The following is a 115,343-nucleotide window of genomic DNA, read 5'->3' as shown; positions in this document are numbered from 1 at the left end:
CGGCGAGGTGCCGTACCAGATCCTTCAGGGCACGTACCGCGACGTTCCGCAGAACTACGCGCAGCTCCGCACGCGCGGCATCGATACCGAGATCGTCTACAGCCGCGACTTCGGGTTCGTCCGCGCCAATTTGCGCGGCGTGTGGAACCACATGATCCAGCTCGACCGCTTCACCGATCCGGCGCGGCCGAACTTCAAGAACGTCCAGACCGACGAACTCGGCCTGCCGTCGGATCGCTTCAACATCCTGTCGAACCTGACGTTCGGGCGCGTCCGCATCGGGCACACGCTGCGCTGGATCGACGGCATGTACCTCAACACCTGGGAAGACTATAATGCGGTGAACGGCCAGCCGGCGCAGAACACCGACTATGCGCCGATCAAGAAGTATCCGGCGGTCACCTACAACGACATCAACTTCAACATCGAGGTCAACGACAAGGTCGACTTCTATGGCGGTGTCAACAACGTCGGCGACGTCAACCCGCCCTATGGCCTGACCGGCATCGGTCTCGGCTCGGGCATCTACGACAATCGTGGGCGCTTCTTCTACGCGGGCATCACCGCCCGCTTCTGATCCAGCCGGGTCGTGCTAAGGGAAAGGGGGGCGGACGCGGTCCGGCCCCTTTTTCGTTCGAGGAGACACGGCGATGGCCGACGCGCGGGCCGCTCGGGCCGAGCAACTGGCGGCGACGGGACAGGTCGACGCGGCGATAACGTTGCTGGCCGAGGGCGCGGCGGCCGGCGAGGCGGAAGCGGCGATGCTGCTGGCGGTCTGGCATCTGCGCGGCACGCCCGTCGCGCGCGACCTGCCCCGCGCGCGCGCGCTGCTGCGCCGCGCGGTCGAGATCGGCCATGTCGACGCCGCGCTCATGGAGGTCGCGTTGACCGCCAACGGCAGCGGCGGCGCTCCCGACTGGCCGGCGGCGCTCGCCCTGCTCCGCACCGCGGCGCGGGGCGACACCGTCGCGGCGGCGCAGCTCGCGCTGGTCGAGGCGATGGCGCTCGACGCCGGTGGCGCGCCGTTGGCGCCGTCGCCGGGCGTGCCGCTCGCGACGACGCCGCGGATCGTCCATTTCCCCGGCTTCCTCACCGCGGCGGAATGCGCGCATGTCGCCGGGGTCGCGGGCGCGATGCTCGAACCGGCGCGGATCGTCGATCCGGCGACCGGACGCTGGGTCGCGCATCCGATCCGCACCTCCGACGCCGCCGCGATCGGACCGGTCCACGAAGACCTGGTGGTGCGCGCGATCAACGCGCGGATCGCGGCGTCCAGCGGCACCACCATCGCGCAGGGCGAGGCGCTGACCGTGCTCCGCTACCGCCCCGGGCAGGAATATCGCCCGCATTTTGACACGATTCAGGGCACCGACAATCAGCGGATTGCGACCATGCTGCTCTATCTCAACGGCGGCTTCGCGGGCGGCGAGACGCATTTTCCCGTACCCGGCGTGACGGTCACGCCACGCGGCGGCGATGCGCTGTTGTTTTTCAACACCTTGCCCGACGGCCGCCCCGATCCCGCCACCCGCCACGCCGGCCTGCCGGTGCGCAGCGGCGCCAAGTGGCTGGCGACGCGCTGGATCCGCACCCGCCCCCTCGACCTTTGGAATCAAATAGTTGACCCGGGCTGATCGTCGGCAAGCGTTAACGACGTGACACCGCGCCGCTTCCATGCCACAGGAATTTCATGATCGAGCTATCCCGCGAACTGGTCGCCTATGCGATCATCGGCATGCTGGTGATCGCCGCGGTGCCGACCGGCATCGTGGTGATGCGCAAGCGACGCCGGGAAAAGCTGCGCCGCCGCGGCATCAAGACCTACGGGCATTGACCGCGCGCAGTTAAGATGGCGAAACGCCGCCATTATCTGACCGCGCGGCTCCCCGACGGCTACGTCAAGACGATTGGCCCGACCGCGCAGCCGTTCACGCATTACTGGCGGATCGTCGCGACGCTGGCGAACGGCAGGACCGAGGTCTTCTGGGGCCACACCACCTCGCTCGCCGACGCGAAACGCAAGCGCGTGCCCGTAGCCGACGCCGCCCGCCAGCGCGGCTGGCGCGATCATGTGTTCGAGATCGTCGAACTGGAGCGCAGCGAAACAGCGCCTTAGGGATCGTCGAGCCCTACGTGTCGACACGTCGACCAGAGCAGAACCGCACTGGCGCGCCGCGTGCCGGAATGCGATGCAGGGGCCAACGACATAGGTGAGAGGATCGACATGGCGGCTGCGCAACCACGGCTCACACCGCAGACCCCGCGCGAGTGGCTGTTGTGGGGAGCCGTAACCCTGCTCGGCGTCGGCGCGCTCGGCGTGGTGGCGCTCCATCGCGGCGAGCCGGTCAACGCGCTGTGGATCGTTACCGCCGCGCTGTGCACCTATCTCGTCGCCTACCGCTTCTACGCGCTGTTCATCGCCACCCGCGTCGTGCAGGTCGACCCGGCGCGCGCCACCCCGGCGCAGCGGCGTGCCGACGGGCTCGACTTCGTGCCGACCGACCGCAACGTGCTGTTCGGGCATCACTTCGCCGCGATCGCCGGGGCGGGCCCGCTGGTCGGGCCGGTGCTCGCGGCGCAGATGGGCTATCTGCCCGGCACGCTCTGGCTGCTGGTCGGGGTGGTGTTCGCCGGCGCGGTGCAGGATTTCCTGATCCTGTTCTGCTCGACGCGCCGCGACGCGCGCTCGCTCGGCGACATGATCCGCACCGAGATGGGGCGCGTCCCCGGTACGATCGCGCTCATCGGCGTGCTCGCGATCATGGTCATCCTGCTCGCGGTGCTGGCGCTGGTCGTCGTCAAGGCGCTCGCCGACAGCCCGTGGGGGACGTTCACCGTCGCGGCCACCATCCCGATCGCGCTGTTGATGGGGCTGTACGGCCGCTTCCTGCGCCCCGGCCGGATCGCCGAGATGTCGGGGATCGGCTTCGTGCTGCTGATGGCGGCGATCGTCGGCGGGCAGCATGTCGCCGCCTCCCCTGCCCTCGCGCCGCTGTTCACGCTGACCGGGCCGACGCTCGCGCTCGCGCTGATGGCGTACGGCTTCATCGCCTCGGTGGTGCCGGTGTGGCTGCTGCTCGCGCCGCGCGACTATCTGTCGACCTTCCTCAAGATCGGGGTGATCGCCGGGCTCGCGCTCGGCCTCCTGATCGTCCGGCCGGAGTTGCAGATGCCCGCCGTCACGCACTTCGTCGACGGCACCGGCCCGGCGTTCGCGGGAGCGCTGTTCCCATTCCTGTTCATCACGATCGCGTGCGGCGCGGTGTCCGGCTTCCACGCGCTGATCGCCAGCGGCACCACGCCGAAGATGATCGCGACCGAAAGCGACCTGCGCTTCATCGGCTATGGCGCGATGCTGACCGAGAGCTTCGTCGCGGTGATGGCGCTGATCGCGGCGTGCGTGCTCGACCCGGCGGTCTATTTCGCGATGAACGCGCCCGCCGCGCTGATCGGCACCGACGTGACCAGCGCCGCGCAGGCGATCGGCCGATGGGGGTTCCAGGTCCAGCCCGAGGCGCTCGCGCAGATCGCACGCGACGTCGGCGAGGGCACGATTCTCAGCCGCGCGGGCGGCGCGCCGACGCTGGCGGTCGGGATGGCGCATATCCTCAGCCGCGTGATCGGCGGGCAAGCGCTGATGGCCTTCTGGTATCATTTCGCGATCCTGTTCGAGGCACTGTTCATCCTCACCACCGTCGATGCCGGCACGCGTGTCGCGCGCTTCATGATCCAGGACCTGCTCGGCAGCATGGTCCCGGCGATGCGCGCGACCGAGAAGCTGGCGCCCAACCTGATCGCGACCGCGCTGGCGGTCGGGGCATGGGGCTGGTTCCTGTATCAGGGCGTCACCGATCCGCTCGGCGGGATCAATACGTTGTGGCCGCTGTTCGGCATCTCGAACCAGATGCTCGCCGCGATCGCGCTGACGCTGGCGACGGTGATCCTGTTCCGGATGAAGCGGCAGCGCTACGCATGGGTGACGATCGCGCCGACGCTGTGGCTGCTGGTCTGCACGCTGACTGCGGGGTGGCAGAAGCTCTTCCACCCCGATCCGCGGATCGGCTTCCTGTCGCACGCCGACAAATTCGCGACCGCGCTGGCGGAGGGCCGCCTGCTCGCCCCGGCGAAGACCCCGGCGGACATGGCGCGGATCGTCTTCAACGACCGGGTCGACGCCGCGGTGTGCGCGTTCTTCGTCGTGCTGGTGCTGGCGATCGTGGTCTACGGCGTGGCGGTGGCGCGGCGTGCGCTGGCCAGCGACCGCCCGAGCGTACAGGAGATCGGGCAGGATATCGGGCAGGAGGCCGGCGATGTCGTGGTGGCATAAGGCGGCGCAGACCGCGCGGCTGATGGTCGGCGTCCCCGATTACGACGCCTACCGCGCGCACCGCGCCGCGCACCACCCGGGCGAGCCGGTGCTGAGCCGTGCGGACTTCCACCGTGACCGGATCGAGCGGCGCTACGGCGTCGGCAAGGGCGCACCGCCGCGCTGTTGCTGACGGGAGGCTCCCCTGCCCTGCCCTGCCCCCCGCCCTGGCCCGTGCATCGTCGTGCCTGCAAGGGCATGGCCCAAGTCCCTCGCCACGACAGCGCTATTCCGACATGTCGACATCACGACATGTCGGAGTATCGACATGTCGTAGCCGCCTTGAGGCGGGCTGGAAGCCGTCTCGATCGGTTATGATTGACTGGGGAATAGTTGCGACGGCGGGGTAAGTACCGCTGGTCGCTCAGCGCGCGTCTGCGATTGTCGCCTGACGGGCGATGAGCTGCCAACCCCCGGCACGTTTCGCCCAGACATCCGTGAACGGCCGTGTGACCTGCTTGCCGGCGCCCGGTCCCTTTATCGGGATCATTGTGTCGTATCCCATGACGATCGTCACTTCCGGCTTCTCGCCGACAAACGTGATGTGCTTGTGGAAGTCCCGATAGTCGAGAAAATCACGCTCCATCACGGCGATGACCTCCTCGCGCCTCAGGACCGTGTTGTTGGGTGAGTTCACCACGAAGTCCTCTGCCCAGACCGTCCGGACGCCATTTGCGTCATGCGCCATCATCGCTTTCCCCAGCCGTCCATAGGCTTGGCCGATCTCCGGTGGCATTCGAACGCCGGGTGCAAGCTGAGCTGACACGGGAGTTACGGCAAGAATAGCCAATAGCGGTCCGGCAATCCTGTACATCATGTCTTCCCCAATGCGCTCTTCCGATAATGGCTTCGCCGGCTAATCATCGCAACAAGGCTGGGTATCGATAGGAGGCCCAGCGATGCGTGGCCCTATTGCGATGGGGAAGGTTCAGGGAGACATTCAAGCCGCCGGGCCGGTTGCGCGCCGGCCCGGCTTTCCCGTGACATGTCCCCGATGAAGTTTTCCCGGCATGGCCCGATGGACATGGGGAAGCGGGACGGCCGACGCACGGCCGTTCGAGTGATGGTCTCCGGTTCGAGAGAGGAGCGAAGGGGTATGTCGACTTCCGGTCCCATTGCTACCAACGATGACATGTCGGGATGTCGACATACACGACTGTCGACATGTCGGGATGGCAACATGCCCGCCCCCTTCCCTCCCGCTCGCCACGCGATACACCGGCGGGTATGATTCCGTTCCTCATCAAGTCCGTGATCTCCGGGCTGTTAATCGCCGCGGCCTCGACGCTCGCGAAGCGCTATCCCGGCGCCGGCGCACTGGTCGCGTCGCTGCCGCTGGTCTCGGTGCTCGGGATGATGTGGCTGTGGCACGAGAAGCCCGACGCCGCGAACATGGCCGCACATGCCGGTGCGACCTTCTGGTACGTCCTGCCGTCGCTGCCGATGTTCCTGCTGATCCCGGCGTTGCTGCGTCACGGGATCAGCTTCTGGCCGGCGCTGGCGGCGGGCTGCGCGCTGACGATCGTGCTCTACGCGACGGTGACGTGGCTGGGCCCGCGCTTCGGCCTGCCGTTGTGATCGCCGTGTCGACATGTCGAGTCATCGACATGTTGCGGGCGGCCCCGACCTTCATTTCGAGCGTGGCGAGGCAACGGCACGTAGACCTACCGACATGTAGACAAGATGGTGCGTGAGCGAGTGAGTGTCGGCAGGTCGACATGTATTCAATCCGCTCGTTATGATGGTCGACATGTCGGCACGTCGACCGGCAGGATCAATCGGATGTATGTCGATCTGTCGACACGTCGGACAGAAGACATGTCTACCCACTCTGCGTCGAACCCTCGTTTTTGCGCCACCTTCGCCAACATCCACCCGCGCCGCTCGCGCTCGCCCGCGTTTGACACCCCCGCCCGCCGCCCGGTAAATCGGCACGATGCGCACGCCACCCCCCGCGACCTCCGGCATGGCCGGGCAGGGGTTTTCCGCCCGAAAGCACGAACGCGTCCGCACGGAGCCGCAGCCATGACCAAGGTCATCCCGCCGCAGGGCGATCTCTTCCGGCTCGACAGTCCGCTGCTCGGCGACATCCAGGGTGAGCGCACCGTCGCCGAGTTCCCGTTCTTCGCGCTCACCAAGCGCGCGCAGATGGAGCCGATGACCTTCGAGAGCGAGGCGGCGCGGATCGAGATCAACCCCAGCAAGACCGGGGTCGCGACGATCTACGACAAGGAGATCCTGCTCTACATCGCCAGCATCATGGTCGGGCGGCTCGAGGCGGGCGAGACGGTCGACCGCACGCTCAGCTTCACCGCCAACGATCTGTTCCGCATGACCGGCACCAATGCCTCGGCACGCTCGTACAGCGCGCTCAAGGCGTCGCTGGCGCGGCTGCAGGGCACGCAGATCATCACCAATATCGAGACGGGCGGGGAGGGGTCGGACAGCGCCTTCTCGTGGCTGCTCAAGGCCGACATCAAATATATCAAGCTTCCCAACGGTGAGCGGCGCGTGAAGCATGTCGAGGTGATGCTGTGCGACTGGCTGCACCGCGCGATCCTCACCGATCGCCGGATCGCCGCCTATCACGACGATTTCTTCAAGCTCGGCCCGATCGAGCGACGGCTCTACGAGCTGGCGAAGTTCAATTGCATCGACGGCGCGCGCTTCGAGATCGACGCGGTCGAGCTGGCGGGCAGGGTGGGGTGCTCGCTCGAGCCGCGCTCGCTCGAGAACTTCCGTCGTACGCTGCGCGAGGTGGTCCGCAACCAGTCGATCCCCGAATATATGCTGGCGCTGACGGATCATAAGGAGCCCGGGCCCCATGGCGGCCGGCCGCGGCTGACGACGATGGTCACGATCACGCATGACGCGACGCTGCAGTTCGTCGGCCCGCCGGCACCGGCCCCGAGCGCACCCGCCGCGACCGACGCCTGAACCCGCCGCGCGCCGCGGGCGGGGCGGGCAGGGGGGTTTCCCGCCCGAAAGCACGAACCACCCCGACGGTTTTCCGCGCGTAAGCACGAAGCCGCAACGATGCGCGTTTTCGGTGGCATTCCGGCGGTTGAGGGGCCGTTCGCCGCCGCGATCGACACCGTGCCACCGTCGCACGACGCGATTCGCGGCGCGATCGGGCCGCATCGCGCGGCGAACGACGACTTTTCCGCCCGAAAGCACGAATGATCCGCGGGGAGATGACGTCGCGCGGGCCGGGAACATCCAAGGTTTTCCGCCCGAAAGCACGAGCATTCGTCCAGTTTTCCGCCCGAAAGCACGAATATTCGCGCTTTCCTACATCAGGACCGCCCGCCACAAAGACGAAGAGGAGGCGGTTGCGCGGTCGCACCGCCGATGGGGAAAATGGCTGTGAGCACATAAACGAATGCCCGGCACGAAGGCCGGGCACCCGAGATTGCTATATGGCAGCGTCGCCAAACGCTGACCGGTCCAAACGAACGACCTTCCATCTAGCGGTTTACGAACTTCGGTTCAAGGGAGCGCGCTTCGCGCCACGCTCTGTTTTTGCCTGCTGACGGCCCCTTGCGTGAGGGGACGAACGATGACCTGTACCCAGACGGCCTTTACCGGGGCCACGGGGGCGCGGCCGATCACCGCGTGGTCGCGCCGGCTGGTGCGCGATCTGGAAGCGCGCGCGCCCGCCGCGGGCGCGGTCGAGCGCAATCGGCTGTATCCGGTGCTCGACGGCGCGAAGGTCGCGCTGGGGTTGGGGACGCCGGCGCTCGAGACGCTCAAGCATCTGATCGGCTTCACGCGCCCCGACGACTGGAAGGAGGGGAGGACGCCGCTCGCCTGGCCGAGCAACTACACGCTCGCCGAGCTGGCCGGAGTCACCGAAAGCGCGATCAAGGCGCGGCTGCGGCAGCTGCGTGCGCTCGGGCTGGTCGCCGCGCACGACAGCGCGCACGGGCGCCGCACCGGGCGCCGCGACGCTTCGGGCGCGATCACCTCGGCCTATGGGCTCGACCTGTCGCCGCTGCGGATCCGCTTCGCCGAACTTGCCGCGCTCGCCGAGGCGCAGACCGCACAGTCGCGGCTGTTCAAGGAAGGCCGGCTTGCGATCGCGCGGGCGCGGCGGCTGGTCGGACAGGTGCTCGCGCAGGCCGCAGAGCTGCAGCTGACCGGCGCGCACTGGCCGGCGTTGCAGGAGACGATCGACGCGATCGCCGAACAGGCCGCGACCGCCCGCCACGCGCGCGACAGCGACGGCTACCAGGCGGCGCTCGATCGGTTGCCGGCGCTCGAACGCGCGGTGGATGCGACGGTCGACACGCATATGTTCTGTCCGGGAAGTGACGCGTCGGGGTCAAAAATACCACCCGTCATACATATACAAACCAACTCCCCTTCTGCTGAATCTGTAAAAGCTCTCCGAGACAGTAGTTCTGATCCGGCATGTTCCGATCCTTCTGCGCCGTCGATCCCGGCGTCACCGTCGGGGAGCGTGTTCAAGGCGCGACCCGCGGAGTTGCTCGCGATGTTCCCGAGCGCGGCGATGTACGTCACGACACCGCGCCCCGGCTGGCCCGATCTCCATGCCGCCGCGGCGCGGCTCCGCTACGATTTCGGCGTTCGCACCGACAGCTGGGTCGACGCGGTCGAGCGATTGGGGCGCGACGGTGCGGCGATTGCGATGTTCATCACCGCCGAACGCCAGGCGCGCGGCGACATCCGCGTCACCACCGGCGCCTATTTCGCCGGGATGCTGGCAAAGGCGCGCGTCGACCAGCTCGATCTGGGCAAGAGCCTGTGGGGGTTCCGCGGCGCTGCGGCGGGGGTGCAGTGACGTTGCGCGAGATGATCTGGCGTTACGTGCGAGCGTCGAGTTTGGGGAAGGGAGTGCAGGAAGGAGTAAGTGCTATCATTTGTGTGACAGACGTCATCCGAGTGGCACTCACTCCACCGCTGCACGGGGCTTCAAACAGGCATCGGGAGATGGCGGGCTGCCGACGCTAACGCACCGTCACGCTCACGAACCCCGCCGCGTCGCGCGCGCCAGCGACATGTCCGGCGTCGAAGGCGTGCGCTAAGCCGAACCGGATCGCCGCGCGCTTCCCCAGCGTGGCGGACCACCCGAGTTCGACATCCCACTCGCGCGCCTGCGGCGTCAGGTCGACCCGCTGTACGGCGTCGCTGAGCGTGCCGCCGATCAGGTCGTAGGACAACGGCACCGTCGCCAGCCCAACTGCGCGATCGATCCGCAGCGGTGACGAGACGCCGATCGTCGCAATCCCGTCGAACACCGCGCGGCTGCCGTCCACCGCGAACGCGCTTCCCGACAGTCGGCGATCGAGGCGCAGCAACGCCGATCCGCCGCGCGCTTCGGTACGGCTCGCGGTGATCCGCGCGCGCCAGTCGATGCCGGCGACGATGCGCGCGGCGGTCAGCGTCACCAGCATCGTGCGTGCGCCCGCCATGCCGAGCGTCGCGCCCAGCACCTGCCCGCGCTCGGCGAGCATCGCCACTTCGCTGCCGAGGCCGAACGGGGTCGCCAGCGATACGCGGCGCAGCTCGGCACGTCCGTCGTGCGAGCGACCGCGCGCCAGCGCCGCCGACCAGCCCGCACCATTCCATGCTGCCGTGACCCCGGTGATCCCCAAGCCGCGCATCGTCCCGCCGCGCAGCCCGTCACCATCGGTCAGCGCGACCTGCGCGGCGATCGTCATGCGCTGCCCGCCGGCCGGTGCGAAGGCGAACGCCGCCGGACGCAGCGGCAGCACGCCCGCCCACGCACCGGTCACAGGTGGATCGGGCAGCCAGGGTGTCGCCAGCCCGGCGATGCGCAACCCCGCGCCGCTGCTGCGTACGCCGGCGCCGCGCAGCGTGAAGTCGCGGCCGTAACGATCGATGACGGTCAGCGAGCCGATCCGCCCGGCGAGCCGCGGCGCGCCCCCGAACGGTCCCGACAGCGTCAGGGCGGCGAAACGTCCCAGCACCGCCTGCGCGGCGGCGAACGCGCTCGCCGGGGCCTGCGCCTGCATCGCGCGCGCGACGTCGAGCACGCCCGCGCCATAGACCGCGTCGACCCCGGGCGCGCCGCGATCGTCGGCGGTGTCGAGCAGGATGCGCGCGATCGTCGCGCCGCCGAGCTGCGGCCAATATTGTTTGAGCAACGCCGTCGCGCCGGCGACCACGGGCGCGGCGAAGCTGTTGCCGCTGACCGTCACCGTCGCCCCGGCCGCGTCGATCGTGCGCACGTCGTTGCCCGCGACCGCCAGCGTCCGGTCGGCGAGCGCGCCCGGATCGCCGTTGCCGTCGCGCGGGTGCCCGTTCGCGTCGACCGCGACCGCATAGAGGAACCAGCGCGCATTGCCGCGGTCGCTGCCGACCAGTGCCTGCGCGATCCCGTCGCTCGTCCCGTCGTCGCTATTGGGTACCGCTTCCACGACCAGCCGGTCGGCACCGCGCACCTTGTCCATTGCGGCGCGGAGATCGGCGGCGAGCGTACCCGACGCCGCGCCGCCCAGCGCCAGCACGCTGACGAACGCACCTTTGTCGACCGCATGGCGCAGTGCCGGCGCGATCAGTTGCGGGTTGGGGCTGTTGCCTTCCGCGCTCGAGCCGCCGGTGGTGAGATCGGGCGCGATGATCTTGAGCGCGAGCAAGGTCGCTTCGGGCGCGACACCGTGCATTCCGACCGCATCGCGCGCCGCGAGCGCGACCGCCGCGACCCCGCTTCCATGGCCGAGACGGTCGTCGATCGCATAAGGCGCGACCGTCTCGACCGGGCAGGTCGCGCAGCGTGCGACCGTTTGCGCGAAGCCGGTGCTGTCGGCGGAGATGCGCCCGGCGAATTCGGCCGATGCACGCGTGACGCCGCTGTCGAGCACCGCGATCGTCACGCCCTTGCCGGTGATGCCGCGGTCATAGGCAGCGCTGGCCTTCGCCAATACCGCCGCTGCCGACGCGTCATCCTCCGCGCGCTGCGCTGCCGACACGCTCGGCGCAGGGGTGGGGTTGGGGGCGGGCACAGGCGCGGGTGTCGGTGCAGGGGAGGGGGCCATCGTCCCCGGTGCGGCGACGCCCGCCCCGCCGCCGCACGCCGCCAGCCCCAGCGTCGTGGCGAGCGCCGTGGCGGCGCGAAGGGCGAGGCGCGGCCTCGGCGTCCGGTCAGGAATCGTTGCGGCGTTAACCGGCACATTCCTTATCCCCGTCGCCCCGGACCTGATCCGGGGCCCCGCTTCTTTTTGGCGGCGGAGGTGAGAAGAAGCGGGATCCCGGATCAAGTCCGGGATGACGGAATGAGCCGGGTGAGAGGAGGAGGTAAATTCAACCGCCCTCACGCAGGCGCCATCCCGCGGCGCCGGCGCAGCAGGACGCCGATCGTCGCGAAGCCGAGCACCAGCATCGCCCAGGTCCTCGGCTCCGGCACCGGCGCGGCGAAATTGACGATCCGCGCGACCTGTTCGTTCGTCAGTCCCTCGAGCCGCGGCCCGGCGAGCAGCGCCTTGCCGGTCGCGGTCGCCAGCACGACATCGTCGAGGGTCGGACCGTTCAAGTCGCGCGCGAGGAACGCATAATTGAGCAGGCTGACGCTTTGCCCCGGCAGCACGTTCAGCAGGTAGCTGGCATTGTAGCGGTCGGGGGTGATCGCGGCCGTGCCGAGCCCGTTGTTGCCCGAGACGAGCGCGATCACCGCATCCTCGGTGCACGCGCCCGCGCCATCGTCCTGGCACGAGACGATCAATCCGTCGCGATCGTAGCTGATCAGTTCGTCGCCGTCCGAACCGAGATTGCCGAAGAAGTTGACCGTCACGTTGGCGACGCTGCCGCCATTGTTGGTGAACGTGTCGAAGAAGCGGAAGGTGTTGCCGCTCAGCAGCTCGACCTGCCGCGCCAGCGCGAGTCCGCCGGTGCCGGTGTTGTACCAGCCGAACGCGTCGAACGTGTCCGCGCCGCCGCCCCATACCGAGCCGAGCGCCTTGTTCGACGGCTGGACGGTGCCGCCCGGTCCGACATAGCTGGCGGCATAGCCGCTGCCGGTGAAGATGTCGGGCGACGCGTCAAACTGCTGCGCGTCGGCGGTGCCGGCCGCGAGTAGGGCGCTCGCGGCGATCAGATAGAGTTTCATGGGTTTTGGGTCCGTTGCGAAGAGGGGAAGTCGGATCGACAATCACTTGCCGCTTCTTCGTCGGCCCGGACTTGATCCGGGCCCCCGCTTCTTGTTGGCGAGCGCCGAAGTAGAAGCGGGATCCCGGATCACGTCCGGGATGACGGAGCGGCGCTAGGACGCGCGGCGCGCGGTCAGCCACTGGTCGGGAGCCAGCGGACGCGGCACGATGCGCACCTCGCCGATCCAGCCGAAGAAGCCGTCCTTGCGCAGCCCGTCCCACCATGACGCGCCGAGGATCCACGGCTTGTCGAGGCCCTGCGAACGCATCCCGATCTCGCCGATCACGTTGCGCAGCACCGGCGCGCCGTCGATGTACATGGTCGTCTCGCGCGTCTTGGGATCGCAGACGATCGCGACGTGATACCAGGTGTTGCGCATGATCTCGCCCGACCAGTTGGTCTGCGGATAGCTGGCGTTGCTGGCGGGGACGACTTCCCACTGCACCTCGCGCAGCGACGAGATCGCGAACAGCACCGACGACGCCTGTTTGTCGCCGCCCTTGAACCCGGGCAGGTTGCCGCGATTGCCGACGCGGCCGAGGATATTGCCCCAGCGATGGTTCTCGCGCGTCCAGTCGGGATCGACCTTGATGAACGCCTCGACGGTATAGCCGTCCCAGAAGCTGCGGTTGTTGATCGCCGCGCCGACCTCGGTCGAGAAGCTGCTGTTGCGCACCGTCACCTTGTCGGTGTTGCGGAAGCGGACGCTGCCCGCGGCCGACGACAGATAATGTTTGTCGTCGGACCACACCACGTCCTCGACCTGCGCCGGCGCGACCAGCGGCACGCGCGCCATCGGAAACTGTCCGGTCGCGTCGGGCAGCACGTCGCCGACCTGCACGATCGCGCCTGCGACGCCTGCGGGACGCCAGTGCGCATAGGTGTCGGCCTGTTTGGGATAGTCATCCGTATCGCGCGGCGGGACCGGGGGCACGACGACCGGATCGGTGTAATTGGCGAGCAGTCGCGACGTGACCGCCGGCAGGATCGGCGCGCCGCTGGTCGCCAGCACCGGCTTCCACTTGGTGAAGCCCGCGAAGCGCTTCTTGAAGTTGATCGCGATCGAGAATTGCTCGTTCGCCTCGGTCAGCACCGCGCGGTCGAACTGGTTGAGCGTGTTCGCCGGCTTCTGCACCACCCACGGCGAGAAGGACATCACGTCGATCCTGTTGCGGGTGAAGTCAAATTCGTACAGCCGCATCAGCGCGTTGCCGCCCTGATACGCCATCTGGTAATCGACGACCATCTCCTCGACCGGATTGCCGAAATCGTTGGTCTTGGTCAGGTGCGCCGCGCCGTGATGATGGCCGTTCAGCGTCATGAAGATCTGATCGTTGTCGCGGATCAGCTTCTCCCACAGCATCTTGCCATATTCGGTCTCGAGCGGGCTGGTCGCGTCGACGTCGATGTTGAGCAATTGGTGGTTCGACAGGATCACCGGCAGCGTCGGGTTGCGGCGGATCACGTCGCGTGCCCAGGCGATTCCGGCGTCCGAAATTCGCCACGACAGCGACAGCACCATGAAGGTGACGCCGAACTGCGTGAAGGTGTGATATTCGTGGAAGCCGCTGCCGTCGCGTTCGCGGAACGTCGTCTGCTGCGCCGCGCGGCTCGCGGGGAACCATTGCAGATACGGCTCGGCCTTCAGGTCCCGCTGCGCATCGGTCCCCGACGCCTGATCCCAGGCGCCGCGATAATCGTAGTCGAGCAGCACGTCGTGATTGCCGGCGAGGATCGAATAGGGGATCTTCGCGTCTTCCAGCTTCTTCATCGCCGCATCGGCGACCTTCCACTGGTCGGGCTTGCCGACCTGGTCGACGACGTCGCCGAGGTGGATGACGAACGGAATATTTGCGACGGTGGCGTTGTCGACGATCCACTGCGTCTGCGCGGCGAACGGCTCGCTGCCATATTTGCGCTGGAACTGGTTGTTCTCGGCCGCGGTGGCGTAGCGCGAGTAGAATTGCGTATCGGGCAGCACCGCGATCGTGAAACTGGCCGTCGCCAACCCCGAGAAGTGCGCCGCATTGGCGTCGGCGACCAGCACGCGACCGGCATCCGCGCTCGCACTACCGGCCTGATCGGCACCGCACCCGCTCAACGCGCCGGCACCCAGCGGCAGCAGCGTAAGGCCGACCGCGTTGCGCAGCACGGCGCGGCGGTCGGCGACGCGGCGCCCGCCGCGATCGTCGTCGTTCGTCATCGATGGAACCCCTCTGAAGACCGGCCTCCCGCCGGCGTTGCGGGGCCATTGATCTTCTTTGGTGACTCTGCGGTTCCAGATTGGTTATAGATTTATTAACGATGTCGAACGAGCCCGCGTTGCCGTCCCGGGTTGATACAGCAGCTCAGTCGAACAGGATCGTGACGCCGCGTCAGCCAGCGACAGCCGTGCGTTCGTTCAATGTGTTAGCGGTCGTTCGCGCTCCACCAACAACATCGCGAACCCGACCGCGATCATCATGATGAAGCGCGGATAATGGAGCATTCCTTCCAGCAGACTCATGAACAGCAGCGAATAGAGCATCCCGGTCAGCGGCAGCAGTCGCGCGTCGTCCATCCCGGTGCGGTGCGTCGCGACGATCGCGCGCGCGAGCAGCCACAAGCCGCCCGCCGCGCCGATCACCCCCCAGGAGATCAGGAATTGCAGCACCACGTTGTGCGGCTGGGTATGCGTCCAGTCGACATAGACCTCCCAGAAGGTCGATCCCGATCCCCAGCCGAACAGCGGCGAGTCTAGCCAGCGCTCGAACGTCGCGTGCCATATGGCGAGCCGACCGCCGCTCACCGCGTTCGCACTTTTTGCATCGCTGGCGGCGTAGAGGTAGAAGTCAGGATTGTCAGGCAGCAACGACAGCGCGAGTCCCAGCGCGAGCACGCTCAGCATCGCAACTTGTACAAGCCGAGCGCGCGCTGGCCAGCGGCGTAGGCTGATGAGCGCGATCAGCGCGACGACGGCCAGCGCCAGCACCGCCGCGCGCGTTCCCGACCAGCAGGTCAGCCCGGCCGCGAGCACATAGGCGAGCGACAGCGCCCGCTGATCCTGCTCATCGCCGTAAAGCAACGCCAACATCAGGCCGGCGGCGATCGCGCCGGTCCATGATCCGAAATGCCGCACGCTGATGAACCCGGGCAGCGCCGAGCCCCATTCGATTGCCCCGCCCGGCACGCTCGCGGCCGGCGGAGGAAGCTGGAACCGCCACATCGTTAGCACGGCCAGCACGACCAGCCCGAGCGTCAGCCAGCGAAACAGCGCGCGGATATCGGCGACAGGCTCCATCCGCGCCAAGAAATGGATCGCCGCGCAGAAGCGCAGATGGACGAGCGTGATCAGCGACATGAGTACCGAATCGAACGGATGGTGCGAACGGAACACGCTGCCGACCGTCAGCCCGATCGCGAGCAGCCCGAATGCCAGCTTCACGTCGCGCGGCAATTCCCGCCACAAAACTGCATCGCGATAACCGCGCCGCACCGCGACCTGGATCGCGACCAGTTCGGCGGCCACGAACGGCAACTCCAGCAGCCGCGTCCACTCCGCCCAGCCTGGATCGACGCGGTGAATATAGGTCGGATAGAGCAATGCCGCGAGCACCGGCATCACCACGCCCAACCCTACACCCAGCCAATCGTAGAGCGTCCAGCGGGTCATTGTCGCGTTGATCGTCGTCGCGTGGGTCATGCGCCTGCCATCTCATCGCCGCCCGACCACGAGCCGCCTCACGCTGGCTGTAGCGGGCAGCGCTTGGTGAATAGTTAACGGGCCGTCAGCCAAACCGCGGAATCTTCGCTGTCGACGCGCATTCATGTTGCCATGTCGACATCACGACATGTAGGGATGGCGCCATGCCGACGATCGCGATCATCAGCCAGAAGGGCGGGGCGGGGAAGACGACGCTCGCGCTGCACCTCGCCGCCGCGGCGCAGGACGCGGGCGCGGTGTCGCTCATCATCGATACCGATCCGCAGGCCACCGCCAGCCAATGGGCCGCATGGCGGCAGGACGCCCCGCCCGAGGTGATCGACAGCCCGCCGCCCCGGCTCGCCGCCAAGGTTCGGCAGGCCGGCGAGCAGGGTGCGAAGGTGATCGTCATCGATACGCCGCCGCACGCCGACAGCGCGGCGCGCGCCGCGGTCGAGGTCGCCGATCTGGTGCTGATCCCGTGCCGCCCGAGCGCGTTCGATCTCGCCGCGATCCAGACCAGCGCCAAGCTGGTGCAATTGCTCCGCAAGCCGGCGTTCGTGGTGTTTAGCGCCGGCAGCCCCAACGCGCCGCGCGTCTATGCCGAGGCGGGCGAGCTGGTCGAAAGCTATGGCACCCCGGCGTGTCCGGTGCTGCTGCCCGACCGCGCCGCCTTCCGCCATGCCAGCGCCGAGGGCCGCACAGTCATGGAAGCCGAGCCGAACGGCCGCGCCGCGCAGGACGTACGCGATCTGTACAAATGGGTCTGTCGACAGCTCGACATGCCCGCCCCTCGTTTCCGCAAGAAGGTCGCCGCATGAGCCGCAAGCCCAGTTTCGCCAATCTGCGCGGCACCGCGAACCCGACGCCGGCCGTCGTTCCCGCCCCCCGCGCCAAGGCGACTCCGGCGCCGGCCCCGGTTGCCGCCCCCGCGCCGCCGCCTGAGCCTGCGCCGGCCTCGACCCGCCCGGTCAGCCGCGAGGGCCGCAAGCAGATCGCGGGTTTCTTCTCACCCGACATGTCGCTGGCGATGCACATGCTCGCGCGCCGGCAGGGCCGCAGTTTGCAGGCACTGATGGCCGAGGCGTTCAACGACGTGCTGCGCAAGCACGGCGAGAGCCCGATCGGCGATTGAACGCCGCGCGGGGCAGGGGCGTTGACCGGGTGAGCAGCCGGAGCATGACGATGACCGACCCCGACGATCTTCCCGACGACGACGCGCCCGCCGACCTGCCCGACGAGGAAGCCGAGGACCTCGGCGACTTCGCCTGAGCGCGCCATCGCGGTGTCTGTCGCTTCCGATCGACCCACCATTGTGCCATGATATGACGGCACTGTGGGGGGGCAGGCGATGATCCTTGATCTCAGACGCTTGGGCACGGCAAGCGCGGCCATCATCCTTCTCGCGCTGGCGACGACGCCGGCGCAGGGTCAGGCCCGGTTCGACGTGATCGACATGCACTTCCACGCCGATCGTCCCGATGATGAAGGGCCGCCGGGCGGCAAGGCCTGCGCCCCCTATCCCGAATGGGCACCGCGCGATCCGGGCCAGCCGATCGACGCCTATCTCGATTGGTTTACCGGCCATCCCCGCTGTTCGCATATTCTCTCCGCGCCGTCCGACGGCGCCACGCTGCGTGACCGGGGCATCGCGCAGCTGAAGCGCTACAATGTCCTGGCCCTCGCGGGCGGCAATGCGTCGGTCGTCGAGGATTATCGGCAGCATGGCGATGGCCACATCCTGCCGAGCGTCGGTTTCGGGAGCAGCGGCAAGCTCCCCTCGATCGACACGCTTCGGCGGTTGCGCGCCGAGGGCAAGGTGCAGGCGCTCAGCGAGATCACCGTCCAATATGCCGGCATCGCGCCCGACGATCCTCGCATGGAGCCGTATTTCGCCTTTGCCGAGGCGAACGACATTCCGGTCGGCCTTCATCTGGGCCCGGGACCGCCCGGCACCGCCTATTTCGCGACACCGGACTATCGCGTGGCGGCGGGCGATCCGCTGCGGCTGGAAGCGGTGCTGACCCGCCATCCCAAGCTGCGCATCTATGCGGCGCATGCCGGCTGGCCGTTCGCCGACGCCATGATCGCGATGATGTTCGCTCATCCGCAGCTTTACGTCGACATTGCGGTGCTCGACTGGGCGTATCCGGATCAGCAATTCTATCCGTATCTTCGCCGGTTGATCGACGGCGGCATGGAGCGGCGGATCATGTTCGGTTCGGACAATATGGTGTGGCCGGACGCGATCGGTGCCGCGATCGAGCGGATCCGCAAGGCGCCGTTCCTGACCGAGCGTCAGAAGCGGCTCATCCTGCACGACAACGCCGCGCGCTTCCTCCGCATCGATGGGTGAGGGGAGCGCTCGCTCCCCCCGACCTCACACCAATCGCCGCGCCACCTTCACCCCGCGCGCGCGGCGCAGCGTATAGCCGACCGCGCCGAAGCCGAGCAGCAGCATCGCCCATGTCGCCGGCTCGGGCACCGCGCCGCCGGTCGCGGCGGTGCTCGTGAAGCGGAAGTTGGCGTCGCAAATGCCCTTGGTGCAATTGCTCGCCGCGTTGAACGCCGGCTTGCTCGTCAGCAGCTGCCCGCCCGCATAGCCATCGGCGGTCGCGTTCGCGGCCGGGCCATAGACCAGCCCGAGCCGGTCAGTCGTCGCGCTCACCACGGCGGTATAGGTCGCGCCCTCGGTCAGCGTCAGGCCGCCGAGATCGAAATCATACCAGAAATTCTGCCGCGCCGCGCCCGCGACCGGCGTGCCGGTCACCTGCTTGAGCATTGTCGCGCCCAGCGTGCCGCCATCCAGCAGCGAGAAGGTCAGCGCGGCATTGGCGTTGGTGGTGCTGATCGTCTGGAACTGGAAGCCGAACGAGGTCAGCGCCGACCCGACCATCGTGAACGACTGACCGACCGGGCCGTATTGGGAGAGGCTCAGCCCGCGCGCGCTACCGGCATCCTGCACCACCGTCGCCGCCTGCGCGGGCAGCGTCGCGACCGTCGCCATGGCCAGCGCCACCGCCGTCATCAACCGCGTCATGATCCTGGACCCCTGTTAACCTTGGTGAACGCCGCGGCCTCTATCAAGGCGATGTTGCAGTCGCGCGACAGCGCCGATCCCCAGCCACCGCGCGGCGCTGCAACCGCATCGTCATCAACGCTGGCTAAAGGCATCATCAACGAAAATGGTTAATCGGGACGGTGTCGGATGAGCGCGACGTACTGGAAACTCGGCAGCGGCGATCTGGTCCAGGACTGGAGCGACACGTCGCTGATCGCGCAGGACGACGACTGGAGCCGCGTCCCCAGCATCATGGGCTTCCGTGGCGACGATCTGACGACGCGCACCGGCACCGATCCCCGCACGATCACCGGCAGCAGCGACGTCGTCGACGTGATCGCCAACCAGACCAGCACCGCGCTGACCACCGGCGGCGTCGCCGAGTTCGAGATCGCCAATCCGGTCGTCGCGCTGCAAGGCTCGGGAACCGCCGACGCGCCGTACCTAGCCTTCTATCTCGACGCGAGCGGGCGCAGCGACGTGCGCTTCACCGCCTTGGTCCGCGATATCGACGGCACGTCGGACAATGCGATCCAGCAGGTCGCCGTTCAATATCGGTTGAACGACACCGCGGCGTGGGTCGACCTGCCGTCCGCCTATATCGCCGATGCGACCACCGGCGGCACCGCGACGCAGGAAACCAAGATCGACGTGACGCTGCCCGAGGCGGCGAATGGCGTCGCGACCTTGCAGGTCCGCGTCATCACCACCAATGCGGTCGGCAGCGACGAATGGATCGGGATCGACGACATCCGCGTCACCAGCAAGGGCGCGGGCGCGCCACAGCCGGGGGCGCTGTCGATCGCCGATGCCAGCACCGTCGAAGGCAATGGCGGCACGCACGACATCGCCTTTACCGTCTCGCGGGTCGGCGGCAGCAGCGGCGCGGTCGAGGCCGGGTGGAGCGTTACGCTGCCCGGCGGCGCGGACGGTGCCAGCGCCGGTGATTTCGCGGCGGGGACGGTGTTTTCGGGTAAGGTGCAGTTCGCCGACGGCCAGACCAGCGCGACGATCCGCTTGCCGGTCGCGGGCGATACCGTACTGGAAAACAACGAGACGTTCACCGTCACCTTGTCGGGCGCGACCGGCGGCGCGACGCTCGACCGCGCGACCGCGACCGGCACGATCGTCAACGACGACATCGGCTATCGCACGATCGGCGCGATCCAGGGGACGGGGCTGAAGTCGGCGTTCGAAGGTCAGAATGTCCTCACCACCGGCGTCGTCACCGCGATCGACAGCAACGGCTTCTACATCCAGGATTATGGCGACGGCGACGCGCGCACCTCGGACGCGATCTTCGTCTATACCAACCATGCGCCGCAGGACGTGTTCGTCGGCGACACGCTGACGATCGAGGGCCGCGTCAGCGAATATCGCGCCGGCACCGGCGGGCTGACCGTGACGCAGCTTAACCCGACCGCGATCACCGTCGACAGCTTCGGCGACGCATTGCCCGACGCGGTGCTGATCGGGGCGGGCGGTCTGACGATCCCGACCGAAAAGATCGCTGATGGCATCGCCTTCTGGGAAGCGCTGGAGGGGATGCGCGTCACGCTCGACGCGCCGCATGTCGTGTCGAACACCACCGCGGACCAATGGCGCGAAACCGATGTCGTCGTCTCGGGCGGGGCGGGCGCGACCGGCCTGAACGCGCGCGGCGGGATCACGATCGCGCCCGGCGACTATAACCCCGAGAAGATCCAGTTGCAGGCCGATCGCGCGGTGTTCGACGGTTTCGACCCGCACTACAGCATCGGCGACCAGCTCTCGAGCGTCACCGGGATCGTCAACTACGCCAACGCCACCTACGAAGTGATCGTCACCGAAGCGGTATCGGTGACGAAGGACGTGACGCTCGCGCAGGAAGTGTCGGCGCTCAAGGGCGATGCGACGCACCTCTCGATCGCGACCTATAATGTCGAGAATCTCGACACCAGCGACGGCAAGTTCGACGTGCTGGCGAGCAACATCGTCTACAATCTGCGCGCCCCCGACATCGTGGCGTTGCAGGAGATCCAGGACGCCGACGGCGCGGGCACCGGCAGCGATCTGTCGGGCCAGAAGACCGCGCAGGGGTTGATCGATGCGATCGCGGCGATCAACGGCGGGCGCTACGCTTATGTCGAGATCGCGCCGACCGTTGCCGGATCGACCGGCGGCGAGCCGGGCGGCAACATCCGCAACGGCTATCTCTACAACATCGACCGCGTCGGCTATGTCGACGGCAGCGCGACGCTGATCACCGGCGATGCGTATGCCAATAGCCGCAAGCCGTTGGTGGCGACGTGGGATTTCCACGGCGAGCAGCTGACGACGATCAACGTCCACTTCACCTCGCGCGGCGGCAGCGAGCCGTTGTGGGGCGCCAACCAGCCCGCGTTCGATGCCGGCGACGCCGCGCGCACCGCGCAGGCGGCGGGGGTGAAGGCATGGGTCAACGACAAGCTCGCCGTCGATCCGTCACTCAACGTCGCGATCATGGGCGACTGGAACGGCTTCTATTTCGAACAGGCGCAGACCCAGCTCACCGATCCGGCGCAGGGCGGCAAGTTCACCAATCTCAACACCTTGCTGCCCGCAGAAGAGCGCTACAGCTACATGTTCCAGGGCAATGCGCAGGCGCTCGACAACATGCTGGTGACCGGCGGGCTGCTGGACGGCGCATCGTTCGACGCGGTGCATCTCAATGCCGAATTCGGCGGCGATCGTCCGACCGACCATGATCCGCAGCTCGCGTTGCTCAAGCTCGGCCGTGAGGCGGCACCGGCGGTGCTCACCACCGACGCATGGAGCGACGACGTCAGCGCCGGCTGGATGACGGGCACCCATGCGCGCTACGTCGGGATGGAATTGCTCCACATCGCGTGAGGCGGGCTTCCCGGATCGGGTGACGCCAATTTTCTCCGTCACTGCGAGCGGAGCGAAGCAATCCAGGGCGTCCTGATCCGGCCCTGGATTGCTTCGCTTCGCTCGCAATGACGAAAGCGGCGAGGGTGATGCTTCACGCGACGTGTTACCGCCGCACGCCGCACCCGCTACGGCTGCATCGTTTGTGCCGGCGTCGCCCGCTGCGTCGCTTCCGCGGTGCGTCTCGCTGCGCTCATCGCCTCGGTGCCGGTCAGGTCGATGACGTGCACCGACAGATTGCCCATGCGTTGCCGGAGGCGCGTGCCGGTCGGCGTGTCGACGGTCGCGCGCACCGTGAAGCGGTCGATCCGGTACAGCCCCGGCTGCCCGTCCGGGAGCCGCAGCGGGGCATAGCGGCGCGCGGTGACGTGACGCACGATGCCCGGCTTCCATTGCCCCAGCCCGTTGGTGCGCAGCATCTCGACATCGTCGACATGACCGTCGGCGCGGATCCAGTAGCCGATATCGGCGAAGCGGATCGCGTCGTCGCGCTGCGGCTTTTCGCTGGGGGGCGCATTCACGTCGGCGATCGGCGGGGCGTAGATCAGCACCGGTTCCGCGCCCGCGCTTTCCCGCAGCCGCGCCGCCAGCGCATCGACCGCGGCATCGTCGCCCTTGCGCACCGCGATGCGCGTCCGCACGATCTCGCGCAATTGCGGCATCATCGCATCGCCCGGTCCGGCGAGTGTGACCGCCTGGTCGGCGTAGCGCTGCGCGTCGCGGTCACGTTGTTGCGCCAGCGCCAGCCATGCGCGACGGAACGCCGCGCCCGCCGCGAGGTCGGAGCGGCCGTTCTCGCCGGCGAGCCGCTGGACCTTGCCGTAGATGCCGTCGGCCGCGATCGGCTGGCCCAGCCCGACCATATCGTCGGCGAAATGCAGCTGTTCGGTCAGCGTCGCGGCATTGCTCTCGCCCAATTGGCCGCGCAATGTCAGCAGGTTGTTGCGCGACGCCGTGCGCCACAGGTCTTTGTCACCCTGATGTTCGGCGACCGTCGCGAGCGTTGCGTACAGGCTCGATACCGGCCCCGGCAGTTCGGCGGCGTGGCGCTTGTTGCGGCTGATCGCGTTTTGCAGCGTCTTGCGGGCGTCGCCGTAGCGGCCATCGGCGAACTGTTCGACCGAGGCCTGCAACGATGCCTCAACCTCTTGCGCGGGTGGACAATTTCGCGCGAGGCACGCCGCGAGTTCCTTTTCCGCGCGGTGGCCGACGACGATGACGTCCTTCGGTTCCGCGGGGGTGGAGGGGGAAGCGGCGACTTGCGCCAGCAGGAGCAGCAGCGGACCGGTCATGGGGCAGGAGGCTCACCCGCCGCCCACCCCATGTCAAGCGCGGTTTACCGCAGTTTCAGCGCCTTCAGCACCGCCGCCCAGCTTACGTATTTGAAGTTCTGGGTATCCGGCGCATTGTCGCCGTCCTGCGCGACGAACAGCCCGCCGGGATAGTCCGGGCCGAAATCGCCGAGCGCCAGTTCGACGCCGTCGGTCTCACTGGTGGCGTCGATGGTGCCACCGCCGACCCGAAAATACCCCGCGAAGGTGACGTCCGGTAGCCGGTAGAGCGTGTATTTGCTGTCGCCCTGACTGGAAACGACAAGGAATCCGCCGCTCCGTCCTCGCGGCGCGAGCGCGAGCCCCTCGGCATCCGCGACGAGCGTCTTGCCGTCGACCGCCGCGACCTTCGTGCCGGTGACCGGCGCGGCGGGATCGGCGGCGAAGCGCCAGAGGCCGACGTCTTCCTCCGCGACGTACAACAAGCCGGTGCGATCGTCGGCGACGCAACCCTCGGCCTGCGTTCCGAGCTTCATCGAGCGGACGGTGGTGACGCGCGGCGCGCTGCCGGCGAGGTCGATCGCGACCTGATCGATGCGGCCGTCCTTCATCACCACGAAGCCGAACAGCGCCTTGTCGCGCGCACGCTGCCACAGGCACATGCCGTACGCCTCGCCCGCGCCCGACGGATAGCGGCCGAGCGGCAGCAAGGTGGCGCGCGCGGTATCGAGCGTGAACAGCGCGACATGGCCCTGCGCCTCATCGGCCCGGTCGCTCGCCGCGACGATCACGCGCGTGCCGAGATCGCGCAGGTCGACGTTGTTGAGCCGTGCGAAGGGGGTGAACGACCGCCGCTTGCCCTTCAGATCGTAGACGTGGATGCCGGCCTGTTTGTCGGTGCCGATCACGAGGCTTTTCGCCGGGTCGCGCGGGTTGCGCCAGATCGCCGGATCGTCGGCGGCATCGGCGGCGGTGTCGACCGGATCGGTTTCGGCGGTCGCGGCGACGGTCGGCGCGACTTCCGGAACCGGGGTCGCCGTCGCGCACGCCGACAGCACCAGCGCGAACGGCAGCGCGCGCCTCACAGCTTCACCCGCACGCCGCCGAAGATCGTGTAACCGAACTTCTCATATTCATACACGCGCTGACGTTCGCCGTAATAGCGCACGCCCGCCGAATTGGTGAGGTTCTTGCCCTCGACGAACAGGTTGATCTCCTTGGTCAGCTGCACGCTGCCGGTCGCGTCGAGCTGCCCGCGGCCTTCCCAATAGAGGTCGAGCGCCGGCAGATCGGCGTTGATCTCGTCGAGGTAATCGCTGCGCTTGGTATAGGCGACGCGCAGGTTCACGGGCCCGCGTTCGTAGAACAGGCTGGCGTTCCACATATGCGTCGACTGGCCGGGCAGGCGGAAGCGCGTGCGCCCGCCGAACGTGGTGTCGAAGCGCGCGTCACCGGCGGTGTAGGTATAGTTCGCGAACACCCCGAACCCGCCCAGCACGCCGGGCAGGAACGACAGATGCTGCTGCCAGTTGACCTCGACGCCGTAGAGCTTGCCCGCTTGCGCGTTGACCGGGCGGCTGAGCACCGCGCCCGCGATGCCGTTATAGGTGCCGAAGCCGGTGACGTTATAGCGATAGTCGCTCAGATCCTTGTAGAACCCGTTGACCGCGATCACCCCGAGCGGACGGATGTAATATTCCACACCGGCGTCGACATTGTTCGACAGTGTCGGGCGCAAATTCGGATTGCCGAATTCTACGCGCACCGTCGTGCCCTCGGTCGTCTCCAGCACGCGCGGCGCGATCTGCGGGAAGTTGGGGCGGTTGATCGCGCGGGTCAGCGCGACGCGCCCGATCAGGTTCGGCGTGAACGCCTGGCGCAGCGTCAGGTTCGGGAAGAAATCGGTATAGCTGGTGTCGCCGCGCGCGTTGCCGATCACGCCCGTGGTCGAGACGGTCGGCGCCTCGCTGCGGAACGCGGTCGCCTCGACGCGCAAGCCAGCGATCAGCGTCGTCGCGCCGAATTCGAAGGTGCCCATCCCGAACAGCCCGAGCAGCTTTTCGGTCGCGCGGTAATCGGCGCTAACCGATTGCGGCAGGCGGCGCTGCGCCGCGCTCTTCGTCGCGTCGAAATAGCTGTCGACCAGTCCGGTGTTGAAGCGGTCGCCCAGCGCATAGTCGAAGTTGCGCGAATCCTCGTCCGACAGCAACCCGGCGAGCGTCTGCGTCGGCGCGGCGGTCGTGCGCTGGTCGCGCAGCCGTTCTTCGTCGGCGCGGATGGTGCGCGCGCGGAACTTGCCGCCGGTCGACAGCGTCGCGGTGCCGCTGCCCAGCGGCTGCGGAATGTCCATGCGGATCTGCGCGGTGAACTCGTCGTTCTTCGTCGTGTTGCTGCGATAGCTGTTCTCGCGGAACCCGTAGCGATCGAGCTGGAGATGCTCGTTCGAGGTGAACAGCGAATAGCTCGGCAGATCGGTGTCGCGCCCGAAATCGTAGGACAGGGTGGGGCGCAGCGTCGAGCGGAACACCAGCTCGTCGCGGCGCGGATAGGTCTGCGACGTCTCGCTATACGCGACATCGGCGCGCACCTGTCCGTCGCCCAATTGCTGCTCGACGCCGCCGGTGACGGTCTTGATCTCGTTGACCTGCGTGCGGTGGCGCAGCGCCTTTTCGATCCGCGTCCGCGTCCAGGTCGCGGCGGTATCGGTCGATCCGGCGGCCGGCGCGGCCTGATCGGCGTTCCAGGTGATGCCGATCCGGTCGCGATATTCATTGTCCTCGAAGCGCGCATAGGTGCCGCGCACCCAGGTGCGCGTCGCATCGCTCGGCCGCCATTCCAGCGCCGCGGTGCCCGCGATCCGCTCGCGCTTGGTCACGTAATCCTTGAACAGGGTTTCGGTGACGCGCAGCCCGGCGCTGGTCGGGGTCCAGGCGTTCTCGACATTGTCGGGCTGGCGATCGGTGCGCGAATAGCTGCCCGACAGCAGCAGGCCGAACTGGCGATCGGCGCCGAAGCGGTCGCCGACCGACCCCGAGGCCCGGTAATCGCTGCCCTTGCCGAGCTGGTTGTAGCTCGCGCCCGCCATGCCCGTCAGCGCGAAGCCCTTGCGATCGAACGCCGAGCGCGTGGTGATGTTGACCGCGCCCGCGATCGAATCCGCGTCCTGATAGGGGAGCAGCGACTTGGTGACCTCGAGATTGGCGACGATGTCCGACGGCAAGGTATCGAGATCGACCGCGCGCGTCGTCGGGTCGACCGACGGGATCTGGATGCCGTCGACCGAGATCGCCGACCATTCGCTCGGCGCGCCGCGCACGTTGATGTAGCGGCCCTCGCCCTGATCGCGCTCGATCCCGACGCCGGGCGCGCGTTGCAGCGCCTCGGCGATGTTGGGATCGGGGAAGCGCCCGATCGCGTCCGCCGAGATGACGGTGATCGTGTTGTTGGCGGTACGCTGCTGGTTGAGCGCGCGCGCGGTATTGTCGAACAGCGACGCGCCGCGCACGACGATGTCGCCGCTGTTCGCGCCGGCTGCGGGGAGCGTGATTTCGACATCGCTGATGCGTTCCGCGGCGGTGACGCCCTGCGTCGCTTGCGGGCGGCCGAGATAGTCGATCAGCAGCGTCACCGCGCTGGTCGCATCGGGCGTGGCGATCGTGAACCCGCCCTGCAGATCGGTGGTCGCCTGCGCGCCGGTGCCCTCGACGACGATCCGCGCGCCGGGCAGCGCCGCGCCGGTCGCGTCATAGACGTGCCCCGACACGCTCGGCCCCGCGACCGCGGCGACGGTGCCGGCGGGCGCGGCGTCGGGGGCGGGATCGGCCGCCGCGGCGGGCTGCGCGGCGACGGCGAGGGCGATGAGCGAGACGCCCGCGATCGCGCGGACGCCGGAATGAGTGACGAGCATGTGGCTCCCCCTGAGCGCTGTGGTGCCGGCGTTGGCCGCCGGCCGGTGATGGGGGTGCGCATGGCGGGATTGCGTGACGGAACCGCGGAGGTTCGGTTACGCGGGTGTGACAGTGGCGGGGCTGTGGCGGTTGGGGCACAGCGGGGGCGGGGCGTCGTTCGGTGGCAGCGTCAATCCTCGTCGTCGAACGGCCGCGTGCGCCAGCTGGCGTGCAGTGTCGGCACTGCGCTGAACAGCGCCATCATGTAGAAGGCGAGCGCAGTCAGCTCTTGTTGTGCAACGACAGCCGACCATCGGTGCAGCGCGAGCATCCCGATGGTGAGCCACACGCCCACGAACCCCGCCGTGGCCACGGCGGCGAGGCCGGCCAGAAGGGAGTCGCGCCGCTGTTGGCGCTCGAATTCGTCAGCACGTTCGTTGAACCGGCGCAAAGGACCCCAGATCGGCATCAGGTTGGCGATGAAGAAGCCGAACATGATCAGGGCGTAGCCAAGCCAGTAGCTGCGGTTCGGATACAAGACGCACCAGACGAGGCCCGCGCTGGCGAGAAAGAGCGCCAGCAGCGGTGGCCAACGCAGCTGCCGCCTGCGCTGCGTTCCCGCTGCCATGGCGGGCACGCCTGTCCACAGAACCGACCGATCCAGCCAGACGAAAAACCGGTGCTGCCGGTCGCTCATTGCTCCACTCCTATCCGCCGCAGGCTGTTTGCGATCGCTTCAAACGGGGTGAGCGAAAAGATCAGCTCGACAGGCACGTCGAACACCGCGGCGACCTTGAGGGCCAGCTCAAGGCTCGGCTTGTAATCGCCGCGCTCGAGATATCCGATCGTCTGCGGGTTGACGTCCACCGCCTCCGCGAGTTGCCGACGCGACAACCCATGTTCGGCACGGAAGACGGCGATCCTGTTGTACATGATCCTATACGCGCTTCATGATGATTCGTTGTGAATAGACAACATATCGCGTGTTCAGTCAATAAGGCATGGGTGCGCTCCGGCCGTTGATCGAGCGCGTGACTCACCGCGCCGCCGGTGAGTCAGGAAATCCGTCGGACAGCCTTGTGTCGTCGCGCTACCTTCCGACGTGCACCGCAGGAGGCCGCGATGACGCCCGATACGCTTCCCTATGCCCCGATCGAACTGGTCGCGCGCAACCCGGCGCGTGGGGTGCATCGCCGCTGGCGGCTGCACGCGGCGCGCGACCTGTTCGGGCGTGTCACCGTCGAAACCGCCTGGGGCCGGATCGGCGCGCCGGGGCGCACGCTGGTGCGCAGCTTCGCCGGCGAGGAGGAAGCGTTGCGCTATGTCCGGGGGTTGCTCCGTCGCCGGGCGGGCGCGCCGCGGCGGCTGGGGACGGGGTATGTATCGGCCTGATCTTGTCCAATCCGTCCGCTTGCGCTATATCGCGGACAGGAAGGACAACCTCATGACCGCGCTCGCCCGCCCGCTCGCCGCCCCCGACACGCTGCGCCGTCGCGCGATGCAGGCGTTGACCGACGCGGTGGCGCGCGCGCTCGACAGCGCCAGCGAGGAGACGCTGGCCGCGATCGTCGGCGCGCAGGACCCGCGCGAGGCGCTGGCGATCGCGCCGCGCGACCTCGCCCCGCCGCCCCCCGAACGGCTCGCCGCCGAACGCGCCGCACGCGCGCGCACCGCCGGGTTCCGCGCCGAGCTGGCCGCGCACGTCGGGGGGATGTACGACCGCGCCGAGGTCGCCGGGCTGCTCGGCGTCACCCCGGCCGCGATCGACAAGCAGCGGCAACGGCGGCAGATCCTCGGCGTGCCGTATGGCAATGAGATCCGCTACCCGGCGGCGCAGTTCCGCGACGGCGCGGCGCTCGCCGGGCTCAAGCCGATCCTCGATGCGTTCGGCGACATGAACCCGTGGGGGCAGTTGCAATTGCTCGCCGCGCCGCTCGACGGGTTCGGGGAGGCGCCCGCGTCGGTGTTCGCGCTGCTGGCGGGCGGCGCGGATGCGGAGACGCGCGCGCGGCTCGCGGCGCTGGCGGCGGGCTGGGCGGGCTGACGCGCGCGACGATGCTGCGGCTGCGCCGGATGCGCGAGGGCGCGGTGTTCCACCGCATCCATCGCAAGACGCTGTCGCCGTTGTTCTTCGGCCCGGCGGGTGCGACGCCGCTGCAACGCTACGACGACCCGGCGGGCGGGTATAAGCTGCTGTACCTCGCGCTCGATCTGGAGACCGCGTTCGGCGAGACATTGGTGCGCGTGCCGATGGTCACCGACGTGCTGTCGAGCGACGTCGCCGTGCGCGCGCGCAGCGAGCTGGTCGCGCGGCGGGCGTTGCGGCTGTACCCACTGGTCGATGCGGGCGTGTCGGCGCACGGGCTGTCGTTCACCGAGCTGCACGGCAGCGACTATCGCCGCACGCAGGCGATCGGCGCTGAGATCCACGCGCGGAGCGGCGCGGACGGGATCCTCTATACGTCGCGCTTCAACGACCTGCGCTGCGTCGCGCTGTTCGACCGCGCGCGCGACGCGGTGGAGGTCGCGACGACCGAAGCGCTGATGCCCGAGGAGGCGCACGCGCTCGCCGGGCGGTTCGGGAAGGCGTACGTCGATCCGTGAGCGCTAGGCCAATCGACATTCACCGCGCAGCCGCCGTCTTTCGTCATCCCGGACTTGATCCGGGATCCCGCTTCTACTGCTGTCGCGGACGAAGCGGGGCCCCGGATCAAGTCCGGGGCGACGAACGAAGGGAAGGGATGCCGCTCCCGCCTAGAAGCGCGCCGACAGGCCGACCCGCACCGTCCGGCCGCGGACCTGATAATAGGTCGGGTAGGTGTTGAAGCCGTAACCGATCCCGTAGTTCAGGTCCTGGCCGATCAGTGGCGGGTCCTTGTCGAACAGGTTCTGGACGTTGAACCGCACGTCGATCCCCTTCACCAGCGTGACGTTGGTGTTGAAGTCGAAGTAGCTGTAGGCCGGGATGCGGTTGGCGAGCGGGTAGGTCTGGCCCGGCGCGGCCTTCAGCACCGTGCTGCTCGACAGCTTCGAATTCTCCGTGCCGCCGATGAAGCGCCAGGTGAAGCCGATCCCGCCCTTGATCCACGGCAGCTGCCAGTTGACGCCCCCGACATGCCGCCAGCGCGGCATCGGGTCCTGACAGGCGAAGCCGAAATAGCCGAGGCACGACCACGACGGGTTGCCGGGCGCGAATTGCTTCTCGAACTTGGTGGTCAGCGTGCCGTTGAAGTTCAGCCCGAACGTGCCGATGTTGTCGGCGAGGCCAAGCCGCTTGGGATCGAGCGCGTAGCTGGTGCTGAAGTCGATTCCGCGCGTCGCGGTATAGCCCGAGTTGTTGTAGCGCGCGTCGGCGACCAGCAGCTGACCGGTCTGCGGATCGCGCTGGTAGAACTGGCAGAAGAATTCGACCTTGTTGTCATAGCATTGGTTGAACGCCATTCCGATCCGCGTCCATTCGAACGCGCCCTGGATGTTGATGTCGTACCAGTCGGCCGAGGCGGTGAAGCCGGGGATGCCGCGCGGTTGCAGCACCACGCCGAGCGTCTTGCTGCGCGAACGTTCGGGTTGCAGCGCCGAATTGCCGCCGTTGACCAATGTCGTCGGGCAATAACCCTGTGAATCGCAACCGGTATAGCTGCTGAGCGCGTCATATTGCGCACGCGTCATCGCGACCGAGCATTGGTCGAACGTGTAGCGCGTCGCACCCTTGCCGTCGCTTGAGGCGCGCGGCGGGGCGCACAGATCGAGCATCGGCGTGTTGGGATAACGGTTCTCGCCTTCGAGCCGCTGCTGCACCCCGACGCGTACCGCGCGGTTGTAGCTGCCACGGAAGCGCAACCCGTCGACCGGCGCCCAGCTCGCCTCCGCCTTCCAGCTGCGGATCAGCTTCTCGTAGACGTCGTAATCGGAGATCCGATAGCCGCCGTTGATGCTGAGTTCCTTGAAGAACGGCTTGTCCTCGATCAGCGGGATGTCGATCTCGCCGCCCAGCTCCTTGACGCTGGTGCGCCCGTCGAAGGTGGTGAAGGTCGACCACGCGCCGAACCCCTGCGACTGGTTGCGGTATTTGCGATATTCGCCGGTGACCGCGAAGCCGATGCCGCTGGTCGCGAACGGGCTCTTGAGCCCATACTTTTCCAGCGTGCCGGAAATGACGCCGTTGAAGACTTGCAGATCGTTCTGCTGGCGGCGGCTGCCGTCGCCGGTCACATAATTATAGACCGCGTCGCTGATCGTGCTGTTCGACGAAAAGGCGTCGATCGGCTGGCAGGCGGGGTCGGTGCCGTCGATCGTCGACAGGCAGGTCGGCACGCCGTTCACGTTGCGGACCTGCAACCCCTTCGCCAGCCGGTCGGCCTGATCCGCGAACCACAGATGGTCGGACGACCCCTCCATGATGTTGCGGGTCTGCTGGTAGCTCAGCTCGAAACGGATGCTGTCGACGATCCGCCCCGACAGGTTGAGCGCGCCGCGCCAGTCGGTGGTGCTGTTGCGGAAGTTCTGGATCATTCCCGGGCGGAACAGCGACAGCGCGATCGGATTGCTCAGCGCGGTGGTGCCCGCCGCGGCGCCGCAGATCTCCTGCGCCTGCGCCGCGCTCAGGAACGGATTGTCGCAATTGACCGGCGCGTTCGGCGTCCATAGCCCGCCGTCGACCGAGTTCGCGCCGCGTTCGTTGATGCGGCTGTAGAGGAAGCTGCCGTTGAGCCGCAGCCCGAGCGGCAGTTCGGCGGTCAGGAAGCCGCCGGCATTGTAGGTCTCGCTGCGCCGCTGGATCGAATCGACGCGCTGGATGCGGACCTCGTCGGCGGTGTCGTAGGGGCGGAAGGCGCGCGAGCCGTCGAGCGCGTTGGTGCGGTCCTGCCCGTTGATGCTGAAGTAATTGTACGGATTGTAGGTGGTGCCGTCGCACGCATAGCTGGTGTTGCCGGCATCGCGGTTGTTCGGGTCGAACATCAGCAGCGGGCAATTGACGGTGTCGATCTCGCGATACTGGATCGGCAGCGCCAGTTTGTAGGTCGCGAACGCGCTGATGTTGAGCGCGCCGCCGAGCAGGTTCTTGCCCGCCGCCAGCGAGGCGAAATAATTGCCGCCGCCCAGCCATGGCCCGCGCGGATAGCTGTAGCCGGCCTTTTGCGCGGTTTCGCGCAGCAGCTGGCTGTCGTTGTTGTGGCTGAAGCCGCTGACCTCGCCGTCAAACGCGATGCCGTCGAACTTGCGCTTGAGGATGAAGTTGACGACGCCCGCGATCGCGTCGGAGCCATAGACCGCCGAGGCGCCGCCGGTCATGATGTCGATCCGGTCGATCAGCGCGCCGGGGATGATGTTGACGTCATTGTCCATCCGCTGGCCGTTGAGCAACGTCAGCGTCCGGCCCGCGCCCAGGTTGCGCAGGCCGACCGGCGCCGCGCCCGACGTCCAGCTCTGCCCCTGCAACCCCAGCATCGGGGTGACCTGCGGCAATTGCGCGAGCGCATCCTCGACGCGCGCGAGCCCGCGCTCCTTGAGATAGGTCGAGTCGATCGTCGCGATCGGCGCGTTGCTCGTCATATTGGGGCGGATGATCCGCGTGCCCGTGACGATGACGTCCGCCGGATCGACCTTGTCCTGCTTCGCGTCGATGCGATCGCTGGAGGCGGCCACCCCGGTGATCGCGGGCGTGTCGTCCTCCGGTGTCGATGTATCGGCGGCGACCTGTGCGAACGCGACACCCGGCCATGCCAGTGCGATCAACGAAGCCCCGAGCAGACGCCGCGCAGTACGAGATTCCCCCACCTCAAATCCCCAAACCATTGTTTTCTAGGGACTTTGAAGCACATCATCTTCTTGATTACAAATATATTATACGGTATTATCTGTTTTAGATCAGTGCCCTGCCGGTTTTATCGCGGACGCCAGCCGTGCACCGAGCAGCGCCGCGAACCGCTCGACCGGGCACCGCCGCGCGCAGCCCGGCACCGTCATCGCTGTCGTGGTGACGCGGCTCCCCAAACGGCCCAGCTCCGCAGGGGTCTGCGTCCGGTACGACAGGCGGACGAAGCGCGCGCCGGCCGCGTCGCGTAGCAGTTCCATCACCAGCGCGCCCATCGGCGCGGTGTCGTTCTTCGCATAGCCCGGCGAGACGAGGTCGACCCCCAGCGCCGCCGCGAGCGCGGTGACGTTGGTGTCGTGGCCGACCAGCAGGTCGAGCGCGGGGCCGTCCGGTGCGGTCAGCGCGGCGAGCACGCGGCGGCCGAGCGGCCCGGCCTGATGCGCGGCCATGTACGGCGCGCGGGTGAAGACGTCGAACAGCGCGGTGTGGAGCCGGCCGATGCGTGCCAGCACCGTCGGGGTGGCGCGGCCCCAGCCGGGGTGCGGCATCCCCTCGGCGGCCTCGAGCAGCAGCACCTGCGCGATCCCGGAGGTGCGACGGATCGAGCCGTCCAGCTCGACGCCGCGTCCGTCCGCGGTCGGGCGCAGCGCAGGCGGCGCGCCGGGGCTGCACGTCGGCTGCGCGCACGCCAGCACGCGGTCGAGCAGGCGTAGCTCAGCGGCGTGTTTCGCCACCAGCCGGTCCATCCCGCCGGTGAAGTTCTCGATCGAGGCGATCGCGTCGGCGGCGCGGAAGTCGGTGGTGTGGGCGCGCAGCGCTTCGAACAGCGGGTCGACCTCGCCCGCCGCGCGGTGGCCGATCGCGATGCCGCAGCCGGGCGCGAAGCCGGCGACGAACTGCTCGCCGCTGTCGATCGTCCGCTGGCTGGTGTTGGTCCACACCCTGACACTGCCGGCGGCCGGACAGCCGGTCGCGGGCAGCACGCCGCGCGCCGCGAGCCAGGCGCGGTCGGCGCGGCCACGGAGCGCCAGCGCCTGCGCGCCGTGCGGGGTGATCTGTTCCGCCGCGACCGGCCATGCCGGCCATGGCGCGGCGGTGAGCGTGCCGGCGGGGACCTCGCCGTCGATCGGCGCGCGCACGCCGTGGCGCATCACCATCACCACGCGCTCGACCGTCGGCGCGGCGTGCGCGAGGGCGGGGGTGAGCGCGAGGGTGAGGGCGAGGAGGGGGCGGAAGGCTTTCACGGCGTCATCCTTGTCATCGTCGGCCTGCGGGTCTGGTCGCGATCGTCACGACACGCCACCACCTTGCCACCCCGGCGAACGCCGGGGTCCAGTCGGGGAACGTGCATCGGTCATCGCAACGGTTCGCCCAACTGGGCCCCGGCGTCCGCCGGGGTGGCAGGGTGGGGTAATTTGGGGCGACCTTTACCGTTGCCCCCGACTTGTTCGAGACCTCTGCGAAAGTCTGAAGATCGCCATCGATCATTCGTCACCCCGGACTGCGGCATGACGGATGGAGTTTCGAAGAGGTCTCGTCTTCGCCGGGGTGGCAGGGTGAGGTGGTATGGCGTGGCCCTCACCGTCGCCCCGGCCTCGAGCCGGGGCCCCGCTTCTTGCCGACCGTTGCAGAAGAAGCGGGGTCCCGGATCACGTCCGGGGCGACGGTTGGGGGTGGTTGGGGTGGCGGATGCGCTTACCGCGTCATCGTCAGGCTGATCTGGAAGACGCGGCCGGTCTTGAGGTAACCGCCGTTGCGGTCGTTCGAGATATACTTCTCCGACCGGCCGACCGTCGTCCAATAGCTGGCATTGTCGAGCAGGTTGCGCGCCGACACGCCGATCTCGAGATGATCGGTCGCCGCGAACGCCAGGCCGAAGTTCAGCTCCTTGAGCGGCTGGACCCAGATGTCGGGCTGCGTGTCCTGCACGGTCGCGAGCACGCGGCCGGTGTAATTGTACCACAGGTTCGCGCGCATCGGCCCGGCGGCGTAGAACAATTCGGCGTTGTAGATCAGGTTCGGCGCCTGCGGCAGCCGCGAGGTGCGGAGGTCGCTGGCGGCGATCCGATAGGTCGCCTCGGTCGTCTGCCACGTGACGTTCCCGCCGATGCCGACCCCGCTGAGCAGCGGCGAGGCGACGAGGTCGCCGATCGTGAAGCGCCCCGACGCCTCGATGCCGGTCGCCTTGCCGGTGCCGCCGTCGTTGGGGCGCGTGTACTGGATGCCGTCGATCGTCTGGCCGGTGCTGCGCACCGCGGTGGGGACGAGGATGTTCGACAGGTCCTTGTGATAGACCGCGACCTGCGCATAGCGCCCGGTGCCGCCGTAATATTCGACGCCCAGATCGTAGCTCCACGCCTGCACCGGCTTCAGGTTCGGGTTCGGCTGGCTGATCGCGGTGATGACCGACTGGCCGGTCTTCGGGTCGATGTCGCGGGTGATGCGCGTCGGGCCGGCGAGCTGGTCGAACGCCGGGCGCGCATAGCTGGAGCGCACCGCGCCGCGCACCACGAAGCGCTCGTTCGGACGCCACGCCGCCAGCACGCTGGGATCGACATGGTCGTAGCGGCGACCGGCGTTGACGAAGCGCGCGCCGTCCGCGTCGGACAGGTAATAGCGCGCGGAGAAGTGGTTTGCCTCGTAGCGGACGCCCGGGACCAGCTCGAAATTGCCGGCGGCGAGCGTCGCGGTGGCATAGAGCGCCTTGCGCTGCTCCTCGCCCTGCAACAGCCCCTGGTTGATCGTCGCCTGCGACACCGCGATCGACGGCACCAGCAACCGCGCCTGGCTGTCGAGCTGCGCGCGCGACAGCACCTTGATGGGGCGGACCGGGTAGTAATCGAGGAAGTCCTTGAGGACGTAGCCGAGATATTCGTTGATCGTCGGACCCGTAACGCTGCCGCTCTGGAGCGGGGTCTTGAACCGGTAGCGCGTCGCGTCGGGCGCCAGCGAGCGGCCGGTGCGGTCGGCATCCTCGTACAGCCCGCCCACTTCGACGCGGCGCAGCACGCCCTCGCCGTCATGCCCGATGCTGGCGCGCAGCGTCTTCTTCTTCTCACTCAGATAGTCGTAGCCCTGCTGGACGTAGAGCTGCGTCGGGCGGTCGAGCGACGCGACATAGGCCTGCGCGCCCGTCGACAGCACCGGTCGCGGCGAGATCGGATTCGACAGGTCGACGCGCCACGCTTCGGTCGCGGTGCCGCTCTGCGTGGCGTTGCCGTAGGAGATGCCGCGGAACGCCGCCTCGATGCGGCTCGGCTGGTCGAAGCGACCATCGGCGTATGCGCCTTCCAGCGCGGCGGTGAAGCCGTTCCAATGCGCCTTCGCGCCGAGTTGTGCGGAGAACAATTCCTGCTCGACGTCCTCGGTGCGGAAATAGCTCGCCGGATTGACGCCGACCGGATTGTAGACGCCCGCCGCGCTATAGGCGGTGGTCGTGCCGCCGTTGTGCGCCTGCGACGGATTGGGGTTGGTCTGACCGTTGTTCAGCTCGTTGCGCAAGCCGGTCTGGTTCATCGTGTTGGTGTTGAGGTAGGTCGCGTAATTGACGCGCGCATACAGGTCGAGCGCGTCGGTGCGCATGTCGAGCGCACCGCTCGCGCCGTAGCGCTTGATCTTGTTGTTGTAGAAGTTCCACTGCACGCCGTCCGCCGACAGCGCATCCGCATTGGCGCGCGCGGTGCCGACGTTGACCTTCGTGGTCTTGTAGTCGTTCTGCACCGCGGTCGATTCCGCGGCATTGGCGCGTTCCTCGTAATAGCCCGCGAGGTAGAAGCCGAACTGCTGCGCGTCGCCGAAGCGCCGCGCGGCGTCGATCCCCATCGCGCCGCCCCATGCCTCCTGGCTGCGGTCGAGCGCGAGGCCGGCACCCTGCGCCAGCACGCGGCCGCGCGTGAAATTGGTGCTGAAGTCGAACGCGGTCGGGGTGCGCAGGTCGATGATGCCGGCGATCGCATCGGCGTCACGCGCCGCGCCCGGGGTCTTGTCGACCACCAGCCCGCCGATCGCGAACGGCGAGAACAGGTTGAGCGAGATCGCGCGCCCGCTGCCCGCGGTCTGCGGCAGCCGCACGCCGTCCAGCGTGTAGGCGTTGAACCCGGTGTCGAAGCCGCGGATCGTCGCGAACTGCGCCTCGCCGGTCGCGCTCTGGTTGCGGCCCTGGTCGCGCGCCACCGACACGCCGGGCAGCCGCCGCGCGAGATCGGTGACGTTGGTCTGCGAGTTGATCGCGACATCGCCGGTGGTGATGATGTCGACCACGCCCGCGGCCTGCCGCTCCTCGGCGAGCGCGCTGCGATCGCGGCGGCCGTTGACGACGATATCGCCGGTCAGCACCTCGCTGGTCGTCTGCCCCGCGGTATCGGCGGCGTCGGGCGCACGCTCCTGCGCGACGGCGGGCAGGCTGAGCGCGAGCGCCGAACAGGTCAGCAGCTGACGGATGCAGGACGAACGACGCCGACGCTGCCGGACGGCCGGCAGCGGAAGATGCGAGAACATGGAACCCCCGATATGATGTGTTTATAGGCGGCAAGCGCCGCGTCGGCGTCGCGTTAGGGCCGATCCGCGACGATTCGATGACACCAATCTATAACTTTTATGACGCCATCGTTCCGCATGTCGCCGCTGCCAGCCGGTTCCCGAGACCGATCCGGCAACGACGAGGCGTTCAGGGCTTGCGCCGCAGCGACCAGATCACGTTCGCCAACGCGGTGAGGATCGCGGCCACCGCCAGCAGCACGGGCGTGTCGATCATCATGACTCGACCTCCTTTCCTGCCGTTACCTCAGCAGGTTAGGGGCATGTAGGAAAGAACAAAAGCGGAACAATGCTACTCCCCTCCCTTTCAAGGGAGGGGCTGGGGGTGGGTGGCGTCCGGGTGATACGGTTGGCAGCAGCGCATCGGGCAACCGTACTCCCGGACGCGACCCACCCCCGACTCCTCCCTCGAGAGAGAGGGGAGTCTAGCTCAGCACGCTCCCACCAGCGCCACCACGCGCACCGCATCCATCCCCCCGTCGCGCGTCGCGCACACGTGCCCGCGCGCATCGGTCGCGATCGCGAACGGCAGCCCCGCCGCCCGCGCCAGCGCATCGGTGCGGTAGCGGCGCACCTCGCCGTCGGGCGGCGTCCAGCGATAGGCCTCGGGCACGCGCCGCCACATCGCCGCGGCGCGGGCGCCATCCTCGACCATGAACACCCGCACCGCGCGCGAACGCGCCGCCGCGGCGATCGTGTCGAGCCGCGCCAGCTCGGCATGGCACGGCGCGCACCACGGCGCGACCAGCAGCAGCACGGTATCGGCGGGATAGCGCGGCGCCTCCGGGGCCGGCGCGGCCGCCCCCAGCACCAGCGTCAACGCCATCAGCCGCAGCAGACCATATCCCCTCTCGACAGCGCGCGGCCGCCGTGATGTGTTCGCCGGAGCAACGGGAGGGTTCATGTCGATATCATTGCTCGCGCTGGCGATCGCCGGTCAAGCCGCCGCGCCGGCCGCAGCCGCGGCGCCGCAGGGTGCGCAGGCGCTGTTCGACGCGGGCAGCGCCGCCGCCTCCGACGGGCGCTGCGCCGAGGCAGTGCGCTATTTCGACCAGCTCGAGGCGGGCGGTGCGGTGAAGCGCAACGCGCTGCTCGCCGCGACGGTCGACGTTCGCAAGGGGCGCTGCCTGCTCGACGGGCCGCGCGCCGCGGAGGGGAAGGCGGCGATCGCGCGCGGGCTGCCGCTGCTCCTCGACAAGGGCGAAAGCTTCGCGGGCGACGTCTATGATGCGCAGCTGGCGCTCGGCCGCCGCGCGCAACGCGACTTCGACTATGCCGCCGCGGCAAGCGCCTATGCCGATGCCGCCGCGCAGCTCAAGGACGGCGCGCGCATCCCCGCGCTGCTGCGGCTGGCGCAGGTGACGATGTTCGATCACGACGGGCGCGCGCTGGCCGCGGCCGACGAGGCGCTGCGGCTGGCCAATGCCTCGGAGCTGGGCAGGAAGGACCTCGCCGCGGTGCAGACGATCCGCGCGCGCGTGCTGCTCAACGACGGGCGCACCAAGGAAGCCTATGCGATCCTCAAGGACAGCCTCGCCAAGCAGGGCGGGCTGACCAGCCGCGTCGGCGCGTCCGACATCGCGACGCGCTCCGACCTCGCGATCGCCGCGCTCAAGAACAAGGATCGCGACAATGCGCGCATGTACCTCGCCTATACCGGCGCGGGGCGCGTCCAGAACACGCCGTTCACGACCTCGGCATCGATGGCGCCGCCGTCGTGCGGCGACGGCGGGCTGACGCCGGAGGACGAGGCGATCGTCGAATTCACGCTGGAGGAAGACGGGCACGTCTCGGGCGTCATGCCGATCTACGCCACCGGCGCGCGCGACAAGGCGATCGCCTTCGCGCGCGCGGTCGCCGACTGGTCGTGGCGGCCCGAGAATGCGCGCAAGATCCCGGCGCTGTTCCGCTACACCACCCGCGTCGAGCTGCGCTGCGTCACCGCCGACCGCGCGCCGGCGCTGACCGCGCCGCTGGGCGAGATCGCGACGGCGTGGCTCGCGGAGAAGGGGGCAGGGACCCCGGCCTGGGCGGAGCTGTCCGCGGCCTCGGCGCTGCCGCTGCAACGCGCCGCGCTGGCCGCGGCGACCGCGCGCGGCGATCGCGCGAAACAGGCGCAGGCGGCGCTCGCGCTGGTCGACAATCCGGTCGCCGACGACAAGGAGAAGCCGGCGCTGGTCGGCACGGCGCGCGACGCGGTCGATGCGCTCGGCGCGCCCGTGCCGGTCCGCGGCTTCTTCGCGATCCAGTCGGGTGAGTCCGCCTCCGAAGGGATCGACCGGGAACGGACGCGGCTGCGCACCTTGCTGGCGCAGCCCGATTTCGCGAAGGACCCGCTGGTCGCCGCGACGCTGCGGCTGCTGATCGCGCAGCCGCGCTGGCGCAAGGGGCCGCCCGAGGATGCCGCGGTGCTGCTGCGGCAGGTAAACGCCGATGACGCCTTGCCCGCGCGCCATCCGTTGCGGATCGCCGGGCTGCTCGCGGAGGCCAATGTGCTTGCCGCGAACGGCGATCTGGCCGCCGCGCGCACGGTGTTCGATCGCACCGGGCTGACCGCCGAGCAATGCGCGATGATCGGGGTCACCCCGGCGATGCGCAGCATCGGAACCGGGCCGAACGACTTCCCGATGGAGGCGCAGCGGCTGGGGTTCGAGGGCTGGGTGCGCACCGCCTTCGACATCGCGCCCGACGGCCGCACGATCGCGCCGCGCGTCGTGATCGCCTATCCGCCGTTCATCTTCGACGAGGCGGCCAACGGCGTCGCGAAGGGGATGCGCTTCACCAGCAGCTTCCGCCCCGAAGGCGCACTGGCCTGTTCGGGCGAGCAGCAATCGGTGCGCTTCCTGTTGCCGGGGAGCACACCACCGACGTCGTGATCCTTCTCGCCTCCCTTTCAAGAGTGACAGGTCGGTCATGCCCCCGGCATGTCCTAAACGACGCGGCGCATCGTTTACCTGTCACTCGGTCGGGGGTGGATTGCGTCCGGACAATACGGTTGCCGAACGCGCGCCGGGAAACCGCACCATGAGCACGCCACCCACCCCCAGCCCCTCCCTTGAAAGGGAGGGGAGTGGTCGGTCGGTGTGTCGGCCAGAGATAACATACCCATATCGCTGATTTCTCCGGCATAAGACCGGCATGACGCCCGCAGCGGACCGCGATGACGACACGACCGCCGACTGGCCCGTCGCTGCGATCGCGTGCTTCCTCGTTCTCACCGTGCTGTTCGGCGCGCCGTTCGCGGTCTTCGCGTCCGCCGCGCAGCACGGTCCGTTCGCCGCGCTGATCGGCCCGGCGTTCATGTGGACGCCGGGGCTCGCCGCGCTCGCCACCTGCCGGTTGTTCGGACGGCCGGTCGCGGCATTGCCGTGGCGGTGGCCAGCGTGGCGCTATGCGTGGCTCGGCTATGCGATCCCGCTCGCCTATATGCTGGCGGCCTATCCGATCCTGTGGGCGACCGGGCTCGCGCCCGCGCGCTTCGCCGCCTTCGATGCCAGCGCGCGTGCCGCGCTCGGGCTCGGGCCCGGCGCCGCGACGCTCGCGGCGGCGCTGCTGGTCGCGACGATCGGAGTCGCGCAGGCCGCGGCGAGCGCGCTGGGCGAGGAGATCGGCTGGCGTGGGGTGCTCGTCCCCGCGCTGGCGGACCGGATGTCGTTCGCAGGCGTCGCGTTCGTCAGCGGCGTCGTGTGGTTCGCATGGCACATCCCCAGCATCGTCTTCGCCGGATACAGCGCCGGCGCGCCGCTGCCGTTCACGCTCGCCTGTTTCGGCATCGGGACGATCGCGATGGGCGCGATCGCGGCGTGGCTGTCGTTGCGGTCGGGCTCGCTGTGGCCGGCGGTGCTGCTCCACGCCAGCCACAATGCGTGGACCGAATTGCTGTTCGACCGGCTGACGCTCGTCACCCCGCGCAGCGCGCGCTGGGCGACCGAGTTCGGCATCGGGCTCAACGCCACCACGATCGTCGCGCTGGTGCTGCTGTGCTGGTGGGGCGGCGTGCCGAGGACCGCCGCGGATCGCCGCTGACCGCGCGCCCCAAACATGGGTTGGTGCGTTCGCGACCCATGACCATGTTGATTCCGGTGCTGGGCGACCAGTTGACGCACACGCTCGCCAGTTTGCGCGACGCTGACCGTGGCGGATCGGTGGTGCTGATGATGGAGGTGTGGGACGAGGCGACCTATGTCCGCCACCACAAGAAGAAGATCGCGCTGATCTTCGCCGCGATGCGCCATTTCGCCGCCGAATTGCGCGCCGACGGCTGGATGGTCGATTACGTGCCGCTCGACGCGCCGGGCAATACGCACAGCTTCACCGGCGAGGTCGCGCGCGCCGCGACGCGCCACAAGGCGACCGCGATCCGTACCGTCGCGGGCGGCGAATATCGCGTCCGGCAGGCGCAGGACGAGTGGGCGGCGCAGACCGGATTGCCGGTCGAGATCCGCGAGGACGACCGCTTCGTCTGTCCGCTCCCCGATTTCTACGCCTGGGCGCAGGGGCGGCGCGAGCAACGGATGGAATATTTCTACCGCGACCTGCGCCGCCGCACCGGGCTGCTGATGACCGCCGACGGCCAGCCCGAGGGCGGCAAGTGGAACTACGACCACGACAATCGCGACACGCCGCCGCGCGGGGTGAACTATCCCGCCCCCGAACGCTTCGCGCCCGATGCGATCACGCAGGACGTGCTGGCGCTGGTCGGCAAGCGTTTCGCGGATCATTTCGGCGACCTCGACCCGTTCGGGCTGCCGGTGACGCGCGCGCAGGCGCTGGTTGCGCTCGAGCATTTCATCGCCGCCGCGCTCCCCGATTTCGGCCGCTATCAGGACGCGATGATCGCGGGACAGGATTATCTGTTCCACAGCAGCCTGTCCTCGAGCATCAACCTCGGGCTGCTCGGCCCCATCGAGGTGTGCGAGGCGGCGGTCGCGGCCTATGCGCGCGGCGATGCGCCGCTCAACGCGGTCGAGGGGTTCGTGCGACAGATCATCGGCTGGCGCGAATATATGCGCGGCATGTATTGGTGGGACATGCCGCGGCTCGCGACGCGCAACGCGCTGGAGGCGCACCGCCCGCTCCCCGATTTCTACTGGACCGGCGACACCGATATGCGCTGCCTCGCCGAAAGCATCGGGCAGACGAAGCGCGAGGCCTATGCGCATCATATCCAGCGGCTGATGGTGCTCGGCAATTTCGCGCTTTTGGCGGGCATCGATCCGCAGGCGGTGTCGGACTGGTATCTGGTCGTCTATTTCGACGCCTATGAATGGGTCGAGATGCCCAACGTCATCGGGATGAGCCAGTTTGCCGACGGCGGCGCGATCGCCTCCAAGCCGTATGTGTCGAGCGGGGCGTATATCGACCGGATGTCCGATTATTGCGGGCGCTGCCGCTATGACGTGAAGAAGAAGACCGGCGCGGACGCGTGCCCGTTCAACGCGCTCTACTGGGACTTTCTCGCGCGCCACGAAAAGCGCTTCGCGGGCAATGCGCGGATGCGGAACATGTACGGGACGTGGCGGCGGTTCTCGGACGAGAAGCGCGCGGACTATCGCGCAAGCGCCGCGGCGTTCCTCGACACGCTGGTGCCGGCGGAGGAGGGCTGGGCGCATATTTCAGCGACGTGAAATATCCGTGAGACATTGGTTAAAACCCCATTGACGCTACCCCGCTGACAAGACAGTCTCCGACGAAACTTCCTCGGAGGAGACGGGAGTGGCGACAGGGTATCGGTCGGGGGCAGGAATCGCAGCGGCGTCGTCGCTGGCGCTGCTCGCGGTCGACGCCGGCGCCGGGGCGACCGCCGTGCCGCCACCCGCGCCCGCGCCCGCCACCCCGGCGGCGATCTGGCAGGACATGACCGCGCTCGGCGTCACCTGCCTCGTCCATACGCCGCGCGGAGTCGATACCGGCGCGCTCCACGACCGGCTGTGCGCGGCCTTCACCCGGCAGGCGGCCAGGGGCGCGCCGGTGCCCGTCGCCGCCACCCCGCTGGGCGGTGCGGCGCTCGCGGCCGGGCGCGTGACCCTGCTGGTGCAGGCGACCGTCGCGCCGGTGAACGGCGCGGATGCGATCGCGCTGACGCTCCGCCCGTTCCGCAACAGCACCGGCGCCGGCCAGTTCTTCGCCGCCGCGCCGCGCATCGTCGCGGCCGGCGACGCCGCCGCGCTCGACCGCGCGGTCGCCGGGCTGCTCGCCGATACCCTGCCGTGGCAGGCCGGCGCGGTCCGCCGCGGGCGGACGCTGCCCGGCGCGCCGCCGCGATCGTAGCGCGGGGCGCGACATCATCCGATCATCACCGTTGAGCGTAAAAAGAGGGGAATGGGGTTATGGCCATCGGAAATACCGCCGAGATCGAGCAATTGATCCAGCATGGCGAGCATCAGAACAGCGTGCTCAAGGACGTGGCCTGCACCTGCCCGGCGTGCACCGGCGGCGTGCAGAAGGATGCCGGCTTCGTCGATCCGCTGGCGGGGCTCAAGCTGAGCGCCGAGCAGGGCTCGGTCGATTATCTCGCCGGCACCACTGCCGCGAACGGCAAGCCGATCTGGTCGGCCGACCAGATCGCCGATTATCTCAACCGCTCGGGCGCGAGCTGGATCGGCGGGCCGGACCCGGCGCGGCAGGGCGACAGCAACCTGCGCGAGGTGACGTTCGGCTTCCACTTCTCGCAGGAGCAGCTCGCGGCGAGCGGCTATTCGTATCGCTATGAAGGCAACGTCGAATATCTCGACGAATATTTCAACTTCGCCGCCTTCAACGCCGCGCAGCGCGACGCCGCGCGGCTCGCGATCAGCTTCTGGGACGATGTCGTCGACATCTCGTTCCGCGAGGTCAACGCCTATCAGGCCGATATCAACTTCGGCAATCTGGCCAGCGCGCCGAACACGCAGGCCTATGCGCGGCTGCCGTTCGGCACCGTTTCCGACGATCCCGTCGTCAACGGCGATGCCGAGCGGATCGTCGGCGACGTCTGGGTGTCGGCCAGCCAGCCGAGCAATTTCCAGCTGACCCCCGGCGGCTACGGCCTCAACACCCTGACCCACGAGATCGGCCATGCGATCGGCCTGTCGCACCCGGGCAATTACAATTTCGGCCCCGGCTTCGCGGTCAATTACGCCAATGGCGCGGAATATTATCAGGACGCGCGCAACTACACGATCATGTCCTACTGGAACCCGAACGCGATCGGCGCGGGCGACATCGACTGGAACACCATGGCCTATGCTTATGGTGGCACGCCGATGATCCACGACATCCTCGCGGTGCAGAAGATGTACGGCGTCGACACCACCACGCGCACCGGCGACACCGTCTATGGCTTCAATTCGACCGCCGGCAAGTCGGTGTTCGACTTCACGGTCAACAAGGCGCCGATCATGACGATCTGGGATGCCGGCGGCAACGACACGCTCGATGCCTCGGGCTATCGCACCAACCAGATCATCAACCTCAACGCCGGCTCGCTGAGCAGCATCGGCGGCGTGACGATCGAGGAAGTGCGCGAGCGGCTGTCGTTCGAGCAGGTCAACGCCAACCGCGCCGCGCTCGGCTATGAACCGATCGCGCGCGCCAGCTACGACGCGCTCTATGCGCAGCTGCTCGCCGGGCAGCGCAACCTGGCGCTGACCGACAATGTCGGCATCGCTTATGGTGCGATCATCGAGAATGCGGTCGGCGGCAGCGGCAACGACACGATCATCGGCAACGGCGTCGTCAACCGCCTCAACGGCGGCGCGGGCACCGATATCGTCAGCTACCGCGATTCCACCGCGGCGGTCGCGGTCTCGCTGCTCACCGGGCGCGGCACCGCGGGCGATGCCAAGGGCGACATCTACCTCAATTTCGAGGGGATCGAGGGCGGCCGCGGCAACGACACGCTGACCGGCGACAATGGCGCCAACACGCTGATCGGCGGTGCGGGGGCCGACACACTGATCGGCAACGGCGGGTTCGACACCGCCAGCTATCGCACCTCGACCACCGGGGTCACCGCGTCGCTGATGTCGAATTCGGGCAGCGTCGGCGATGCCAAGGGCGACAAGTTCGTCAGCATCGAGGCGCTCGAGGGCGGCAGCGGCGACGACATGCTCTACGGCTCGAACAATGCCGACACGCTGACCGGCAATGCCGGCAACGACGTCCTGTACGGCTGGGGCGGCGACGACACGATCTTCGGCGGCGCGGGCGACGACCTCATCTACGGGCATGACGGCAACGACTTGCTCGACGGCGGGACCGGCGCCGACCGGCTGATCGGCGGGCGCGGCAGCGACACGCTGTACGGCGGCGACGGCGACGACATCCTCGAAGGCGTGACCGACGACGACGTGCTGTTCGGCGGTGCGGGCAACGACACGCTGCTGGGCGGCGACGGCGACGACGTGCTGATCGGCGGGACCGGCAACAACCTGTATGTCGGCGGTTCCGGTGCGGACGTGTTCCGCTTCGTCAGCCTCGGCGTGAAGGACACGATCCGCGACTTCACGCGCGGCGTCGACAAGATCGACCTCAGCCAGCTCGACGCCAAGACCGGCGGCGTGGTCGATCCGTTCACCTGGCTGGGCGACGGTGCGTTCACCAAGACCGCGGGCGAGCTGCACACGGTGCGGATCGACGGTCTGAACTATCTGGAAGGCGACGTGAACGGCGACGGCATCGCCGACTTCTCGATCCAGACCAACCTCAAGATCGTGGTGAGCGACATCATCTTCGGGTGACGACGACCGCGCGGGCGGCGACGCCCGTGGGCGACGATCCGAATCATGCGGCGCGGGAGCGATGCCTCCCGCGCCGCTTTTCTTTGCGAAAACCACGCCCTTCCACCCCCGGCGGTGCACAGCGAAGCATAATCTCAAGTCATTCCAAGTGGTTTTGCGAATAAAATAAATTGGTATTGTTAAAATATCTGGCGGGTGCCAGCCTCTTGATGCTGATGCCGGGGGGATCGGCTGATCGCAGAAGAAATGGCCAACAATGGCGCGGCGCTGACCTTCCCCGATGTTTGGCGAACAAGAGGGGAGTTCTTTGTGATGTTAATCAAGGGGTTGCTGGCCAGCGGATGTTGTCTGGCGGCATTGGTCGCGATGCCGGGCGTTGCCATGGCGCAGGCAAGCGCTGCGCCGGACACGCAGATCGGCGACCCGGTCGCCTCCGCCAAGCTGGCGGCGGATGTGGCGACGGACAAGAATGCCGACAAGCCGGTCGCCAACGAGGTGATCGTCACGGGCACGCGCATCACGCGCCCGAACAACCGCTCCGCCGCGCCGATCACCACGACCACGTCGGCCGAGATCGCCGCGCAGGGCGCGACCACCATCGAGGAAGTGCTCAACCGGCTGCCGCAGGTGCAGGCCAATGCCGAGCAGAATTACGGCGATACCGACACCGGCAAACAGCGCATCAAGCTGCGCAGCCTCGGGTTCGAACGCACGCTGACGCTGGTCGACGGGCTGCGGCTCGGCATCCAGAACGGCATGGACGTCAGCCTGATCCCCAACGAACTGGTCGAGCGGATCGACGTGCTGTCGGGGGGCGCGTCGTCGGTCTATGGCTCGGATGCGGTCGCGGGCGTCGTCAACTTCGTGCTGAAGAAGAATTTCGACGGCATCACGCTGTCGGGCAACTACAGCTTCTACAATCATCACAACGACCCCAACGCCGTCACCGCGGCGGCCGATCGCGCCTTCTTCCCGTCGGCGCGCGGTTGGGCGAACGACGGCGGGCGCGCGAACGTCACGCTGTCGGCGGGCAAGACCTTCCTCGACGGCGCGCTCAGCATCTCCGGCTATGCCAATTACCGCCATTCGGATCAGGTGAGCCTCGGCGACCGCTCGCTGTCGGCGTGCGAGGTGTCGCAGACGCTCGCGACCGGGGCGCTCAACTGCACGCGCAGCACCTATACGCAAGTCGGCACGATCATCCCCGGCGGGATCGGGCGCGGCCGGACGCTCGTCAACAATCCGGACGGCTCGGGCACGTTCCTGCCGTGGAACTCCGGCCGGGGCACTGCGACCAACCCGTTCGACGAACTCGCCTTCCAGCGCGAATTCAATCGCATCAACACCGGTGCGTTCGTCAACGCGCGTCTTTCCGACCAGATCGAACTTTATTCGACCGCGATGTTCTATCGCGATCGTTCGGTGAACACGGTGCCCAATCGCGTCTTTTCGTACAGCGCTTATGGCAGCGACCCGTATCAGGTGAATTGCGACAATCCGTTCCTGTCGGCGTCGCAGCGCACCACCCTGTGCGGCTCGGCGACCGCCGGGCTGGTGCCGCTCGAGCTTCGCTACCGCTTCGATGGCGCGCCGCTGGTCAAGACTGGGTTCGAGAACCGCGGCGCGCGGGTCGCGGGCGGGTTGCGCGGCCGGGTGCTCGACGACGCGTGGAGCTATGACATCGCCGGCGTCTATTCGCTGACCAGGTTCAAGCGGACCTATCCGGCGCAGCCCGCCTTCGACCGCGTCAATCGCTCGCTCAACGTCGTCAACGTGAACGGCAAGCCGACCTGCGCGTCGGTGGTCAGTGGGGTGGACCGCGCCTGCGTCCCGTTCAACGCCTTCCTGCCGTATAACAACGACCGCGCGCTCAACGACTATCTGTTCACCAGCGTCGACGGCAGCGAGAACAGTTCCGGGCAGATGTGGCAGGCGCTGGCGGTGCTGAATGGCGACCTTGGCAAATATGGCCTCACCTCGCCGCTCGCCGAACAGGGCGTCGCGGTCGCGATCGCGAGCGAGTTCCGGACCGAGCTCTTCAAGAGCGGTGCTGACAAGCAATTCCGCGAAACCAACGGTGGCAGCGACCAGCGCTTCACGCAGAACGTGCTCGAATCCAATATCGAGGTGCAGGTCCCGCTGATCGAGAACAAGCCCTACACCGACCAGCTGCAGGTCAATGCCGGCTACCGCGTCTCGAAATACAATCGCCTGAACGGCACCTTCGATACCTGGAAGGTCGAGGGCGTGTGGGGGCCGATCGCGGACATCGGTTTCCGCGCGTCGTTCAACAAGGCGCAGCGTGCGCCGACCGTGATCGAGGCCGATCAGGCGAGCAGCATCTATTACACGCGCAGCGGGCCCAACGATCCGTGCGCCTCGACCCCCGACCCCAATTCGTCGGACCCAAACGTCCGCCTCGCGCCCAAGGCGACGCTGGAGCAATGTCGCCGCACCGGGCTGCCCGACAATCTGTATGGCAGCGCGACGCTCAACTGCCTCGACAACAGCTGTACGGTGCGCAACGGCGGATTCAACCTGCGGCCGGAGACCGCCTATACCAAGACGTTCGGCGTCATCTTCCGCCCGCGCGTGCTGAAGGGACTGACGGCATCGGTCGACCGGTTCATCATCAACCTGAACGACTCGATCGACTTCTTCCAGGTCGCTGACTTCCTCAACAACTGTCTGACCACCGGGCTGCAATATTATTGCCGCGGCGTCGTGCGCACCCCGGGTACGGGACGGCTCGACAGCGCCGCGACCGGCAATCCCACCAGCGGCTGGTACGCGCGCGGCACCACCAACACCTACAAGTCGCAAGCGCATGGCTGGGATTTCCAGGCGCAATATACGCTCGGGCTCGGCGCGGTCGGCACGCTCGACACGTCGTTCAACGGATCGCTGACCACGCGCGTCGGCAGCCAGGGCTCGCCCGATGCCACCGCGCGCAATTGCGTCGGCTATTATGGCGGCGGGTGCGGCGAGAGCATGCCGCGCTGGGCGCACGGGCTGCGCGCGACCTGGACCACGCTCGACAAGACCAGCAACGTCTCGGTCAACTGGCGCCACACTTCGGCGATGACGATCGGCTACAATGCGCCCGCCGACACCGGCATCCCGCGCAACGCGCAGGAGGTGCGCAGCTTCTACACCGGCGTGCCGGCCTATGACTACATCGACCTGTCGACCAGCTTCGACGTCGCCAAGCGCTTCACGCTGCGTCTGGCGGTGAACAACCTGTTCGACCGTGATCCCCCGCTACTGCCGGACTCGCGCAGCACGCTCGGGCTGCTGCGGAGCAATACCTTGTTCCGCTACGACCTGCTCGGGCGGCAGATCGTCGTCGGCGCGACCGCGCGCTTCTGAGGTCGGAACGGAGGCCTACCCGGTCGTCGTCGCGACCGGGTGGCGCCTTCACCGCTCCGCCACATTCGGGGTTTGCGGCGGCCGACCGTGCCTCACGCCTGTCATCATCACGATCCACGTCGGCCGTGAACAGCGATCGCCCAGGAACAACGGAAGCGTCATCGTGTCGAGCAAGCCGAGATCGCCGCTAGCCCGGCTGCGCGTCGCGCGGCAGCGCGTGCGCGCGCGGCTCGACCAATGGTTTCCCGACCGCGAGTTCATCATGCGCGCGCAGGGGCAGGTCCGCTTCCTCCGCCTCTCGGCGCGGACGCAGAAGCGTGCTGCGACCGGCGCGCTGGTGCTGGCGCTGGCCTATGTCGGGTCGATCACCACCTTCGCGCTGATCCGTTGGCATGACGCCGGCGACGCGACCGCGCTGCTCCATCGGCAGGCGCGGGTCGAAAAGGCGGAGAGCCGCGTCGCCGCCTATCGCCGCAATCTCGACGATGTCACCGCCGACCTGGAAACGGCGGCAGGATTTCATCGAAAAGGTCACGCAGGCGCAAGCGTGCTGCCCGACGATCGCAGGGACGGTGAAACCGTCACCAACAGCAGCGGCGAAGCGGCGCGAACGATCGACAAGGTCAGCGCCGCCGTGCCCGAGGCGGGCAATCTGGCGCGCATGGAAGCACGCCAGCTGGCGTTCGTCGAAGACCTGACCCGCTATGCCGACCGTCGTGTCGCGCGGGATCTGGCGATCATGCGTCGGCTGGGCGTCGATCCGGGCATGATGCTCGGCGAGACGGGCAGTGAGGCGATGGGCGGCCCGCTGCTGGCGTTGTCCACCGAGGCCGATGGCGCGATCGACCCGCGCTTCGCCCGGTTCGGCGCCAGTCTGTCACGGATGAGCGCGCTGGATCGCGCCCTCTCCCGGATGCCGCAGGTGCTGCCCGCCAGCGCGGATTCGATCTCGAGCGGGTTTGGCTATCGCGTCGACCCGTTCACTCATCACGGGTCCTTCCATCCCGGCCTCGATTTCCGCGGTCCGCCCGGCGCCGCGATCTATGCGGCGGCGCGCGGCCTGGTCAGTTTCGTGGGACAGCGCGCCGGCTACGGCAATTGCGTCGAGGTGACGCATGGCCCCGGGCTCGTCACCCGCTACGCGCACATGTCCGCATTCCACAGCCATGTCGGTCAGCACGTTGCCGCGGGGCAGGTCATCGGCGCGATCGGCTCCACCGGGCGTTCGACCGGCCCGCATCTGCATTTCGAGGTGCGGATCAACGGCCGCCCCACCAATCCCCGTCCCTTCCTGGAGGCGCGCAGCCATGTTCCATCGAAAGTCGTCGGCGTCGCCACGGTCCCCGGCACCACCGACCCAAGCGAAGGCCACGACTGAAGCGATGAGCAGGAATGCGACCTTTTCGATGATCGGTGCCGACGTCGTCATCACCGGCGACATCTCCGCCTCGGCCGATCTTCACATCGACGGCTGCGTCCGGGGCGACATCAACTGCGCCGGGCTGGTGCAGGGCAGCGCCAGCGAGATGATCGGCACGATCATCGCGCAATCGGCGCAGATCGCGGGCACGGTGCGCGGCAGCATCATCGTCGACCGCCTCGTCATCCAGCGCAGCGCGCAGATCGTCGGCGACGTGCATTACGAGACGCTGACGGTCGAACAGGGCGCACGGGTCGAAGGCACGTTTGCCAAGGGCGGTGCCGAGCTGCTCGCCGCGGGGATCCCGGTCGCGCCGACCACAGCGGAGCCGTCGGCGGAAGCGCCGCTGCTGATCGAGGCGAGTGACGCAAACGAAAAGGCCGATCGCTGACGGGTGCGGCGGGTGTAACGCCGCGCCCGTCATGCCTCACATCCCCGCTGCCGCCAGCTGCGACCGCCAGAAGGCCAGCGCCTGCGGGTCGGCGTCCGGGCGCGGGGCGGCGGGCTTGCCGTGGCGCAGCCGCTCGCGGTCGCGCTCGGGCGGCTCGACCACGCGCACCCGCACCGCGCCGTGCCCGGCGTCGCGCAGCCCCAGCGCCTGCGCCGCGCCCTTCGACAGGTCGATGATCCGCCCGCGCGCGAACGGTCCGCGATCGTTGACGCGCACCACGATCACGCGCCCGGTGTCGAGCGACGTCACCTCGACATAGCTCGGCAGCGGCAGCGTCGCATGCGCGGCGGTGATCCAGCCGGGGCGGAACTTCTCGCCGCGCGCGGTGCGATTGCCGCTCTCGCCGCCATACCAGCTCGCGCGCCCCAGCATGTCGTAATCGGGCGCGGCGGCCGGGACATAGCTGACCCCGCGCACCACATAGGGCCGCCCGATCGTCACCGGCGTATCGCTGACCGAGCGGTAGCGGCCGCCGCACCCGCCGAGCAGCAGCACCAGCGCGCCGATCAGCCAGGCGGGGCGGGGAAGCGCGTGCATCCCGCGTGCGCTACAGGGCGAGGTGCGCGCGGGCAATGCCGCGAACGCGCGCGGTGCGTCGAAGCGCGGCTAGGACCCTGCCGGCCCGGCTGCCTTGGTGGCGAACCGCAACCCGAACGGCACCGCTACGACCCCGCTTCGATCCGCAAAGTTCAAATAGGGTGGATCGTTGAACCACACTTCATAATGCCCGCCTGCCTGTACCCGGCACATCATCGTGAAGCTGCGTCCGTCGGCGGATTGCACCGGCTGGTTCGCGCCGCAATCGGGATAGGTCTCGGCGCTCCTGCGCACGAACGAATAGCTCTGCACGCGCATCGGCCGGTCGAACGTTACGCGCAGCCGCAATGGCCCGGGCGGAACCGTCGCTCCTGGAGCGGGATAGGTCGAGACGACGCGCGGCGCGGCCGGCGCGGCGTCCCTCGCGCTGCCGTGGAGGCCGACTGCGATCATGATCGCGGCAAGAAGGATCGTCATGGCATAGAATTCCCACCGGCTCGGAAAGCGGGAGCCGACCGTCGCCGCGACCTGCGGCGGGGGTGACGGATCGCTGGCGCGCGGCCCGGCGCGAACCCCGATTTGCGTGGGGACAGATTTTGCGGGGTCCTCGCATTCGGCGAGCAACCGCGCCGCGCCGCGGCTGCTGCTCGCCCCGGTCTTGCTCCGCGCCTCGCGCAGCCGCTCATTGACGGTATGCACCGACAGGCCCAGCGCGGTTGCGGCGCTCTTCACGTCATGCCCGCGCGTCAGCAGCCGCAACACCGCGCGTTCCTTGTCGCTGAGGCCGAAGGGGGCGTCGGGCACGATGATCTCAACCGCTGGGGAAGGGCAGGCGACCGATACGTCACCCTGCGGCACCGCGGCAATGCGCGACGGCACGGCGCACATCTCCGCTCCGGGGGGATGGCGAACCGTCACGAAGCGCGGCTAAGCTGCGCCGGTACGGCGACGCAACGACGTCGTCGCAAAAAAGGGAGGTCGCCATGTTCGCCCGTCGTGTCACCGCGCTGTTGATCGCACCGGCCTTGTTGTCGAACGCACCCCCGCCGCCCGGCGTCGCGCCGCGCGTCGCCGTCGACGAAGGCTCGCCGGTGCGCTGCAAGGCGGCGCCTCCCGAACTTTTCTATTCGCGGACATCGGGGGTCGCGATGCCGGCCCCCGGTGCACCGCCGCCACCACCGCCCCCTCCGTCACCACCGCCCCCTCCGTCACCACCACCACCGCCGCCCCCTCCGCCGGTGTCGGTGCAGAGCCTGCCGAGCCCGGCGCCGTCCTTCATCGCGTCGCCGACCGTCGCGCCGCCGGCCCCGCCCGCGCCGCGCGTCTCGCCGCGCACCGCCGGGATCACCGCTCCTTACGGCGCGCCCGAGAATAGCGAGCGCTACGACGGCCGCCCGGTCGCCACGATCACCGATACCGCGACCACCCCGGTCTCGACCTTCGCGGTCGACGTCGACACCGGCTCCTACGCCAATGTCCGCCGCTTCCTGACCAAGGGGCAGCCGGTTCCGCCCGAGGCGGTGCGCACCGAGGAGCTGCTCAACTATTTCCGCTACGATTATCCGCGCCCCGCCAACGCCGCGCAGCCGTTCAGCATCGCCACCGATGTCGCGGTCACGCCGTGGAACCCGGCGACGCGGCTGATCCGCATCGGGCTGCGCGGCTATGACGTGGCGGCGGCGACGCGCCCGCCGGTCAATCTCGTCTTCCTCGTCGATACCTCGGGGTCGATGGGCCGGCCCGACAAGCTGCCGCTGGTCAAGACCGCGCTGCGCGGGCTTGCCGAGCGGCTGCGCCCCGACGACCGCGTCGCGATCGTCGCCTACGCCGGCAGCGCCGGGATCGTGCTCGAGCCGACCGCGCAGAAGAAATATGTCGACGCCGCGCTGGCCTGCCTCGACGCGGGCGGGTCGACCGCGGGCGGGCAGGGGATCGAACTCGCCTATGCCACCGCGCGCGCCAATTTCCGCAAGGGCGCGGTCAACCGCATCATCCTCGCCACCGACGGCGACTTCAACGTCGGGGTCAGCAGCACCAAGGCGCTGGAAGAACTGGTCAAGCGCAACCGCGACGACGGCATCACGCTCACCACGCTCGGCTTCGGCGAAGGCAATTACAACGACGCGATGATGGAGCGGATCGCCGACGTCGGGAACGGCAATTACGCCTATATCGACAGCGCGATGGAGGCGCAGAAGGTACTGGGCGACGAAATGGCCGCGACCCTGGTCACGATCGCCAAGGACGTGAAGGTGCAGGTCGAATTTGATCCGGCGCGCATCAGCCAGTATCGATTGATCGGCTATGAGAACCGCGCGCTGCGCGAGGAGGATTTCACCAACGACGCGGTCGATGCCGGCGACATGGGCGCGGGGCATCAGGTGACCGCGCTCTACGAGGTCGTGCCGGCGGGCGCGCCGGGCTGGACGCCCGCGCGCCGCTACCCCGCCAACCGCGCGCCGACGGTCGCGCCGCGCGGCGCCGAGGCGTGTTTCGTCAAGCTGCGCTACAAGCTACCCGACGGCACGACGTCGAGCGAGCTGACGCGCGCGATCCCGGCCGGCGTGCTCGCCGCGGCGCGCGCACCGACCGGCGACATGGCCTTCGCCGCCGCGGTCGCGGCCTATGGGCAGAAGCTGCGCGGCGACACCTATCTCGGCCGCTTCACCTTCGCCGACGCGCGCCGGCTGGCGGGCAGCCCGCGCGATTACTGGCGGCAGGAATTCGTCAAGCTGACCACGCTCGCCGAAGCGCAGCGCGCGGGCGGGGCGTAGCGGGGAGTAGGGCGGCGGCCTTAGGTCGTGATGACGTCAACTAAGCCGTCATCAACTCAGTTGTTGCGCGGCATCATCGCGGATTTTAGCGTTGGCGATGGTGATGAGTTTTCGCATGGCGGCGGTTAGGGCGACGATGGGTTTTTTGCCGCTGTCGCGGAGGCGCTGGTAGAAGGCCTTGATGTCGGGCGCGAAGCGGACGGCGGAGAGGGCAGCCATGAAGGTGACGCGCCTGACCTCCGGGCGGCCGCCGCGGGTGCGGCGATAGCCATCGACGGTGCCGCTTTGGCGGGGATGGGGTGCAAGGCCGGCGAGGCTGGCGATCTGGCGCCGTCCGAGCGTGCCGAGTTCGGGCAGGAGGGCGATGAGCGCCGCGGCGGTGGTCGCGCCGATGCCGGGGATGGTGCGCAGGACGCTGGCGGTGCGGGCGAGTGATGCGCAGCCGGCGAGCAGCGCCTCGATCCGGGCCTCGAGCGCGGCGATGGCCTGGTCGTGCGCGGCGACCAGCGCGCGCAGTTCGGCGGCGACCGGGCCGGCGCCGGGGGCCTTGAGGCGGTTGGTGCACGCGGTGCGGGCACGGACGAGATCGCTGCGGGTGTTGACCAGGGTCGCGAGCTCCTGGCGGTGTTCATGGCGCGGGTGCCAGCGGTCGAGGCGCTCGTGGCGCTCCTGCCCGTAGCGCGCGAGCGCACGGGCATCGAGCGCATCGGTCTTGGCCAGCGTTCCCAGCGAGCGGATGAACGCCTTGACGCGGCGGGCATCGGCACGGTGGATGGCATGGCCGGCGCGTGACGCCGCCGCGAGCAGCGCGGCCTCGTAGCCGCCGGTCGCCTCGCAGACCAGCAGGCGCCCGGGCGGCAGCGCGGCGGCAAAGGCGTCGAGCGCAAGCGGCGTGTTGGCGATGGTGGTGGCGCGGCCGGTGACGCTGTCGAAGACGGCGATGCCGGCCTTGCCGACGTCGCAGCCGACGAACCCGGTCGGCGTGGTGGCGGCGGCGTCAGTGGCGGGGTTGGCGGAGCGGGTCATGACGGTTATCCTCGGCGATAGCCTGCGATTGTCTGCGGGCGTCGTCGAGCGGCCCCTGCAACTCACCAGGCGTGACGGGAAGCGGGCAACCGACCGGGATGACGACGGGCGAAAAGCCCTATTGCGAGACGGCCCGGTTGCCCGCGCCCGGCATCAGGTGGCCACCTGATGCCGGGCATCCCGCTCATGCAGGACACCACCCCCCTACGTCATCTCCAACAGACAATTGCGAGCGTAGCGAAGCAATCCAGAGTCGGACCAGGACGCCCTGAATTGCTTCGCTACGCTCGCAATGACGAATGGTATCTTCGACTTCACGTCATCATGATCTACCCCCGCCGCCGCACGCGCACGCCGGGCTGGCGGCCGACCGTCAGCTTGTAGCTGCCCAGCGCCGCGCGCTTGACGACCACCGTCTCGCCGGCGCGCGGCGCGACCGCGAACGCCTGCCCGTCGGTCTGGAGCCAGCGCGAGCCGTCCGCCAGCGTGAAGCTCCAATTGCCGTCGCTGGTCTGCGCGGCCTGCGCCAGCTTGCCGGTCAGCGTGTCGAGCTTGTTGCCGTCGGCGTCCTGCAGCGACGGCAGATCGGCGGCGCGGCGGCGTTCGCCGAACCGCGCGCGGCGCTCGGCCTCGACCTTGGCGCGGTCGACCACCACCACCTGCCGCGCGGCGATCGCGCCGTTCAGCGCCCCCGCGGCGGCGTCGAAACATTTCAGCCGCTCGGTATCGCCGGCGATCGCGCGGCACCGGATCACCGCCTCGGCGACCCCGCTGCGATCGGGCGAAGCCGGATCCGCCAGCGCCGCGCCCGACAGGCACGTCATCAGCACTGCGCCAAAAACAGGCAGAGAGATCAACGTGTTGCTCATTTTTTCCTCATGATCGGCTGGGAAAGTGTAACTCTACTGCAACAGATGCAAAATTTCGTTGCATATTACACCAGTTGTGATTGCCCATCATTTCCGCCGTTCGTAGCGTCGACACAAGCGCTGCCGAAAAAAGGCGCGATTGAACACGGCTATTCCAAAATGGGGGTCTTATGAAGACGATTTCGATGAGGCGTCGACTGCTCGCCAGCACGATCGTTGCCGGCGCGATGCTGGGCAGCCTGCCCGCCGCGGCGCAGGTCGCGAACGATCCGACCGGCGCCAGCGCGGGTCCGCTCGAGGGTCAGGCACCGGTCGCGAACGCCGATGGTGACAACAAGGCCGCACAGGGCGGCGACATCGTCGTCACCGGGTCGCGCATCCGCTCGCCGAACCTCGAGGCGACCAGCCCGGTCACCGTCGTCAACAGCGAAGAGTTCAAGCTGACCGGCACGACGCGCACCGAGGATCTCATCAACTCGCTGCCGCAGGCGTTCGCCGGGCAGAGCGGCAACATCTCGAACGGTTCGAGCGGCATCGCCACCATCAACCTGCGCGGCCTGGGCGCCGAGCGCAACCTGGTGCTGGTCAACGGCCGCCGCGTCGTCCCGGGTGATCCCACCTCGGCCGCGGTCGACATCAACGTCATCCCCGCCGCGATCATCAAGCGCGTCGACGTGCTGACCGGCGGCGCCTCGTCGGTGTACGGTGCCGACGCGGTCACCGGCGTCGTCAACTTCGTCATGGACACCGATTTCGAGGGCTTCCGCCTCGACGGGCAGTATTCGCTGTTCAACCACAACAACCGTGGGGGCGGCGGCATCCTGCCGGCGCTCAACAGCAACTCGCCGTACGGCGCGCCGGCGGGCTATCCGCGCGGCATGACCGCCGACGGCGGCGCGGTCGACGTCACCGCGGCGTTCGGCACCAGCTTCGACGACGGTCGCGGCCACATCACCGCTTATGCCGGCTATCGCAAGATCAACCCGGTGCTCCAGGCGAAGCGCGACTATTCGTCGTGCTCGCTGAGCGCGCGCACCGCCGCGCAGGTGCAGGCGAACGGCCAGCTCTACGCCTGCGCCGGCTCGGCGACCTCGCCGCAGGGCTCGTTCTTCGCGTTCGACGGCACGGGTGCCGACTTCACGTCGACGATCTTCCAGCCGGGCGCCGGCGGCACCTTCGTCAGCGGCTTCACGCCGTTCAACTTCAACCCGCTGAACTATTACCAGCGGCCTGACGAGCGCTACACCGCCGGCTTCTTCGCGAACTACGAAGTGTCGAACGCGATCAAGCCCTATGCCGAGTTCATGTTCATGGACGACCGCACCGTCGCGCAGATCGCGCCGTCGGGCAATTTCGGCAACACCACCTCGATCAACTGCGACAACCCGCTGCTGGGCGCCGCGCAGCGCGCGTTCGTGTGCCGCAACGACAACCTGCTCGTCGCGAACAACGCCGCCAACCAGCTGACCGGCCAGCGCGTCGTCGGCCAGGCGATCTACAACCCCAGCGTGTACAACGACACCACGGCCGCGACCTTCTTCGATCCGGTCACCGGGCAGCAGTACAACCGCGGCTACCTGCAGATCCTGCGCCGCAACGTCGAAGGCGGCCCGCGTCAGGACGACCTCCAGCACACCAGCTTCCGCGGCGTGATCGGGTCGCGCGGCGATCTGGGCAGCGCCTGGTCGTATGACGCTTACTACCAGTACGGCCGCACCAACTACGCCGAAACCTATCTCAACGACTTCTCGATCGCGCGCCTCGGCCGTGCGCTCGACGTCGTGGCGAACCCGAACGGCGGCGCGCCGGTCTGCCGCTCGGCGCTGACCGGTGAGGATCCGAACTGCGTCCCCTACAACGTCTTCACGCCGAACAGCGTTTCGTCGGAGGCGGTCGCCTATCTGTCGACCCCGGGCTTCCAGCGCGGCGTCGTCAGCGAGCAGGTGGCCTCGGCCAGCTTCTCGGGCCAGCTCGGCGAATACGGGATCAAGAGCCCGTGGGCGACCGAGGGCCTCGGCCTCGCGATCGGTGCCGAATACCGCAAGGAAGCGCTCGACCTGAAGACCGATACCGGCTTCCAGACCGGCGACCTGTCGGGCCAGGGCGCGGCGACGCTCCCGGTGTCGGGTTCGTTCAACGTCAAGGAAGTGTTCGGCGAGCTTCGCGTGCCGGTCGTGTACGACAGCTTCATCTACAACCTGTCGTTCACCGGCGGCTACCGCTACTCGTCGTACAAGACCTCGGCGGGCCGTGGCTTCTCGACCGACACCTACAAGCTCGAGGGCGAATTCGCGCCGATCCGCGACATCCGCTTCCGCGGCGGGTACAACCGCGCCGTCCGCGCGCCGACCGTGCAGGATCTGTTCGCGCCGCAGCGCGTCGCGCTCAGCGGCAACGGCGATCCGTGCGCGGGGCGCGAGCTGACCGCGGCGGACCAGGGCTGTCTGTTGCAGGGTCTGCGCATCGGCCAGACCGTCGCGGAGAACCCGTCGAGCCAGTATAACGGCCTGATCGGTGGCAACCCGAACCTGGTGCCGGAAGTCGCCGACACCTACACCGCGGGTGTCGTGCTCCAGCCGCGGTTCCTGCCGCGCTTCGCGCTGACCGTCGATTTCTTCGACATCAAGGTCAAGAACGCGGTCACCACGATCGGTGTCGACACGATCCTCAACGCCTGCAACACGACGCTCAACGCCGAGTTCTGCGGGCTGGTCAATCGTGACTCGGCGGGTTCGCTGTGGCTGACCCCGAACGGCTATGTCACCAACACCACCAAGAACATCGGTGGTCTGGCGACGCGCGGCATCGACGTCGGCGCCAGCTATTCCTACCCGCTGGGCGGGCTGGGTTCGCTGGGCTTCAACTTCAACGGCACGTGGCTGGACCGTCTGGTCACCGACACCGGCGTCAGCGGTTCGTACGACTGCGTCGGCCTGTTCGGCACCACCTGTCTCCAGCCGACCCCGGAATGGCGTCACAACGCGCGTCTGAGCTTCAACTCGCCGTCAGGTGTGGGGCTGTCGGTGCGCTGGCGCTACTTCGGCAACGTGAAGATCGACGCGACCGATCCGAACACCAACCTCAACAACCCGGGCGCCAGCGGCCCGGCGCCGGGCGGCACGCCGCGTCCGGGTCTCTCCGAGCTGGGCGTGCAGAGCTACTTCGACCTGGCGATGACGTTCCGTGTCAACGACGCGTACACGTTCCGTCTCGGCGCGAACAACCTGCTCGACCGTGAGCCGCCGCTGACCGGCTCGCAGGCGTGCCCGGGCGTCGTCTGTAACGGCAACACCTTCCCGGGCGTCTACGACGCGCTCGGCCGCTACATCTACGCGGGCGTGACGCTGAACCTGTAAAGGTCCGGCAACGCGGAAACAGAAAGGGGCGGGTCTTCGGACCTGCCCCTTTTTGGTTGGGGGCTTTCAATGACGGATCAGTTCGATCCGCCCGCTCCAAACCCACTCCTTCCGTCACCCCGGCGAAGGCCGGGGTCCAGTTGGGGGACGCCGATGATGATCGTTGCGCTTCGTCTCGTGGACCTTCCCAACTGGGCCCCGGCCTTCGCCGGGGTGACGCGCCAAATTTCGAGCGTGCACACTTTTCACTCTGTCATCCCGGACTTGATCCGGGATCCCGCTTCTTCTCCCGATCGCCACGAAGAAGCGGGGCCCCGGCTCGAGGCCGGGGCGACGGAGCGAATTAAACTGTTGCCCCAGCCGGATCGAAACCATGTCCTTCACCCCATCCACCGCCGCCACGCTCGCCCCGCAGGTCGCCCGCGCCGCCGCGTCGTGGCGCGAAGCCGACGTGATCGCGGCGCTCACCGCCGCTATCGACCGCACCCCCGACGACGCGGCATTGTGGCAATTGCTCGCCGCCGCGCAGCGTTCGGCGCAGGATCACGCCGCCGCGCTCGCCGCCGCGCGCCGCGCCGGGACGCTCGCCCCGAATGACGCGCTGATCGCGCACACGCTGGCGCGCGTCACGCTCGAGGCGGGCGATCCCGCGGTCGCGCTGTTCGACCGTGCGCTGGCGCTCGCCCCGCTCGACGCCGGGGTGATGCTCGGTCGCGCCGCGGCGCTGGTCGCCGAAGGGCAGGGCGACGTCGCCATCACGTTCCTCGCCGACGTGCTGCGCCAGCATCCCGGCTGGTACGACGGCCATGCCACGCTCGCGCGGCTGCGCTGGCAGGCCGGCGACCGCGCGGACTATGCCGCCGGTTACGCGACCGCGCTCGCGACACGCCCGCGCGACGGATTGTTGTGGCGCGACCATGCCGCGACCGTCGCGCGCGCCGGGCAGGGCGAGACCGCGCGCCGCATCGTCGCGCGGGCGCGCGCCGCGGTCGGCGCGAGCCGCACGCTCGACCTGCTCGAGGCCGGCACCTTCTCCGAGGACGGCGACCTCGCCGCGGCCGATCGCCTGTACCACGCGCAGCTCCCGATCGCCGATGGTGAGGCGCTCGCCTTCTATGTCCGCCATCTGTTGCGCGCGCGCCGCGCCGATGCCGCACGCGCCGCGCTGGAGGGGCGGCTGGCGCGCGAGACGCATGATCTGTGGCCGCTCGCCGCGCTGGCGTGGCGGCTGACCGGTGACCCGCGCAGCGACTGGCTGGAGCGGGGCGGGGCCTTCGTGCGCGTCTTCGATCTCACCGCGCGGCTTGGCCCGATCGACGATCTCGCCGCGACGCTGCGTACGCTCCACCGCACGATCGCCGCGCCGCTCGACCAGTCGCTGCGCGGGGGCACGCAGACCGACGGGCCGCTGTTCGCGCGGCAGGACGCGGCGATCGGACGGCTGCGCGACGCGGTGCGCGCGGCGGTCGCCGATTATGTCGCCGCGCTGCCCGCGCCCGACCCCGCGCATCCGCTGCTCGCGCCGCGCCGCGATGTGCTGCGGTTCGCCGGATCATGGTCGGTGCGGCTCACCGATCGCGGGCATCATGTCGATCACGTCCATCCCGCGGGCTGGATCAGCTCGGCCTGTTACGTCGCGCTGCCCGACGCGCAGCCGGGCGAGGCGGCGCAGGCGGGCTGGCTCAGCCTCGGCGACGCCCCGACGCTGGTCGGCGACACGCTCGCGCCATGGCAGACGATCGCGCCGCAGCCGGGGCGGCTGGTGCTGTTCCCTTCGTACATGTGGCACCGCACGCACCCGTTCGCGGCCGGCGAGCGGCTGACCGTCGCCTTCGACATCGCGCGGCCGCCGTTTCAGGTGTGAGCCACGCCGCTTGACCAACTTCCATCGTCACCCCGGACCCGTTCCGGGGTCCACTGTTCCTCGAACGCAACGGCTTACGGGTTCGCGGACCGGTGGATGCCGGAACAGGTCCGGCATGACGGGTGAAGTTTCGCAGCGCCGACGCTTCAGCTTCGAAGGATCACCCTCTAGGGTCCTCGATATGACTGATGTTTCCGAGCTGATCGCCGCCGCGACCGCGCGCGCCCGCGCCAACGACGTCGCCGGCGGCCTCGCGCTGATCGAGACCGCATTGCAGGACCGCCCGGACGAACGCGCGTTGATCGAGTTCGGCGGCCTGCTCGCGGCGCATTCGGGAAAGACCGACCGCGCGGCGGCGCTGTTCGCACGATTGCTCGCGCTCGATCCCGGCAACGACGCGGCGCGCGTCAATCTCGCCACCGCGTTGATGAGCGCCGGGCGCGCCGCCGAGGCGCTGGCGGTCGCGGACGGCCATGCGCACGCCAAGCTCCGGCTGCTCGCCGCCCATGCCCGCGTCGCGACCGGGGCGGGCGAGGCGGCGGATTACGAGGCGATCGTCGCCGCCGACCCGCGCGACTATCGCGCGTGGAACAACCTCGGCAGCGCGCGGCTCGCCGCGGGGCGGGTCGACGATGCGGTCGCGGCGTTCGACGAGGCGGTGCGGAACGCGCCGAACGACGTCCGGCTCTACATCAACCTCGCGCAGGCGTTGCGCGACGCCGGGCGCTTCGACGTGCGCCAGCGCGTGATGCGCGATGCCGCCGCGCTCGCCCCGGACGATCCCGAGGTGCTGCTCGAACTCGGCACCGCCGAGGCCGCGTGCGAGAATCCGGTCGCCGCCGAACAGGCGCTGCGGCGCGCGATCGCGCTCTCCGACGGCTATACCGGCGCGTTCGTCGAACTCGGGCTGCTGCTCGAAAGCGTCAACCGCATCGACGAGCTGGAGCAGGTGGTCGACGCCTTGGCGGCGCGCGCGCCCGATGCGATCGAGCTGGATTTCCTGCGCGCCTGGGTCGCGCGGCGGCGCGGCGATGTCGCCGGGGCGCTCGCGCTGGCCGAGCGCGTACCGGACGAAATCCACCCGCTGCGCCGCCACCAGTTGCTCGGCGATCTCTACGATCGGCAGGGCCAGCCCGAAAAAGCCTTCGCTGCGTTCACCGCGATGAACGCAGCGGCGGAATCGCTCTATCCTGCCGCACCGGGCGACACGTATCGCGATCGGCTGGGGGTAATTTCGGCGCAATTAACGCCCCAACGGGTCGCTGCGTGGCACCCGCTCGCGCCCGATCCGCATCGTGCCGCGCCGGTGTTCGTGGTCGGCTTTCCGCGCTCGGGCACCACCTTGCTCGACACGCTGCTGATGAATGCCGAGGGCGTGCATGTGCTTGAGGAGCAACCGTTTCTTGCGCTCGCCACGCAGTCGATGGGATTGACCGAGGACGGTCTGGCGACGCTCGACGACGCCGGTGCCGCCGCGCTGAGGAAAAACTATTTCGATCAGGCGGATGCGGTCACCCCGCCGGGCACGCGGCTGCTGGTCGACAAGCACCCGCTCCACATGGTGCGCATCGCGACGATCCACCGGCTGTTTCCGGCGGCGAAAATCGTTCTGGTCGAACGACATCCGTGCGATGCGGTGCTCAGCTGCTTCATGGCCAACTTCCGGCTCAACACCGCGATGCGCAGCTTCACCACCCTCGACGAAACCGCCCGCGTCTACGACGCCGCCTTCACGATCTTCGAGCGCGGTATCAGTCTCTTCCCCGAGCTACAGGTCCACCGCGTCCGCTACGAACGGATGATCGCGGACCTCGAGAACGAGCTGCGCGGCCTGTTCGCCTTCCTCGATCTCGAATGGCACCCGCACTATGCCGACCACCGCACCAGTGCGCTGGCGCGTGGCGCTGTGAAAACAGCAAGTTACGCGCAAATCACCGAGCCGCTCTACACCCGCGCGCTCGCCCGCTGGGAACGCTATCGCGCGCCACTGGCGCCGGTGATGCCGATCCTCCAGCCATGGATCGACGCGCTCGGTTACCCCGGTTGAGCGTCAGTTGTTCTTGTAGCGATTGGCCTGCACGCGCTCGATATCTTGCTGATTGATCGCCTTTTCCGCCGCCCAGTCGCGCGCGGACATGCAGCGCTTGGTCTTGGCGAGGCGGCTGCCGGTGCTTTCTTCGGAACGGCAGATGATCTTGTCGGGATCGTTCGCGGCCGCCGGCTTGTGGTCGCGCGCGAGAGCGCCCGACGCCGACATCATCGCCACTGCGGCCAATCCCACACCAACATAGCGCATCACAACAACTCCCCGGATCACACAGGCGATCGATGCGCGAATGTCGTGCGGTTCGGCGGGCGCGTCAATCCCGTTTGAGAAACAGGTAACCGCCCGGAAATAAACGGCTTTTACTGTCGGCCGGTCGTCAGCAGGTCGGCGTGTGTCCAGTCCGCGTCCGTGCGGACGCCGCTGGAGTGCCCGGTGCTGTCGAGGCTGAGCGGATTGTTGTTGCGGAGCGTGCGGGCATAGCGCGCGTTGATCGCGTCGAGCCGCGTCTGGATCGACGCGCGACTGTCCGCCGACAAGGTGCCGCCGTCACGCTGTTGCTGGAGCAACGCCACCTTGCGCAACGCCAGCAGGTCCTGGCGATAGGTGAAGGCGATCTGGTCGGGCAACGCGCGAACCACGGTTCCCGCCGCCGAATATACCGGCCCCGCCTGCGCGGTCGTCGGGAAGAATGCCAACGTGCCGGCCATGATCGTGATCCGGGCGAAGGACGTGACGTTCATCAACAAACTCCCGCTATTTCAGGACGATAACCCGCATCCGGATCGTTCGTATCCCTAGGGGAAGCTGCGCCTAGCGGCGGTCTTCGTCAAGCACGCAGAGCGACAAGCGGAAAAGTCGCGATAAGCAGTCTTATGTAAACCGAAGCGTTAATCCCCGTCACCCACGCCTTGGCTTCTTCCACGGTCGTGAAATACGCCGCCTCGCGCTCGGACGCCGCGCGCTTGATCTGCAACCGCGCCAGCGAGCGTGCGACGACGAACGCCAGCCGGCGCGACGCCTGCCGCGGGTCGCCGAGCACCTGCTGGAACGCGGTGACCGTCTCCTGCGACTGGATCTGCATCGCGCGCATGTCGACCAGCGTCACATGCGCGTTGGGGCCGCAGCGCAACTGGCGGTGCGCGGCGTCGCGCGCGGCGACGAAGCGCTCGACATCGTCGGGGGTGAAGAACCCGGCCAGCGTGATCCGCACCAGATCGCGTGCGGGCTCTACGTCGAAGGACATGCGCGGCGTCATCCGCCTCCACAACCGGATCGGGCGCAAGTTCCTCCATGCCAGCGCCGGCTATGACGGGTCGTGCTTGCCCAAGAACACGCTGGCGCTGCTGAAAGCCAAGGAGGATTTCGAGAGCCCGGTCCACATCGTCGAGGCGGTGGTCAAGGTGAACGAGGCCCGCAAGCGCGCGATGGGTCGCAAGGTGCTAGCGGCGCTGGCCGTGGCCGGGTATGGGGAGGCGGACGGACGGTCGCGCTGTTCAGCCTGACGTTCAAGCCCGACAGCGACGACATGCGCGATGCCCCCAGCGTCGCGATCGCGACCCCGCTGGTCGAGGCGGGCGTGACGGTGTGCGCACGATCCCGAGGGGACCGAGCAGGCAAAGGCATTGATGCCCGACCTGATCTATTGCGCGAATCCCTGTGAGGCGGCAACTGGTGCGAATGCGGTGGGATCGTGACCGAATGAGACGCGTTCCGCGCGCTCGACCTGAGGCGGCTGCGCGGGGCGATGACTGGCGACGTGCTGGTCGACCTGCGCAACATCTATCGTCGCGATGCCGCGCAAGAGGCGGGGCTGGTCTGTTCATCGGTCGGGCGGTGATTGACAGATCGGCAAACGCGGTGCGGGCGTAATCAGGCATAACAATGCGATGTCGGGTTGCCGCATGATGCGATGCGGGTTACTTCGCAAGTGCGGCGAAGGAGTGACGGATTGTGCAACTGACCACTGTCGACAGGTCACAAATCGACGATCGCACTTCAGCGTTACCCTCATCGGCGCTGGTCGCCGATCACTCCGGAGTTGCCAGCATCTACGGCTCAGCATTACCCGATGTCATCCACGCGCTCTCCCGACGACGCAAGCATCGCCTGGCTATGCAGACTATGGCAGTGCTGGGTGATCTCGTCGCGATCGTGCTGGCGTTCACTTTGGGTGCGACATTCTGGTACGGAAACCCGGTCGATATCCAAGCGCTTGATACGCTGGCCGCACTCCTGCCGGTGTATTTGCTGACGGCGACGACCCAGCATGCCTTTACCATGGCATCGATCGCACGTGCCCGGATAAGCGCGTTGAGAGCGGTCGGTGCGCTGCTGCTGGCGATCGGCCTAATCGGGCTGGTGGCGTTCTTCCTCCAGGCTGTCGGCGGGGTATCGCGCGGCGTGGTCGGGTTGGGGGCGACGATGAGCGTAGGTTTCATCGTCTGCTACAGGACATGGCTGGCAATCCATGCCCATCGCTTGCTGGGTGATGTGACGATCAACGAGGTGGTGATCCAGGACGGCGTCCAGGCGCAGGTGCAGAAAGGCAGCATTCTTCTGGATGCGGCGCGGGACGGCATTTCGCTCCGGTTGGACAGTCCCTCCATGCTGGACCGGCTCGGTCGCTGTCTCCACGCCGCTGATCGCGTGATCGTGGTCTGCCCCCATACGCGCCGGGCCAACTGGGTGTCCGCACTCAAAAGCAGCAACGTCAATGCCGAGATCTTGACCAGCGAGCTGGATGAGGTGGGTGCAATCGGCTTGGGGCATTACAACGGCACCACGACCCTGAAGGTCGCGAGTGCGTCGCTTTCCCTGCCCGACCAGATGCTGAAGCGCGGGCTTGATCTCGTCCTCGTGCTGATCGCCCTGCCGATTGTCCTACCATTCATGTTGCTGGTGGCGATCGTCATCAAGGTCGAAAGTCGTGGTCCGGTCTTCTTCCGCCAGCCGCGCGTCGGCCTCGGCAACCGTGTGTTCCACATCTACAAGTTTCGTAGCATGCGGGTCGCCCAGAACGACATCACGGGAAGTCAATCGACCAGCCGCAACGACAGCCGGATCACGCGGGTGGGCGGCTTTATCCGTCGCACCAGCATCGACGAATTGCCCCAAATCCTCAACGTGCTCACTGGTGACATGAGCATCGTCGGACCCCGACCGCACCCACTGGAAAGCAAAGCGGAAAATCGGCTGTTCTGGGATATCGACGGCCGCTATTGGCACCGCCACGCCGTCAAGCCCGGCATGACTGGTCTTGCCCAGATACGCGGTTTTCGCGGCGCGACGGAAAAGGAAGAGGATTTAACCAACCGGCTGCAGGCCGATCTGGAATATGTCTCCGGCTGGTCGATCTTGCGCGACGTGGGGATTATTGTCGCGACATTCCGGGTGTTGACGCACCGGAATGCGTTCTAAATTTCACACGATGACCGGATAACGCCGGGTTGATAATTCATCGACATGGCATGAGCGGGCGATGCTCCATCCCCGGCACCGGGTCACGCCCCTCCGCGTTTTCGATCGTGACGGGGGCATCACATCGACCATGTCTATGCCCCCACCACCAATTGATTTAACCTGATCAAGGGGGCGGCCACCGCCCTTCGCCGCTGTAGCAATGCCGGATTTCTCATGTTCGTTGTCAATCAATCATTTTGGCAGCGCGCGCAGCAGCTTCTTCGGCGCGATCGATGGCCGGCCGGTTCGCGCGTAAGCCGCCTGAGCTCCGGGCCAAGGTGTTTAGCTCCGGCATCTGGTGAACAGAGTTGACGATGAACCGGTCTGGCTCTGACGCCCATATCCTGGACATTTATTTGTAGGGTGTGAGCCCACCGGGCGTCTCGGGCCGGCAAGCGAAGCTGTAGGCGGCCATGAAGTCGGCGAGGTGCGTCCGCAGCCGGTCGTGGCTTTTGTCGTCAAAGTGTTTGGCGGTCACCGCCTTGATGGTCCGGTTCATTCGTTCGACCTGCCCGTTGCTTCACAGGTGGTTCGGTTGGTGTCGTCGGGCTGCAGCATTGCGTGCGGTCGGAACGTCACAACCATCGCCTCCTCCGCCTCGATCTTACGGAGACTGCTTCCAGCACCGCATCGGTGACGCTCGAGATGAGGTCCGATGAGACGTCGATCCCATACAGCTCCTCGATGTGCCCGTCAGCACCCGTTGCGCTGGTTGATGCTGCCTGCGGCGCCTTCGCTTTCCAGATGGTCGTCGAGCTCTGCCGACAGCATCCGCTCCGACAGCGCCTTCTTCAGTTCGTCGAGCAGACCGTCCTTGGCGAAACGCTCCTGCGGGTCACGGCCAGCCAGCAGCTGGTCCAGCACGTCCTTGTTGTTTGCCATCCTCAAATTACACCACGTTGACGGACACGACCTTCAGACCCGACAGCAAACGAGTTTTCGGACGGACTCGACTGCAATCTAGATAGATGACTCGATCATCTCTAAAGCCGACATTGATGCGGTACGCCAGCACCGCCCGACCGTCCTAACAAGCAAGGAATATATGTGACCAAGACCGCTATTGTCACCGGGATCAGCGGCCAAGATGGCGCCTATCTTGCCGAGAACCTGCTTGGCCGCGGCTACACCGTCTACGGCACCTATCGTCGCACCTCGTCTGTCAATTTTTGGCGCATCGACGAGCTCGGCATCAGCCAGCACCCGCAGCTGAAGCTGGTCGAATACGATCTCACCGACATGGGCTCAGCGATCCGCCTGATCGAAACGTCGGAGGCGACCGAGGTCTATAATCTCGCTGCGCAGAGCTTCGTCGGCGTGTCGTTCGACCAGCCGATCACCACGGGCCAGATCACGGGTCTCGGCGCCGCCTACCTCTTGGAGGCGATCCGCACCGTCAATCGCGACATCCGCTTCTATCAGGCCTCCACGTCCGAGATGTTCGGCAAGGTGCAGGCGATCCCGCAGACGGAGGACACACCTTTCTACCCGCGCAGCCCGTACGGCGTGGCCAAGCTCTATGCCCATTGGCTGACGGTGAACTATCGCGAGAGCTTCGGCATCTTCGGCACCAGCGGTATCTTGTTCAACCATGAGAGCCCGCTGCGCGGCCGCGAGTTCGTGACGCGGAAGATTACCGACACGGTTGCCAAGATCGTACTGGGCAAGGCGGAACTGCTGGAGATCGGCAATCTCGATGCCAAGCGCGACTGGGGCTATGCCAAGGATTATGTCGAGGGCATGCGGCTGATGCTGCAAGCCGACACGCCCGACACCTATGTGCTCGCCACCAACCGCACCGAAACGGTGCGCGACTTCGTGTCGTTGGCGTTCAAGCAGGTCGGCATCGACATCGTCTGGTCGGGCAAGGAAGAGAGCGAAACTGGCACGGATGCCAAGACGGGCAAGCTGCTCGTGCGCGTCAATCCGCAATTCTACCGACCGGCCGAGGTGGAACTGCTGATCGGCGATCCAGCCAAGGCCAAGGCCCATCTCGGCTGGGAACCAACGGTGCAGCTGGAGGAGCTCGCCGGGTTGATGGTGGAGGCCGACATGCGCCGCAACCAGACCGGCTGGTCGTTCTGATGCGCATCGCCTTGACCGGCGCCAGCGGCTTCACCGGGCGTTTCGTCGCCGGGGCGCTGGCACAGGCCGGCGCGACCTGTGTGCCGATCGAGGCGGACCTGACCAACGCGACCGAGGTCGAGCGCGCTGTTGAGGAGGCGGAGTTCGACCGCGTGATCCACCTGGCGGCAAAGGCCTTCGTCAACGCGGCCGACTGGAAAGCCTTCTACACCGTCAACCAACTCGGCACGTTCCATCTCCTTGAGGCAATTGCCCGGCAGCGCCCAGACACACGGTGCGTGCTGGCGAGCAGCGCGCAGGTCTATGGCGCCGGTGCCGAGGGGCTGATCGACGAGGACACGCCCACCAATCCAGCCAATCATTACGCCGTTAGCAAGCTGGCGATGGAGTGGGGCGCGCGGCGCTGGGCCGACCGGCTGGAGATCGTCGCCACCCGGCCGTTCAACTATACTGGGATCGGCCAAGGTACGGAGTATCTGATCCCCAAGGTCGTCGATCACTTTCGTCGCCGCGCGCCCGTGATCGAGCTCGGCAATCTGTGGGTCAAGCGCGATTTCGGCGACGTGCGCGCAGTTGCCGACGCCTATGTCGGGCTGGCGCTGGCCGAAGATGCGCCGCCCCAGACGCTCAACATCGCCACGGGCACCGTGCGTTCGATCGACGAGATCCTGGACGTGCTGGCTGGTCTTAGCGGCCATCGCCCGGAGGTAAGGGTCAGCCCCGCCTTTGTCCGCGCGAACGACGTGCCGGTGCTCGGCGGGGATGCCGGGCGTCTGCGGGCCAGCCTTCCGGGCTGGCGCCCGCGCGACCTCGCCGACACGCTGGCGTGGATGTACCGGAAAGAGCCGGCATGACTCGCTCAGCGCGCCCGTGCGTCCGCCTCTTCCTGCTCGACGATCGCGTCCAGCAACTGTCGCGCCGCTTCTTCCCAAGTAAACATTGACGCACGCTCACTGGCCCTTGCTGCCAGATGTGCGCGCAAGGTCCGGTCCTCTACAATCCGGCGCAGCCCGTTAGACCAGGCCGCACGGTCGCTAGGATCAGCGTAAAGTGCGGCATCACCGCATACCTCAGGCACCGCCCCGCCTGTGGTGGCAATCACCGGGCATCCCATGCGCATCGCTTCCAGCGGTGTAAGGCCAAATCCTTCCGACAGCGACGGGCAGGCAAAGGCATGCGCCCCACCATATAGCGCTTTCAGTTCGGCATCGCTGACCCTGCCGAGGAAGTGGATGTTTGCCGTCTCTCGCAGACCCGCATCTCGGAAGACGCGCGGATTGCCGCCGCCTGCGATCACCAAATCTGTCTCTGACAGCTCAGCACGAATGAAGGCATCGATAAGCATCTTCAGATTCTTATGTGGGGCCAATGATCCAATCGTAAGAAGGTATGGTCGTGCTAACAGGCTTTTTCTTTCTAGCACAGACTTATCCGGAATTACCGCATCGAGATGATCGATACCGGAGCGGAGTACACGTAATTTTCTCCGTGGGATCACGTAAAAATTCTCAAGCTGAGTTCTTGAGAAGTTGGAAACGGTAAACACAACAGCTGCCCGACGGCTGGCGACCGTCAACATCAAGCGATACCACCATCGGAAAGCGCGCGAGTAGGATTCAGGATGGAGAATGAATTGTGCATCGTGGATTATCAGAACCTGACGCCGACGAAGCGCCGGTCCAGTGTTGCAGAGATTGAGTAGCCAAGCATCGGGCTTCGCTCGTACCAGTTCAGTCTGCTCCCAGACATGGCCGTGGAACCGCCCAACAGCATGGACGGTCGGTGACTGATCGCCTAACTGCCCGATGTTTTCAGCAACCGGCGTCCCTGTCGGAACTACCGCCTCCAAATCCGACTCTCCGCGCTGCGCCAGCAATCCCCGCAGGCTCCGGCTCAACTCGATCGCCAGACGCTCCACCCCGGTGACGGGCCGGTTGAAGAAGCGGGCGTTGAGAACCAGCCTCATGACGCCGGCGCTGACAGCGCCTGCCGCTGCTGTCGTACCCGGACATAGCTGAGCGCGGCCATGAACCAAGGCGGTAGATAAGCATATTCGGAAACGGTCAGCATTTCCATGAAGTAGACGGCCAGTAAGGTCGCCACCAGTGCGTGCCGGTCCACGCCGGCGCGCAGTAGCAGACAAGGCGCCAGCAACGCCGCGGAATAAAGCAGAAAGCCGACAACCCCGATATTGGCCAGCAGGTTTGACAGCATATCGGTAGCGCGCACGCTGCCAAAACCTAGGCCGAACAATGCACGGATCGGGTTGCCGTCGAACGGCACGGCGATATGGGAAAAGAAGGATTTCAGGCGAATGTTACCCGACAACGTGTCCAGCTTGTCGATCAGCAATGTATTAATGGCCTGCTGCACCGGCGCGGCCGTGGCATAAAGCAGGACCACTGCGATCACCGCCGCTGCGACATAGACGAACGCCTCCGGTCGTCGGCGGATCTCAGCGTACGATATGCCCACCAGCAAACCGATCACCGCCGTTGTCGATGTCGACAATATCAGGGACAGCGTCAGAACGGCAAACATGATCCACCAGCGCCGCCCAAAGGCATATACCGCAAACGGCGTCACGGTCAGCGCGTACATGGACGGCTCGCCGACTAGGCTTTTCAGCCGCATGAAGGCAGGGCCGAACAGGTTCGACTGTTGCAGGTAGCTGCCCGTTGCGAACGCACCCTGGCCGGCTCCCGCCGCAGCCGTATTCAGATCACCAAAATTGCGGTTGGACAGGAAATCTCCGTTCGTGTGAAATATCGCGTAGAACACGAACTCATAAAAACCGTATGCTGCCAGTAGCATAATGCCGGCATATGCGTACTTTAGAAACGCTTCCTGATAATAAAGGTAGATTAGATAGGTAAAAACCGCCGCGGTTAATAGGTATATTCCCTGCGTGACATGCGTCTGCTTTAATTGTCCGACGATATATATTTCACGAATGACGGTCAGCCTGCTCATGTCAGGCATGTCAATCGAGTATCCGGACAGGCTACACGCCAGAAATACCGAGTATAGCAGCACGAAGCTGATGTAGAAAACCAGCAGGCGCAAGTATCGTGGATTGTCACGGACCAGGATCGCCGGAGCTGCCAGCACCAGCAAGAACGCCGGCGTACTTCCCTGTACCGGCATCAGCAGCACGCTCTGGATTGGTGCGACCAGCAGCAGCGCGCGGAAGAACAGGCCGTTGATCAGCCCGTCGGACACCCAGTCGTAAATTGAGGATCGGCGCACCGGAACAGTCTTGGTACGGTACGCGCCTGCCAAATGGGCCACCATCTCAGTGCGCCTCGGGGGCGGTGCCTAGCGGGCGCAGGGCAACGTGATTGATCGTCATCTGGTGCGCGACTGTGGAGGATTGCAGGTCGCCGGCGATCTGCAACGTCGGAAACGCGCAAGGGACCGGCGCCATCGTGCGCAGGCGCGTCGGGTCCACACCCATCGCGGCAAAGGGTATCGTCGCGTTCCCGCAGGCTAGACGGAAGGAAAAGGCCGGCAATTCCGCTCGTTTTTCGGCAGGCACCTCAAGATCCAGTGCGTAGCGACCTGGCATGGCGGAGGTGCGCTGCTGCGCGAACATCGGCACGCCGCGCCCACTCCAGTCGATCGTTAGCGCCGCCTGCGCGCCGTTGCGGGTCACGTCGGCGCTGAAACCCTCGCCGGTCATCAACTGCCACTGGAACAATACGGGTTCTTCCCCCGCCTCGAAGCTGCGGCCTGCCCGATCGAAATGCCCGTCGTCCAGTGGGCGCGTCACCCCCGGTTGCACCCGCTGCCACAGTGCAAAGGCCTGAGCCGTGAGGCCGGCACGATCGAAAGAGTTGATGCTGGGCACCACCTCGCCCTTGGCGAGCGCTCCGTGCCGCTCCAAGGCGTTCAACAGCGCGACACGCGATAAAAGCTGCTCGCGCGTGGCGAGATGGCCGACCGTCCCCAGATATTGTTCGCGCCATTTGGGCCGGCCCGCCAGCCGCTGCACAAGCATCGGCCGCGAACGTGCATCGCCCTCCAGCAGCGACACGATAGGGATAATCTGGTCGCTTAGCTGACGTCGGCGCAACAGCGCGTCGGTGATGTCCAAGATGCCCAGAAGATCATCACGGAGTGCTACGGCATAGAGTCGGTTCTGCAAGGACAAGGTGTCGCGCCAGCCAAGCCGCGATAGCGCCTCCAGCCAGGCCGGCGTCCGCGTGTCGCCATGCAGGCGCGCGTCCCGGGCCATGGCGACGTTGACGACCCTCTGGTCCAGAGGTGCCGCGGCGATCGCGGCGCGCACCGTTTCATCGCTCAGCCGGTCAAGCTGCACGGCGGGTTGCGCCTTCAGGTTCGACAGCAGCGCACCCGGACGGGCGCCACGCACCGCAACAAGCGCGGTTTCCGCACGCACGACATAGGCCGTCACCGCCAGCAGCACCGCGCCCGTCAGTCCCGCGGCCATCACGCGCCGCAGAACGGGCGGCTTACTTGCTGTGGTCGGCATAATCGTAGCTGTAGCCATATTCCGTGCCGTAGCCATAGCCGAACCGGCCCGGATCGAACTTCACCAGAATCGCGCCGACGATCGTGCCGCCACCCTGGGCCAGGCGGGACAGGGATGCCTGCACCTGGCGCACCGGGTTACGTCCGGATTCGATGACATAGACTGTGGCCTCCACCTCGCTCGACAGGATCACCGCATCGGCAAGGCCCAACACCGGTGCGGAATCGACCAGCACCGCGTCATAGGTTTCGCGTAGGTCGCGCAGCAGCGACACCATCTGCGGGCTGTTGACGAGCTCTGTCGGGTTGGGCGGAATGTCACCAGCGACCACAAAGTCGATCCGGCCATCCGCACTGCTGCGGATCGCCTGTTCCCTTCCGATCTGGCCGGACAACAGGTTGCTGAGCCCTTGGCGGTTGGACTCTCCGAAAAGGCGATGGACGTTGGGACGGCGAAGGTCGGCGTCGATGACGATGACGCGTCGGCCAAGCCGCGACAGGCTGAGCGCAAGCGCCCGGCAGGCGGTGGACTTGCCCTCGCCCTGCTGTGTGCTGGTGAACATCATCGTCGCCGGCACACCGTTGGGTGACAGCAGGGACAGACTTGTCCGCACTGAGCTGTAGGCATCGCTTTGGAACGACTTGGGATCTTCCAGATCCTCATCCGGCGTATCGGACGAAGGCACCACGCCCAGGACCGCCAGTCCCGTGCCGGAGCGCACTTCATCCGGTGTCCGGATCGCGCTGAACAGCTGCTCGCGCAGGAAGACGAACAGAGCCGACAGCAGCATGCCCAAGATCAGCGCGAGCGCCAGGTTGAGTGAGAGCTTGGGCCAAGAGGAGCGATCAGGAACGTTGGCGCGATCGACGACCGACAGGTTGTTGGTCTGGATGCCGGACTCGGCATTCAGCGAGTTGAAGCGGCGCAGCAGGGCTTCGTATTGCTGCCTGTTGGTGTCCGCCTCGCGGCGCAGGATTGACAGCTCGATGCCTTGGTTCTGCTCGGACAGCGTGCTGTTCTTCAGCTTGTCGATCTCTCCGGACAGCTGCCGTTCGCGCGCCTGGGCGATCTGAGAGGCGTTGCGGATGCCGTTGCGGATGTTGCCGGCCAGCGCACCGATCTGCCGGTCGAGCTCGCGCAGTTGCGCCTTGGCCGCGGCGACCGTGGGATAATCCTCCTGCCGCGTGATCAGCTGCTGCTGATATTGACTTTGGATGTCCGCCCGCTTTTCGAGAAGGAGCTGTACCGCGTTATTGGTCAGCACGTCCGGCGTGCTCAGTGGCGGCAGCCTTGCGATCTGGTCCCACTTCTGCTGCGCCTCGATACGCTCGGAAATGGCGGTGGAATACGCTTGGTTGAGCTGCACCAGCTGCGCCGTGATGAGCGACTGCGGGCGCGCGGAACTGTCGGACGAGCCGCCGCTGCCCGCCGCGTTGCCGGCATCCACGATGCGCGTGCGGCGGCCATAATCCACCACCGCCTGCTCCGACTTGGCAAGTCGTGCCTGCGCCTCGTCGAGCTGACCGCGCAGGAAGTCGAGCGCGTAGACCGAAGCGCCCGCCTTTCGCGACAGGTTGCTGCGGATGTAGGCGTCGGCAAAGGCGTTGGCGATACGCGCCGATAGCCGCGGATCGGGGCTGGTGAAGGAGATGGTCGCGATGCGCGTGGTGCCCGTGTAGCGCACCGACATACCGCCTCGCAGCAGCTTCAGCACGCGGTCGCGGTGCGCCTCGCGCGGGGTCATGCCCGCCGGTACCGCCGCATCCTCGTCGTTCAGGCCCATTGCCTTGAGAAAGCCGTCCCCGTTGAACAACCCCTCACGCTCGGCAACCGCCTCGGCCACGCCGCGGCTGCGCACGATGTCGAGCTGGGTCTGCAGGAAGCGTTCGGCATCGGTACTGGCCGATTGCTCCTGGTCGGCCTCCGTGCCCAGCACTTTGGCCGCTTCCTGGCGCACCTCAACAGAGGCAACCGCCTGGTACAGGCGCGTGGTGAGTAGCGCGGCGACGATTGACAGGGCTATGCACGCGGCAAAGATGCCGATGATCCAGAACCGCGAGCGATAGGCCGAGGCCCAAATCTCGCGCAGCGCATGGGTCGATCCGGTGGACGGCTCGCGTCCGTCCGGGACAAGCCCCGGAAGGTTGGTGGTGGAAGCCGGCAAGGCGGCCTCGCCATTGAATGGAAACTGCATATTGTCCGGCCGCCTTACTGATTAAGCGCGATAAAGAGGCCGGCAATCCCCGGCAGGGCGGCCAGCGTCAGCCTGAGCAGGGAGCCGAAGGAGGAATAGCCGACCACGATTACGTCCGTCTGCTGGATCTGCGGATCGGGTGATCGCCCGGCGCGGATGTCGTCCAGGTCGAACCGGGCGATGTAGCGCTTGCCCTCTACTTCACGAATCACGACGATCTCATTGCTTTTGGCGTTATCAGTAAGCCCTTCGCCAAGCGCGATCGCCTGCAGCAGCGAGAGCCGCGCGCCAGGGATTTGGTAGACGCCGGGCTTGCGCACCTCACCGTCCAGCGTCACTGTGAAATTGGCCGCGCGATCCAGCGAAACCGACACACTGGCATTACGCAGATAGCGCGCGTTGAGTCGGTTGGTGAGCTGACGCGCCACATCAGCGGTGGACAAGCCGGCAACAGACAATTCGCCAAGCAGCGGATAGGAAATCTTGCCGCTGAGAGATATCGGCAGGCTCTCGAACGAGAGTTCGGGCTCGCGGAACACCTTGATGGACAAGGTATCCAGCGGTCCCAAGCGATAATCTTGTGCGGCCACCGGCGTGATGATCCCGCCGCGCTCGGCCGGGGGCAACCCGCCACCCATCGGGATGCTGGGCTTACCTCCACAGCCCGAAAGCATGCCGACGATCGCCAAGACCGGTGCGAATTTCAGACGCAACGCTTTACCCTTGTACAATGAGGAGGGGGAATGATGTCTTGCCGACATTCTGAATCCCCGCGTCTGTTAGCAGCAGCGTCCATTGTCCATCAAGCTGCTTCGATTTGCGGGCCTCCTGCCGCGTCGCCGCGGCCGGCGGCCGCACCGCGATAGACTGCCGCCAGTGCAAGCGCGAAGAAGATCCAGGCTGCTGGCCGGCGCAGCGGATAGTCGACCAAACTATGCAGTGCGTACAGAAGGATGATGAACAGCCCCGCCAGCAACGCATGCCGCTCCTGCGCACGCCGCGAAAGGCGGTGCAGCGCAGCAATACCCGGCAAGAGCGACAGCACCAGCAGCGTCAGCAGCACCATTGCCGGTACACCGCCTTCGATCAGCAACTGGAGGTAATCGTTATGCGCGGCATTGACCACCGTAGGCTTCACCCAGGCCAGCTGTTCCTGCGTGATGAACAGGGTTCGGAACGATCCGAACCCACTGCCAAGCCAACCATATCGCTCAGCCAGCGGCCACGACCATTCAAGAAAGCGCCAGCGCAAATCGTCGCTGACATCATCGACGCGACCGGCCACGACTTCGAACGCCGACGAGGACATGACGGCGAGAACCAGTGCTGCGACAACCGCAACCGCCGCGATGCGCCAGCGCAAGGCGACGCCCCGCGCCAAGTCCAGCAGCACGATCACTGCCGCCAGTGCGCCAAGTCCCAGCCCGGCGCGACTGTTGGTGACCACGATCGCCACCAGCGCGAACACCGTATAACCCGTCCCCATTAAGCGGCGCCTTATTTGCATCGCCGCCGGCTGACCTCGTGCCCCAAACTGCCGGCTCACCACTAAGCCGAACAACAGGATCGAACAGGCAAGCACCAGCGCCATATGGTTCTTGTTAGCAAAAAAGCCGAGCAGCGTGGCACCCATGTTATCAACTTGAAGCTGCGGAAACTGCCCGTCGCTGACGACTTGGAGAAGTCCGATCAGAATGCCGAGCAGAACAAGGCCGAGTGCGACAAGGAACAAGCGATGAAAATCGTCGCTGGAAAGTTGCATCAACCAGCCGGTAAACGCGACAAAGCCGATCGCCATAAGCGCGCATAAGGCGGTGCCCGTCGGCTCCAGCGTCAACGGTTGCCAGCTATCCGCTGAGCCCGCCAGATCGAGTGTGAGGCGTCGTAGTTCTTGACCTGGCAGCGCCTGCCACAAGGGGAACGGCAGCGGGACCAGTTGCAACAGCGGCCAGACGGCAATACCGGCTAGTGCGATGCGTCCGGCAAGCGGCGCCCTGGAAAAGGCGGCAAAGCCGTCCTGCCAGGCAAAGGTGACCGCCAGTACGATCGTCGCCAGAACTATCGTCATGTTGCCTGGCGTCCAGGCCACCTGCCCCCCGCCAAACAGGCTGACGACGACGAGATAGGCAGCGGCCAGTAGGAACTCGCCCTTACCGGCTGCCCAAGAGCGCCCCCGCGATCCGCGATCACGTTTCTTTCTGTGCCGTTGAGACGTTTGCGAACGACTGCCTTGCATGTTTACTCAACAAAGAATGTGCGCCGCGACGCTCGGTAGAGGCAGGCCATAGTCGTACTTTGCACGCAGGCCAACGCTTTCGCGCCGGATCGGCTGGAACGCGACCCTGTCAGGGGCGTAGAAGTGGCCGGAACCGCCACGGAGTTGCCGCCATCAACGACCCCTATTCCGCATCGCGCCGGGCCATGCTGGGAGCATTGGCCACCATGCCGCTGACCGGCAGTTCGGATGCAGCCGCCCGTACATCGGCAGGCCAAAGCAACACACCATCCGCGGGAGTGACGGTAACGCCTGAACAATTCGGCGCGGTTGGCGATGGCGTGGTAGACGACGCACCCGCCCTGCAGCGGGCGATGGACGCGCTGGCCGCCCGGCCACAGGGCGGCACGCTGCTGCTGCAAGCCAGAACAGCGTACCGCTGCAACTCGGGCCTGTCTCTCGACACTTCGTACGTCTCGCTCACCGGCACCGCCTTGCTGGATTTCAGCGGCTGGCAGGGCCGGTACCTGCGGGTCACCGCCAGTTCCTTGGGCGTGCCGGGCCGGCAGCCGGACAATAATTACGGTCGCAAGGGCATGATCTCAGGCGCAATACGGATAAAGGGCGCCGGACAGGACACCTCCAGCATCGGCGTGGACTTCGACTCTCCGAACATCGCCACCTCGGCCCAGATGCTGGTTGAAAACCTTTCGGTTTTCGGCTGCGGCATCGGTGTGCGGTTCGGTAGTCATGCCTATAACAACCTGTTCTTGCGTTGCGAGGTGTTCAACTGCGGCATCTGCGTCGATTATCCGACAGCCGACGACAATGGCGAGCGCAATACGCTGATCGGCTGCACGCTTTACAATTCGCGTGTCGCCGTTCGCATGGCGAACAGCAGCGCGTCGCTGCAACTGCAAGGCTGCTCGCTCGACTATACGACCATCCTGTACGACGTGACGGCCGGATCGGTACTGGCTACCTCCTGCCATCACGAAAGCGGCCGGTGGGAGGACGGACCGATACGCTGCACCGGAGATGGTAGTTTTGTGCGGCTGGACGGCGGTTGGCTTCTCAACCAAGCAAAGACCTGGGGAGCGAACACCCTGGCGGATGTGGGCCAAGGGGCATCGGTGCATCTGCTCGACATGCTGGTGCACAATTTCCCTTCGGCAACCCGCGACCCTTCCCGCCCGCCTTGCTGGGCACGAGGACCGGGTGCGTTGCTGGTTCGCGGCACGCAAGGGTTTGACTTCGGGGACCTTCCCAATCGGCTGCAGGAAGGGCGCACCTTGCTGTCCGATCCCGATTTCCACGCGGCCGAATGGCAGGACACCATATGGCGCACCGACGACACGCTGTTGCCGATCGTTGATCGTTACGCGCAGACGGGCGCGAATCTCAAGCTCGCCAAGGGTCGGGTGGCTGGCGAACGTGGCCTGATCGCGGCCAAGGCATATGGCACGACCTCTGCGGCCGCGTTCGTGCTGATCGCCTTACCGGTGCGCGATGGCGACACGGTGCTGTCGGGCTTTCGAGTGCGTCGTGACCCCGCCCGGCCAGGCGCTGACGGCACATTGTTCGCGTCGCCGGGATGGGCACGGATCGATGGGCAGGACGCCTATCGAATGCCAGTGACCGTACGACTGGAAACGGTTGGTACGCTGACGGTCAAGGTGCCGACCGATCGGTTCGTCCTGGTTTCCCCTACCTCGTCCCGCACCCAGCGAACCGCGCCGCCTTGGGCGACGCATTTCTGCATGTTGGTAAACCTTGCCCAGGCGCATCAGGCAAGCTTCCTGTTCAACGGCCTGTGGGCGGACGTGATCTAGAGCGTTACCGGACCAGGTTGAACCACCGCCATCGCCCTGCGGGCGACCGCTGCGCGGCGGGGCGCTTTCGGTGTGATGCCGCGTTGCTCGTCGGTCACGATGCTTTTGCATCGCTCCCTCCTCACGCCTCGCACCACACCAAAATCTCCTCCGTGCCGATAATCCAACCTGGTCCGGTAACGCTCTAGCCGATCAATGGGCGCATGGCGGGATCAGCCATGACCGGTGGGGAGACCCGTCCGTCGACTTCCCGGTCGTACGAGGCCATCGCCGCATCGACGAAGCGGGTGATTTCGTCGCGGAAACGTTCGGTGGAGAAGCGCTGGGCATTGGCGCGGCATGCCTCCGGCGTGATCGCGTGCAGGCGTGCGTCGAGATGCTCGACCGCCGCGACGACTGCGTCTGCCGTCTGTTCGCCGAAGAATACGCCTGTCTGGCCTTCACCGTCGTGCCCGCGGATCGTTTCCAGCGCCCCCCCCTTGCCATAGGCGATCACCGGTGTGCCACAGGCCTGCGCTTCCAGGGGCGCGATGCCGAAATCCTCCTCGGCCGCAAACAGGAACGCCTTCGCGCGCTGGAGATGGGAGACGACCACCGCATCGGGCTGGCGGCCCATCAGCACGACGTTGGGGCCAGCCAGCCTGCGAGCGGCCTCCATGTCGGGGCCATCGCCGATCACGATCAGCTTGCGGTCCGGCATCGCGCGAAACGCCTCCACGATCAGCGGGATTCGCTTGTAGGGCACTAAGCGCGACATGGTAACGTAGAAGTCTTCGCGCGCATGCGACAGGGCGAAGCGATCGAGATTGACGGGCGGGTAGATTACCGTGGACGAACGGCCATACGCCTTGCGGATACGCCGTTCGATGAAGTGCGAAATGGCGACAAAATGATCTACACCGTTGGCGGTGCGCGTGTCCCACAACCGCAGATAATGCAGGATGGACCGGGCAAAGATGTTCTTCAGGCCGCGGGTGATGCCGGACTCGCGCAGATAGGTTTCCTGCAGATCCCAAGCATAGCGGATCGGGCTGAACGTATAGGCAATATGTACCTGGTCGGGCCCGGTGACGACACCCTTGGCGACCGCCGAGTTGGTACTGATGACCAGATCATAGCCGGTCACGTCGAGCTGCTCGATCGCGATCGGCATCAAGGGCAGGAACGAGCGGTAGCGCTTGCGCGCGCCGGGGAGCCGCTGGAGGAAGCTGGTGGTCACACGGTGCCCGTCGAGAAAACCCCTTTCTTCCTCGCTCAAGAACTCAACCAGCGTGAAGACATCAGCCTGCGGATAAAGATTCAGCAGCTGCTCGACGCAGGTTTCTCCGCCTGTTTTGGAGGCGAACCAATCATGAACAATGGCAACCTTCATTATGAAATCAGCCTTGTGTACAGGAAGGGCGGCCTCGGCACCTAAGCCGCCCGATCCGGTCTATAAGATATTTGCGGGCGTCCAACGCGACGCTCTGACGGTCAAACATGTCGGTTAGCGGTATCGGCGTCTTGCCCATGCGCGCGCTTAGCGTACCAATTAAATGGCTGACCGGCTGACGGATCGCATTCCCAATCGAAATCAGCGCAAAAGCAGCGGAACGGCCGCTCGGGCGGCCATCAATGGTGACGTTCTTTAATCCCTCCGGCGGGCCGAAATAGCCGACTTGGCAGAACAAGTCCGTCTTCCTTGCCTGAGCCGGAAGGCACCCAAGAATGCCCATGCGATCGTCATCGCCGGCCGCTCTGGCACAAGGCCTACACTGCCTTGCCCGCCCGGTCCATGCCCGTAATGAACGCTTGCTCTTGGCTGGGTTACTGGACTGTCTGCAACAATCCTCTATCAGCAGCCTGATATGCCTGTCGTTACCCTCAACACCGGTCGGTCGTTCGACGCGGATCCGAACGTCTCGATCCTGGATGCCGCGCGCAATGCCGGCGTCACGCTCGAATATAGCTGCCGCACCGGGCGCTGCGGGATCTGCAAGGCGCCGGCCATCGGCGACACCACGATCCTGCGCCCCGAGGCGGAGAGCCTGTCCCCCGAAGAGGTTGCACAGGGCCTGATCCTCACCTGTTGCCGTGCCGCAGCCGGGACTGTCGCGCTGGACGTGGAGCCGCTCGACCGGCTTGCCGGCATCGAGATCAAGACGATCCCGGCGCGCATCGTCTCGATCGACCGGCTGGCACCCGAGATCGTCAAGGTCGTGCTCAAAAACCCGCCCACCTCGCCCATGCGCTTTCTGCCCGGCCAGTATGTCGACGTCATCGCCGATGGCGTGCGCCGCAGTTATTCGCTGGCCAATGCGCCGCGTGCGGACAACCTGCTCGACCTGATCATCAAGCGCTATCCCGGCGGGCATCTTAGCGACTTCTGGTTCGAGCGCGCTAAGGTGAACGACCTCCTGCGCATCGAGGGACCGTTCGGCACCTTCTTTCTGCGCGAAGACGGTCCGGCCAACATCGTGTTCCTGGCGACCGGCACCGGCATCGCGCCGGTCAAGGCGCTGCTGGAGGAGTTGGCGACCGATCCGACGCGCGCCGCCCGGCACCGGCTCAGCGTGTTCTGGGGCAACCGGGAACGTGAGAACTTCTGCTGGGACCCCGGTCGATCTTGGGCTCGACGTCGGCTTCCATCACCTGCTATCGGGCCCTGATACAAATTGGGGTGGCATTCGGGGGTATGTGCAGGACGCAGCGGTGAAGAGTGGGATCGATCCCGCCGATACCGTGATCTATGCATGCGGCTCCACGGCGATGATCGCTTCGGCCCGGGAGAGCTTTCTGGCACTGGGCCTGCCGACCAAACGCTTCTTTTCCGACGCATTCGTCAGTTCGAACTGAGGTCACACACAATGAAGGCAGTTATTCTCGCCGGCGGTCTCGGCACGCGTTTCGCCGAGGAGACGAGCCTTCGTCCTAAGCCGATGATCGAGATCGGCGGCCGCCCGATCCTGTGGCACATCCTGAAGATCTACGCCGCGCACGGGGTGACCGATTTCATCATCTGCTGCGGTTACAAAGGCTATGTGATCAAGGAGTATTTCGCCAACTACTTCCTGCACATGTCCGACGTCACGTTCAACATGACCAAGAACGAAATGATCGTGCACAAGGAGCGTGCCGAGCCGTGGAATGTGACGCTGATTGACACTGGCGACCATAGCCTAACGGGCGGCCGCCTCAAGCGCGTGGCCGAGCATGTGAAGGACGAAGAGTTCTTCTTCTTCACCTATGGCGACGGCGTCGGCGATATCGACATCACCGCGTCGGCCGAATTCCACCGCGCGCACGGAAAGGACGCGACGCTCACCGCTACCTATCCGCCCGGCCGCTTCGGCGCGCTGCACATGGAAGACGGGCAGATCACCGACTTCACCGAAAAGCCCCAGGGCGACGGCGGCATGATCAACGGCGGCTTCTTCGTGCTCAGCCCCAAGGTGATCGACCGCATCGCCGGCGATGACACCACTTGGGAGCAGGAGCCGCTGCGCGGCTTGGCTGCCGACGGCCAGCTGATGGCCTATGAGCACCATGGTTTCTGGCAGCCCATGGACACGCTGCGCGACAAGCAACAGCTCAATGCGCTGTGGAATGCCGGCAAGGCGCCGTGGCGCGTCTGGTGAGCGCCCCCCTCTCTCATACTGCCTCCGGAACCGTTGATCCCGCCTTCTGGGCAGGCAAGCGCGTGTTCCTGACCGGGCATACCGGGTTCAAAGGTAGCTGGATGTCGCTGTGGCTACAGCGGATGGGTGCCGAAGTGACCGGCTTTGCGCTCGCCCCACCGACCGATCCGGCGCTGTTCGAGGTCGCGCGGGTGGCAGCCGGCATGACCTCGATCATTGGCGACATCCGCGATCGCGAGACGCTGGAACAGGCGCTAGTCGCAGCCGATCCCGAGATTGTCATTCACATGGCCGCCCAACCGCTGGTGCGCGCTTCCTATGACGATCCGGTCGGCACCTATGCCACCAACGTAATGGGGACCGTTCACCTGTTCGAGGCGGTGCGCAAAAGCCCTTCCGTGCGGGCGGCGTGCATTGTTACCACCGACAAATGTTATGAAAATCGCGAATGGGTGTGGGGCTATCGCGAGGACGAGCCGATGGGCGGCTATGACCCCTATTCCAACTCCAAGGGCTGTTCCGAGCTTGTCGTTTCCGCCTATCGCCGCTCGTTCTTCGGTGAAGGCAAGACAGCGGTCGCCTCGGGGCGCGCCGGCAACGTCATCGGCGGGGGCGACTGGGCGGTCGACCGGCTGATCCCGGACATCCTGCGCGCGGTCAGCGCCGGTGAGCCGGTCCTGATCCGCAACCCGCTCGCCATCCGCCCGTGGCAGCACGTGCTGGAGCCGGTCTCGGGCTATCTAGTGCTTTGCCAAGCCTTGTGGAACGACCCAGCGGCCGCGGCCGCGGCGTGGAATTTCGGACCGCGCGATGACGATGCCCGCCCCGTGCAGTGGATCGTCGAGAAGATGTGCGCGGCTTGGGGCAACGGCGCCGACTGGACGCGCGACCAGAGCGTCCAGCCGCATGAGGCGCACTATCTCAAGCTCGACATCTCCAAGGCCCGCGTCAGGCTCGGCTGGGGTCCGCGCTGGTCGCTGGCCAAAGCGCTGGAGAGCATCGTCAGCTGGCAGCGTGCCTGGCTGGCGGGTGCCGACATGCACGATCATTGCAACGCCGAGCTGGAGCGCTTCGCCCGCGCCCCGCTCACCCACGCCGTATAGGAATGGAACACATGACCGCTGACGACCTCCGCAAGCAGATTCGCGCCCTGGTCGGCCAATATGCCGCAGCCCAGTTCGCCCCCCGGCCGTTCGTGCCAGGCGAAAGCGTGATCCCGCCCGCGGGCAAGGTGATCGGTGCGCCCGAGATCGAATTGATGGTGGAGGCCTCGCTTGACGGCTGGCTGACCACGGGCCGCTTCAACACCGAGTTCGAGGCGGGCCTCGCCAAGCTGCTGGGCGCGCCCTACGTCCTCACCACCACCTCGGGCTCCTCGGCCAACCTGCTGGCGCTGTCGTGCCTCACCTCCCCCAAACTGGGCGATCGCCGGCTGAAGCCCGGAGACGAGGTGATCACCGTCGCGGCCGGCTTTCCGACCACGGTGAACCCGTCGATCCAGCATGGCCTGGTGCCGGTATTCGTTGACGTCGAGGTGCCGACCTACAATGTCGATGCCAGCCTGATCGAGGCAGCGATCACCGACAAGACGGGCGCGATCATGATCGCCCATACGCTGGGCAATACGTTCAACCTCGCTGAGGTGCGCCGTTTGTGCGACAAATACGACCTTTGGCTGGTCGAGGATTGCTGCGACGCACTCGGCGCTACCTATCTCGACGAGACAACCGGCCAGCACAAGAATGTCGGCCTGTGGGGCGATGTCGCGACCGTCAGCTTCTACCCCGCCCACCACATCACCATGGGCGAGGGCGGCGCCGTGTTCACCCAGTCGCTGGAGCTGCGCCCGATCATCGAAAGCATCCGCGACTGGGGCCGCGACTGCTATTGTGCGCCGGGTTGCGATAACACCTGCGGCAGCCGATTCGGCCAGCAGCATGGTTCGCTGCCGTTCGGCTATGATCATAAGTACGTGTATTCACATCTCGGTTACAACCTGAAGATCACCGACATGCAGGCCGCCTGCGGCTTGGCGCAGCTCGACCGCGCGGAAGGCTTCATTGCAGCGCGCCGGCGCAATTTCGACCTGCTTACCGAGCGGTTCCGCGGCAGCCTGGAAGAGATCTTCATCCTGCCCGAGGCCACGCCCAATTCGAACCCGTCCTGGTTTGGCTTTCCCCTGATGCTCCGCGACGGGGTGGACGCCAAGCGCGTGGACGTTACCCGTTTCCTCGATCAGAACAAGATCGGCACCCGCCTGCTGTTCGCCGGCAACCTGACACGCCAGCCCTATTTCGAGCACGTCAACTACCGCGTAGTTGGTGACCTCACCCAGACCGACCGGGTGATGAACAACACCTTCTGGCTAGGGCTTTTCCCAGCCTTGGGTCAGGAGCATTTCGACTATGTCGGCGACAAGCTCGAAGAGTTTTTTGGCTTAAATTTCTAAGGTTTTCCGCATTGATACCTTATTTATACAATCTGTTGCGGGAGTTCAGGCGGCACTGAGCCTCACTCTGCTGACGCTGCATGCGCGTTGGATAGGTCGGCTGCCATGAACGTCGGCCTGATCGCCTGTTTCCTGCTGGCGGCTGCCTGGGCGCTGCCCATGCGCCAACGGTCACATGCGCGCGCCGCGACCGTGAACGTCTGAAGGATCTGTCATGCGCATCTCGCTCTGTATTCCCACCTACAACAGGGCACCGCAGTTGTGGGAACTGCTGAACAGCGTCGTTCACCAGACCGGACATGCACTGGCCGTGGAGATCGTCATCAGCGACAACGCATCGACTGACGATACGACCGCTGTAATTAACGATTTCACTCAGGCAGGTCTGTCAATTATCTACAAACGACTGCCGGAGAATATCGGCTTTGATCGCAACATGCTGAAAGTCGTCACGTTGGCAAGCAGCGACTATTGCTGGCTTTTCGGCAGCGATGATATTTTGGAAGATGGCGCCTTTGCCCGCATCGAACAGCTCTTCGCTCATCACAAGGAGCCCACCGGCGTCAGTATAGGATCGAACGGCTACAGCACGGATCTTTCCAGTCGCATATACCTGAACGACCATATCTCGACTGACTTCCCGACTGAGACGATGCTGCACGGACGCGACAATATCGTTGCCGGGATTGGTCCTTGGGGAATGGGCTACATTTCTAGCATCATTATACGCAGACAAGCCTGGAATGCGGCGGTCGAGTCTTCACCTGTCGAGCAATATTTCAACGGGTATATTCAAATATATGTCCTCGCGCGCGCACTGGATGACCAATCAACCTGGATCTGCATTCCGGATCGGCTGGTCGGTTGGCGCAGCGGCAACGACGGTGCAGTGACCAGCAACGAGTTCGACCGCACCCGGATCGATCTGGTCGGGTTCGAGCAGGCCTTCGGCGACACGCTGGGTCGTGATAATCCAGTCTATTGGGAAACGATGCGGAAGGTCGCTACTTTCTATATCAAGATGCACTTCCTGAATGCCAAAATCAGCGGAGCAAGTCTTCGCTACTGGAAGCAGGCGATACCTATGTCCATCCGCTATTATTGGAAAATACCCGCCTTCTGGACAAACACATTCACTATCGCGATAATTCCACGTCATGCCATTCTATTGATGCGCTTTTTATATAGGTCGACGATAAAAGATGCGCATAAAAAGATAAGTTTCTGATTGCTCATCATGTATGATAATATGGAGTGGTGGAGTGGAAGATTACGATAGATATTCCGAATGGAAAGGTTGGGGTGAGAGTCAGTTCATGATCGTTAGTGATTACGAACGGGCTTATTACGGGGCGGAGTTCTCGGAAATCTCTGTAAAAAACGAAAGGGTTTTAGAGATAGGTTTCGGTAGTGGCGCTCTGTTGGCTTGGTTGCGAGATCAGGGCGCTGAACTGTATGGAACGGAGATTTCGTCGCAAGGTAAGCAGCTAGCTGCCCGTCGTGGCGTCACCATACTGGATACTGACCTGACACAAGCAGAGGCCCTGAAAGGTCAGTTTGGTGTGATAGCGGCGTTTGATGTATTCGAACACTTAACGCATCAGCAAATTCGCGACTTGCTTGACAAGGCCGCTATTCTACTGCGTCCAGGCGGACATTTGATTGCTCGCTTCCCGAATGGGGCAAGTCCGTTTGGCGGGATCGTTCAGCATAGCGACGTGACGCACGTCACTACCCTGACTAAGACGAAGATAGGGCAACTTATCGTAGGCAAGCCCTTCGTCATCCAGCGCGCCGGTGACACCGCGATCCCCCGGCATGGCCGCTTTCCTGCTCGCATCGCGAAACATGGCCGCGCCTTACTGCGCAGGCTAGTCGAGCGGGGCGTGAGCGCCCTCTACGGGCTGCACGATATGTCCTTCTACCACAATCTCACCATCGTGCTGCGCCGCGTGGACGACGTCGCCAATGACAGGTCAGTCCAGCCTTAAGCAGAGATCGACACCTACTCGTTCTTAGCCGGGCCGCCAAGCAACCAATGTACAAGGATGCAAAGACAGCGTGCGGAAAAGATTGCTCCTGGATGCTACGAAGACTTTCGAATGCCGGTTCACCACCGGCATTCAGCGGGTTGTGCGAGAACTGATACGGCGCAGCGTTCTCATCGGCGTGCAGATGGGCATGGAAGTCGTGCCGGCCGTCGTCAGCAATGGCCGATACTACCGACTGGACACGCCGGGCATGGCCCGTCTGCTGGAAATTCCGACCACTGGAAACGGGGCAGTGGTTGCACAATCCGGCCTCGCGCAACGCGCAAAAAACCTGCTTCAGTCCAGTATGCCGCTATACGCCCTCATGCAGCGGCGGAGCATGCAACGGCGCATGACGGCGCTTACCGGAACGCTGGAGGCGTTGGAGATCGGCCCCGACGACATCGTCGTGAGCATCGACGAATTTGCCGGCGGCAGCCCCTCCATTAAGGCGATCGGACAGGCAAAACGTCATGGCGCCGCGACGATCGCCATCATCTACGATCTGATCCCCATTCTTCATCGGGACCTTGTACCCCGCCGCATCACCTATCTTTTCAGACACGGCTTCGAACGACTGGTGCCCTTGGTCGACGGACTGATCGCGATTTCACGAAGCGGAGCCGACCTGATCCGCGAGCAGCCTGTGGTCCGCAGGGCCGGCACGGCGGTCTCCAGCTTCTATCTGGGGCAGGACCTGCATGTTGCTGGTGATCACCCGGTCCATACCACCATTCCCGGGGCCGCCTGGCAGGGAGGCCCGACCTTCGTGATGGTGGGTACGATCGAGCCGCGCAAACGCCATGCCGAGGTGCTGGCGGCGTTCAGCCGGTTGTGGGAAGAAGGGTGCGCCGCCAACCTGGTGATGATCGGCAAGATCGGTTGGGAGGTCGAGGCCTTGATCGATCAGGTCCGAAAACATCCGCAATATGGCAGTTCGCTTTTCCTGTGCCATCAAGTCAGCGACGGCGAGTTGCGCGGGGCGATGGCACGCGCTGATGCGGTGATCATGGCCTCCAAGGCGGAAGGATTCGGCCTGCCGATCGTGGAAGCACTGGCGTTCGGTGTTCCCGTACTGGCGACCGACATCCCGATCTTCCGCGAGATCGCCGGTGATGCGGGGTGCTACTTTCCGGCCGAGAACCCGGCGGAGTTCACCAACGTGGTGAAGCGTTTCATCGCCGATCCGCAGCCGTACCGTGACGCAGCCCGAGCCTTCCGCTGGATCGACTGGGATGGCTCGGCACGTGAATTCGCTGCAGCGATAAAGGAAATTCTGGAGCGTTCTGGCAAATCCTAGGACGGGTACCAGCCCGTTCGTCCGTCAATGCCAAAGGTTGCAAAAGCTCACATGTCTGGATGGCGTGGCGATACTCGCAGAAGCGCGCCCAAGTAGATCATGGGCCTTCAGCCTAAGTGCTTAATCGCATTCGAGGGCCGCTGCCGGGACAATATCTGTTGGCTGACGAGCCTGACCGTCTCTGCGGAATCGCTACTCGGCCGGTAACCGAGCGCTTCGGCGACGCGGTTGCGAGAAAAGTAATTTGATTTTCTGCCCGTTGCATCGATGCCCCCGCCAGCAACCTCGAACATCAGTCCGAACTGATCACGCAGCAATTCGAGCATTTGCTGCTTGGAGATCGGCGACAAGCTGTAGGCATCCACTGGCCCGTTATAGCCGGAAGGGGCAGCAAGGCAGGCATTCAACAGCGCGGCGAAATCCTCCACCCCGAGATAATCACGCCACATGTCATGCGCATCCACCTTCAGGACGCGGCCATCGCGAATGGCGGTAATCGCCTCCGTAACTAGGAAGCGATGCGCAAGGTCAGCTTGTGCACTCAGGTAGTTGAACACTCGGATGTCGATGATTGATCGCGCCGGTCGGGCGCGATGCACGGCCTCTGCATAGAATTTCGCGATCCCGTAAAAGGCGGTCGACGGCAGCGCATTGATCGGGAAGGTTGCCCGCGTGTCGCGATCAACCGGCTCGCTTACGCCCTCGGCGAACGCTGCGCCGCTGCTCAGGAAGATGTATCGGCAGTCCGGATGCGTCTCGAGATAGGCCAGCACGCGATCATCCCATTCCCGCGTGATCGTAAGAATGCTGGCGCCCATCTCGACAGCGCGCGCCGGATCACCCACGCCGACGAAATTAACGATTGCGTCCCAGGATCCTTCAGCGAAGCTCTTGAGCGGGTGGCAGGGAGGAACAGCCGTGATCTCACGATCGACCATGGCCAAGCGAATGCGATCCGGCGTCCGCGCGAATAAGGCGAACTCGTGGGATGTGCCCTGCGCTAGGCTGTGGGCGACGAAGTCCGCGGCCAGCATGCTGGTCGCGCCGAGGATCGCCAGTCGCATGGATCAGAGCTGAGCCGACTTTTCGTGCAGCCCGACGATCATCGCCTCGCGCATCGCCTCGCGCGAAAGCAGGGGTGAGAGATCCTCCAGCGGAGGGGAGACAAGCGTGCCGTCCGGTCGTGATACCAGCGACAGCTTGGGCAGGAACATCTGCTGCGGGTGCATGAACACCTCACAGATCACCGGTCCCGTGGCGGACTGTACCTGCGGGATAACCGTACCGAAATCCTCCCAAGTGCGGATCTGGAAGGCGGGAATGCCCCAACCCTTTGCTAGTGCGCTGAAATCGGGGCAACTCACACCGCTTTTTCTATCAACTGACACCTGGCGGCCCGCGAACAGATTGTTCTGCGTGTGCTTGATCATTAGATAGCCGTCATTGTTGAAGATAAACAGCTTTATAGGCAGTTCATGATGAACCACTGTCTGCAGTTCCTGCAGGTTCATCATAATGCCGCCATCGCAGTTGAGGCACATCACCTCGCCGCGGTTCCGCGCAAAGGACGCACCGATCGCGCCGGGCAGGCCATAGCCCATCTCGCCCAGCCCGGTGGAGGTCATCAGTCGCTGCCCTTCCTTGAAGCGCATGATCTGATGCCCGGATAGCAACGCCGTGCCCATGTCAGTGACGACCACCTGATCGGGCTTCATGTGATCGACCAGTCGATCGAGCACATGGTACGAGTTGATGAACGGAGCTTCGTCGTCATGCTCCGGTCCGATCCACGGATAGCTCCGCCGATACGCCTCGCAGCGTTCGATCCAAGAGGGGCTGGTTTGGGGATGTTCCGCCTGCAGCGCGGCATCGATCACATCAGCTACATCCGCCACGATCGGCAGGGTGACGCGCTCGCCCAGCTTGGCTGCTTCTGCCGGATCGACGTCCACCACAATGAGACGCGCGTCACGGGCGAATTCATCGAGAACGTAGCCGATTTGCGGCACGGCAAGCCGGGTGCCCAGCGCCACCACCAGATCGGCATTTTGCAGGACGAAGTTGGCGGCGCGCTGCCCGTAAACGCCGGCGCGCCCGAACACGAGCGGATGATCGGAATCGATTAGGTCGATCCCTGCCCAAGAGACCAGCGTGGGCATGCCCAGCGTTTCTACCAGTGCACGGACACGGTCGGCAGCACCTGCCAGGCGCACGCCGTTGCCCAGCCACAGCACCGGCCGCTTCGCCTTGCGGAGAAGGTCCAGCATTTTGGCGATGGCACCGTCCGGTATCCCGACCGTCTCGGCTTCCGGAGAAAAACGCTTCAGTTCGGCCCGATCGATCCGCACTGCCTGAACGTCCATCGGAATGTCGACCCAAACCGGCCCAGGCCGACCGGTCGCCGCGATATGGTAGGCCTTTTCCAGCTCAAACAGCACATCCGCAGGGCTGGTCACGCGCACGGCATGCTTGGTGACCTTCTCAACGGCGGCGCTGGAATCATATCCCTGGACACCCCACATGCGCAGTGGATTGTCCGCCCGCGCAAAGCGTGAATTTTCATTACCCGAGATGATCAGGCCAGGAATAGAATCCGCCCAGGCGCTGACCACACCGGTGAAGCCATTGGTCGATCCACCACCCGTCGTAAGTAACGCTGCCGTGATGCGATTGGACGTACGATAATAGGTCTGCATCGCCATGGTCGCGGCCTGCTCGTGATGGACGCAGACCATCTCGATCAGCTCCTCCCGCGATCCGATCGAGTCAAAGATGTGTGCGTTTCCTGCCCCGATGATCCCAAAGACATGACGCATGTCCTTAGCGATCAGGAATTCGGCAATGACATCGCTGATCTTGACCGTGTCCACTCTGTGCCTCGAAAAAAAGTAAAATGTCAGGCCGCTACCATTGTAACGACGGGCCTGTGAAGCCTATCTGGCGTACCAGTCAAGGCTCCGTGCGACCGCCTTTTCGGTGGAAAAGGCAGGCTTTGCGCCCAGATGCTCGAACGAGCGGCGCATGTTGGGAACGAAATGATCGTCGGCAGTAGGTCGTGCCGCAGCGTTTATTCGTACTTCTAGCGGGCGTCGTGCCTGAGCGGCGACGATATTAGCGAGATTGATCACGCTCATTGGATCGGTGCCTCCCAGATCATACACCTCTCCGCTTTCGCCATGGGCCATTTGGGCAAGCGCCAGAAGCGCCATGTCGCTGCCGTACAGGTAGGAACGCACCGCCCGCCCGTCGCCACGGATCTTCAGCGGCTGCCCTTCCAGTGCCGCATGGAGGAAGTTGTTCGCCGCCCATGGGCTGTCCAGACTCTGGAAAGGACCAAGCAGCGTGAACGGGCGCGAGATGACGATTGGCAGCTTCGCTTGAGTGCGAAAGGCGTAGCACAACGTCTCGCTGAAACGTTTGGCCTCGACATAGGCCATACTAGGGCCTGCCAGGCGGTGCTGCGTCGACGGCGCATCAACCAAGCCTGAGCTTAGATGCAGAATACCCTGCAACTGCGTGGCCTGTTCGGCGAGCCGTAATACCCGGAACGTTCCTTCTCCGATGGTCGAGGCGGTGTCGATCGGGCTGGTTGCATGATGCCGGCTGTCCGGGACGCCGGCAGCATGGATCACCCATTGTACGTCGTCCGGAAGTCCGACAAGTTGGCGCACGTCCGTGGCCGACCAAGTGATGTCCGACCGCCCGGCGAGAAAGGAGGCTTGCGCCTCCACGCGCGATGGGTAGCGCACAACGGCTGTTACCTTGATGCGGAAACCATGCATATCGTTGAGAAAACACAGCATGGAAAGTAGCCAGCTGCCCGCGAACCCGCTGGCGCCGGTAACCAGCACCCGGCTGTCGCGTAACCGTTCGAGAAGCGGCGTACCCGTCGCGGCAAGGGAGTGGGCGCAGTCTGCGAAAATGCGGTCTTGGTCGGCGATGATGTTAGGCAAGCTGCCTCCGCTTCGAAAGGTCGGCTGCCACTTCCAGAATAATGTCTTCCTGTCCTGCGACAATTCCACGACGGCCAAGTTCGAAAAAGACGTCGCGGACATCGACATCGAAGTCTTCGGCGATGCGCGTGGCGGGTTTCAGAAAACCCGAAAATACCCCGGAAAGACCGCTGACTACGCTGGTGGACGAGATGATCGGCACCACGTCCATGATCTCCCGCTCGGCGAAGCTGGCAAGATCGAGCACCTTGTAAAGGTCAATGCCAGTCTCGTAGCCGAGGCGGTGCAGCACCGGGACAAGTACCTCGAGTTGTGCGTTGCCCGCCCCTGCGCCGAACCCGCGAGCGCAGCCATCCAGCATGGTCGCGCCTGCTTCAACTGCAGCGACGGAGTTCGCGATCGCACAACCGAGATTGTTGTGCGCGTGGAAGCCGACGGGAATGCCCAATCCTTCCACCAGCACCTCGATCCGCTGGCGCACGTCCTCGGGTAGGTAGTTGCCGGCCGAATCCATGATCACCAGCGTTTCAGCGCCATAGGCTTCCATCTTCTGCGCTTCTTCCAGAAGCACTTCGGGGCTGGCCATATGGGACATCATCAGCACGCCATAGGCGGTCTTGCCCGCGTTGCGCGCGAAGGTGATGAAGCGTTCGGTGATATCGGCTTCGGTGCAGTGGGAGGCGACGCGGAAAACGTCCACGCCCGAGTCCAGTGCAGGCTTAAGATCCTTCTCAATCGTGGCGAAGCCGGGAATGATGTGCACGCCTAACTGGGTATTCTTCAGCGCGCCACGCGCTGCCTCCAGCAGCGCACCATCCGTTGCCGCCGCCTCGCCCAGCTGCAGCGAGGACGCGCCGATGCCATTGCCATGTCCCACTTCCACGACGGGGATACGTGCCTCCTCAGCACGAAGGCAATATGCCCGAACTTGATCGGGGGTGAGTTGATGCCGGACGGCATGGTTGCCATCGCGCAGCGAGGGATCGCTGATCAGGATATGCTGGCCGCTCATCGCACCACCCTCAGCTTGCCCATATTTCCCCCGTCGGCCTCGACGTCGTTGCCCTGCCGCTGCGCGGCATATTCTTCCGCGACGGCGATTGCGGCGCAGTTGATGATGTCGAGATTGCCGGCATAGGACGGCAGGTAATCTCCGCTACCTGTCACACGCACCATGGTGACCACGCGGCCATTATCCAGCTTTGGCCAGACCAGCACTTCATAGCCCGGAATGTAGCGCTGGATATCCGCCACGATCTCTCGCAGCTTGGCGGTGAACGCCTCGATATTCGGGTTCCTGACCAGGGCGAATACCGTGGTTTGCATATTGATGCAGGGAACCGCGGGGTTCAGGTTGAGAATAGCCTTGGATCGGCGGGCGCCCGAAAAGCTCTGAATGGCCGCCTCGGTGGTGTGGATATACTCGTCCAGATTGCGACGCGTCGCCGGGCCGGCCGAGCGCGATGCGATGGAGGAGACGACTTCCACATAGTCGACGTCGTCATGGGTTGCGCCCAGCGCATAGGCAATCGGCGAAGATGCCTGTCCGCCGCAAGTCACCATGTTGACGTTGGAAGCGCCCAGGGATTCCGAAAGGTTCACAGATGGCACGCAAAAGCCGCCGCGCTTTGCTGGCGTCAGATCGATTACAAGCATGCCCGCCTTTTCCAAGGCGGGGGCATGTTCGTGATGTGCCGCGGCGGACGTCGCATCGAAAACGATGTCGAACGCCTCCGGATTGGCCAGGATATGATTGACCCCCAATGCCGAAACCGGAATGCCCTCCGCCTGCGCTCGCGCGAGACCGGCCGAACCCAGATTGCGGCCGATCAGCGCCGCACAGTCGAGCCGCCGGGACTTGCGCAGCTTGATGGCCAGATCAGTGCCGATATTTCCGCTCCCGAGCACGGCGGCTCGGAGCTTTCGATCAGGGACCGTCATGCACGTTCCTTCCGGATTTTACGCAGCCGCCACGTACTCTTCGTGGTTTAAGAAAATAAACACGTCCCGAGGCGGTCATATGCCGTGCCACTTACTCAATTGTCGAGGCAAAGGAAAGCTTGGTTGTTGACGCGTACGAGGTCGTTGGGGACTGTCAGGAATTTTGTGCGGGAAGCCAGGATGGAATGAAAGGGACCATTGATATGGCAATCGACAAGGACGTGCTGGACCAGCTGCTGGCTGGTCGTGACCCGCAGGAGCTTTTCGCCAAGGACGGTCTGCTTGATGAACTGAAGAAGGCGCGGTCGGAGCGGCGCTGCGCGGCGTCTGCAGTGCCGAGACGCCCAAGGCCGGCATGGCGGCGCTGGAAGGGTTCGAGGAAGGCCCGTGGGGCCGAGGTCCCCGGCCATTGCCATGACGCTGCGACACGTCAGCTTGTGAGAAACGGCCGGGCTGACATCCATTGAGATGCCCGAACCACGTTGCACAGTCGAGCCGGGATCGACCGGCGTGTGAGGAGGATGCATAAAACCCCGTGCGCGGTTGCAACTCTCGCGCAGCGCCATGTGCCGATTGACCGCATAATTGTATTTGATAAAGAAGTGGCTCGCGATATCGTCGCCATCGCCTTTGTCGTGGTAAAAAGGAAGACCGGCCGAACCTAGGTTCATCAGCTGCAGGTCCGAAGCGCCAAACTTCAGATCGTTATCGCTCACCGCGACCTCGACGGGGTCAGTTCGGGAATATCCGCCCAAGCCGACAGGACATACCGGTCGATAGTCTTTCCGCTCTGGTGGACGGGCAAAATCTGGCTAGCGGTTTAGTCAAATAGACGCCTTACGGATAAGGTGAAATGCAGCGCACACTGCGACTTTCCAGCGAGACGCGGCCCCGGTGCGGCGCTCAGTTGCCGGTAACGCGGTAGCTCACGTCGTTGCCCAGCCGCACTCCCACTCGCCCGTCTGCCGCGCGGGCGGAATTATAGGCCTCGTTCTTACTAAGGATGCGGCCGGTCTGGTTCGACGATGCCAAAGGCTTTGCACGATCGTCTGGCACTACCTCGTTGGCCGGCGGAGGGCTCAACTCCGACGCCGATGCGGGCGCCTCCTGCGGTGGCTGAGCCCAAGCTCCAACCGGTGTCAGGAACATTGCAATGGCAAGAAAACGCATCAAGACCCTCGCGTATGGCGAGTACATGATATAAACGCTCGATACGCGATCAGGAAGCCCAGTTTGTGTGGCGTCGGAACGTCACAACTGCCGCTGCCTCCGCGATCGTCAGCGTCGTGGACCGAGGCTCCTTGGGGTCCGGTTCCGGGATCGGCTGTCGATGCGCGTTTGCGCGACTTAGCGATCGTCTTCCGGTTGACGCCGGGGTGCTTGGCCAGCGCTCTCGGGCTCTGTTTACCATGTTGTTCACTCAAGGGACGAGCTCTGTTGTCGCTGCGCCCTCGTGTATAACCTGGTTTATAGCGCTTCCTTTCGCTCGCTCGTGGTTGTTGCACCATCAGAGCGGTTTGCATCAGTCTGCATCATATCCGCAGTTTGCGAAATAATTTGCGCATTCCAGTGGCGTTCCAGCCGCCTTAGATGGTGCGTTCTGCGGCCTTGCGCAGAGGCGCTTTCAGCTTTGCGAAGGCCCGCTCAACCGGCTTGACGTCGGGGCTTTAGGGCGGGAGGAACAGAAGTGTAGCGCCGACGCTCTCGGTAGCCGCGCGCATCGTGGGTGCCTTCTGGCTCGACACGTTGTCCATGGTGACGACACCGCCGCGGTACAGTTCGTGCACGAGGACGCAAGTGACGTATGTGAGAAACGCGTCGGCATTCATCGGACGTCGAGCACCTATGGCGCGACCATGCCGGTGCGGCGTAGCCCGGCTGTGAAGGTGGCCGTCCGCCAGTGATCGAAGGAGACGCCAGCGCGCAGGCGCTCGCCCCCACTCTCACGCCGGTATGGACCCATAAACCGGCAATCCAATCACCCTATATTAGGTTCACGCTTTTTGATAGGAGCGCGCGTTCCACAGAGAATGCCAATAAATATATGCTTATACCGCACCCTGCCCCATCTGCGCATCCCGTCTTGTCGATATGTATCCCGACCTACCAGCGGTCAAGTAAGCTTGCGGTATTGCTAAATTCCATCATATGCCAGGATGATCCGAGACTAGAGGTCGTTATTTCTGATAATGGTTCATCGGATGATACAGCTGAGATGGTCCATGGTTTTTCTTTTCTGCGGCCGCTAAAATGGCATCAGTGGGAGAAAAACGTCGGCTTTGATTGCAACCTTATGAAAGTGGTGTCCCTAGCCGGTGGTGATTATTGCTGGCTCGTTGGGAGCGACGATGCCCTGACGCCAGGGGCGGTCGCCCATATTCTTGATCTGATCGATACATACAGGCCGTCCGGTATTTTGCCGTCGGCTACTATTTGTGATGCAGACTTGTACCCCGTGCCTGAAAACCCGCCAGTCAACCCCATCCCCTTCGAAAAAATTTCTCCTAATGAGATTATATCTAGCATTGGCGTCTATTTAGGTTTTTTCTCACTGCAGATTGTGCGGCGCGATCTATGGATACAGGCCGCTTCAGATGAAAGATGGCAGGCGACCGCCAAGAATTGGTCCCAATATTATATGATGCTGAAGATTGCAGCGAATCTGGCCGTGAATGGATGGCTGAGAGACCCTACGCGCGTAATCCTGTATCGATCGAGCAGTTTTACGGATCAGATTGATGAAATTGGCAGCATACACACTAAGATCATAAATGATCTTACCGCCTCCATGGAGGCAATAACAGCAACCGTGCCACCTTACATTCTTAAGAAATTTATGAATGACCGGGTGCAATTTGAAATTAGACGTGACATGTTCTTCTGGAACAACGCCAGCCAAAGTTGGCGTAACAGAATGGATATGCTTTTATCAGGCGGTAGGATACTTGGAAAATACTATTGGTGGTGGACTAAGATGGTGCCGATCATCATCATGCCGCGTGGCGGGGTAATGGCACTTCGATCTGCAGTCGCAAAAGCAAAGGAAGTGATACGAATTGTTAATTCGAGATCGAATCGCATATGATTTCGTATTTTTATACAAAGATTAATTCCGGCGTTGGAATGACGGCGGTATCCGCGATGCTTGCTCGTGTCGTGACAGCTGTTTTACAGATACTTACTGTTAGAGCCGCTATATTTCTTATAGGCATCGATCAATATTCGATCATCGCTATTATTGTGGGCCTGCAAGCTTGGTTCATGATACTAGACTTTGGCGGAAGCTTTTCATTTCTAAATTATGCATCTGAAAAACAAGCTGTAGGGAAAGGCGCGCAGGAGTGTCTTGCATGTGGCTTGATTTGGTCAATTGCCAGTGTGCTCGTTGGCACCCTTGTACTGAATATCCTAGCGGCCCCGGCAGCGAATTGGTTATTCCAGAATGGTAAAATATTTACAAAATTCAAGGATGCAGAGACAGCTCTTCGCGTCGGTGGTACCTTATTCATCATATTTGCCAATACCCAGCTTATTTCACGCCTCTGGCTTGCAGAGGGTCGGGGTTATATTGCAAATATTTTACCAGTATTAGGCTCTCTGAGCACTTTCCTGATTTTCAAGCTTGTTGGCCTTTTGGGCGCATTCCATCTCGATACCTCAATAACGGTACTTATTTTCTGTTTTCCGAATGCATTGGTACAACTTGCCTGTCTTATATGGGTCTCACTAAAAAGAGGAGTAGTTCTTAGTTCATGCGACAAAGAATTTTTTAGAGTATTTGGAAAACGCGCATTACAGGCAACTGTATTTTCGTTGCAAGCTGCTTTCACATTGCAAATAGACTACATAATCCTTTCTCGACTAGCAAATTCGAATGAAATTGTTATATACTCTATTTTATCTCGTATATTTATCCTGCTTAGCTTTGTTTATACATCGGTGTTGACAAGTATTTGGCCCATATTGTCATATAGTATCGTGCATCGCCATGTAGCAAAGCTTCGTCAAATGATTAAGTATTTGTTTATTTTTGGTACTGCGTTTGTGGTACTGGCAAGTGCCGTGATATACATATTGCAAGATCATCTGTTTGACTTAATGACGCACGGTAAAATAATAGTAATTCCCCCATTTTTAGTGATTTTCATGGGACTTAATCAGTTGGCGGTTCTATGGGTCAGCATTCTTTCACAGATCATGCAGGTAGCCGGGCGCCTTAATATAATGATCAGGGCATCCTTTTTTCAACTGGCTATTAGCGTCGGCCTGCAATACTGGCTTACGATCAAGTTTGGAATCACTGGAATCGTGGCCGGCGTGCTGCTTTCGTATATGATTGGAGGACTTGTGCCTCTGATATTTTTCGTACGGCTTTTTCTACGCAAGCTGGAAGGTGAGGAATTAATTCGCGCTACTGGTTGACCTTTTGTTCCTGTCGAGAACCGCCAGCGGGTGGTGAGGGACTGTTAAATTGGCGGGATTGTGGGTCGAGTTGTGGCCTTCTTCTTTCTGGGCTGGCCGCCGTTGATATATGCCGAGCCGACGATCCGGCGAGCATAGGTAACGGACGCGACGTAGACGAACCCCGCCCGGGTTGGGACATATCAGCTAAGATCCCGCTCCATCTCAGCGACGGTGGCCATGATATGGAAGACGAGCTTGCCAGCAGTGTCGGAGGTCATCCCATCAGTAAGCAAGCGCAGCCCAGCCTTTCGTTTGGCCAACTCGGCGGCGAGGCCCACCAAGGGATTCATGGTGGGGCCGAGGTGATCAACCTTCCACATCACCAGCATGTCGCCGCACGCGCAGCCGGCCTTGCCCGCCAGCCGGCGAACACGATCAGCACCATGCGAGCCACAGGCGAGGTCGTATCTGCCAAGGCTCGGCCAAGCGAGCGGAGGCCGGCGTCGACCTCTTTCAGCTTCTCGGCAATGGCGAGCAGGTCGCGGGTGGAGCGTGCCAGCCGGTCGAGCCGCGCCACCACCGTTTCATTCTCGCGCAGCTGCTCGATAATCTTGGCGAGCTCGGGCCGGTCACGCTTCGCGCCCGAGACCTTCTCCTCGAACGTCCGCTTGCATCGGGCTTCCTTCAACGCAGCGCGTTGCCAACCGGAGATCTTGGTCGTCGGTCGACACACTGGCGTAGCCGATCAGCATGTCGCAAAACTGTATCAGAATAGCAAGTTTGTGCTACTGGCCTTCGCGACGCTGGCATACGAGAGAGCAAGAACTTTGCTAGCCTCGTCGCTAAACCTTGAAGAGTGATATATAGACTATGTAAACAACCGCCCTATTTCCCCGTCACCCACGCCTCGGCTTCTTCCACGGTCGTGAAATACGCCGCCTCGCGCTCGGACGCCGCGCGCTTGATCTGCAACCGCGCCAGCGAGCGTGCGACGACGAACGCCAGCCGGCGCGACGCCTGCCGCGGGTCGCCGAGCACCTGCTGGAACGCGGTGACCGTCTCCTGCGACTGGATCTGCATCGCGCGCATGTCGACCAGCGTCACATGCGCGTTGGGGCCGCAGCGCAACTGGCGGTGCGCGGCGTCGCGCGCGGCGACGAAGCGCTCGACATCGTCGGGGGTGAAGAACCCGGCCAGCGTGATCCGCACCAGATCGCGTGCGGGCTCTACGTCGAAGGACATGCGCGGCGTCATCCGCGCGCGTTAAGCAAGTAACCTTATAGAAACATTCACTTATGTCGGTGAAAGCCACCCGCCCGCGAACCCGGCGCGCTCCAGCCCGGCGCGGATGTACGGGTTCTTCTGCATCGTCTTCCAGATCAGGCCGCTGCGCCAGTTCTCGATCATGCACGCGATCGGCCCCTGGTCGATGCCGAGGAAATCGTCCGCGACCCAGCCGATATAGGGCACCACCTTGCCGTGCTGGAGCTTGACGTCGGTCAGCGTCAGCGTCGGGTTGAAGCTGTCGCGAAAGCCGTAGCGGTCGTAGATCGCGGTGCCATAGGCCGAATACATCGCGCGCGCCGCGGGCAGCACGATCTCGGGCGCGAACGCCACCGAGCCGAGCGCGGCGGTCGGCGCGATCGTCCCGTCGTCGCGATCGCCGGGGCCGCGCGCCGAATAGGAGAAGAATTCGCGGTTGCGCCCGTCGATCGTGCGGACGAAATCGCCTGGCCCGTCGCACGCGGTCAGCCCCCAGACGTTCTCGCCGTATCCACGCCAGCCGGCCGGGTTGCGCATCGCATAGCGGCGCTGCGCATAGGTGGCGCGGCGGCTGTTCTCGAAATAGTCGAACCCGCGCCGCTTGGAGTAGGTGTCCATGAGGCCGCGGAAATCGATCCACACCTGGCTGTACTGATGCCCGAACAGCGGCGGGAAGGCGGTGAAGGGATCGCTGTAATTCTCGTCCCACGACGGGTCGAAATTGGCGGTCCACTGGTCCCAGGTCGTCGGCGGCAGCGCGTGGGTCGGCGAGCCGAGCGCGAGCACATAGAGGATCAGGCTCTCGTTATAGATGTTCCAGTCGGAGCCGATGAACCCGCTCTCGGGATGCCAGCCCATCGACACGAACGGCTTGCGCGGGGTGATCCAGTCCCATTCGACCGCGCGGTAGAGCTGATCGGCGAGCGCGCGGATCTCGCGCTCGGCGGGGTCGCCCTCGTCGTCGAACCACGTCTGCGCGAACAGCACCCCGCCGAGCAGCAGCGCGGTGTCGATCGTCGACAGCTCGGTCTTGGCGAAGCGATGCCCCTTGGTGACGCCGAGGAAGTGGTAGAAGAACCCCTTGTACCCGCTGACCCCGTCCCTGCCCGGCCCCTGCGGCGCATGGGCGAAGAAGCGCAGGGTGGCGAGCGTGCGCTGCGCCGCCGCTTGCCTGGTGATCCAGCCGCGCGTCGCCGCGATCGGATAGGTGGTGAGCGCGAAGCCGACCGCGGCGATCGACGCGAAGCTCGGCGTCGGCCAGCGATCCGGCGCGAGCCCGGTGACCTGATCGGTGGTGTTCCAGAAATAGCTGACGGTGCGCCGCTGGATGTCGTCCATCAGCGGGTCGCTGGCGCTGGCCGGGGTGGTGCCGATCTCGGGCAGCACGCCGGGGAAGGCCAGCCGCGGCGCCTGTTTCGGCGCGAGCGGCCCGGCGGTGCATCCCGCCAGCCACCCCGCCCCGCCGAGCGCGGCGGCGCGCAGGATGTCGCGTCGGTCGAACGTCATGCGTGCGCCGCCCCCTCCTCAGCCACTACCCCGGCGGACGCCTGGGTCCAGTCGCGGGCGGCGTGCGAGATGCGGAACCCTCGCCCGACTGGGCCCCGGCGTTCGCCGGGGTAGTGGTCGAAGGGGGCGACGCGCTGCCCCCTCATCAGAAGTTGAACCCCGCCGACAGCTTGATCGTGCGCGGCGGGTTGCCGCCGATGCTGTAGGTCGACACCTCGCGATAGACGCTCGGCGAACCGGCGGTGCGCGTCGTGTCGCCGGGGTCGTTGTTATAGTCGACGTAATTGCGGTCGTTCATCGCATTGATGATGTCGACGCGGAGGCGGATCCGCGTCTCGTCGCTGATGAACTTGAGCGGCACGTACTTGGTGAACGCCAGGTCGAGCTGACGCCGGCCCCAGCGATCGCCCAGCCCGAACACTTCCGAGCCGACCAGCGTCCGCTCATACGGCACCGCGCTGTTGAACAACGCACGCTGGAAGGTCGGGCTCTCGATCTGGAACTTCGCCGACAGCGTCACGCCCAGCGGCGTGTCGGCGCTGCCCGCCACCACGAAGCGGTGCCGCGGCACCACCCCCGAGCGTAGCATCGGGTAATCCGAGGCCTTGGGGAAATCGAGCAGGAAGTACGACGACTGGTCGTTGTTCGGGCGGTTATCGACCGCCGCGGTGAAGGTATAGGTGGCGTCGATGCTCCACGGCGAGGCCGCCGAATAGGCCTTGGTCAGCTTGGCATAGGCCGAGTCCGCCTTGGTCTCGAGCCCGTTGTCACCGAGGATGATCGCGCCGTAACCGGCGGGCGCGAAGCTGGTGTTCGGGCTCTGCGGCGTGCCGTCGGTCGGCGACGGTGCGAAGAACGACCCGTCGGGGCGACGCGTGCCGAGCAGATAGACGAACCCGTCCTTGCTGACGATCCGCGTATAGCCGACCTCGACCTCGACCGGATTGAACCGCCCGCGCACGCCAAGGCTGAACTGGTCCGAATACGGGACCTTCAGGTCGTTGTTGATGAAGCGGAACTCGCGCCCGCCCGGGCTGCCGCCCGCGATCAGCTGCTGGCGGCCGGCCTCGGTCAGATAGACCGGATCCCACGGGATGCAATTCGGTCCCGGGGTGCACGGATTCACCGTATCGGCGTTCTGGAACAGGAATTCGCGGCGCTGGAAACGACCGTTCGACAGCTCCTGCTGGAGGAAGTCGAACTGGTTGCGGTCGTAGGAGCGGCCATAGCCGCCGAACACCGCGAACCGGCCCTGCTCGTCGAGGCGATAGGTGAAGCCGACGCGCGGCTGCCACGCGCCCTTGAACGCCTTCCGCTGGCTGCCGTTGGTGATGTAGTCGTTGATGTCATAGTCGGCGTTGACGAGGTTCGGGTAATTGGCCGGCGACACCGCGGTCACGTTCTCGGCCGGGGTCACGTAGTTGAGGAACGCCGGGGTCCGCTCGTAATCCCAGCGCAGCCCGAGGTTGAGCGTCAGCCGGTCGGTGACGTCCCAATCGTCCTGCGCATACAGGCCGAGCTGGAAGTTCTTCGAGCGGATGCGCGGATCGCCGAGCGGCCCGATCGCGCCGAACTGCAGGCTGTAGGGCGTCTGGTCGTTGAACCCGCTCGCGACCGGCAGCGTGGTGTCGTACAGGTACAAGGGGTTGATGAGGTTCTGCTCGAGCGAGTTGAGCGTCACCCACTTCGCCTTCGCGCCGACCTTGAACGTGTGGTTCTCGACTCCGGTCCAGGTGAAGTCGTCCTGGACGGTCCAGCCCTTCTGCCCCTTGTCCTGGAAGCCGAGCCCGGCGCCGGTACGGAACAGGTCGAAGGTCGAGGTGCTGGTGCCATTGCGCGTCGTGGTGCGGAACTGCTGGCCGATGCCGTTCTCGGCCGGCTGCGGCGACCAGGCGACATCCTCATAGGAGACGCGGATGTCGTTGATCCACTTCTCCTCGGTGTGCTGCCAGCGCAGCATCCCGCGCTTCTCGTCGACCTTGCTCAGCGTGCGCGTCGAGAAGGCGGCATTGCCGTTGCCGATCTGGACGCCGGTCTCGTTGCGATACTTGCCGGTCAGCTCGAACAGGTCCTTGTCGGTCGGCTCGAGGTCGATCTTGCCGAAATACAGGTCCTGGCTGAACGTCGAGTTCGCCGAGCCGAAGATGCCCTGATATTGCGCGGGCAGGCTCGATACCGCCACGCCGTTGGTGGGCAGGATGTCGATCGGCACCTGTCGGCGCTTGCCTTCGTAGCTGGCGAAGAAATGCGCGACGTCCTTGACGATCGGCCCGCCCAGCGCGACGCCGAACTGCTTGTCCTCCGAGGCGATCTTGGCGATCCTGTTCGGGAAGATCTCGGTCGGGCGACGCTCGCGCAGGTTCTGGTTGGTGAAGTCGAAGAAGCCTTCGCCGTGGAATTCGTTGGTGCCCGACTTGGTGCCGGCGATGATCGCGACCGAGCTGACCTGATCCAGCTCTGCCTTGTAGTTCGACGACAGCACCTGATACTCGCCGATCGCGAGCTGCGGGAACGGGTTGCCCGGCGAGCTGTCCTGCCCGGTCAGGCCGCCGCGCAGCACGTAATCCTTCTGGCTGACGCCGTCGATGAACACGTTGACCGAGTTCGACCCCTGCGCACCGCCCTGGATGCGCGAGCTGCCGTCGGAGCTTTCGAGGAAGCGCACGCCCGGCGCGAGATCGGCGAAGGCGAGGAAGTTGCGGCTGTTCTGCGGGAGCTGTTCGATCAGTCGCGGGGTGATGTTGACGCCGACCTGTCCGCCGGACAGCGAGCGGATGCGGCTGCCGGTGACGATGATGTCGCCTTCCTGCGCTTCCGCGGGGGGCGGCGCGGTCTCGCCGGCGGTGTTGTCGGCCGGGGCCGGCTGCGCCGGGGCCGGCGCGGTGGTCAGGTCCAGGTCGAGCCCGGCATTCTGCCCGACGCGCAAGGTGAACTGGTCCGAATTGCGCGTGCCCTTCTGAAGCCGGATCTCCAGCCGGTAGGCACCCGCGCGCAGCGACGGGAAGTTATAGCTGCCGTCCGCACCCGGCACGACGGTGCGGCGGAAGCCGGTGTCGACCTCGACCAGCGTCACGTCCTGCACCGGATTATCGGGCGCGCTGCGGATCACGCCGCGCAGCGCCGCCTGGCCCGCCTGCGCCGCGGCGGGCGCGCTCCACGTCACGGCGGCACCCAGCCCCGCCAGCATCGTCGCGCCGGCCAACGCCAGCCGGAAAGCGTTGCTCTTCATATCCCTAGTCCCTGCCTGCTTGTTTCTATCGTTGTTTCACGCACCACCAGATGCGGGACGATCGCCTCGTCCGCGCCGCCGGAAGCGCCTTCCAAAAACCCGTCACGCGCCGCGGTGATCCGCGCCGCGAGCTGCGCGACCGCGCGCGCGCCCATCGCGGCGATGTCGATCGCGACGCTGGTCAATGCCGGCGACACCAGCCGCGCGAGCGGAATGTCGTCGAACCCGGCGACCGCCACCTGCGCCGGCACCGCGACGCCGTGGCGCTTGAGCGCCATCAGCGCGCCGATCGCCATCATGTCGTTGGCCGCGAAGATCGCATCGGCCTCGATCGTCCCCGCCGCGACGCACTCGCCGACCACCGTGCCGCTGCCCTCGCGGAAGTCGCCTTCGACCACGCACAAGGTCACGCCCGCCGCCGCGGCCGCCGCTTCCGCCCCCGCGCGGCGTTCCTGCGCGTCGAGATTGCCGGCCGGCCCGGACAGATGCACGATCCGCTTCGCTCCGCCCGCCGCGAGATGCGCGACCGCCGCGGCCGCCCCGGCGCGGTTGTCGATGCGCAGGCTCGGGCTGCCGTCCTGCGGCGCGCAGGCGAGGAACACCGCCGCCAGCCCGCGCGGCATATGCTGTGCGACCACCGCCGGATCGAGCTGCGGCGCCATCACCACCAGCCCGTCGACCTGCCCGCGCAGCACCGCCAGCGTGTCGAGCCCGCGCCCGTCGTGGAGCACCGTCAGCAACAGCCCCAGCCCGCGCGTGCTCGCCTCGCGGTCCATGCCGCGCAGCAATTCGGAGAAGAACTCGCCGTGGAGGTCGGGCAGCACCACCCCGATCGCGCCGGTCCGCGCCATGCTCAGGCTGCGCGCGCCGGCGTGCGGTACGTAGCCGAGCTGCGCCGCGGCTTCCTCGACGCGCGTCCGCATCGCCGCACGGACGTGGTCGCGTCCGTTGAACACCCGCGACACCGACGCGACCGACACCCCCGCGACGCGCGCGACGTCATGGATCGTCGCATGAGCGATCCGCGGTGCGGGCGCGGCAACGGGGTCGGGTCGGGCAGGCGACATGGCCGGCGAAGCATCCTCTCGGTAACGCGGGCTTGTAACCGCTTACAGAAACCGCTTACATGACGTCAGGATGATAATCAATCGGGTGACTTAGCGCGTCATTGCGAGCGCAGCGAAGCAATCCAGGGCGTCCTGGTCCGACACTGGATTGCTTCGCTACGCTCGCAATGACGAAGGGGATGGACGTCGTGTGACGCGACGGCCCTCCTCATCCGTCGCCCCGGCCTCGAGCCGGGGCCCCGCTTCTTCTTCCTCCCAACCGGCGGGAAGAAAGCGGGGCCCCGGATCAAGGCTCTCCTGAGCCTGTCGAAGGATCCGGGGCGACGGCGTAGGACACGAAGCGGAAAGGGAGAGGCATGAACGGACAGGATCACCGCACCCACGATCGGCGGATCACACGGCGCGCATGGCTGGCCGGCGCGGGCGCGGCGCTGGCATGGTCGGCGAGCCCGGCGCGCGCGCTCCTCGCGACCGTCGCCGCGCGCGCCCTCCCCGCACCAGTCGAGGCGCTGATCCCGCGGATGACGCTCGCCGAAAAGGCCGGGCAGCTCAACCTGCTCGCCGCCGCCTGGACGGGCGGCGCGGCGATCTCGCTCAATCCGGCCGGCGCGGCGTCCAGCTTCGACGCGCAATTGAAGATGGTCCGCCGCGGCGAGCTGACCGGCGTCTTCAACGGCAATGGCGCGGAAATGGCGCGGCGGATGCAGACCGAGGCGGTGCGCCGCTCGCGGCTGAAGATCCCGTTGCTGTTCGCCGCCGACGTCATCCATGGCTTGCGCACCGTCTTCCCGGTCCCGCTCGCCGAGGCGGCCAGCTTCGACCCCGATCTCGTTCGTCGCACCGCGCGCGCCGCGGCGCTCGAGGCCTCCGCCTCCGGCATCGACTGGACCTTCGCGCCGATGGTCGACATCGCGCGCGACGCGCGCTGGGGGCGCGGCGTCGAGGGCGCGGGCGAGGACGTGCTGCTCGGCCGGCTGATCGCGGCGGCGCGCGTCGAGGGTTTTCAGGGCAGCGGTATCGCCTCCCCCGACGCCGTCGCGGCCTGCGCCAAGCATTTCGTCGCGTACGGCGCAGGCGAGGCCGGGCTCGACTATAACAGTGTCGACATGTCGGAGCGTACACTCCGCGACATCTACTTCCCGCCGTTCCAGGCGGCGTTCGCGGCCGGCGCGCCGACCGTAATGGCGTCGTTCAACGATCTGTCGGGCGTGCCCGCAACCGCCAATCCGTGGCTGCTCGACACGATCCTGCGCAAGGAATGGGGGTTCGGCGGGCTGGTCGTCTCCGATTACACCGGCGACGAGGAGCTGATCGCGCATGGCCTTGCCGAGGACGGCCGCGACGCCGCGCGGCTCGCCTTCCTCGCCGGGGTCGACATGTCGATGCAGAGCGGCTTGTACCTCAAGCACCTCCCCGATTTGGTCGAGAAGGGCGAGGTCCCGCTCGCGCGGCTCGACGAAGCCGTCCGCCGCGTGCTCGCGCTCAAGGTCGCGCTCGGGCTGTTCGACGATCCGTTCCGCCGCATCGACCCGGCGCGCGAAAAGGCACGGCTGCGCACCCCCGAGGCGCTGGCGCTCGCGCGCGAGGCGGGGGCGCGCAGCATCGTCATGCTGCGCAACGAGGGCGGGCTGCTCCCCCTCCCCCGTTCGGGCAAGAAGATCGCGCTGATCGGCCCGTTTGCCGGAGGTGGCCACGATCTGATCGGCCCCTGGAACGTCTATGGCACCGATCGCGAGGCGGTCGACCTCGAGACGGCAGTGCGCGCGATCGCGCCGGACGCGACCGTCGACGACGGCAGCGACGTGGCGCGCGCGGTCGCCGCGGCGCGCGCCGCCGACGTGGTGGTGCTCGCGATCGGCGAGACGCAGGACATGTCGGGCGAGGCGCAGTCGCGCACCGACATCGTCGTGCCGCCCGCGCAACAGGCGCTCGCCGAGGCGATCGCCGCGACCGGCGTCCCTCACGTCGTGCTGCTGCGCACCGGTCGCGCGCTCGCGCTGGCCGGTGCGGTGGCCAAAGCGCCCGCGCTGCTGGTGACCTGGTTCCTCGGCTCGCAGGACGGCCCGGCGATCGCCGACGTGCTGTTCGGCGCGGTGTCGCCCTCGGCGCGGCTGCCGGTGTCCTTCCCGCGCGCCAGCGGGCAGGTGCCTTATTATTACGCGCACCGCAGCACCGGCCGCCCCAACCCGCCCGGCGCGCTCCAGCCCTATAAGGCGCATTATCGCGAGGTGCCGAACAGCGCCTTGTTCCCGTTCGGCCACGGCCTCACCTATGGCAAGATCGGCTATGCCGACCTGCGACTGAGCGCGAAGACGCTGACCGACGCCGCGCCGCTGACCGTCCGCGCGACGATCTCCAACACCGGCCGCATGGCCGCGACCGAGGTGGTGCAGCTCTACGTCCACGACGTCGCCGCGAGCGTGACGCAGCCGGTGCGCGTGATGAGGGCGTTCACGCGCGTCACGCTCGCGGCGGGCGAACGCCGGACGGTCGAATTCAGCCTCACCCGCGCCGATCTGTCCTTCACCGGCCGCGACCTCAAGCCGACCACCGAACCCGGCACCTTCCGCCTGTGGGTCGCGCCCTCGGCCGAGGCCGAGGGATTGGTGGGGATGTTCTCGCTGGCGTGAGGCGTTGCCCATCCCGGTTGAGGCCGCGCTTCCGGGTCAGGCCGGTGGGGACGGGACGACAGTCACCGGTGCGTCAAGGCATGCCCGTTGGCGTCAGTCCCGAAGCTTGATGCTGAAAGGGTTATGTCCGAATTTGGTGGTTAGCTGCCGTTCCGCTTTTTGATGGCCGCATACCTGATCGCAGCCCCGGCGAGATACCCGCCCATTGCTCCCATGCAGGGAAACGGTAGGCCAAACACGAAGTCCAGCCCACTGGTAGATCGCAGGTTTTCAGGGTGAGTTTTCTGCCACCAATCTACGTATACAAAAATGCCTATGGGCACGATCCATAGGGTTGCACATCCAAGCTTATGACTGCGGAAACCCAGTCCGACGATCAGGCCAAAAATCGCGCCAGCAATTAGCAGTGCTTCGATGGTCATCACCAATCCTGTATCCTCAGCTGGACGGCCGCTATCGGGCGCACGTGGTCGCCAGCGGATACCACGCGAGCGGCGCTTGGCGCTCCACTTCGCGACGATGGCTCGATGCAGCCACCCACGCATCGATTAATCCTTCATCGACAATCACATATTACGGTGGTCGGCGTCGACGAGAAGGCCCGCCCGCATGTACACCATCGATTATGACGCAGCGACGCGCACGCTGCACATCGTCACGGAGGGCTTCTGGACGCCCGGCGTCACCGCCGCCTTCATCACCGAGCTGCTCGCGCGCGGCACCGCGGCGCGGTTGCGGCACGGGCCGTTCGTCGTGCTCGCCGACCTGCGCGCCGCCGCGATCCAGCCGACGCAGGTCGTCGACGCGCTTGCCGCGATGATGCCGCGCGCGCTCAAGGTCACGTCGCGGCCGATCGCGGCGGTGGTTGCGAACAATCTCGCCAAGCTGCAGACCGAACGCTATCTGGTCGGCCCCAATTGCCGCACCTTCCTCGACCACGACGAAGCGAAAAGCTGGCTCGCGGCGGCGTAAGCCTGTCCGTCATCCCGGACTTGATCCGGGATCCCGCTTTTTTGCCCAGGCCGTGAGAAGAAGCGGGGCTCCGGATCAAGTCCGGGGCGACGAAGATCAGAATGTCGTACGCGATACAGATTGGGTCCCCCGCCCCACCACGCTAAGCCCGCGCGCGATGCCCCTGCCCTCCCCCACTCGCCGGCTGCTGCTCGCCGCGCCATTGCTGCTCGCGCTCACCGCCGCCGCGCCGTCCGCGATCCTGACGTCCGAGGTCATCGATCCCGCCCCGCCCTATCCGCAGGCGCACGCCTCGACGCTCGTCGAGCTGCCGGGCGGCACCATCGCCGCGGCGTGGTTCGGCGGCTCGGGCGAGGGCCGCCCCGATGTCGCGATCTGGTTCGCGCGGCGCTCGGCAAAAGGCTGGGAGACGCCGGTCGCGGTCGCGCGCGACGCGCGCTATCCGACGTGGAACCCGGTGCTGTTCCAGCCGCCTGGCCAGCCGCTCCACCTGTTCTACAAGGTCGGCCCCAACCCGCGCGACTGGTGGGGGATGGTCATCACCTCCAGCGACGGCGGCCGCCACTGGAGCGCGCCGGTGCGCTTGCCCGACGGCGTGCTCGGCCCGATCAAGAACAAGCCGGTCGTGCTCCCCGACGGGACGTGGCTGTCGCCATCCAGCCGCGAGGTCGGCACGCCCGAACACAACCGCTGGTTCCTGCGCATGGAACGCTCCGCCGACCGCGGGCGGACATGGACCGCCGGCCCCGAGATCGCCTCGCCGGTCGGGCTGGAAGCGATCCAGCCGAGCGTACTGACGCAGAAGGACGGCACGCTCGCGCTGGTCGCGCGAACGCGACAGGGGGTCGTCGCCACCAGCCGTTCGCGCGATGGCGGGCAGAGCTGGTCGCCGCTCGCCGCACTCGCGCTGCCCAACCCCAATGCCGGCACCGACGCGGTGACGCTCGCCGACGGGCGGCAGCTGATCGTCTACAACCATGCCGCGCACGATCCCGCCACCCCCGGCGACGGGCCGCGCTGGCCGCTCAACGTCGCCCTGTCCGACGACGGCGTGCACTGGCGCGCGGTGCTGACGCTGGAAAGCCGCCCGATCAAGGACGGTTACGCCTATCCGGCGGTGATCCAGTCGCGCGACGGGCGCGTGCACATCAGCTATACATGGAACCGCACGCGCATCCGCCACGTCGTGCTCGATCCCCGCCAGTTGAGGTAAGTCATGGCCGAACGCTTCGAACGCCACCGCCAGCCGTGGCGCCCCGACGAGATCCAGAAGCTCCACCAGCTCGCCAAGAAGGGCATGGCGCTGAAGGCGATCGCCAAGGCGCTGACGCGCAGCGAGGAATCGGTCAAGGACCGCGCCAAGGAGGACGGCCTCTCGATCGCGAGGTTGCGGTAGATCAAGCTTGTCACGCCCCGCATTCGTCATTGCGACCACGGCGAAGCAGTCCAGCGCCGGATCAGGATCGACGCGATATCTCGCGCTCCGTGATGACGATCCCGTAACAAAGAGAGAAATATATCAAAGGTTTGTTACGATGTTGCGCGACGTACCAACCGTGTTGCGCAACGTGACTGACGCAATTTTCCTGCGCGACCGCCTATACGGGATCAAAATCTAACAGACAGGACTTCGAAACTGTAACTTTATGCCAAATCACGCGAATTAGGGCCGGAAGCGGCTAGATGCAAAGCGTGACTTTTATGTGACTGTCTCGAAAGAAAAATTTATTACAGTCACGCATAACCGCGCTCGCGGCTTGTCACTGCATCGATCCGCGGTCTTCATGAACCCCATATGAAAAAGGGGTTAAATCCATGAAGTTGTCGCGTTACCTTTGCGCCACGGCGATCATCGGCGCTTTCGCCGCCATTCCGTCCGTCGCCAGCGCGCAGACCGAAACCGGTGCGCTCGGCGTCCAGACCGAAACCGCTGGCGCTGAAGACCTCGGCGGCGACGTCGTCGTCACCGGCTCGCGCATCCGCCGTCCGAACGAGGATTCGCCGATCCCGATCACCACGATCACCCCGCAGGAAATCCTGCAGACCGGGCGGATCTCGATTGGCGATGCGCTCAACCAGCTGCCGCAGCTGCGTCCGTCGTTGGGCTCCCAGAACTCGACCTCGGGCCTCGGCACGCGCGGGCTCAACTTCCTCGAGCTGCGCAACCTCGATCGCGCGCGCACGCTGACGCTGGTCAACGGCCGCCGTCACGTCACCGCCGACATCATCAACAACGGCAACGCCGTCGACATCAACACGATGCCGACCGACCTGATCGAGCGTGTCGACATCCTGACCGGCGGCGTGTCGTCGGTCTATGGGTCGGACGCGATCGCCGGCGTCGTCAACTTCGTGCTCAAGCGCGACTATGAGGGCGCACAGATCCGCGCGCAGGGCGGCATCAGCGACAAGGGCGATGCGGGCAACCAGATCGTCTCGCTGCTCGCCGGCAAGAACTTCGCCGATGGCCGCGGCAATATCGCGATCAACGCCGAATTCGCGCACCAGCAGGATTATTACGCCTCGGGCCGTCGCAACCTGCGCCAGAACGACGCCTTCGTCGTCGTCGACACCGATCCGGCGAGCGCCCCCTCGGACGGTGTGTTCGACCGTACCTTCTACCGCGACATCCGCAGCACCACGATCGGGCTCGGTGGCCAGCTCGGCTTCCGCTACGCCAACGGCACACCCGCGTGCGGTGCCGACGCGGTCGGCTCGGCGTTCACCTGCGCCTATCTGTTCCAGCCCGACGGCAGCCTGACGCCGCAGACCGGCCAGCGCGTCGGCTTGGGCCCGAACGGCAGCTTCGTCGGCGGCAACGGCGCGACCGGGCGTGACGGCAAGCTGCTCGTCCTGTCGCCCGACACGACCCGCTACGTCGTCAACGTCCTCGGCCACTTCGAGGTCACGCCGGCGTTCGAGCCGTTCATCGAGGCCAAGTACGTCCGTACCGAGGCATTCGGTTCGCAGAGCGGCCCGTTCTTCTCGCAGGGCACCACGCTGGGCGATGCCGCGACGATCTCCGGCTTCACCGACCGGTCCTATTCGAACGCGGGCACCAGCAACGTCAACCGCGAGGGCATCCGGCTCGACAACCCGTATCTGTCGGCCGCCGCACGCGCGACGATCGCGCAGCAGCTGATCGCCGCGATCAACTCGGGCGTGAACCCCAACACCGGGGCGGCGTTCAAGACCGCGAACAACACCGCGGAGCAGGCCGCTGCCAACCAGGCCGCGGCACTGGCGCAGGTCGCGGCGGGCACCTACCGCTTCTCGTCGCGGCGCAATTGGGTCGACCTCGGCACGCGTGACGAGCGGCTGCAGCGCGACACGTTCCGCGCGGTCGTGGGTGTGCGCGGCACCTTCAACGACGACTGGAACTACGAAGTGTCGGCCAATTACGGCCAGCACAAGGAAAACAGCGTCATCACCGGCAACGTCAACACCCAGCGGTTCCTGCTCGCGCAGGATACGACGGTGAACGCCGCCGGGCAGATCGTCTGCCGTTCGCAGGTCGATCCGGCCTATGCCGGCAGCGATGTCGGCGGCGATCCGGCGCGGGCTGGCGGCGGGACATCGCCGCCTGCGTTCCGCTCAACCCGTTCGGTCAGGGCTCGACCAGCGACGCGGCGCGCAACTATCTGGTGTCGCCGACCACCGCGAGCGGCAAGGCGACGCAGTTCGTCGTCAACGGCTTCGTCGCGGGCGATTCCAGTCAGCTGTTCGAGCTGCCGGGCGGCCCGGTCGGCTTCTCGGTCGGTGCGGAATACCGCCGCGAGACGCTCAGCTACGACCTCGATCCGCTCACCCAGGCCGGCTACAATTTCTACAACGCGATCCCCAGCTTCCGCGCCCCGGCGTTCGAGGTGAAGGAAGCGTACGGCGAGCTGTCGCTGCCGCTCATCAAGGACGTGTTCCTGTTCAAGGAATTGCGTCTGAGCGGCGCGGGCCGTGTCGCCGACTACAAGGGCGGCGCAGGCACCGTCTATGCGTGGGACGGGCCGCCTCGAATGGCGTCCGGTGCAGGACCTGCTGCTGCGCGGCGGTTATTCGCGCGCGGTGCGTGCACCGTATCTCGGCGAAACCGGCGCCCCGCTCGGGCAGAACTTCAGCCCGGCCCCGAACGATCCGTGCTCGGCGCGCAACATCGGCACCGGCTCGGCGACGCGCGCGGCCAATTGCGCCGCGGCGGGCATCCCGACGAGCTACGACTTCGTCTATACGTCGTCGATCGAGATCCGCAGCGGCGGCAACCGGACCTGAAGGCGGAGACGTCGAACTCGCTGACGCTCGGCGGCGTGTTCCAGCCGACCTTCCTGCCCGGCCTGTCGGTGTCGGTCGACTATTACGACATCAAGGTGAAGGACGTCATCACGGGGCCGACCGTCCAGCAGGCGCTCGACGCCTGCTATGACTCGCCGACGCTCGACAACCAGTTTCTGCGCCTTGTTCCAGCGTGCCGGCGCCGATGGCGGTCCGGCCGGCGAGGTGCCGTACCAGATCCTTCAGGGCACGTACCGCGACGTTCCGCAGAACTACGCGCAGCTCCGCACGCGCGGCATCGATACCGAGATCGTCTACAGCCGCGACTTCGGGTTCGTCCGCGCCAAT

Annotated in this window: 94 protein-coding genes and 2 pseudogenes (1 of these 96 running past the window's edge); 51 read left to right on the top strand and 45 right to left on the bottom strand. The window is 65.8% G+C overall.

The genetic code is table 11. From position 1 onward, the window contains the following. The 6 genes from PGN16_RS07800 to PGN16_RS07775 form a co-directional block, all read left to right on the top strand. Window positions 1-577: the final stretch of a TonB-dependent receptor domain-containing protein gene (locus PGN16_RS07800; RefSeq protein WP_335308855.1), read on the top strand. It extends 2,645 nt beyond the left edge of the window; the window shows 577 of its 3,222 coding nt (coding positions 2,646-3,222); the start codon falls outside the window, past its left edge; its stop codon occupies window positions 575-577. Between the two features lie 73 nt (window positions 578-650). Beyond that, entirely contained in the window at window positions 651-1,634 is a 984-nt protein-coding gene (locus tag PGN16_RS07795; protein WP_335308854.1) for a 2OG-Fe(II) oxygenase, read from the top strand. A gap of 56 nt (window positions 1,635-1,690) precedes the next feature. Next, window positions 1,691-1,834 (top strand): hypothetical protein, encoded by a 144-nt coding sequence (locus PGN16_RS07790; RefSeq protein ID WP_335308853.1) that lies wholly within the window; start codon window positions 1,691-1,693, stop codon window positions 1,832-1,834. Between the two features lie 15 nt (window positions 1,835-1,849). Next, window positions 1,850-2,116: a hypothetical protein gene (locus tag PGN16_RS07785; protein WP_335308852.1), complete on the top strand. Its 267-nt coding sequence runs from the start codon at window positions 1,850-1,852 to the stop codon at window positions 2,114-2,116. A 108-nt stretch (window positions 2,117-2,224) separates the two neighbouring features. Beyond that, the gene (locus PGN16_RS07780; RefSeq protein WP_335308851.1) at window positions 2,225-4,327 is read left to right on the top strand and encodes a carbon starvation CstA family protein; all 2,103 of its coding nucleotides are present in this window, start codon (window positions 2,225-2,227) and stop codon (window positions 4,325-4,327) included. Beyond that, the gene (locus PGN16_RS07775) at window positions 4,311-4,499 is read left to right on the top strand and encodes a YbdD/YjiX family protein (protein ID WP_335308850.1); all 189 of its coding nucleotides are present in this window, start codon (window positions 4,311-4,313) and stop codon (window positions 4,497-4,499) included. Before PGN16_RS07780 ends, PGN16_RS07775 begins: the two co-directional genes overlap by 17 nt. A gap of 231 nt (window positions 4,500-4,730) precedes the next feature. Here the strand turns inward: PGN16_RS07775 and PGN16_RS07770 are convergent, their stop codons facing one another. Continuing rightward, window positions 4,731-5,180 (bottom strand): nuclear transport factor 2 family protein, encoded by a 450-nt coding sequence (locus PGN16_RS07770; RefSeq protein ID WP_335308849.1) that lies wholly within the window; start codon window positions 5,178-5,180, stop codon window positions 4,731-4,733. Between the two features lie 413 nt (window positions 5,181-5,593). Between PGN16_RS07770 and PGN16_RS07765 the strand changes: the two genes are divergently transcribed. The 4 genes from PGN16_RS07765 to repC all read left to right on the top strand — a co-directional run bounded on the left by PGN16_RS07765 (window position 5,594) and on the right by repC (window position 9,170). Continuing rightward, window positions 5,594-5,944 (top strand): DUF3147 family protein, encoded by a 351-nt coding sequence (locus PGN16_RS07765; RefSeq protein ID WP_335308848.1) that lies wholly within the window; start codon window positions 5,594-5,596, stop codon window positions 5,942-5,944. Window positions 5,945-6,391: 447 nt separating this feature from the next. After that, window positions 6,392-7,303 carry a replication initiator protein A gene (locus PGN16_RS07760; protein ID WP_335308847.1) on the top strand — a complete coding sequence of 304 codons (912 nt, stop codon included), beginning with the start codon at window positions 6,392-6,394 and terminating at the stop codon, window positions 7,301-7,303. Window positions 7,304-7,402: 99 nt separating this feature from the next. Then, window positions 7,403-7,549 (top strand): hypothetical protein, encoded by a 147-nt coding sequence (locus tag PGN16_RS07755; protein WP_335308846.1) that lies wholly within the window; start codon window positions 7,403-7,405, stop codon window positions 7,547-7,549. A 376-nt stretch (window positions 7,550-7,925) separates the two neighbouring features. Continuing rightward, on the top strand, window positions 7,926-9,170 hold the full coding sequence (gene repC / locus PGN16_RS07750; RefSeq protein WP_335308845.1) for a plasmid replication protein RepC: 1,245 nt from the start codon (window positions 7,926-7,928) through the stop codon (window positions 9,168-9,170). Window positions 9,171-9,336: 166 nt separating this feature from the next. On the opposite strand, the gene PGN16_RS07745 is transcribed toward repC, so the two are convergent. The 4 genes from PGN16_RS07745 to PGN16_RS07730 all read right to left on the bottom strand — a co-directional run bounded on the left by PGN16_RS07745 (window position 9,337) and on the right by PGN16_RS07730 (window position 16,178). Further along, entirely contained in the window at window positions 9,337-11,523 is a 2,187-nt protein-coding gene (locus PGN16_RS07745) for a S8 family serine peptidase (protein WP_335308844.1), read from the bottom strand. A 140-nt stretch (window positions 11,524-11,663) separates the two neighbouring features. After that, window positions 11,664-12,455 carry a PEPxxWA-CTERM sorting domain-containing protein gene (locus tag PGN16_RS07740; RefSeq protein WP_335308843.1) on the bottom strand — a complete coding sequence of 264 codons (792 nt, stop codon included), beginning with the start codon at window positions 12,453-12,455 and terminating at the stop codon, window positions 11,664-11,666. Between the two features lie 153 nt (window positions 12,456-12,608). Further along, window positions 12,609-14,699, bottom strand: coding sequence for a LamG-like jellyroll fold domain-containing protein (locus PGN16_RS07735; protein ID WP_335308842.1), 2,091 nt, complete (start codon window positions 14,697-14,699; stop codon window positions 12,609-12,611). Window positions 14,700-14,897: 198 nt separating this feature from the next. Continuing rightward, window positions 14,898-16,178, bottom strand: coding sequence for an O-antigen ligase family protein (locus PGN16_RS07730; RefSeq protein WP_335308841.1), 1,281 nt, complete (start codon window positions 16,176-16,178; stop codon window positions 14,898-14,900). A gap of 164 nt (window positions 16,179-16,342) precedes the next feature. On the opposite strand from PGN16_RS07730, the gene parA reads away from it, so the two are divergent. From parA to PGN16_RS07715, 3 genes are all read left to right on the top strand, one after another. Further along, window positions 16,343-16,999, top strand: a complete 657-nt coding sequence (gene parA / locus PGN16_RS07725) for a ParA family partition ATPase (RefSeq protein WP_335308840.1) — start codon at window positions 16,343-16,345, stop codon at window positions 16,997-16,999. Beyond that, entirely contained in the window at window positions 16,996-17,313 is a 318-nt protein-coding gene (locus tag PGN16_RS07720; RefSeq protein ID WP_335308839.1) for a ribbon-helix-helix domain-containing protein, read from the top strand. The genes parA and PGN16_RS07720 overlap by 4 nt, the downstream gene beginning before the upstream one ends. Before the next feature lie 216 nt (window positions 17,314-17,529). Beyond that, entirely contained in the window at window positions 17,530-18,534 is a 1,005-nt protein-coding gene (locus PGN16_RS07715) for an amidohydrolase family protein (protein ID WP_335308838.1), read from the top strand. A gap of 24 nt (window positions 18,535-18,558) precedes the next feature. Here the strand turns inward: PGN16_RS07715 and PGN16_RS07710 are convergent, their stop codons facing one another. Continuing rightward, entirely contained in the window at window positions 18,559-19,218 is a 660-nt protein-coding gene (locus tag PGN16_RS07710; RefSeq protein WP_335308837.1) for a PEPxxWA-CTERM sorting domain-containing protein, read from the bottom strand. A 24-nt stretch (window positions 19,219-19,242) separates the two neighbouring features. Between PGN16_RS07710 and PGN16_RS07705 the strand changes: the two genes are divergently transcribed. Both PGN16_RS07705 and PGN16_RS07700 read left to right on the top strand, forming a co-directional pair. After that, a complete protein-coding gene (locus PGN16_RS07705) occupies window positions 19,243-19,371 on the top strand; it encodes a hypothetical protein (RefSeq protein WP_335308836.1) in 129 nt (42 codons plus the stop codon). Between the two features lie 15 nt (window positions 19,372-19,386). Continuing rightward, the gene (locus tag PGN16_RS07700; RefSeq protein ID WP_335308835.1) at window positions 19,387-22,110 is read left to right on the top strand and encodes a Calx-beta domain-containing protein; all 2,724 of its coding nucleotides are present in this window, start codon (window positions 19,387-19,389) and stop codon (window positions 22,108-22,110) included. A 167-nt stretch (window positions 22,111-22,277) separates the two neighbouring features. On the opposite strand, the gene PGN16_RS07695 is transcribed toward PGN16_RS07700, so the two are convergent. From PGN16_RS07695 to PGN16_RS07675, 5 genes are all read right to left on the bottom strand, one after another. After that, on the bottom strand, window positions 22,278-23,441 hold the full coding sequence (locus PGN16_RS07695; protein ID WP_335308834.1) for a hypothetical protein: 1,164 nt from the start codon (window positions 23,439-23,441) through the stop codon (window positions 22,278-22,280). Between the two features lie 44 nt (window positions 23,442-23,485). After that, window positions 23,486-24,505 (bottom strand): phytase, encoded by a 1,020-nt coding sequence (locus PGN16_RS07690; protein ID WP_335308833.1) that lies wholly within the window; start codon window positions 24,503-24,505, stop codon window positions 23,486-23,488. Continuing rightward, a complete protein-coding gene (locus tag PGN16_RS07685; RefSeq protein ID WP_335308832.1) occupies window positions 24,502-27,327 on the bottom strand; it encodes a TonB-dependent receptor in 2,826 nt (941 codons plus the stop codon). The genes PGN16_RS07690 and PGN16_RS07685 overlap by 4 nt, the downstream gene beginning before the upstream one ends. Before the next feature lie 170 nt (window positions 27,328-27,497). After that, entirely contained in the window at window positions 27,498-28,004 is a 507-nt protein-coding gene (locus tag PGN16_RS07680; protein WP_335308831.1) for a hypothetical protein, read from the bottom strand. Next, complete coding sequence (locus tag PGN16_RS07675; protein WP_335308830.1) at window positions 28,001-28,240, bottom strand: helix-turn-helix transcriptional regulator; 240 nt, start codon at window positions 28,238-28,240, stop codon at window positions 28,001-28,003. The genes PGN16_RS07680 and PGN16_RS07675 overlap by 4 nt, the downstream gene beginning before the upstream one ends. Window positions 28,241-28,429: 189 nt before the next feature. Between PGN16_RS07675 and PGN16_RS07670 the strand changes: the two genes are divergently transcribed. From PGN16_RS07670 to PGN16_RS07660, 3 genes are read left to right on the top strand one after another with little or no spacing between them, the layout of a single operon-like run. Further along, window positions 28,430-28,699 carry a WGR domain-containing protein gene (locus PGN16_RS07670; protein ID WP_335308829.1) on the top strand — a complete coding sequence of 90 codons (270 nt, stop codon included), beginning with the start codon at window positions 28,430-28,432 and terminating at the stop codon, window positions 28,697-28,699. Between the two features lie 52 nt (window positions 28,700-28,751). Beyond that, entirely contained in the window at window positions 28,752-29,351 is a 600-nt protein-coding gene (locus tag PGN16_RS07665; RefSeq protein WP_335308828.1) for a hypothetical protein, read from the top strand. Window positions 29,352-29,362: 11 nt separating this feature from the next. After that, window positions 29,363-29,911 (top strand): RES family NAD+ phosphorylase, encoded by a 549-nt coding sequence (locus PGN16_RS07660; protein WP_335308827.1) that lies wholly within the window; start codon window positions 29,363-29,365, stop codon window positions 29,909-29,911. A 150-nt stretch (window positions 29,912-30,061) separates the two neighbouring features. On the opposite strand, the gene PGN16_RS07655 is transcribed toward PGN16_RS07660, so the two are convergent. The 4 genes from PGN16_RS07655 to PGN16_RS07640 form a co-directional block, all read right to left on the bottom strand. Further along, the gene (locus PGN16_RS07655) at window positions 30,062-33,043 is read right to left on the bottom strand and encodes a TonB-dependent receptor domain-containing protein (RefSeq protein WP_335308826.1); all 2,982 of its coding nucleotides are present in this window, start codon (window positions 33,041-33,043) and stop codon (window positions 30,062-30,064) included. Between the two features lie 132 nt (window positions 33,044-33,175). Then, window positions 33,176-34,366, bottom strand: coding sequence for a histidine-type phosphatase (locus PGN16_RS07650; protein ID WP_335308825.1), 1,191 nt, complete (start codon window positions 34,364-34,366; stop codon window positions 33,176-33,178). 451 nt (window positions 34,367-34,817) lie between these two features. After that, on the bottom strand, window positions 34,818-37,619 hold the full coding sequence (locus tag PGN16_RS07645) for a TonB-dependent receptor (RefSeq protein WP_335308824.1): 2,802 nt from the start codon (window positions 37,617-37,619) through the stop codon (window positions 34,818-34,820). Window positions 37,620-38,088: 469 nt separating this feature from the next. Then, on the bottom strand, window positions 38,089-38,484 hold the full coding sequence (locus PGN16_RS07640) for a hypothetical protein (RefSeq protein ID WP_335308823.1): 396 nt from the start codon (window positions 38,482-38,484) through the stop codon (window positions 38,089-38,091). Window positions 38,485-38,560: 76 nt separating this feature from the next. Here PGN16_RS07640 and PGN16_RS07635 point away from each other — a divergent pair, with 76 nt between their 5' ends. The 8 genes from PGN16_RS07635 (at window position 38,561) to PGN16_RS07600 (ending at window position 51,558) form a co-directional block, all read left to right on the top strand. Continuing rightward, entirely contained in the window at window positions 38,561-40,534 is a 1,974-nt protein-coding gene (locus tag PGN16_RS07635; protein WP_335308822.1) for an energy transducer TonB, read from the top strand. A 262-nt stretch (window positions 40,535-40,796) separates the two neighbouring features. Beyond that, window positions 40,797-41,684 (top strand): CPBP family intramembrane glutamic endopeptidase, encoded by an 888-nt coding sequence (locus PGN16_RS07630; protein WP_335308821.1) that lies wholly within the window; start codon window positions 40,797-40,799, stop codon window positions 41,682-41,684. A gap of 38 nt (window positions 41,685-41,722) precedes the next feature. Beyond that, window positions 41,723-43,285, top strand: coding sequence for a cryptochrome/photolyase family protein (locus tag PGN16_RS07625; protein WP_335308820.1), 1,563 nt, complete (start codon window positions 41,723-41,725; stop codon window positions 43,283-43,285). Window positions 43,286-43,373: 88 nt separating this feature from the next. Next, entirely contained in the window at window positions 43,374-43,928 is a 555-nt protein-coding gene (locus PGN16_RS07620) for a hypothetical protein (RefSeq protein WP_335308819.1), read from the top strand. 59 nt (window positions 43,929-43,987) lie between these two features. Next, window positions 43,988-46,378, top strand: coding sequence for a M10 family metallopeptidase C-terminal domain-containing protein (locus PGN16_RS07615; protein WP_335308818.1), 2,391 nt, complete (start codon window positions 43,988-43,990; stop codon window positions 46,376-46,378). Between the two features lie 312 nt (window positions 46,379-46,690). After that, window positions 46,691-49,747 (top strand): TonB-dependent receptor domain-containing protein, encoded by a 3,057-nt coding sequence (locus tag PGN16_RS07610; protein WP_335308817.1) that lies wholly within the window; start codon window positions 46,691-46,693, stop codon window positions 49,745-49,747. 163 nt (window positions 49,748-49,910) lie between these two features. Further along, complete coding sequence (locus PGN16_RS07605; protein WP_335308816.1) at window positions 49,911-51,125, top strand: M23 family metallopeptidase; 1,215 nt, start codon at window positions 49,911-49,913, stop codon at window positions 51,123-51,125. A 4-nt stretch (window positions 51,126-51,129) separates the two neighbouring features. Beyond that, entirely contained in the window at window positions 51,130-51,558 is a 429-nt protein-coding gene (locus PGN16_RS07600) for a bactofilin family protein (protein WP_335308815.1), read from the top strand. 36 nt (window positions 51,559-51,594) lie between these two features. On the opposite strand, the gene PGN16_RS07595 is transcribed toward PGN16_RS07600, so the two are convergent. Both PGN16_RS07595 and PGN16_RS07590 read right to left on the bottom strand, forming a co-directional pair. Further along, on the bottom strand, window positions 51,595-52,155 hold the full coding sequence (locus tag PGN16_RS07595) for a septal ring lytic transglycosylase RlpA family protein (RefSeq protein ID WP_335308814.1): 561 nt from the start codon (window positions 52,153-52,155) through the stop codon (window positions 51,595-51,597). A 69-nt stretch (window positions 52,156-52,224) separates the two neighbouring features. After that, a complete protein-coding gene (locus tag PGN16_RS07590) occupies window positions 52,225-52,959 on the bottom strand; it encodes a LuxR C-terminal-related transcriptional regulator (protein ID WP_335308813.1) in 735 nt (244 codons plus the stop codon). Window positions 52,960-53,138: 179 nt separating this feature from the next. On the opposite strand from PGN16_RS07590, the gene PGN16_RS07585 reads away from it, so the two are divergent. Next, on the top strand, window positions 53,139-54,929 hold the full coding sequence (locus PGN16_RS07585; protein ID WP_335308812.1) for a vWA domain-containing protein: 1,791 nt from the start codon (window positions 53,139-53,141) through the stop codon (window positions 54,927-54,929). 51 nt (window positions 54,930-54,980) lie between these two features. Here PGN16_RS07585 and PGN16_RS07580 read toward each other — a convergent pair whose 3' ends face one another. Together PGN16_RS07580 and PGN16_RS07575 are read right to left on the bottom strand one after the other, a co-directional pair. After that, window positions 54,981-55,955: an IS110 family transposase gene (locus PGN16_RS07580; RefSeq protein ID WP_335308811.1), complete on the bottom strand. Its 975-nt coding sequence runs from the start codon at window positions 55,953-55,955 to the stop codon at window positions 54,981-54,983. Window positions 55,956-56,284: 329 nt separating this feature from the next. Then, entirely contained in the window at window positions 56,285-56,824 is a 540-nt protein-coding gene (locus tag PGN16_RS07575; RefSeq protein WP_335308810.1) for a hypothetical protein, read from the bottom strand. 185 nt (window positions 56,825-57,009) lie between these two features. On the opposite strand from PGN16_RS07575, the gene PGN16_RS07570 reads away from it, so the two are divergent. The 3 genes from PGN16_RS07570 to PGN16_RS07560 all read left to right on the top strand — a co-directional run bounded on the left by PGN16_RS07570 (window position 57,010) and on the right by PGN16_RS07560 (window position 64,091). After that, entirely contained in the window at window positions 57,010-60,180 is a 3,171-nt protein-coding gene (locus tag PGN16_RS07570) for a TonB-dependent receptor domain-containing protein (RefSeq protein ID WP_335308809.1), read from the top strand. A 373-nt stretch (window positions 60,181-60,553) separates the two neighbouring features. Continuing rightward, a complete protein-coding gene (locus tag PGN16_RS07565) occupies window positions 60,554-62,044 on the top strand; it encodes a putative 2OG-Fe(II) oxygenase (RefSeq protein WP_335308808.1) in 1,491 nt (496 codons plus the stop codon). Window positions 62,045-62,225: 181 nt separating this feature from the next. Beyond that, window positions 62,226-64,091: a tetratricopeptide repeat-containing sulfotransferase family protein gene (locus PGN16_RS07560; protein WP_335308807.1), complete on the top strand. Its 1,866-nt coding sequence runs from the start codon at window positions 62,226-62,228 to the stop codon at window positions 64,089-64,091. 3 nt (window positions 64,092-64,094) lie between these two features. Here PGN16_RS07560 and PGN16_RS07555 read toward each other — a convergent pair whose 3' ends face one another. The 3 genes from PGN16_RS07555 to PGN16_RS07545 form a co-directional block, all read right to left on the bottom strand. Beyond that, window positions 64,095-64,361 (bottom strand): hypothetical protein, encoded by a 267-nt coding sequence (locus PGN16_RS07555; RefSeq protein ID WP_335308806.1) that lies wholly within the window; start codon window positions 64,359-64,361, stop codon window positions 64,095-64,097. 89 nt (window positions 64,362-64,450) lie between these two features. Beyond that, entirely contained in the window at window positions 64,451-64,831 is a 381-nt protein-coding gene (locus PGN16_RS07550) for a hypothetical protein (protein WP_335308805.1), read from the bottom strand. Window positions 64,832-64,917: 86 nt separating this feature from the next. Next, window positions 64,918-65,334: an STAS/SEC14 domain-containing protein gene (locus tag PGN16_RS07545; protein ID WP_335308804.1), complete on the bottom strand. Its 417-nt coding sequence runs from the start codon at window positions 65,332-65,334 to the stop codon at window positions 64,918-64,920. On the opposite strand from PGN16_RS07545, the gene PGN16_RS07540 reads away from it, so the two are divergent. Beyond that, on the top strand, window positions 65,333-65,593 hold the full coding sequence (locus PGN16_RS07540) for a hypothetical protein (protein ID WP_335308803.1): 261 nt from the start codon (window positions 65,333-65,335) through the stop codon (window positions 65,591-65,593). The two genes, PGN16_RS07545 and PGN16_RS07540, sit on opposite strands and share 2 nt — an antisense overlap. A 448-nt stretch (window positions 65,594-66,041) precedes the next feature. Then, complete coding sequence (locus tag PGN16_RS07535) at window positions 66,042-67,508, top strand: exopolysaccharide biosynthesis polyprenyl glycosylphosphotransferase (RefSeq protein ID WP_335308802.1); 1,467 nt, start codon at window positions 66,042-66,044, stop codon at window positions 67,506-67,508. 394 nt (window positions 67,509-67,902) lie between these two features. Here the strand turns inward: PGN16_RS07535 and PGN16_RS07530 are convergent, their stop codons facing one another. Together PGN16_RS07530 and PGN16_RS07525 are read right to left on the bottom strand one after the other, a co-directional pair. Continuing rightward, complete coding sequence (locus tag PGN16_RS07530; RefSeq protein WP_335308801.1) at window positions 67,903-68,049, bottom strand: hypothetical protein; 147 nt, start codon at window positions 68,047-68,049, stop codon at window positions 67,903-67,905. Window positions 68,050-68,161: 112 nt separating this feature from the next. Further along, window positions 68,162-68,432, bottom strand: a pseudogene (locus tag PGN16_RS07525) (transposase); the annotation flags it as partial. A gap of 165 nt (window positions 68,433-68,597) precedes the next feature. Between PGN16_RS07525 and gmd the strand changes: the two are divergent. Together gmd and PGN16_RS07515 are read left to right on the top strand one after the other, a co-directional pair. Further along, window positions 68,598-69,635, top strand: a complete 1,038-nt coding sequence (gene gmd, locus PGN16_RS07520; protein ID WP_335308800.1) for a GDP-mannose 4,6-dehydratase — start codon at window positions 68,598-68,600, stop codon at window positions 69,633-69,635. After that, window positions 69,635-70,489, top strand: coding sequence for a GDP-mannose 4,6-dehydratase (locus PGN16_RS07515; protein WP_335308799.1), 855 nt, complete (start codon window positions 69,635-69,637; stop codon window positions 70,487-70,489). Before gmd ends, PGN16_RS07515 begins: the two co-directional genes overlap by 1 nt. Window positions 70,490-70,494: 5 nt before the next feature. Here PGN16_RS07515 and PGN16_RS07510 read toward each other — a convergent pair whose 3' ends face one another. The 6 genes from PGN16_RS07510 to PGN16_RS07485 form a co-directional block, all read right to left on the bottom strand. Then, window positions 70,495-71,601: a glycosyltransferase family 4 protein gene (locus tag PGN16_RS07510; RefSeq protein ID WP_335308798.1), complete on the bottom strand. Its 1,107-nt coding sequence runs from the start codon at window positions 71,599-71,601 to the stop codon at window positions 70,495-70,497. Then, on the bottom strand, window positions 71,598-72,929 hold the full coding sequence (locus tag PGN16_RS07505; protein ID WP_335308797.1) for a hypothetical protein: 1,332 nt from the start codon (window positions 72,927-72,929) through the stop codon (window positions 71,598-71,600). Before PGN16_RS07505 ends, PGN16_RS07510 begins: the two co-directional genes overlap by 4 nt. Before the next feature lies 1 nt (window position 72,930). Then, on the bottom strand, window positions 72,931-74,130 hold the full coding sequence (locus tag PGN16_RS07500; protein WP_335308796.1) for a hypothetical protein: 1,200 nt from the start codon (window positions 74,128-74,130) through the stop codon (window positions 72,931-72,933). Beyond that, on the bottom strand, window positions 74,111-76,324 hold the full coding sequence (locus tag PGN16_RS07495; RefSeq protein WP_335308795.1) for a GumC family protein: 2,214 nt from the start codon (window positions 76,322-76,324) through the stop codon (window positions 74,111-74,113). The genes PGN16_RS07500 and PGN16_RS07495 overlap by 20 nt, the downstream gene beginning before the upstream one ends. A gap of 14 nt (window positions 76,325-76,338) precedes the next feature. After that, window positions 76,339-77,037 (bottom strand): polysaccharide biosynthesis/export family protein, encoded by a 699-nt coding sequence (locus PGN16_RS07490; protein ID WP_335308794.1) that lies wholly within the window; start codon window positions 77,035-77,037, stop codon window positions 76,339-76,341. An 89-nt stretch (window positions 77,038-77,126) separates the two neighbouring features. Beyond that, window positions 77,127-78,392 (bottom strand): O-antigen ligase family protein, encoded by a 1,266-nt coding sequence (locus PGN16_RS07485; protein ID WP_335308793.1) that lies wholly within the window; start codon window positions 78,390-78,392, stop codon window positions 77,127-77,129. Window positions 78,393-78,745: 353 nt separating this feature from the next. Here PGN16_RS07485 and PGN16_RS07480 point away from each other — a divergent pair, with 353 nt between their 5' ends. Beyond that, complete coding sequence (locus tag PGN16_RS07480; protein ID WP_335308792.1) at window positions 78,746-80,371, top strand: hypothetical protein; 1,626 nt, start codon at window positions 78,746-78,748, stop codon at window positions 80,369-80,371. A gap of 184 nt (window positions 80,372-80,555) precedes the next feature. Here PGN16_RS07480 and PGN16_RS07475 read toward each other — a convergent pair whose 3' ends face one another. Both PGN16_RS07475 and PGN16_RS07470 read right to left on the bottom strand, forming a co-directional pair. Continuing rightward, on the bottom strand, window positions 80,556-81,743 hold the full coding sequence (locus PGN16_RS07475) for a glycosyltransferase family 4 protein (protein ID WP_335308791.1): 1,188 nt from the start codon (window positions 81,741-81,743) through the stop codon (window positions 80,556-80,558). A gap of 7 nt (window positions 81,744-81,750) precedes the next feature. Beyond that, window positions 81,751-82,041: a hypothetical protein gene (locus PGN16_RS07470; protein ID WP_335308790.1), complete on the bottom strand. Its 291-nt coding sequence runs from the start codon at window positions 82,039-82,041 to the stop codon at window positions 81,751-81,753. Between the two features lie 177 nt (window positions 82,042-82,218). Between PGN16_RS07470 and PGN16_RS07465 the strand changes: the two genes are divergently transcribed. The 8 genes from PGN16_RS07465 (at window position 82,219) to PGN16_RS07430 (ending at window position 89,767) form a co-directional block, all read left to right on the top strand. After that, window positions 82,219-83,019: an FAD-binding oxidoreductase gene (locus PGN16_RS07465; RefSeq protein WP_335308789.1), complete on the top strand. Its 801-nt coding sequence runs from the start codon at window positions 82,219-82,221 to the stop codon at window positions 83,017-83,019. After that, window positions 82,946-83,206: a hypothetical protein gene (locus tag PGN16_RS07460; protein ID WP_335308788.1), complete on the top strand. Its 261-nt coding sequence runs from the start codon at window positions 82,946-82,948 to the stop codon at window positions 83,204-83,206. Before PGN16_RS07465 ends, PGN16_RS07460 begins: the two co-directional genes overlap by 74 nt. A gap of 11 nt (window positions 83,207-83,217) precedes the next feature. Then, the gene (gene rfbF, locus PGN16_RS07455) at window positions 83,218-83,988 is read left to right on the top strand and encodes a glucose-1-phosphate cytidylyltransferase (protein WP_335308787.1); all 771 of its coding nucleotides are present in this window, start codon (window positions 83,218-83,220) and stop codon (window positions 83,986-83,988) included. Continuing rightward, window positions 83,985-85,091: a CDP-glucose 4,6-dehydratase gene (rfbG, locus tag PGN16_RS07450; protein ID WP_335308786.1), complete on the top strand. Its 1,107-nt coding sequence runs from the start codon at window positions 83,985-83,987 to the stop codon at window positions 85,089-85,091. The genes rfbF and rfbG overlap by 4 nt, the downstream gene beginning before the upstream one ends. An 11-nt stretch (window positions 85,092-85,102) precedes the next feature. Then, window positions 85,103-86,437 (top strand): lipopolysaccharide biosynthesis protein RfbH, encoded by a 1,335-nt coding sequence (gene rfbH, locus PGN16_RS07445; RefSeq protein WP_335308785.1) that lies wholly within the window; start codon window positions 85,103-85,105, stop codon window positions 86,435-86,437. 214 nt (window positions 86,438-86,651) lie between these two features. After that, complete coding sequence (locus PGN16_RS07440; RefSeq protein ID WP_335308784.1) at window positions 86,652-87,665, top strand: glycosyltransferase family 2 protein; 1,014 nt, start codon at window positions 86,652-86,654, stop codon at window positions 87,663-87,665. A gap of 34 nt (window positions 87,666-87,699) precedes the next feature. After that, window positions 87,700-88,428, top strand: a complete 729-nt coding sequence (locus tag PGN16_RS07435) for a class I SAM-dependent methyltransferase (RefSeq protein ID WP_335308783.1) — start codon at window positions 87,700-87,702, stop codon at window positions 88,426-88,428. 142 nt (window positions 88,429-88,570) lie between these two features. After that, window positions 88,571-89,767, top strand: coding sequence for a glycosyltransferase family 4 protein (locus tag PGN16_RS07430; RefSeq protein ID WP_335308782.1), 1,197 nt, complete (start codon window positions 88,571-88,573; stop codon window positions 89,765-89,767). Between the two features lie 107 nt (window positions 89,768-89,874). Here the strand turns inward: PGN16_RS07430 and PGN16_RS07425 are convergent, their stop codons facing one another. The 6 genes from PGN16_RS07425 to PGN16_RS07400 all read right to left on the bottom strand — a co-directional run bounded on the left by PGN16_RS07425 (window position 89,875) and on the right by PGN16_RS07400 (window position 96,377). Next, window positions 89,875-90,831: an NAD(P)-dependent oxidoreductase gene (locus PGN16_RS07425; RefSeq protein WP_335308781.1), complete on the bottom strand. Its 957-nt coding sequence runs from the start codon at window positions 90,829-90,831 to the stop codon at window positions 89,875-89,877. 3 nt (window positions 90,832-90,834) lie between these two features. Then, window positions 90,835-92,637 carry a thiamine pyrophosphate-binding protein gene (locus PGN16_RS07420; protein ID WP_335308780.1) on the bottom strand — a complete coding sequence of 601 codons (1,803 nt, stop codon included), beginning with the start codon at window positions 92,635-92,637 and terminating at the stop codon, window positions 90,835-90,837. A gap of 63 nt (window positions 92,638-92,700) precedes the next feature. Continuing rightward, window positions 92,701-93,720 (bottom strand): NAD-dependent epimerase/dehydratase family protein, encoded by a 1,020-nt coding sequence (locus PGN16_RS07415; protein WP_335308779.1) that lies wholly within the window; start codon window positions 93,718-93,720, stop codon window positions 92,701-92,703. After that, entirely contained in the window at window positions 93,713-94,732 is a 1,020-nt protein-coding gene (gene dmpG / locus PGN16_RS07410) for a 4-hydroxy-2-oxovalerate aldolase (protein ID WP_335308778.1), read from the bottom strand. Before dmpG ends, PGN16_RS07415 begins: the two co-directional genes overlap by 8 nt. Continuing rightward, the gene (locus PGN16_RS07405; RefSeq protein WP_335308777.1) at window positions 94,729-95,661 is read right to left on the bottom strand and encodes an acetaldehyde dehydrogenase (acetylating); all 933 of its coding nucleotides are present in this window, start codon (window positions 95,659-95,661) and stop codon (window positions 94,729-94,731) included. Before PGN16_RS07405 ends, dmpG begins: the two co-directional genes overlap by 4 nt. A gap of 95 nt (window positions 95,662-95,756) precedes the next feature. Beyond that, window positions 95,757-96,377 carry a hypothetical protein gene (locus PGN16_RS07400; protein ID WP_335308861.1) on the bottom strand — a complete coding sequence of 207 codons (621 nt, stop codon included), beginning with the start codon at window positions 96,375-96,377 and terminating at the stop codon, window positions 95,757-95,759. A gap of 1,184 nt (window positions 96,378-97,561) precedes the next feature. Between PGN16_RS07400 and PGN16_RS07395 the strand changes: the two genes are divergently transcribed. Beyond that, window positions 97,562-98,746 carry a glycosyltransferase family 2 protein gene (locus PGN16_RS07395; protein WP_335308776.1) on the top strand — a complete coding sequence of 395 codons (1,185 nt, stop codon included), beginning with the start codon at window positions 97,562-97,564 and terminating at the stop codon, window positions 98,744-98,746. Next, window positions 98,743-100,083 carry an MATE family efflux transporter gene (locus PGN16_RS07390; RefSeq protein ID WP_335308775.1) on the top strand — a complete coding sequence of 447 codons (1,341 nt, stop codon included), beginning with the start codon at window positions 98,743-98,745 and terminating at the stop codon, window positions 100,081-100,083. Before PGN16_RS07395 ends, PGN16_RS07390 begins: the two co-directional genes overlap by 4 nt. A 182-nt stretch (window positions 100,084-100,265) precedes the next feature. Here PGN16_RS07390 and PGN16_RS07385 read toward each other — a convergent pair whose 3' ends face one another. From PGN16_RS07385 to PGN16_RS07360, 6 genes are all read right to left on the bottom strand, one after another. Continuing rightward, a complete protein-coding gene (locus PGN16_RS07385) occupies window positions 100,266-100,454 on the bottom strand; it encodes a recombinase family protein (protein WP_335308774.1) in 189 nt (62 codons plus the stop codon). After that, on the bottom strand, window positions 100,445-100,753 hold the full coding sequence (locus tag PGN16_RS07380) for a recombinase family protein (RefSeq protein ID WP_335308773.1): 309 nt from the start codon (window positions 100,751-100,753) through the stop codon (window positions 100,445-100,447). Before PGN16_RS07380 ends, PGN16_RS07385 begins: the two co-directional genes overlap by 10 nt. Window positions 100,754-100,950: 197 nt before the next feature. After that, window positions 100,951-101,307 carry an STAS/SEC14 domain-containing protein gene (locus PGN16_RS07375; RefSeq protein ID WP_335308772.1) on the bottom strand — a complete coding sequence of 119 codons (357 nt, stop codon included), beginning with the start codon at window positions 101,305-101,307 and terminating at the stop codon, window positions 100,951-100,953. 51 nt (window positions 101,308-101,358) lie between these two features. Further along, window positions 101,359-102,834, bottom strand: a complete 1,476-nt coding sequence (locus PGN16_RS07370) for a glucoamylase family protein (RefSeq protein WP_335308771.1) — start codon at window positions 102,832-102,834, stop codon at window positions 101,359-101,361. A gap of 145 nt (window positions 102,835-102,979) precedes the next feature. Beyond that, window positions 102,980-106,063 (bottom strand): TonB-dependent receptor, encoded by a 3,084-nt coding sequence (locus PGN16_RS07365; protein WP_335308770.1) that lies wholly within the window; start codon window positions 106,061-106,063, stop codon window positions 102,980-102,982. Beyond that, window positions 106,060-107,130 carry a LacI family DNA-binding transcriptional regulator gene (locus PGN16_RS07360; protein WP_335308769.1) on the bottom strand — a complete coding sequence of 357 codons (1,071 nt, stop codon included), beginning with the start codon at window positions 107,128-107,130 and terminating at the stop codon, window positions 106,060-106,062. Before PGN16_RS07360 ends, PGN16_RS07365 begins: the two co-directional genes overlap by 4 nt. Before the next feature lie 356 nt (window positions 107,131-107,486). On the opposite strand from PGN16_RS07360, the gene PGN16_RS07355 reads away from it, so the two are divergent. Further along, a complete protein-coding gene (locus PGN16_RS07355) occupies window positions 107,487-109,760 on the top strand; it encodes a glycoside hydrolase family 3 N-terminal domain-containing protein (protein ID WP_335308768.1) in 2,274 nt (757 codons plus the stop codon). A gap of 140 nt (window positions 109,761-109,900) precedes the next feature. Here the strand turns inward: PGN16_RS07355 and PGN16_RS07350 are convergent, their stop codons facing one another. Then, window positions 109,901-110,182 (bottom strand): hypothetical protein, encoded by a 282-nt coding sequence (locus PGN16_RS07350; protein ID WP_335308767.1) that lies wholly within the window; start codon window positions 110,180-110,182, stop codon window positions 109,901-109,903. A 187-nt stretch (window positions 110,183-110,369) separates the two neighbouring features. Between PGN16_RS07350 and PGN16_RS07345 the strand changes: the two genes are divergently transcribed. The 5 genes and pseudogenes from PGN16_RS07345 to PGN16_RS20205 form a co-directional block, all read left to right on the top strand. Then, window positions 110,370-110,732 carry a hypothetical protein gene (locus tag PGN16_RS07345; RefSeq protein WP_335308766.1) on the top strand — a complete coding sequence of 121 codons (363 nt, stop codon included), beginning with the start codon at window positions 110,370-110,372 and terminating at the stop codon, window positions 110,730-110,732. Between the two features lie 157 nt (window positions 110,733-110,889). Further along, window positions 110,890-111,945 (top strand): sialidase family protein, encoded by a 1,056-nt coding sequence (locus PGN16_RS07340; RefSeq protein ID WP_335308765.1) that lies wholly within the window; start codon window positions 110,890-110,892, stop codon window positions 111,943-111,945. Between the two features lie 3 nt (window positions 111,946-111,948). After that, window positions 111,949-112,128 carry a hypothetical protein gene (locus PGN16_RS07335; protein ID WP_335308764.1) on the top strand — a complete coding sequence of 60 codons (180 nt, stop codon included), beginning with the start codon at window positions 111,949-111,951 and terminating at the stop codon, window positions 112,126-112,128. A 419-nt stretch (window positions 112,129-112,547) separates the two neighbouring features. Next, window positions 112,548-113,063, top strand: a pseudogene (locus PGN16_RS20210) (TonB-dependent receptor plug domain-containing protein); the annotation flags it as partial. Between the two features lie 1,313 nt (window positions 113,064-114,376). Then, window positions 114,377-115,343: TonB-dependent receptor domain-containing protein (locus PGN16_RS20205; protein WP_443019600.1), on the top strand; the 967-nt coding region annotated here is incomplete at its 3' end.

Origin of the sequence: Sphingomonas phyllosphaerae (assembly GCF_036946485.1) — a bacterium.
GTDB lineage: Bacteria > Pseudomonadota > Alphaproteobacteria > Sphingomonadales > Sphingomonadaceae > Sphingomonas > Sphingomonas phyllosphaerae_E.
This window is presented reverse-complemented; position numbering and strand designations above follow the sequence as displayed.

What these genes read in the sequence shown, in the direction of transcription:
- PGN16_RS07790 (WP_335308853.1), top strand. Translation starts at nt 1,691, where the DNA reads ATGATCGAGCTATCCCGCGAACTGGTCGCCTATGCGATCATCGGCATG.
- PGN16_RS07495 (WP_335308795.1), bottom strand. Translation starts at nt 76,324, where the DNA reads ATGCAGTTTCCATTCAATGGCGAGGCCGCCTTGCCGGCTTCCACCACC.
- PGN16_RS07340 (WP_335308765.1), top strand. Translation starts at nt 110,890, where the DNA reads ATGCCCCTGCCCTCCCCCACTCGCCGGCTGCTGCTCGCCGCGCCATTG.
- rfbF (WP_335308787.1), top strand. Translation starts at nt 83,218, where the DNA reads ATGAAGGCAGTTATTCTCGCCGGCGGTCTCGGCACGCGTTTCGCCGAG.
- PGN16_RS07640 (WP_335308823.1), bottom strand. Translation starts at nt 38,484, where the DNA reads ATGGCGTTGACGCTGGTGCTGGGGGCGGCCGCGCCGGCCCCGGAGGCG.
- PGN16_RS07735 (WP_335308842.1), bottom strand. Translation starts at nt 14,699, where the DNA reads ATGACGAACGACGACGATCGCGGCGGGCGCCGCGTCGCCGACCGCCGC.
- parA (WP_335308840.1), top strand. Translation starts at nt 16,343, where the DNA reads ATGCCGACGATCGCGATCATCAGCCAGAAGGGCGGGGCGGGGAAGACG.
- PGN16_RS07775 (WP_335308850.1), top strand. Translation starts at nt 4,311, where the DNA reads ATGTCGTGGTGGCATAAGGCGGCGCAGACCGCGCGGCTGATGGTCGGC.
- PGN16_RS07505 (WP_335308797.1), bottom strand. Translation starts at nt 72,929, where the DNA reads ATGGTGGCCCATTTGGCAGGCGCGTACCGTACCAAGACTGTTCCGGTG.
- PGN16_RS07630 (WP_335308821.1), top strand. Translation starts at nt 40,797, where the DNA reads ATGACGCCCGCAGCGGACCGCGATGACGACACGACCGCCGACTGGCCC.
- PGN16_RS07575 (WP_335308810.1), bottom strand. Translation starts at nt 56,824, where the DNA reads ATGAGCAACACGTTGATCTCTCTGCCTGTTTTTGGCGCAGTGCTGATG.
- PGN16_RS07390 (WP_335308775.1), top strand. Translation starts at nt 98,743, where the DNA reads ATGATTTCGTATTTTTATACAAAGATTAATTCCGGCGTTGGAATGACG.
- PGN16_RS07425 (WP_335308781.1), bottom strand. Translation starts at nt 90,831, where the DNA reads ATGCGACTGGCGATCCTCGGCGCGACCAGCATGCTGGCCGCGGACTTC.
- PGN16_RS07685 (WP_335308832.1), bottom strand. Translation starts at nt 27,327, where the DNA reads ATGCTCGTCACTCATTCCGGCGTCCGCGCGATCGCGGGCGTCTCGCTC.
- PGN16_RS07510 (WP_335308798.1), bottom strand. Translation starts at nt 71,601, where the DNA reads ATGAGGCTGGTTCTCAACGCCCGCTTCTTCAACCGGCCCGTCACCGGG.
- PGN16_RS07665 (WP_335308828.1), top strand. Translation starts at nt 28,752, where the DNA reads ATGACCGCGCTCGCCCGCCCGCTCGCCGCCCCCGACACGCTGCGCCGT.
- PGN16_RS07720 (WP_335308839.1), top strand. Translation starts at nt 16,996, where the DNA reads ATGAGCCGCAAGCCCAGTTTCGCCAATCTGCGCGGCACCGCGAACCCG.
- PGN16_RS07560 (WP_335308807.1), top strand. Translation starts at nt 62,226, where the DNA reads ATGACTGATGTTTCCGAGCTGATCGCCGCCGCGACCGCGCGCGCCCGC.
- PGN16_RS07780 (WP_335308851.1), top strand. Translation starts at nt 2,225, where the DNA reads ATGGCGGCTGCGCAACCACGGCTCACACCGCAGACCCCGCGCGAGTGG.
- PGN16_RS07345 (WP_335308766.1), top strand. Translation starts at nt 110,370, where the DNA reads ATGTACACCATCGATTATGACGCAGCGACGCGCACGCTGCACATCGTC.
- PGN16_RS07335 (WP_335308764.1), top strand. Translation starts at nt 111,949, where the DNA reads ATGGCCGAACGCTTCGAACGCCACCGCCAGCCGTGGCGCCCCGACGAG.
- PGN16_RS07440 (WP_335308784.1), top strand. Translation starts at nt 86,652, where the DNA reads ATGCGCATCTCGCTCTGTATTCCCACCTACAACAGGGCACCGCAGTTG.
- PGN16_RS07500 (WP_335308796.1), bottom strand. Translation starts at nt 74,130, where the DNA reads ATGCCGACCACAGCAAGTAAGCCGCCCGTTCTGCGGCGCGTGATGGCC.
- PGN16_RS07715 (WP_335308838.1), top strand. Translation starts at nt 17,530, where the DNA reads ATGATCCTTGATCTCAGACGCTTGGGCACGGCAAGCGCGGCCATCATC.
- PGN16_RS07585 (WP_335308812.1), top strand. Translation starts at nt 53,139, where the DNA reads ATGTTCGCCCGTCGTGTCACCGCGCTGTTGATCGCACCGGCCTTGTTG.
- PGN16_RS07465 (WP_335308789.1), top strand. Translation starts at nt 82,219, where the DNA reads ATGCCTGTCGTTACCCTCAACACCGGTCGGTCGTTCGACGCGGATCCG.
- PGN16_RS07475 (WP_335308791.1), bottom strand. Translation starts at nt 81,743, where the DNA reads ATGAAGGTTGCCATTGTTCATGATTGGTTCGCCTCCAAAACAGGCGGA.
- dmpG (WP_335308778.1), bottom strand. Translation starts at nt 94,732, where the DNA reads ATGAGCGGCCAGCATATCCTGATCAGCGATCCCTCGCTGCGCGATGGC.
- PGN16_RS07680 (WP_335308831.1), bottom strand. Translation starts at nt 28,004, where the DNA reads ATGAGCGACCGGCAGCACCGGTTTTTCGTCTGGCTGGATCGGTCGGTT.
- PGN16_RS07365 (WP_335308770.1), bottom strand. Translation starts at nt 106,063, where the DNA reads ATGAAGAGCAACGCTTTCCGGCTGGCGTTGGCCGGCGCGACGATGCTG.
- PGN16_RS07350 (WP_335308767.1), bottom strand. Translation starts at nt 110,182, where the DNA reads ATGACCATCGAAGCACTGCTAATTGCTGGCGCGATTTTTGGCCTGATC.
- PGN16_RS07645 (WP_335308824.1), bottom strand. Translation starts at nt 37,619, where the DNA reads ATGTTCTCGCATCTTCCGCTGCCGGCCGTCCGGCAGCGTCGGCGTCGT.
- rfbH (WP_335308785.1), top strand. Translation starts at nt 85,103, where the DNA reads ATGACCGCTGACGACCTCCGCAAGCAGATTCGCGCCCTGGTCGGCCAA.
- PGN16_RS07570 (WP_335308809.1), top strand. Translation starts at nt 57,010, where the DNA reads ATGAGGCGTCGACTGCTCGCCAGCACGATCGTTGCCGGCGCGATGCTG.
- PGN16_RS07635 (WP_335308822.1), top strand. Translation starts at nt 38,561, where the DNA reads ATGTCGATATCATTGCTCGCGCTGGCGATCGCCGGTCAAGCCGCCGCG.
- PGN16_RS07760 (WP_335308847.1), top strand. Translation starts at nt 6,392, where the DNA reads ATGACCAAGGTCATCCCGCCGCAGGGCGATCTCTTCCGGCTCGACAGT.
- PGN16_RS07700 (WP_335308835.1), top strand. Translation starts at nt 19,387, where the DNA reads ATGAGCGCGACGTACTGGAAACTCGGCAGCGGCGATCTGGTCCAGGAC.
- PGN16_RS07675 (WP_335308830.1), bottom strand. Translation starts at nt 28,240, where the DNA reads ATGTACAACAGGATCGCCGTCTTCCGTGCCGAACATGGGTTGTCGCGT.
- PGN16_RS07515 (WP_335308799.1), top strand. Translation starts at nt 69,635, where the DNA reads ATGCGCATCGCCTTGACCGGCGCCAGCGGCTTCACCGGGCGTTTCGTC.
- PGN16_RS07795 (WP_335308854.1), top strand. Translation starts at nt 651, where the DNA reads ATGGCCGACGCGCGGGCCGCTCGGGCCGAGCAACTGGCGGCGACGGGA.
- PGN16_RS07770 (WP_335308849.1), bottom strand. Translation starts at nt 5,180, where the DNA reads ATGTACAGGATTGCCGGACCGCTATTGGCTATTCTTGCCGTAACTCCC.
- PGN16_RS07540 (WP_335308803.1), top strand. Translation starts at nt 65,333, where the DNA reads ATGCGCGGCGTCATCCGCCTCCACAACCGGATCGGGCGCAAGTTCCTC.
- PGN16_RS07740 (WP_335308843.1), bottom strand. Translation starts at nt 12,455, where the DNA reads ATGAAACTCTATCTGATCGCCGCGAGCGCCCTACTCGCGGCCGGCACC.
- PGN16_RS07405 (WP_335308777.1), bottom strand. Translation starts at nt 95,661, where the DNA reads ATGACGGTCCCTGATCGAAAGCTCCGAGCCGCCGTGCTCGGGAGCGGA.
- PGN16_RS07695 (WP_335308834.1), bottom strand. Translation starts at nt 23,441, where the DNA reads ATGACCGGTCCGCTGCTGCTCCTGCTGGCGCAAGTCGCCGCTTCCCCC.
- PGN16_RS07785 (WP_335308852.1), top strand. Translation starts at nt 1,850, where the DNA reads ATGGCGAAACGCCGCCATTATCTGACCGCGCGGCTCCCCGACGGCTAC.
- PGN16_RS07660 (WP_335308827.1), top strand. Translation starts at nt 29,363, where the DNA reads ATGCTGCGGCTGCGCCGGATGCGCGAGGGCGCGGTGTTCCACCGCATC.
- PGN16_RS07370 (WP_335308771.1), bottom strand. Translation starts at nt 102,834, where the DNA reads ATGACGTTCGACCGACGCGACATCCTGCGCGCCGCCGCGCTCGGCGGG.
- PGN16_RS07375 (WP_335308772.1), bottom strand. Translation starts at nt 101,307, where the DNA reads ATGTCCTTCGACGTAGAGCCCGCACGCGATCTGGTGCGGATCACGCTG.
- PGN16_RS07755 (WP_335308846.1), top strand. Translation starts at nt 7,403, where the DNA reads ATGCGCGTTTTCGGTGGCATTCCGGCGGTTGAGGGGCCGTTCGCCGCC.
- PGN16_RS07360 (WP_335308769.1), bottom strand. Translation starts at nt 107,130, where the DNA reads ATGTCGCCTGCCCGACCCGACCCCGTTGCCGCGCCCGCACCGCGGATC.
- PGN16_RS07485 (WP_335308793.1), bottom strand. Translation starts at nt 78,392, where the DNA reads ATGACGATAGTTCTGGCGACGATCGTACTGGCGGTCACCTTTGCCTGG.
- PGN16_RS07550 (WP_335308805.1), bottom strand. Translation starts at nt 64,831, where the DNA reads ATGAACGTCACGTCCTTCGCCCGGATCACGATCATGGCCGGCACGTTG.
- PGN16_RS07545 (WP_335308804.1), bottom strand. Translation starts at nt 65,334, where the DNA reads ATGTCCTTCGACGTAGAGCCCGCACGCGATCTGGTGCGGATCACGCTG.
- PGN16_RS07480 (WP_335308792.1), top strand. Translation starts at nt 78,746, where the DNA reads ATGCTGGGAGCATTGGCCACCATGCCGCTGACCGGCAGTTCGGATGCA.
- PGN16_RS07385 (WP_335308774.1), bottom strand. Translation starts at nt 100,454, where the DNA reads ATGCTGGTGATGTGGAAGGTTGATCACCTCGGCCCCACCATGAATCCC.
- PGN16_RS07710 (WP_335308837.1), bottom strand. Translation starts at nt 19,218, where the DNA reads ATGACGCGGTTGATGACGGCGGTGGCGCTGGCCATGGCGACGGTCGCG.
- PGN16_RS07730 (WP_335308841.1), bottom strand. Translation starts at nt 16,178, where the DNA reads ATGACCCACGCGACGACGATCAACGCGACAATGACCCGCTGGACGCTC.
- PGN16_RS07580 (WP_335308811.1), bottom strand. Translation starts at nt 55,955, where the DNA reads ATGACCCGCTCCGCCAACCCCGCCACTGACGCCGCCGCCACCACGCCG.
- PGN16_RS07600 (WP_335308815.1), top strand. Translation starts at nt 51,130, where the DNA reads ATGAGCAGGAATGCGACCTTTTCGATGATCGGTGCCGACGTCGTCATC.
- PGN16_RS07355 (WP_335308768.1), top strand. Translation starts at nt 107,487, where the DNA reads ATGAACGGACAGGATCACCGCACCCACGATCGGCGGATCACACGGCGC.
- repC (WP_335308845.1), top strand. Translation starts at nt 7,926, where the DNA reads ATGACCTGTACCCAGACGGCCTTTACCGGGGCCACGGGGGCGCGGCCG.
- PGN16_RS07670 (WP_335308829.1), top strand. Translation starts at nt 28,430, where the DNA reads ATGACGCCCGATACGCTTCCCTATGCCCCGATCGAACTGGTCGCGCGC.
- PGN16_RS07530 (WP_335308801.1), bottom strand. Translation starts at nt 68,049, where the DNA reads ATGAACCGGACCATCAAGGCGGTGACCGCCAAACACTTTGACGACAAA.
- PGN16_RS07765 (WP_335308848.1), top strand. Translation starts at nt 5,594, where the DNA reads ATGATTCCGTTCCTCATCAAGTCCGTGATCTCCGGGCTGTTAATCGCC.
- PGN16_RS07595 (WP_335308814.1), bottom strand. Translation starts at nt 52,155, where the DNA reads ATGCACGCGCTTCCCCGCCCCGCCTGGCTGATCGGCGCGCTGGTGCTG.
- PGN16_RS07565 (WP_335308808.1), top strand. Translation starts at nt 60,554, where the DNA reads ATGTCCTTCACCCCATCCACCGCCGCCACGCTCGCCCCGCAGGTCGCC.
- PGN16_RS07615 (WP_335308818.1), top strand. Translation starts at nt 43,988, where the DNA reads ATGGCCATCGGAAATACCGCCGAGATCGAGCAATTGATCCAGCATGGC.
- PGN16_RS07610 (WP_335308817.1), top strand. Translation starts at nt 46,691, where the DNA reads ATGTTAATCAAGGGGTTGCTGGCCAGCGGATGTTGTCTGGCGGCATTG.
- PGN16_RS07625 (WP_335308820.1), top strand. Translation starts at nt 41,723, where the DNA reads ATGACCATGTTGATTCCGGTGCTGGGCGACCAGTTGACGCACACGCTC.